This is a genomic window from Microbacterium sp. NPDC087592 (genome assembly GCF_044743585.1).
Taxonomy (GTDB): domain Bacteria; phylum Actinomycetota; class Actinomycetes; order Actinomycetales; family Microbacteriaceae; genus Microbacterium.
In genome coordinates, this window is the sequence record NZ_JBIUWT010000002.1 from 565,888 (window position 1) to 679,954 (window position 114,067).

At 68.1% G+C, this 114,067-nt stretch carries 106 protein-coding genes, 2 tRNA genes and 1 pseudogene (2 of these 109 running past the window's edge); 76 read left to right on the forward strand and 33 right to left on the reverse strand.

What is annotated here, in order from left to right:
• Nucleotides 1–340: the 3' portion of a bifunctional (p)ppGpp synthetase/guanosine-3',5'-bis(diphosphate) 3'-pyrophosphohydrolase gene (locus tag ACIOTO_RS15655; RefSeq protein ID WP_029263322.1), read on the forward strand. The gene continues 1,913 nt to the left of window position 1, outside the view; 340 of the gene's 2,253 nt are visible here — the last part of the coding sequence; its start codon lies beyond the left edge, outside the window; the stop codon is at nt 338–340.
• Here ACIOTO_RS15655 and ACIOTO_RS15660 read toward each other — a convergent pair.
• Both ACIOTO_RS15660 and ACIOTO_RS15665 read right to left on the reverse strand, forming a co-directional pair.
• A complete protein-coding gene (locus ACIOTO_RS15660) occupies nt 327–878 on the reverse strand; it encodes a type IV toxin-antitoxin system AbiEi family antitoxin (protein ID WP_105709972.1) in 552 nt (183 codons plus the stop codon). The genes ACIOTO_RS15655 and ACIOTO_RS15660 overlap by 14 nt on opposite strands.
• Before the next feature lie 61 nt (nt 879–939).
• A complete protein-coding gene (locus ACIOTO_RS15665) occupies nt 940–2,298 on the reverse strand; it encodes a DUF349 domain-containing protein (RefSeq protein ID WP_262000970.1) in 1,359 nt (452 codons plus the stop codon).
• A gap of 262 nt (nt 2,299–2,560) precedes the next feature.
• Between ACIOTO_RS15665 and nirB the strand changes: the two genes are divergently transcribed.
• From nirB to ACIOTO_RS15690, 5 genes are read left to right on the forward strand one after another with little or no spacing between them, the layout of a single operon-like run.
• Nucleotides 2,561–5,089, forward strand: coding sequence for a nitrite reductase large subunit NirB (gene nirB, locus ACIOTO_RS15670; RefSeq protein ID WP_400858600.1), 2,529 nt, complete (start codon nt 2,561–2,563; stop codon nt 5,087–5,089).
• Nucleotides 5,086–5,448, forward strand: coding sequence for a nitrite reductase small subunit NirD (gene nirD / locus ACIOTO_RS15675; protein ID WP_105709970.1), 363 nt, complete (start codon nt 5,086–5,088; stop codon nt 5,446–5,448). The genes nirB and nirD overlap by 4 nt, the downstream gene beginning before the upstream one ends.
• On the forward strand, nt 5,445–6,680 hold the full coding sequence (gene cobA, locus ACIOTO_RS15680; RefSeq protein ID WP_105709969.1) for a uroporphyrinogen-III C-methyltransferase: 1,236 nt from the start codon (nt 5,445–5,447) through the stop codon (nt 6,678–6,680). The genes nirD and cobA overlap by 4 nt, the downstream gene beginning before the upstream one ends.
• Complete coding sequence (locus ACIOTO_RS15685) at nt 6,677–7,807, forward strand: uroporphyrinogen-III synthase (RefSeq protein ID WP_400858521.1); 1,131 nt, start codon at nt 6,677–6,679, stop codon at nt 7,805–7,807. Before cobA ends, ACIOTO_RS15685 begins: the two co-directional genes overlap by 4 nt.
• Nucleotides 7,804–8,481 (forward strand): sirohydrochlorin chelatase, encoded by a 678-nt coding sequence (locus ACIOTO_RS15690; RefSeq protein WP_262000966.1) that lies wholly within the window; start codon nt 7,804–7,806, stop codon nt 8,479–8,481. Before ACIOTO_RS15685 ends, ACIOTO_RS15690 begins: the two co-directional genes overlap by 4 nt.
• Before the next feature lie 77 nt (nt 8,482–8,558).
• On the opposite strand, the gene ACIOTO_RS15695 is transcribed toward ACIOTO_RS15690, so the two are convergent.
• On the reverse strand, nt 8,559–9,482 hold the full coding sequence (locus tag ACIOTO_RS15695; protein WP_400858522.1) for a formate/nitrite transporter family protein: 924 nt from the start codon (nt 9,480–9,482) through the stop codon (nt 8,559–8,561).
• Nucleotides 9,483–9,739: 257 nt separating this feature from the next.
• Here ACIOTO_RS15695 and ACIOTO_RS15700 point away from each other — a divergent pair, with 257 nt between their 5' ends.
• Nucleotides 9,740–10,978 carry an NAD(P)/FAD-dependent oxidoreductase gene (locus tag ACIOTO_RS15700; protein WP_400858523.1) on the forward strand — a complete coding sequence of 413 codons (1,239 nt, stop codon included), beginning with the start codon at nt 9,740–9,742 and terminating at the stop codon, nt 10,976–10,978.
• 22 nt (nt 10,979–11,000) lie between these two features.
• On the opposite strand, the gene ACIOTO_RS15705 is transcribed toward ACIOTO_RS15700, so the two are convergent.
• Nucleotides 11,001–11,297 carry a hypothetical protein gene (locus ACIOTO_RS15705; RefSeq protein WP_400858524.1) on the reverse strand — a complete coding sequence of 99 codons (297 nt, stop codon included), beginning with the start codon at nt 11,295–11,297 and terminating at the stop codon, nt 11,001–11,003.
• Nucleotides 11,298–11,401: 104 nt separating this feature from the next.
• Here ACIOTO_RS15705 and ACIOTO_RS15710 point away from each other — a divergent pair, with 104 nt between their 5' ends.
• The 11 genes from ACIOTO_RS15710 (at nt 11,402) to aroQ (ending at nt 22,753) form a co-directional block, all read left to right on the forward strand.
• Nucleotides 11,402–12,790 (forward strand): replication-associated recombination protein A, encoded by a 1,389-nt coding sequence (locus ACIOTO_RS15710; protein ID WP_105709965.1) that lies wholly within the window; start codon nt 11,402–11,404, stop codon nt 12,788–12,790.
• A 182-nt stretch (nt 12,791–12,972) separates the two neighbouring features.
• Nucleotides 12,973–13,602 carry a 30S ribosomal protein S4 gene (gene rpsD, locus ACIOTO_RS15715; RefSeq protein WP_029263334.1) on the forward strand — a complete coding sequence of 210 codons (630 nt, stop codon included), beginning with the start codon at nt 12,973–12,975 and terminating at the stop codon, nt 13,600–13,602.
• Nucleotides 13,603–13,727: 125 nt separating this feature from the next.
• Nucleotides 13,728–13,916, forward strand: a complete 189-nt coding sequence (locus tag ACIOTO_RS15720; protein ID WP_029263335.1) for a hypothetical protein — start codon at nt 13,728–13,730, stop codon at nt 13,914–13,916.
• 55 nt (nt 13,917–13,971) lie between these two features.
• Complete coding sequence (gene alaS / locus ACIOTO_RS15725) at nt 13,972–16,632, forward strand: alanine--tRNA ligase (protein WP_400858525.1); 2,661 nt, start codon at nt 13,972–13,974, stop codon at nt 16,630–16,632.
• Entirely contained in the window at nt 16,629–17,102 is a 474-nt protein-coding gene (gene ruvX, locus ACIOTO_RS15730; protein WP_105709963.1) for a Holliday junction resolvase RuvX, read from the forward strand. Before alaS ends, ruvX begins: the two co-directional genes overlap by 4 nt.
• A 2-nt stretch (nt 17,103–17,104) precedes the next feature.
• Nucleotides 17,105–18,625 carry an endolytic transglycosylase MltG gene (gene mltG / locus ACIOTO_RS15735; protein ID WP_400858526.1) on the forward strand — a complete coding sequence of 507 codons (1,521 nt, stop codon included), beginning with the start codon at nt 17,105–17,107 and terminating at the stop codon, nt 18,623–18,625.
• A gap of 4 nt (nt 18,626–18,629) precedes the next feature.
• Nucleotides 18,630–19,442 carry a shikimate dehydrogenase family protein gene (locus ACIOTO_RS15740; RefSeq protein ID WP_400858527.1) on the forward strand — a complete coding sequence of 271 codons (813 nt, stop codon included), beginning with the start codon at nt 18,630–18,632 and terminating at the stop codon, nt 19,440–19,442.
• A gap of 60 nt (nt 19,443–19,502) precedes the next feature.
• On the forward strand, nt 19,503–20,732 hold the full coding sequence (gene aroC, locus ACIOTO_RS15745) for a chorismate synthase (protein WP_105709960.1): 1,230 nt from the start codon (nt 19,503–19,505) through the stop codon (nt 20,730–20,732).
• The gene (locus ACIOTO_RS15750; RefSeq protein WP_400858528.1) at nt 20,716–21,237 is read left to right on the forward strand and encodes a shikimate kinase; all 522 of its coding nucleotides are present in this window, start codon (nt 20,716–20,718) and stop codon (nt 21,235–21,237) included. Before aroC ends, ACIOTO_RS15750 begins: the two co-directional genes overlap by 17 nt.
• Nucleotides 21,234–22,322, forward strand: a complete 1,089-nt coding sequence (gene aroB, locus ACIOTO_RS15755; RefSeq protein WP_400858529.1) for a 3-dehydroquinate synthase — start codon at nt 21,234–21,236, stop codon at nt 22,320–22,322. The genes ACIOTO_RS15750 and aroB overlap by 4 nt, the downstream gene beginning before the upstream one ends.
• Complete coding sequence (gene aroQ, locus ACIOTO_RS15760) at nt 22,319–22,753, forward strand: type II 3-dehydroquinate dehydratase (RefSeq protein WP_029263343.1); 435 nt, start codon at nt 22,319–22,321, stop codon at nt 22,751–22,753. The genes aroB and aroQ overlap by 4 nt, the downstream gene beginning before the upstream one ends.
• On the opposite strand, the gene ACIOTO_RS15765 is transcribed toward aroQ, so the two are convergent.
• A complete protein-coding gene (locus ACIOTO_RS15765) occupies nt 22,740–22,904 on the reverse strand; it encodes a hypothetical protein (RefSeq protein WP_400858530.1) in 165 nt (54 codons plus the stop codon). The genes aroQ and ACIOTO_RS15765 overlap by 14 nt on opposite strands.
• Nucleotides 22,905–22,966: 62 nt before the next feature.
• On the opposite strand from ACIOTO_RS15765, the gene efp reads away from it, so the two are divergent.
• The 33 genes from efp to ACIOTO_RS15930 all read left to right on the forward strand — a co-directional run bounded on the left by efp (nt 22,967) and on the right by ACIOTO_RS15930 (nt 61,387).
• Nucleotides 22,967–23,527 (forward strand): elongation factor P, encoded by a 561-nt coding sequence (efp, locus tag ACIOTO_RS15770; protein WP_029263344.1) that lies wholly within the window; start codon nt 22,967–22,969, stop codon nt 23,525–23,527.
• 3 nt (nt 23,528–23,530) lie between these two features.
• Nucleotides 23,531–23,941 carry a transcription antitermination factor NusB gene (gene nusB, locus ACIOTO_RS15775; RefSeq protein WP_029263345.1) on the forward strand — a complete coding sequence of 137 codons (411 nt, stop codon included), beginning with the start codon at nt 23,531–23,533 and terminating at the stop codon, nt 23,939–23,941.
• Nucleotides 23,942–23,987: 46 nt separating this feature from the next.
• Nucleotides 23,988–26,945 (forward strand): DEAD/DEAH box helicase, encoded by a 2,958-nt coding sequence (locus ACIOTO_RS15780; RefSeq protein ID WP_400858531.1) that lies wholly within the window; start codon nt 23,988–23,990, stop codon nt 26,943–26,945.
• Nucleotides 26,946–27,026: 81 nt separating this feature from the next.
• Nucleotides 27,027–28,604: a Rieske 2Fe-2S domain-containing protein gene (locus ACIOTO_RS15785; protein ID WP_105709954.1), complete on the forward strand. Its 1,578-nt coding sequence runs from the start codon at nt 27,027–27,029 to the stop codon at nt 28,602–28,604.
• A gap of 84 nt (nt 28,605–28,688) precedes the next feature.
• Nucleotides 28,689–29,219 (forward strand): bifunctional pyr operon transcriptional regulator/uracil phosphoribosyltransferase PyrR, encoded by a 531-nt coding sequence (gene pyrR, locus ACIOTO_RS15790; protein WP_400858532.1) that lies wholly within the window; start codon nt 28,689–28,691, stop codon nt 29,217–29,219.
• Entirely contained in the window at nt 29,216–30,181 is a 966-nt protein-coding gene (locus tag ACIOTO_RS15795) for an aspartate carbamoyltransferase catalytic subunit (RefSeq protein WP_400858533.1), read from the forward strand. Before pyrR ends, ACIOTO_RS15795 begins: the two co-directional genes overlap by 4 nt.
• The gene (locus tag ACIOTO_RS15800; protein ID WP_400858534.1) at nt 30,178–31,482 is read left to right on the forward strand and encodes a dihydroorotase; all 1,305 of its coding nucleotides are present in this window, start codon (nt 30,178–30,180) and stop codon (nt 31,480–31,482) included. The genes ACIOTO_RS15795 and ACIOTO_RS15800 overlap by 4 nt, the downstream gene beginning before the upstream one ends.
• Complete coding sequence (locus tag ACIOTO_RS15805) at nt 31,479–31,991, forward strand: hypothetical protein (protein WP_029263353.1); 513 nt, start codon at nt 31,479–31,481, stop codon at nt 31,989–31,991. Before ACIOTO_RS15800 ends, ACIOTO_RS15805 begins: the two co-directional genes overlap by 4 nt.
• On the forward strand, nt 31,988–33,166 hold the full coding sequence (gene carA / locus ACIOTO_RS15810) for a glutamine-hydrolyzing carbamoyl-phosphate synthase small subunit (RefSeq protein ID WP_400858535.1): 1,179 nt from the start codon (nt 31,988–31,990) through the stop codon (nt 33,164–33,166). Before ACIOTO_RS15805 ends, carA begins: the two co-directional genes overlap by 4 nt.
• A complete protein-coding gene (gene carB / locus ACIOTO_RS15815; protein WP_400858536.1) occupies nt 33,166–36,453 on the forward strand; it encodes a carbamoyl-phosphate synthase large subunit in 3,288 nt (1,095 codons plus the stop codon). The genes carA and carB overlap by 1 nt, the downstream gene beginning before the upstream one ends.
• Nucleotides 36,450–37,295 (forward strand): orotidine-5'-phosphate decarboxylase, encoded by an 846-nt coding sequence (gene pyrF / locus ACIOTO_RS15820; RefSeq protein ID WP_400858537.1) that lies wholly within the window; start codon nt 36,450–36,452, stop codon nt 37,293–37,295. The genes carB and pyrF overlap by 4 nt, the downstream gene beginning before the upstream one ends.
• Nucleotides 37,288–38,199: a guanylate kinase gene (gene gmk / locus ACIOTO_RS15825; RefSeq protein ID WP_029263357.1), complete on the forward strand. Its 912-nt coding sequence runs from the start codon at nt 37,288–37,290 to the stop codon at nt 38,197–38,199. Before pyrF ends, gmk begins: the two co-directional genes overlap by 8 nt.
• A 66-nt stretch (nt 38,200–38,265) precedes the next feature.
• Entirely contained in the window at nt 38,266–38,520 is a 255-nt protein-coding gene (rpoZ, locus tag ACIOTO_RS15830; RefSeq protein ID WP_017204385.1) for a DNA-directed RNA polymerase subunit omega, read from the forward strand.
• 88 nt (nt 38,521–38,608) lie between these two features.
• The gene (gene metK, locus ACIOTO_RS15835) at nt 38,609–39,802 is read left to right on the forward strand and encodes a methionine adenosyltransferase (protein WP_400858538.1); all 1,194 of its coding nucleotides are present in this window, start codon (nt 38,609–38,611) and stop codon (nt 39,800–39,802) included.
• Between the two features lie 16 nt (nt 39,803–39,818).
• On the forward strand, nt 39,819–41,777 hold the full coding sequence (locus ACIOTO_RS15840) for a primosomal protein N' (RefSeq protein WP_400858539.1): 1,959 nt from the start codon (nt 39,819–39,821) through the stop codon (nt 41,775–41,777).
• An 18-nt stretch (nt 41,778–41,795) separates the two neighbouring features.
• Entirely contained in the window at nt 41,796–42,716 is a 921-nt protein-coding gene (fmt, locus tag ACIOTO_RS15845; RefSeq protein ID WP_400858540.1) for a methionyl-tRNA formyltransferase, read from the forward strand.
• Nucleotides 42,713–44,209, forward strand: a complete 1,497-nt coding sequence (locus ACIOTO_RS15850) for an RsmB/NOP family class I SAM-dependent RNA methyltransferase (RefSeq protein ID WP_372466802.1) — start codon at nt 42,713–42,715, stop codon at nt 44,207–44,209. The genes fmt and ACIOTO_RS15850 overlap by 4 nt, the downstream gene beginning before the upstream one ends.
• A 4-nt stretch (nt 44,210–44,213) precedes the next feature.
• Nucleotides 44,214–44,894, forward strand: a complete 681-nt coding sequence (rpe, locus tag ACIOTO_RS15855) for a ribulose-phosphate 3-epimerase (protein WP_105709946.1) — start codon at nt 44,214–44,216, stop codon at nt 44,892–44,894.
• Complete coding sequence (locus ACIOTO_RS15860) at nt 44,891–45,154, forward strand: phosphoribosyl-ATP diphosphatase (protein ID WP_400858541.1); 264 nt, start codon at nt 44,891–44,893, stop codon at nt 45,152–45,154. Before rpe ends, ACIOTO_RS15860 begins: the two co-directional genes overlap by 4 nt.
• Nucleotides 45,155–45,192: 38 nt before the next feature.
• A complete protein-coding gene (gene hisG, locus ACIOTO_RS15865; RefSeq protein WP_029263363.1) occupies nt 45,193–46,035 on the forward strand; it encodes an ATP phosphoribosyltransferase in 843 nt (280 codons plus the stop codon).
• A complete protein-coding gene (hisF, locus tag ACIOTO_RS15870; RefSeq protein WP_372466803.1) occupies nt 46,035–46,796 on the forward strand; it encodes an imidazole glycerol phosphate synthase subunit HisF in 762 nt (253 codons plus the stop codon). Before hisG ends, hisF begins: the two co-directional genes overlap by 1 nt.
• Nucleotides 46,793–47,152, forward strand: a complete 360-nt coding sequence (gene hisI, locus ACIOTO_RS15875; RefSeq protein WP_029263365.1) for a phosphoribosyl-AMP cyclohydrolase — start codon at nt 46,793–46,795, stop codon at nt 47,150–47,152. The genes hisF and hisI overlap by 4 nt, the downstream gene beginning before the upstream one ends.
• Complete coding sequence (locus ACIOTO_RS15880) at nt 47,149–47,736, forward strand: Trp biosynthesis-associated membrane protein (protein ID WP_105709944.1); 588 nt, start codon at nt 47,149–47,151, stop codon at nt 47,734–47,736. Before hisI ends, ACIOTO_RS15880 begins: the two co-directional genes overlap by 4 nt.
• Before the next feature lie 47 nt (nt 47,737–47,783).
• Complete coding sequence (locus ACIOTO_RS15885) at nt 47,784–48,014, forward strand: HGxxPAAW family protein (RefSeq protein ID WP_029263367.1); 231 nt, start codon at nt 47,784–47,786, stop codon at nt 48,012–48,014.
• A gap of 2 nt (nt 48,015–48,016) precedes the next feature.
• A complete protein-coding gene (trpC, locus tag ACIOTO_RS15890; RefSeq protein ID WP_400858601.1) occupies nt 48,017–48,787 on the forward strand; it encodes an indole-3-glycerol phosphate synthase TrpC in 771 nt (256 codons plus the stop codon).
• Nucleotides 48,787–50,055, forward strand: coding sequence for a tryptophan synthase subunit beta (gene trpB, locus ACIOTO_RS15895; protein WP_029273873.1), 1,269 nt, complete (start codon nt 48,787–48,789; stop codon nt 50,053–50,055). The genes trpC and trpB overlap by 1 nt, the downstream gene beginning before the upstream one ends.
• Nucleotides 50,052–50,855 carry a tryptophan synthase subunit alpha gene (gene trpA, locus ACIOTO_RS15900; protein WP_029263370.1) on the forward strand — a complete coding sequence of 268 codons (804 nt, stop codon included), beginning with the start codon at nt 50,052–50,054 and terminating at the stop codon, nt 50,853–50,855. Before trpB ends, trpA begins: the two co-directional genes overlap by 4 nt.
• A 10-nt stretch (nt 50,856–50,865) precedes the next feature.
• Nucleotides 50,866–51,891, forward strand: a complete 1,026-nt coding sequence (gene lgt / locus ACIOTO_RS15905; RefSeq protein WP_262000945.1) for a prolipoprotein diacylglyceryl transferase — start codon at nt 50,866–50,868, stop codon at nt 51,889–51,891.
• Nucleotides 51,892–52,036: 145 nt separating this feature from the next.
• Nucleotides 52,037–56,560 carry a glutamate synthase large subunit gene (gene gltB, locus ACIOTO_RS15910; protein WP_400858602.1) on the forward strand — a complete coding sequence of 1,508 codons (4,524 nt, stop codon included), beginning with the start codon at nt 52,037–52,039 and terminating at the stop codon, nt 56,558–56,560.
• Nucleotides 56,553–58,019, forward strand: a complete 1,467-nt coding sequence (locus ACIOTO_RS15915; protein ID WP_400858542.1) for a glutamate synthase subunit beta — start codon at nt 56,553–56,555, stop codon at nt 58,017–58,019. The genes gltB and ACIOTO_RS15915 overlap by 8 nt, the downstream gene beginning before the upstream one ends.
• Nucleotides 58,020–58,077: 58 nt before the next feature.
• Nucleotides 58,078–59,526 (forward strand): pyruvate kinase, encoded by a 1,449-nt coding sequence (gene pyk, locus ACIOTO_RS15920; protein ID WP_029263374.1) that lies wholly within the window; start codon nt 58,078–58,080, stop codon nt 59,524–59,526.
• Between the two features lie 398 nt (nt 59,527–59,924).
• Nucleotides 59,925–60,737: an alpha/beta fold hydrolase gene (locus tag ACIOTO_RS15925; RefSeq protein WP_400858543.1), complete on the forward strand. Its 813-nt coding sequence runs from the start codon at nt 59,925–59,927 to the stop codon at nt 60,735–60,737.
• Nucleotides 60,731–61,387, forward strand: a complete 657-nt coding sequence (locus tag ACIOTO_RS15930; RefSeq protein ID WP_400858544.1) for an esterase/lipase family protein — start codon at nt 60,731–60,733, stop codon at nt 61,385–61,387. The genes ACIOTO_RS15925 and ACIOTO_RS15930 overlap by 7 nt, the downstream gene beginning before the upstream one ends.
• Before the next feature lie 5 nt (nt 61,388–61,392).
• Here ACIOTO_RS15930 and ACIOTO_RS15935 read toward each other — a convergent pair whose 3' ends face one another.
• Together ACIOTO_RS15935 and ACIOTO_RS15940 are read right to left on the reverse strand one after the other, a co-directional pair.
• Nucleotides 61,393–61,869 carry a hypothetical protein gene (locus ACIOTO_RS15935; protein ID WP_400858545.1) on the reverse strand — a complete coding sequence of 159 codons (477 nt, stop codon included), beginning with the start codon at nt 61,867–61,869 and terminating at the stop codon, nt 61,393–61,395.
• A gap of 94 nt (nt 61,870–61,963) precedes the next feature.
• A tRNA-Leu gene (locus tag ACIOTO_RS15940) sits at nt 61,964–62,046 on the reverse strand.
• Between the two features lie 99 nt (nt 62,047–62,145).
• On the opposite strand from ACIOTO_RS15940, the gene ACIOTO_RS15945 reads away from it, so the two are divergent.
• Nucleotides 62,146–62,766: an ANTAR domain-containing response regulator gene (locus ACIOTO_RS15945; protein WP_017830602.1), complete on the forward strand. Its 621-nt coding sequence runs from the start codon at nt 62,146–62,148 to the stop codon at nt 62,764–62,766.
• Nucleotides 62,767–62,768: 2 nt separating this feature from the next.
• Complete coding sequence (locus tag ACIOTO_RS15950) at nt 62,769–63,344, forward strand: GNAT family N-acetyltransferase (protein WP_400858546.1); 576 nt, start codon at nt 62,769–62,771, stop codon at nt 63,342–63,344.
• Here ACIOTO_RS15950 and ACIOTO_RS15955 read toward each other — a convergent pair.
• Nucleotides 63,319–63,747 (reverse strand): hotdog fold thioesterase, encoded by a 429-nt coding sequence (locus tag ACIOTO_RS15955; RefSeq protein WP_105709938.1) that lies wholly within the window; start codon nt 63,745–63,747, stop codon nt 63,319–63,321. The genes ACIOTO_RS15950 and ACIOTO_RS15955 overlap by 26 nt on opposite strands.
• A 45-nt stretch (nt 63,748–63,792) precedes the next feature.
• Between ACIOTO_RS15955 and polA the strand changes: the two genes are divergently transcribed.
• From polA to ACIOTO_RS15995, 8 genes and pseudogenes are all read left to right on the forward strand, one after another.
• Nucleotides 63,793–66,426: a DNA polymerase I gene (gene polA / locus ACIOTO_RS15960; protein WP_400858547.1), complete on the forward strand. Its 2,634-nt coding sequence runs from the start codon at nt 63,793–63,795 to the stop codon at nt 66,424–66,426.
• A 40-nt stretch (nt 66,427–66,466) separates the two neighbouring features.
• Nucleotides 66,467–68,143, forward strand: coding sequence for a DUF885 domain-containing protein (locus tag ACIOTO_RS15965; protein WP_400858548.1), 1,677 nt, complete (start codon nt 66,467–66,469; stop codon nt 68,141–68,143).
• Nucleotides 68,144–68,197: 54 nt separating this feature from the next.
• The gene (locus ACIOTO_RS15970) at nt 68,198–69,232 is read left to right on the forward strand and encodes an LLM class flavin-dependent oxidoreductase (RefSeq protein ID WP_400858549.1); all 1,035 of its coding nucleotides are present in this window, start codon (nt 68,198–68,200) and stop codon (nt 69,230–69,232) included.
• 48 nt (nt 69,233–69,280) lie between these two features.
• Nucleotides 69,281–70,633, forward strand: coding sequence for an MFS transporter (locus tag ACIOTO_RS15975; protein ID WP_400858550.1), 1,353 nt, complete (start codon nt 69,281–69,283; stop codon nt 70,631–70,633).
• A 61-nt stretch (nt 70,634–70,694) separates the two neighbouring features.
• A complete protein-coding gene (locus ACIOTO_RS15980) occupies nt 70,695–71,450 on the forward strand; it encodes an SGNH/GDSL hydrolase family protein (RefSeq protein WP_400858551.1) in 756 nt (251 codons plus the stop codon).
• Between the two features lie 28 nt (nt 71,451–71,478).
• Nucleotides 71,479–72,225 (forward strand): formylglycine-generating enzyme family protein, encoded by a 747-nt coding sequence (locus tag ACIOTO_RS15985; protein ID WP_400858552.1) that lies wholly within the window; start codon nt 71,479–71,481, stop codon nt 72,223–72,225.
• A 92-nt stretch (nt 72,226–72,317) separates the two neighbouring features.
• Nucleotides 72,318–72,806: pseudogene (locus tag ACIOTO_RS15990) on the forward strand (arginase family protein); the annotation flags it as partial.
• A gap of 109 nt (nt 72,807–72,915) precedes the next feature.
• Nucleotides 72,916–73,119, forward strand: a complete 204-nt coding sequence (locus ACIOTO_RS15995; protein ID WP_400858553.1) for a hypothetical protein — start codon at nt 72,916–72,918, stop codon at nt 73,117–73,119.
• A gap of 131 nt (nt 73,120–73,250) precedes the next feature.
• Here the strand turns inward: ACIOTO_RS15995 and ACIOTO_RS16000 are convergent, their stop codons facing one another.
• Complete coding sequence (locus tag ACIOTO_RS16000) at nt 73,251–74,576, reverse strand: nitrate/nitrite transporter (protein ID WP_400858554.1); 1,326 nt, start codon at nt 74,574–74,576, stop codon at nt 73,251–73,253.
• A 73-nt stretch (nt 74,577–74,649) separates the two neighbouring features.
• On the opposite strand from ACIOTO_RS16000, the gene ACIOTO_RS16005 reads away from it, so the two are divergent.
• The 3 genes from ACIOTO_RS16005 (at nt 74,650) to ACIOTO_RS16015 (ending at nt 77,759) form a co-directional block, all read left to right on the forward strand.
• Complete coding sequence (locus ACIOTO_RS16005) at nt 74,650–75,018, forward strand: VOC family protein (RefSeq protein ID WP_400858555.1); 369 nt, start codon at nt 74,650–74,652, stop codon at nt 75,016–75,018.
• A gap of 474 nt (nt 75,019–75,492) precedes the next feature.
• Nucleotides 75,493–77,016 carry an Ig-like domain-containing protein gene (locus ACIOTO_RS16010; protein WP_400858556.1) on the forward strand — a complete coding sequence of 508 codons (1,524 nt, stop codon included), beginning with the start codon at nt 75,493–75,495 and terminating at the stop codon, nt 77,014–77,016.
• Between the two features lie 29 nt (nt 77,017–77,045).
• The gene (locus tag ACIOTO_RS16015) at nt 77,046–77,759 is read left to right on the forward strand and encodes a tyrosine-protein phosphatase (RefSeq protein WP_400858557.1); all 714 of its coding nucleotides are present in this window, start codon (nt 77,046–77,048) and stop codon (nt 77,757–77,759) included.
• A gap of 14 nt (nt 77,760–77,773) precedes the next feature.
• Here ACIOTO_RS16015 and ACIOTO_RS16020 read toward each other — a convergent pair whose 3' ends face one another.
• From ACIOTO_RS16020 to ACIOTO_RS16030, 3 genes are read right to left on the reverse strand one after another with little or no spacing between them, the layout of a single operon-like run.
• Complete coding sequence (locus ACIOTO_RS16020; RefSeq protein ID WP_400858558.1) at nt 77,774–80,131, reverse strand: ATP-binding cassette domain-containing protein; 2,358 nt, start codon at nt 80,129–80,131, stop codon at nt 77,774–77,776.
• Nucleotides 80,132–80,158: 27 nt separating this feature from the next.
• Nucleotides 80,159–80,569, reverse strand: a complete 411-nt coding sequence (locus ACIOTO_RS16025) for a VOC family protein (protein ID WP_105710341.1) — start codon at nt 80,567–80,569, stop codon at nt 80,159–80,161.
• 5 nt (nt 80,570–80,574) lie between these two features.
• Nucleotides 80,575–80,973, reverse strand: coding sequence for a helix-turn-helix transcriptional regulator (locus ACIOTO_RS16030; protein WP_051662469.1), 399 nt, complete (start codon nt 80,971–80,973; stop codon nt 80,575–80,577).
• Between the two features lie 182 nt (nt 80,974–81,155).
• Between ACIOTO_RS16030 and ACIOTO_RS16035 the strand changes: the two genes are divergently transcribed.
• On the forward strand, nt 81,156–81,752 hold the full coding sequence (locus ACIOTO_RS16035) for an HdeD family acid-resistance protein (RefSeq protein WP_400858560.1): 597 nt from the start codon (nt 81,156–81,158) through the stop codon (nt 81,750–81,752).
• A gap of 67 nt (nt 81,753–81,819) precedes the next feature.
• Here the strand turns inward: ACIOTO_RS16035 and ACIOTO_RS16040 are convergent, their stop codons facing one another.
• Nucleotides 81,820–82,584 carry an SDR family oxidoreductase gene (locus tag ACIOTO_RS16040; RefSeq protein ID WP_029263394.1) on the reverse strand — a complete coding sequence of 255 codons (765 nt, stop codon included), beginning with the start codon at nt 82,582–82,584 and terminating at the stop codon, nt 81,820–81,822.
• Between the two features lie 122 nt (nt 82,585–82,706).
• On the opposite strand from ACIOTO_RS16040, the gene ACIOTO_RS16045 reads away from it, so the two are divergent.
• From ACIOTO_RS16045 to ACIOTO_RS16060, 4 genes are all read left to right on the forward strand, one after another.
• On the forward strand, nt 82,707–83,180 hold the full coding sequence (locus ACIOTO_RS16045; RefSeq protein WP_105709927.1) for an NfeD family protein: 474 nt from the start codon (nt 82,707–82,709) through the stop codon (nt 83,178–83,180).
• 10 nt (nt 83,181–83,190) lie between these two features.
• The gene (locus ACIOTO_RS16050; RefSeq protein ID WP_400858561.1) at nt 83,191–84,120 is read left to right on the forward strand and encodes an SPFH domain-containing protein; all 930 of its coding nucleotides are present in this window, start codon (nt 83,191–83,193) and stop codon (nt 84,118–84,120) included.
• Nucleotides 84,117–84,887 (forward strand): glycerophosphodiester phosphodiesterase family protein, encoded by a 771-nt coding sequence (locus tag ACIOTO_RS16055; protein WP_372466821.1) that lies wholly within the window; start codon nt 84,117–84,119, stop codon nt 84,885–84,887. The genes ACIOTO_RS16050 and ACIOTO_RS16055 overlap by 4 nt, the downstream gene beginning before the upstream one ends.
• Before the next feature lie 132 nt (nt 84,888–85,019).
• Entirely contained in the window at nt 85,020–85,403 is a 384-nt protein-coding gene (locus ACIOTO_RS16060; protein WP_029263398.1) for an RNA polymerase-binding protein RbpA, read from the forward strand.
• Here the strand turns inward: ACIOTO_RS16060 and lnt are convergent.
• From lnt to ACIOTO_RS16105, 9 genes are read right to left on the reverse strand one after another with little or no spacing between them, the layout of a single operon-like run.
• On the reverse strand, nt 85,378–86,934 hold the full coding sequence (gene lnt / locus ACIOTO_RS16065) for an apolipoprotein N-acyltransferase (protein ID WP_400858562.1): 1,557 nt from the start codon (nt 86,932–86,934) through the stop codon (nt 85,378–85,380). The genes ACIOTO_RS16060 and lnt overlap by 26 nt on opposite strands.
• 2 nt (nt 86,935–86,936) lie before the next feature.
• Complete coding sequence (locus tag ACIOTO_RS16070; protein WP_400858563.1) at nt 86,937–89,411, reverse strand: DEAD/DEAH box helicase; 2,475 nt, start codon at nt 89,409–89,411, stop codon at nt 86,937–86,939.
• On the reverse strand, nt 89,408–90,166 hold the full coding sequence (tatC, locus tag ACIOTO_RS16075; RefSeq protein WP_029263401.1) for a twin-arginine translocase subunit TatC: 759 nt from the start codon (nt 90,164–90,166) through the stop codon (nt 89,408–89,410). The genes ACIOTO_RS16070 and tatC overlap by 4 nt, the downstream gene beginning before the upstream one ends.
• A gap of 56 nt (nt 90,167–90,222) precedes the next feature.
• Nucleotides 90,223–90,459 carry a twin-arginine translocase TatA/TatE family subunit gene (tatA, locus tag ACIOTO_RS16080; protein ID WP_105709923.1) on the reverse strand — a complete coding sequence of 79 codons (237 nt, stop codon included), beginning with the start codon at nt 90,457–90,459 and terminating at the stop codon, nt 90,223–90,225.
• A gap of 44 nt (nt 90,460–90,503) precedes the next feature.
• A complete protein-coding gene (locus tag ACIOTO_RS16085) occupies nt 90,504–91,487 on the reverse strand; it encodes a helix-turn-helix transcriptional regulator (RefSeq protein WP_400858564.1) in 984 nt (327 codons plus the stop codon).
• Nucleotides 91,484–92,476, reverse strand: coding sequence for a helix-turn-helix transcriptional regulator (locus ACIOTO_RS16090; protein ID WP_400858565.1), 993 nt, complete (start codon nt 92,474–92,476; stop codon nt 91,484–91,486). The genes ACIOTO_RS16085 and ACIOTO_RS16090 overlap by 4 nt, the downstream gene beginning before the upstream one ends.
• On the reverse strand, nt 92,476–93,408 hold the full coding sequence (locus ACIOTO_RS16095) for a hypothetical protein (RefSeq protein WP_400858566.1): 933 nt from the start codon (nt 93,406–93,408) through the stop codon (nt 92,476–92,478). Before ACIOTO_RS16095 ends, ACIOTO_RS16090 begins: the two co-directional genes overlap by 1 nt.
• Before the next feature lie 10 nt (nt 93,409–93,418).
• On the reverse strand, nt 93,419–94,438 hold the full coding sequence (locus tag ACIOTO_RS16100; protein WP_029263406.1) for a tRNA (adenine-N1)-methyltransferase: 1,020 nt from the start codon (nt 94,436–94,438) through the stop codon (nt 93,419–93,421).
• Nucleotides 94,435–95,127 (reverse strand): HAD family hydrolase, encoded by a 693-nt coding sequence (locus tag ACIOTO_RS16105; protein WP_374956806.1) that lies wholly within the window; start codon nt 95,125–95,127, stop codon nt 94,435–94,437. Before ACIOTO_RS16105 ends, ACIOTO_RS16100 begins: the two co-directional genes overlap by 4 nt.
• Nucleotides 95,128–95,208: 81 nt before the next feature.
• Between ACIOTO_RS16105 and ACIOTO_RS16110 the strand changes: the two genes are divergently transcribed.
• Nucleotides 95,209–96,057, forward strand: coding sequence for a PAC2 family protein (locus ACIOTO_RS16110; protein ID WP_029263408.1), 849 nt, complete (start codon nt 95,209–95,211; stop codon nt 96,055–96,057).
• A 7-nt stretch (nt 96,058–96,064) separates the two neighbouring features.
• Here the strand turns inward: ACIOTO_RS16110 and ACIOTO_RS16115 are convergent, their stop codons facing one another.
• Both ACIOTO_RS16115 and ACIOTO_RS16120 read right to left on the reverse strand, forming a co-directional pair.
• Nucleotides 96,065–96,889, reverse strand: coding sequence for an undecaprenyl-diphosphate phosphatase (locus ACIOTO_RS16115; protein WP_105709918.1), 825 nt, complete (start codon nt 96,887–96,889; stop codon nt 96,065–96,067).
• A gap of 40 nt (nt 96,890–96,929) precedes the next feature.
• On the reverse strand, nt 96,930–98,225 hold the full coding sequence (locus ACIOTO_RS16120; protein WP_029263410.1) for a M20/M25/M40 family metallo-hydrolase: 1,296 nt from the start codon (nt 98,223–98,225) through the stop codon (nt 96,930–96,932).
• A gap of 112 nt (nt 98,226–98,337) precedes the next feature.
• On the opposite strand from ACIOTO_RS16120, the gene ACIOTO_RS16125 reads away from it, so the two are divergent.
• Nucleotides 98,338–98,420, forward strand: a tRNA-Leu gene (locus ACIOTO_RS16125).
• A gap of 144 nt (nt 98,421–98,564) precedes the next feature.
• Nucleotides 98,565–99,905 (forward strand): DUF1254 domain-containing protein, encoded by a 1,341-nt coding sequence (locus ACIOTO_RS16130; RefSeq protein WP_400858567.1) that lies wholly within the window; start codon nt 98,565–98,567, stop codon nt 99,903–99,905.
• A 15-nt stretch (nt 99,906–99,920) separates the two neighbouring features.
• Here the strand turns inward: ACIOTO_RS16130 and ACIOTO_RS16135 are convergent, their stop codons facing one another.
• Together ACIOTO_RS16135 and ACIOTO_RS16140 are read right to left on the reverse strand one after the other, a co-directional pair.
• Nucleotides 99,921–101,018: a VIT1/CCC1 family protein gene (locus tag ACIOTO_RS16135; protein WP_400858568.1), complete on the reverse strand. Its 1,098-nt coding sequence runs from the start codon at nt 101,016–101,018 to the stop codon at nt 99,921–99,923.
• Nucleotides 101,019–101,163: 145 nt separating this feature from the next.
• The gene (locus tag ACIOTO_RS16140; protein ID WP_029263412.1) at nt 101,164–102,906 is read right to left on the reverse strand and encodes a DEAD/DEAH box helicase; all 1,743 of its coding nucleotides are present in this window, start codon (nt 102,904–102,906) and stop codon (nt 101,164–101,166) included.
• Nucleotides 102,907–103,054: 148 nt separating this feature from the next.
• Between ACIOTO_RS16140 and ACIOTO_RS16145 the strand changes: the two genes are divergently transcribed.
• Entirely contained in the window at nt 103,055–103,882 is an 828-nt protein-coding gene (locus ACIOTO_RS16145) for an SGNH/GDSL hydrolase family protein (protein WP_105709914.1), read from the forward strand.
• A gap of 7 nt (nt 103,883–103,889) precedes the next feature.
• Here the strand turns inward: ACIOTO_RS16145 and ACIOTO_RS16150 are convergent, their stop codons facing one another.
• Nucleotides 103,890–104,690: a TrmH family RNA methyltransferase gene (locus tag ACIOTO_RS16150; RefSeq protein WP_400858569.1), complete on the reverse strand. Its 801-nt coding sequence runs from the start codon at nt 104,688–104,690 to the stop codon at nt 103,890–103,892.
• A 115-nt stretch (nt 104,691–104,805) separates the two neighbouring features.
• Between ACIOTO_RS16150 and ACIOTO_RS16155 the strand changes: the two genes are divergently transcribed.
• Both ACIOTO_RS16155 and ACIOTO_RS16160 read left to right on the forward strand, forming a co-directional pair.
• Nucleotides 104,806–105,645: a Sir2 family NAD-dependent protein deacetylase gene (locus ACIOTO_RS16155; protein WP_105709912.1), complete on the forward strand. Its 840-nt coding sequence runs from the start codon at nt 104,806–104,808 to the stop codon at nt 105,643–105,645.
• Nucleotides 105,642–106,229 (forward strand): histidine phosphatase family protein, encoded by a 588-nt coding sequence (locus ACIOTO_RS16160; protein WP_029263416.1) that lies wholly within the window; start codon nt 105,642–105,644, stop codon nt 106,227–106,229. The genes ACIOTO_RS16155 and ACIOTO_RS16160 overlap by 4 nt, the downstream gene beginning before the upstream one ends.
• Here ACIOTO_RS16160 and ACIOTO_RS16165 read toward each other — a convergent pair whose 3' ends face one another.
• The 5 genes from ACIOTO_RS16165 to ACIOTO_RS16185 are packed head-to-tail and all read right to left on the reverse strand — an operon-like array spanning nt 106,230 to nt 112,163.
• Nucleotides 106,230–107,036 (reverse strand): CoA ester lyase, encoded by an 807-nt coding sequence (locus tag ACIOTO_RS16165; RefSeq protein WP_029263417.1) that lies wholly within the window; start codon nt 107,034–107,036, stop codon nt 106,230–106,232.
• Nucleotides 107,033–107,521 carry a MaoC family dehydratase gene (locus ACIOTO_RS16170; RefSeq protein ID WP_029263418.1) on the reverse strand — a complete coding sequence of 163 codons (489 nt, stop codon included), beginning with the start codon at nt 107,519–107,521 and terminating at the stop codon, nt 107,033–107,035. The genes ACIOTO_RS16165 and ACIOTO_RS16170 overlap by 4 nt, the downstream gene beginning before the upstream one ends.
• 9 nt (nt 107,522–107,530) lie before the next feature.
• Nucleotides 107,531–108,679: an acyl-CoA dehydrogenase family protein gene (locus ACIOTO_RS16175; protein ID WP_400858570.1), complete on the reverse strand. Its 1,149-nt coding sequence runs from the start codon at nt 108,677–108,679 to the stop codon at nt 107,531–107,533.
• Between the two features lie 2 nt (nt 108,680–108,681).
• Nucleotides 108,682–110,604 (reverse strand): acetyl/propionyl/methylcrotonyl-CoA carboxylase subunit alpha, encoded by a 1,923-nt coding sequence (locus tag ACIOTO_RS16180; protein ID WP_400858571.1) that lies wholly within the window; start codon nt 110,602–110,604, stop codon nt 108,682–108,684.
• Between the two features lie 5 nt (nt 110,605–110,609).
• Nucleotides 110,610–112,163, reverse strand: a complete 1,554-nt coding sequence (locus tag ACIOTO_RS16185) for a carboxyl transferase domain-containing protein (protein WP_400858572.1) — start codon at nt 112,161–112,163, stop codon at nt 110,610–110,612.
• A 111-nt stretch (nt 112,164–112,274) separates the two neighbouring features.
• Here ACIOTO_RS16185 and ACIOTO_RS16190 point away from each other — a divergent pair, with 111 nt between their 5' ends.
• A complete protein-coding gene (locus tag ACIOTO_RS16190; RefSeq protein ID WP_029263422.1) occupies nt 112,275–112,883 on the forward strand; it encodes a TetR/AcrR family transcriptional regulator in 609 nt (202 codons plus the stop codon).
• Here ACIOTO_RS16190 and ACIOTO_RS16195 read toward each other — a convergent pair.
• On the reverse strand, nt 112,876–114,067 hold the 3' portion of the coding sequence (locus tag ACIOTO_RS16195) for a dihydrolipoamide acetyltransferase family protein (RefSeq protein ID WP_400858573.1). Its footprint extends 170 nt past the window's final position; only the last 1,192 of its 1,362 coding nucleotides appear in the window; its start codon lies beyond the right edge, outside the window — the gene reads right to left on this strand; the stop codon is at nt 112,876–112,878. The two genes, ACIOTO_RS16190 and ACIOTO_RS16195, sit on opposite strands and share 8 nt — an antisense overlap.

The following is a 114,067-nucleotide window of genomic DNA, read 5'->3' on the forward strand; positions in this document are numbered from 1 at the left end:
CGTCTCGGTGCACCGGGCGGACTGCGTCAACGTCAAGGCGCTCAGCAACGAGCAGGACCGCTTCGTCGAGGTGTCGTGGGCCCCGACGACGAAGAGCGTGTTCCGCGTGCAGATCCAGGTCGAGGCGCTCGACCGCTCGGGCCTTCTCTCCGATGTGACGCGCGTGCTGAGCGAGCACCACGTCAACATCCTCTCGGCGACGGTCACCACCACCGATGAGCGCTTGGCTCTGAGCCGGTTCGTCTTCGAGATGGGCGATGCCGTGCACCTGGACCGTGTACTGAACGCGGTCCGTCGGATCGACGCCGTCTACGACGTCTACCGGGTCACCTCCTCCTGACGGCGAGGCGCTGCAGAGCGGCCGAACCCATGCGGCTGCCCGGCACGCGTCGAAGGTCCTGCAGCGCGTTCATCGCCGCGTCCGGGGTGTCGGGGCAGACGACGGCGAGAAGATCCATCCACGGCAGCACCCGCGGGTCGCGGTGCAGTGTCGTCGCGAGGTCGAGCATCGTCCGGGCCGGGCTCGACACCGCGACGCCGCTGAGCGTGAGGACGTCGGCTGCGGGCAGCAGTGTGTCGTGGAAGACCACGCGCGCGCTGGTGACCGGACGGATCCGACGATCCACGCAGCGCTTGACGTGATGCACGACCGGCGGCGTGTCACCGGCGCCGTGGACCCACGCGGCCGTCTGGTGGCATGCGGCGGTGCCCGGCCGGACGAGCGCGGCGATGGTGCTCGCCCGTACATCCGGCCCCTCGACGAGATCGGCAGGGATGTACGCGTCACCCACGTCGACCACATGGCCGTCGATGCGGGCCGCGCTGAGTTCGGTCTGGCTCAACCGCTCGCCGGGGACATAGAGGAACGCGGGGTGCATCACGCCAGTCTGGCGCAGTGCACCCCGCGTTCGAGACGGTCGCGGAGACCTGTGGAGAAGGTCAGCCGCCCAGAGCACTCAGCCAGGCGCGGCGAGCCTCGAGGGCGTCAGCGGCTTCCTTCGCGGCCTTCTTGTCGCCGGCCTTCTCAGCGGCGGCGACCTCGGCTTCGAGCTTCTCGATGGCCTCCTGCAGCTGCGAGCTCATGTCGTTCGCGCGTGCCTTGGTCTCGGGGTTGTTCTTCTTCCAGTCCACGTCTTCACGGGCCTTCAGCCCCTGCTCGATCGTGCGGAGCTTGTCGTCGAGCGCGCGCTCCTTGTCCCGCGGGAAGATGCGGCCGATCTCATCCCACTGCCGCTGGATGCGGGTGAGCAGCGCGCGAGCACGCTTGATGTTCGACTCGTCGGCGACCGCCTTGGCCTCTTCGAGGAGAGCCTCTCGGGCCTCGATCTTCGGGGCGGATTCCGCTTCTTCCGCGGCGGACTGCTCGGCGCGAGCAGCGTACAGGGCATCGCCCGCCGCCTTGAACCGCGCCCACAGTGCATCGTCTGCCTTGCGCCCGGCGCGCCCGGCCGCCTTCCACTCGTCGAGCAGGGTGCGGTAGGCGGGAATCCCGTCGGTGCCGCGCGGCGCGAGTGCCTCGGCACGCTCGACCAGGCGGGTCTTCACGTCGCGAGCGCTCTTGTGCGCATCGTCGAGCTCGGAGTAGAAGGCGCGACGCTGCTTGTCGACCACGGCGCGCGCATCGCGGAACCGCTTCCAGAGCTGCTGGGAGATGCCCTTGGAGAGGCGGGGACCACTCTGCTGCTGCGCCTGCCACGCGTCGAACAGCTCGCCGAGCTCGGCCGTGACCTGCTTCCACTGCACCTTGCTGAGGTCGCGCGCGGCGATCGCCTCGGCCTTCTCCACGAGCACGGTGCGCTCGGCGATCGCCTTGTCGACGAGTTCCTTGGCCTGCTGCGCCTCCTGCTCGGTGGCTTCGGACAGCGATGAGGTCAGGGCGTTCAGACGGTCTCGCAGACCTGCGAGGTCGCCGACGGCAGCGGCATCCGTCGCTTCGTCGATGAGATGACCGGCCTGCTTCGCGAGGTCGCTCGCCGAGGCGCCGCCTGCCTGGTGACGCTGTTCGAGCGTGTGCACCTTGAAGGCAATGTCGTCGAACTTGCGCACGAAGTAGGCGAGCGCCTCCTCGGGCGTGCCGTCGGGGTACTGGCCGACCACGCGCCAGACCTCGCCTTCGCGTACCTCGACGGTGCCGTCGTCGGAGACGCGGCCCCATTCGGCGGAGGTCGACGACGCGGCCGGAGACGGCGCAGGTGCGGCGGGCACGACGGCTGCCGGCTTGGGTGCCTTCGGCGGCATCGGCACGGCGGGTGGTGCGGGGACGGGGGGAGTCGGCTTCGAGGGCTCGGTGGCAGACACGTGATTCTCCTTGCGCGGTAGGGCCGCGGGAGGCGGAAGGGACGAGGCTCAGCCTAGTACGCCCCGCGGGGCCCTGCCGGACTCGCTCGAAGCGCGATCTCACACGACTGTTACCGAGTTGTGAGAAGAACGTTCGATCCGTGTAACACCACCCCGGCCTTTCGCGAAACACCGTGTCTCTATCGTCGAGTCCACGGACAGAGGAGGGCTCGTGATCGTTCGGGAGAGCACATCGTCGGATGTCGTGGTGGTGGGGGCGGGAATGGTCGCGCACCGATTCGTCGAGAGCCTGCTCCGCGGCGACGGTTCGGCGCCGACAGTCACGGTCATCGGCGAGGAGGCGCGAGCGCCGTACGACCGCGTCGGTCTGACCTCGTTCTTCACCGGTGCGAGCGCCGACGACCTCGCACTCGATCCGCAGACCCTCCAGGACGACAGGGTGCGCTTCATCGGCGATGATCGCGTCACCGGGATCGATCGGGCTCGTCGCACGGTGCGCACCCGCTCGGGTGCGGTCCACGCCTACGGGACACTCGTCCTCGCGACCGGCTCCTACGCCATGCGGCCGGCCGTCGACGGCGCTGAGCTCCCCGGCTGCTTCGTCTATCGGACGCTCGACGATGTCGCCGCGATCGACGCGTTCGTCCAGCGCCGCGCGGCGTCGCTCGGCCGCCCGTTGCGCGGGACGGTGATCGGCGGCGGACTGTTGGGCCTCGAGGCGGCCGGCGCGTTGCAGGGTCTCGACGTCGAGTGCATGGTGGTGCAGTCGTCGGACCGGCTGATGTCCGCCCAGCTCGACCTCGCGGGTGGCACCATCCTGCGCCGCCTGATCGAGTCGAAGGGCATCGATGTGCGGACGGGAACGCGGACCACACGGATCGACCCGGATGCCTCCGGCTCCGTCGCGGCACTGCAGTTCCAGGACGGCAGCATGCAGGGAACGGACGTCGTCATCTTCACCGTCGGCGTGCGCCCGCAGGACTCACTGGCACGCCTCGCCGATCTCGCCGTGCACCCCAACGGTGGCGTACTGATCGATTCGAGGTGCCGCACCGCCGACGACGACGTCCTCGCGATCGGCGAGGTCGCCAACTTCGAAGGACGCTCCGTCGGACTCGTGGCCCCCGGATACGCCATGGCCGAGGTGGCGGCCACTCGGATTCTCGGCGGCGATGCCACTTTCCCCGGCTACGACGACTCGTCGAAGTTGAAGCTCTCCGGTGTGGATGTGGCGAGCTTCGGCGACGCGTTCGCCTCCACACCGAATGCCCTGGACGTGGTCTACACCGACCCGGTCAACGGGGTCTACAAGAAGCTGGTCCTCTCGGACGACGCAAAGACACTCTTGGGCGGCATCCTCGTCGGCGATGCCTCGGCATACGGAATGCTCCGCCCCCTGGTGGGTGCTGCGCTGGGCGCAGACCCCGCCGCCTACCTGATGCCGGACGGCGGCACCGCGCTTCCCGACAGCGAGCTGCCGGCCGAGGCGGTCGTCTGCTCCTGCTCGAACGTGACCGCCGGACGCATCCGGGAGGCGGTGCACGCCGAGGGGTGCACCGACGCCGCGGCCGTGAAGGCCTGCACCAAGGCGGGCGCCACCTGCGGCTCCTGCCTCTTCGCGGTCAAGAAGATCGTCGGCCAGGAGCTGACCAAGCTCGGTCAGACGACCTCCGACGCCCTGTGCGAGCACTTCTCGATGTCGCGCCGCCAGCTCTTCGACGCGGTGCGCGTGTCGGAACTCGCGACCTTCAGCGCGATCATCGCCCGTTTCGGCACCGGGCGCGGCTGCGACATCTGCAAGCCGGCTTTGGCGAGCATCCTGTCCGTCCTCGTCGGAGCGCACGTGCTCGACGGTGAGAACGCGGCTCTGCAGGACACCAACGACCATGTGATGGCCAACATGCAGAAGGACGGCACGTACTCGGTGGTGCCGCGGATGCCCGGGGGTGAGGTGACTCCCGCGGGGCTCATCGCGATCGGGAACATCGCCGAGGACTACGGGCTCTACACGAAGATCACCGGCGGGCAGCGGATCGACATGTTCGGCGCCCGCCTGGAGCAGCTGCCGCAGATCTGGCAGCGGCTGGTCGACGCCGGGTTCGAGTCCGGGCAGGCGTACGGCAAGGCGCTGCGCACGGTGAAGTCGTGCGTCGGCTCGACCTGGTGCCGGTACGGGGTGCTGGATGCCGTCGGCATGGCCGTGCGCCTCGAGCTCCGCTATCGGGGTCTTCGGGCGCCGCACAAGCTCAAGGTCGGTGTGTCCGGCTGCGCGCGCGAGTGCGCGGAGGCCCGGTCGAAGGACGTCGGTGTGATCGCCACCGAGTCGGGGTGGAACATGTACGTCGGCGGCAACGGCGGCTTCTCGCCGCGCCACGCGGAGCTCCTCGCCGCCGACCTCGACGACGAGGGCCTCATCCGCGCGATCGACCGCTTCTTCATGTATTACATCCGCACGGCGGATCGCCTCCAGCGCACGGCAGGGTGGTGTGCCGAGCTCGACGGCGGGCTGGACGGCCTCCGTGAGGTGATCTTCGACGACAGCCTCGGCATCTGCGACGACCTCGACGCGGCCATGAGCGTGCACGTCGACCGCTATGAGGACGAGTGGGCGGCGACCCTGCGCGACCCGGTGAAACTGCGGCGCTTCGAGTCCTTCGTGAATGCGACCGACACCCCTGACCCTTCTCTGGCCTACGTTTCCGAGCGCGGTCAGGTGCGGCCGGCGACGACGGAGGAACGTTTCGACGCGAGCGTCATGATCGCCGGCACGACTCTGGAGGTGCGACGATGACGCTCAGCCCCGAGACCGGAACGCGAGTCCGCGTCTGCGCGCTCAGCGACCTCGAGGTGGAGCGAGGCAGGGCGGCGCTGTTCGGCTCGGTCCAGATCGCGCTCTTCGTCCTCGCCGATGGCTCGGTGCATGCGGTGTCCAACCTCGATCCCTACAGCGGCGCCCATGTGATGTCCCGCGGGATCGTGGGCACGCGGGGCGATGTGCCGACGCTGGCTTCACCGATGCACAAGCAGGTCTTCGACCTGCGAACGGGGGAGTGTCTCGACACACAGGGCAAAGCCTCGGCGACGCTGCGGGTCTGGGACGTGACCGTTCGAGACGGTCAGATCGAGCTGAACATCGAGGAGATCCGATGACCGTGATGCTGGGCGTCGACCTCACCGGACGCGACGTGCTGCTGGTGGGTGGTGGCGCGGTCGCGGCGAAGAGGATCCGCCGGTTCCTCGACGAAGGGGCGCGGGTGCGGATCGTCGCCCCCGTCCTGCATCCGGAGACCGCGCGGCTGGTCGAGCTTCACGGTCTCGTCTGGCGCGCCGGTCGCTTCCGAGGAACGGATCTCGCCGGGGCGTGGCTCGTGCACACGGCCACCGGCGACGCCCGCGTCGACCGCGGTGTCGCGGAACGCTGCGAGCGCAAACGGATCCTCTGCATCAATGCCTCCGACGGCGCCCACGGGTCGACCAGGCTCACCGCACAGGCCGAGATCGGTGACGTGACCGTCGCGGTGACCAGTACGGTCGGTGCCGACCCGCGTCGGTCGGTCGCCGTGCGGGATGCGATCGTCGGCCTCGCAGGCGAAGGCCGCATCCCGCTGCGTCGGCGCCGTGCCGGTCGGAGTGGACGCGTCGACCTGGTCGGAGGTGGGCCGGGCCCCGCGGACCTGATGACGGTGCGCGCGCGTCGGCTCATCGCCGAAGCCGACGTGGTCGTGACCGACCGCCTGGGACCCGCGGCGGAGATCGTCCACGGGCTCGACCCCGATGTCGAGGTGATCGACGTCGGGAAGACCCCCGGTCGGCACCCCGTGCCGCAGGACGAGATCAACCGCATCATCGTGGGGCGGGCAGCGGAGGGCCGACGCGTCGTCCGGCTCAAGGGCGGGGATCCGTTCGTCTTCGGACGCGGTGGCGAGGAGATGCGGGCGTGCCTGGCTGCGGGCATCCCGGTCGACATCACTCCGGGGATATCGAGCGCGATCGCTGTTCCGCAAGCGGCAGGCATTCCCGTCACGCATCGAGGCACGGCCGCAGCTTTCCACGTCGTGAACGGGCAGGGCATCATCGGCGAGGGTACGCTCGCGGCGCTGGCCGATGCGACCGTGACCACGGTGGTCCTGATGGGCGTGGCCGCCCTCGAACGTCTGGTCACCGCGGCACTCGCACACGGTGTGCCGGCAGAGAGGCCGATCGCGTTCGTCGAGAGCGGCCACACGGCGCAGCAGCGCACGACGCGGACCACCCTCGGCAGGGCGGTCGCCGATGCCGAGGCCGTGGGCCTCCGCAACCCCGCGGTGATCGTTGTCGGCGAGGTCGCGGGCGCGGGACTGCTCTTCCCCTCGTCGGACACGATCGGGGCTGTCCTGGCGTGACGATCCGCGTTCCACTGACTCCGGTGTTGGCCGGATGCACCATCGTCGTCGCCGCCGACCGACGTTCCGGCGATCTCGTCGCGGCTCTCGAGCGACGCGGCGGCCAGGTGTACCGCGCGCCCGCCCTGAGCATCATCCCCAACGAGGACGATGAGCTCCTCATCGCCCGCACCCGCGATCTCGTCGCTTCCCCTCCTGACATCGTGATCGTGACGACCGGGGTGGGATTCCGCGGATGGATCGATGCCGCGCACGAGAACGACCTGGCCGAGGACCTCTCCGCCGCGCTGGCCGGAGCACAGTTCATCGCACGAGGGCCCAAGGCTCACGGGGCGATCCAGCAGGCGGGCTTCATCGCCGACTGGGTCGCGGAGTCCGAGACCTCCGCGGAAGTGGGGGAGTACCTCGCAGCCGAGGGGGTCACCGGGCGACGTATCGCGATTCAGCACCACGGCGCGGGCGCCGACGGGCTCGACACCCTCCTGGCGGGGCTCGGAGCGGACGTGGTCAGCATCACCGTGTATCGCTGGGGGCCGCCGCCGGACCCCCAGGTCGTGCGCCGGTCCGTCGTGCAGGCGGGCGCGGGTGAAGTCGACGCCGTCCTCTTCACCTCCGCACCCGGTGCCGCCGAGTGGGTCCGGACTGCCGTCCGTGCCGGGGCTCTGGAGTCGATCCGGCGCAGAGCCGCGTCCGGGCGCCTGCTGCTGGCCGCCGTCGGGCCGATCACGGCCGCCCCACTCGCGGATGCCGGGCTCACCGCCACCCTGGCCGCACGTGGACGCCTGGGCTCGCTGGTGCGCTGCGTGGTCGACCACTACGCGTCGGGTGCCGCCCCGCGGCTGCACACGGCTCTCGGCGCGATGGAGATGCGCAGCCGCGGTGTGCTGATCGACGGCGCGTTCGTTCCGCTCTCCCGCGCCGGAGCGAGCATCCTGAGCGAGCTCTTCGATGCCGCCGGACGCGTGCTCTCGCGGGAGGAGCTGGGACTCGCGTTGCCCCGAGGAGGCGAGAGCGCCCACGCCGTCGAGATGGCGGTCGCCCGGCTGCGCGAGGCTCTGGGCGGCGCTGCGGCGATCCAGACCATCGTCAAACGCGGTTACCGACTCACCGTGGAGGAACCCCGATGACCACCCTGGTCGCCTGCTCCCACGGCACGGATTCCCCCGCAGGACGCCGCACGGTCGAAGACATCGTCGATCTCGTGCGCGCACGTATTCCGGGCACCCGTGTCGTCCAGGCCTTCGTCGACGTGCAGGAACCGGCGGTGCCCGAGGTCGTCGAACAGGAACATCTCGACGATGACGTCGTCGTGGTGCCGCTGCTGCTCTCGGTGGGTTTCCACACCGCGGTCGACATCGCGCGCGCGGTCCGTCCGTATGACGGCGTGCGGCAGGGGGAGCCCTTGGGCACCCATCCGCTCATCGCCGAGGTCCTGCGCGCGCGGCTGCGTACGGCGGTTCACGACCGCTGGCTTCCGGGCGATCACGTCGTGCTCGCGGCGGCGGGCTCCAGCAACCCTGCGGCGGTCGCCGATGTCACCACGGCGGCCGCGCACCTCGCCGACCTGATCCCGGTGCCGGTCACGATCGGTTACGCGTCGGCGATCGAGCCCCGCATCGCGGACGCCGTGAGCTTCGCGCGCGAGCGAGGAGCCTCGCGGGTGATCGCCGCGAGCCATGTCCTCGCGCCGGGGTACTTCGCCGGTCTCGTGGAGAGATCCGGAGCGGACCTGGTCTCGGCACCGCTCGGGGCGGACCCGCGCATCGCCGAGGTCATCGTCGAGCGCTTCCGCTCCGCCTGACCCGGAGCGCACCCGGAGCGCATACGGAGAGGGGGCGGATGCCGACGCATCCGCCCCCTCTCGGGCGTGCATTCCCCTCAGACCCGGGACGGTTCGCGCTCAGCCGCGCTGGTGCCGAGGCTCTGCACCGGCTCCTCCGCTGCGGCCGTCGTGACGACCTCCACGCGGGACCGGCGCTCGGTGCGACGCGCTTCGCGGGCGGCCCGAGCCTTCGGGCGGCCGTGCGTGTAGTAGATCGGCAGGCCGACGAAGAGCAGCCCTCCGACGAGGTTCCCCACGACCGTCGGCAGCTCGTTCCAGACGAGGTAATCCCAGACGGTGAAGTCGGCGCCCATCAGGAGTCCGGAGGGGAACAGGAACATGTTCACGATCGAGTGCTCGAAGCCCATGTAGAAGAACAGCATGATCGGCAGCCACATCGCGACGATCTTGCCGATCGTGCTGTCCGACACCATCGCCAGGACCACGCCCGTGGAAACCATCCAGTTGCACAGCACACCGCGGATGAAGAGCGTCAGCATGCCTGCGGCGCCGTGATCCGCGTATCCGACCGTGCGCCCGTGGCCGATCTCACTGATGGCCTCGCCCACGGCACTGGGCGCGGTCGAGAACCCGTAGGTGAAGTACACGGCCATCAGGATCGCGACCAGGAAGGCACCGCCGAAGTTGCCGAGGAAGACGAGCCCCCAGTTGCGCATCAGTGCGCCGAACGTGGCACCGGGGCGGCGGTCGAGCACAGCGAGCGGTCCGAGGGTGAACACGCCGGTGAGCAGGTCGTAACCGAGCAGATACAGCATCACGAACCCGACCGGGAACAGGACGGCGCCCAGCAACGGCTGACCGGTCTGTGTCGAGACCGTGACCGCGAAGGCAGCCGCGATCGTGAGGAGTGCCGCGCCCATGAAGGCGCGGATCAGGGTGTCGCGGGTGGACAGTTGCAGCTTGTAGGCGCCGGCATCCACCATGCGTGTGGCGAGTTCGGCGGGCTTGATGTAGGACACAGGACCTCCACGGGGACGGGAGCACGGATGCTCGACTGACTCGAGCATGCGGGAGCCTCGTTTCCGCGGGCCGCACCGGACGTTACGTCTGTGGTGCGAATCTCTCACTTCCCCTCCAGCGAGGTGTGAGATGCGCGGTCGTTATCCATCCGTGATGCGATCGTTCGCGGCGTGAAACACCTCGCGTGACATCCGGGAAACACAGTCCGCATAGCGTCAGCGCTACGGCACGATCGCCGCCGACAGGAGCTGTACCGATGAATCATCCGCTCGCCACCGAGATCGTCGTCGTCGGTGCGGGGATGGCCGCGCAGCGCTTCGTCGAACAGCTCATGCAGCGGGCGGGCGACGACGTGCGGGTCACGGTGATCGGCGATGAGGGCCGCCGACCGTACGACCGCACCCGCCTTCGAGAGCTGTTCCTCGGCGGGTCGGCCGACGATCTCCCGTTGCCCTTCGACGCGTTCGAGGATGACCGCGTCGAGTTGGTCGTCGACGATCGCGTGCTGCACATCGACCGGCGGGCGAAGACCGTGCGCACCCGTTCCCGTCGCCTGCATCGCTACGACACGCTGGTGCTCGCGACCGGGGCCTCGGCCGGTCGGGTGGTGGTCGAGGGTGCGGGACTACCCGGTTGCTTCTCGTATCGCACCGTCGAGGATGCCGAGGCGCTCCGTGCGTTCGTGGGCGCACGCGCGTCGGAGCTCGAACGTGATCTGCGCGGGGTGGTCGTCGGCGGAGGCCCCATCGGGCTCGAGGCTGCCGGGGCCTTGCAGGCGATCGGGGTCGATGCCACGGTGGTGCAGTACGCGGATCGGCTGATGGAGGCGCAGCTCGACGGCACCGCGGGAAGCATCGTGAAGCGCCATCTGCAGGCGCGGGGGATCGCGGTGCGCACCGGGACGCGCGTGACACGGCTCGACCCGGACGAATCCGGCGTCGTCACGGCGATCGAGTTCCAGGACGGCTCCTTCCAGCGTGTGGACGTCGTCGTGTTCACGGTCGGGCTGCGCGCGCGCGACGAGCTCGCACGCAATGCCGGGATCGCGGTTCATCCCTACGGAGGCATCGTCATCGACGACGCCTGCCGGACGTCGGATCCGGCGGTGCTGGCAATCGGAGAGGTCGCCAGCCTCGACGGGCGCCGCTTCGGTCTGGTCGCTCCGGCCCGCGAGATGGCCGATGTGGCGGTGCGGCGCATCCTCGGCCACGAAGCGAGGTTCGCCGGGTTCGATGAATCCGCTGCCATCACCCTGGCGGGTGTCGATGTGGCGAGCTTCGGGGACGCGCTCGCACGGACGCCGGACGCGGTCGACGTGCTCTACGCGGATCCCGTCGCCGGGGTGTACCGGAAACTGGTGCTGGCAGGTGATGCGCACACGCTGCTCGGGGGGATCCTGGTCGGCGACGCTTCGGCGTACCCGGCTCTGCACACCCTCGTCGGCGCCCGGCTCGAAGCGGACCCGTCGTCCTACGTGCTGCCGAGCCGCGGTTAGCGAGAGCGGTCGGCCCGGGGAGCTACTCGGCGGGGCTCTCGGAGGGGAGCGGTGCCGGGCTCTCCGTGGGCGCGTCGGTGGGAGCAGTCGTCGGCTCGACGGTCGGCGTCGGAGTCGGCTCGGGTGCGGTCACCTGCGCGTGCACGACCTGACTGCCGATCGCGGCGACGACGATGAGGCCGCCGACGATCGCGGCGATCGTGTTGTCCCGGACGCGGCGCCGGATCTGCCCCTCGTGCCATTGGGTACGCGCGGTGTGCAGTCGTGCGCGCTCTGCCGCGGTGCGTGACTGTGAGTTCTTGGAACCGCGTGCGGCCATGCCCTGGATCTCCCGTTCCGACGCCGGTACGCAGCGTCGCCTGAGAGCCTACCGGGAGCTGCCCGATCGCCCGAAGTGTCGGGGGCCGCCGGTAGCCTGGAGGGATGACGTCCCCTGCCGCGCTGCTCTCCGGGCAGACGCCTCTCGCCGTGCGCATGCGCCCGATCTCGCTCGACGAGGTCGCGGGGCAGCGGCACCTGTTGCGTGCAGGGTCTCCCATCGTCGCCCTCGCCGATCCGGAGGCGACTTCGCCCGGAGCGGTCTCGATCATCCTCTGGGGGCCGCCGGGCACCGGAAAGACCACGCTTGCGCAGGCGATCGCGCGCTCGTCCGGGCGCCGCTTCGTCGAGCTGTCCGCCATCACCGCCGGCGTCAAAGACGTGCGCGAGGTGATGCAGGAGGCGATCACGCAGCGCGACCTCTACGGTCAGACCACGATCCTCTTCCTCGATGAGATCCACCGATTCACGAAGGCGCAGCAAGACGCTCTGCTGCCCGGCGTCGAGAACGGGTGGGTGATCCTGATCGCCGCGACCACCGAGAACCCCTCGTTCTCGGTGATCTCTCCGCTGCTGTCCCGTTCCCTGCTGCTCACGCTCCAGCCGCTCACCGACGATGACATCGGTGTACTCGTGGATCGTGCCGTCGTCGACGCACGGGGGCTGAACGGGGCCGTGGCGCTGAGCGCCGAAGCTCGCGCCGCACTGATCCGGCTCGCCTCGGGGGACGCCAGGCGCGCGCTGACGGGTCTCGAGGCCGGTGCTGCGGTCGCCCTCTCGCACGCATCCTCCGCGGAGGCTGGCTCCGACGAAGGCGAGGACAGCGGATCGGCCGAGGCGGACGCCGCTGCGGCAGTACCGGAGGTCTCCGCCGACGACGTCGCCCAGGCCGTCGACAAGGCGCTTCTGCGCTACGACCGGCAGGGCGACGAGCACTACGACGTCATCAGTGCGTTCATCAAGTCGATCAGAGGGTCCGACCCCGATGCGGCGCTGCACTACCTCGCGCGCATGATCGAGGCGGGGGAGGACCCGCGGTTCATCGCCCGGCGCCTGGTGATCTCCGCGTCGGAAGACGTCGGTCTGGCCGACCCTCAGGGTCTCGTCATCGCGGTCGCCGCTGCCGACGCGGTCGCGTTCATCGGCATGCCGGAGGGACGCATCCCGCTTGCCGAGGCGACCGTGTACCTCGCCACCACCGCGAAATCCAACGCCGCCTATGTGGGAATCGATGCCGCGATCGCCGACATCCGCTCCGGAGGTTTCGGACGTGTGCCGCTGCACCTGCGCGACGCGCACTATCCGGGCGCCAAGCGCCTCGGGCACGGGCGCGGTTACGTCTACTCGCACGACAGCGAGTACGGCGTGGTGGCGCAGCAGTATCTGCCCGACGAGCTCGACGGTAAGCACTACTACGAGCCGAAGAACCTGGGTGCCGAGCGCGACATCGGTTCGCGACTGGAGCGCATCCGCCGCATCCTCGGCGACCGGTGACCCGCGCGATCAGGCGCGGAGCCGCGATCTGTTAGACTTGAGCGGCTCGAAACCGTGTTTTCGGGCATCTCCTCGTTCACACCACACCTTGCTGGCGCCCCGGCGTGCGCTCCAAGGCAGAACGCGGACGATACGTCCGTGAGTCGTGAAAGTCGCGACCACGTCATCGGAAGGACAGCTTCGTGACTACGAAGTCCCAGGACCGCCGCAAGGTGCGTCTGAGCCGTGCCCTCGGCATCCCGCTCACCCCGAAGGCCGCCCGCTACCTCGAGAAGCGTCCCTACGCTCCGGGTGAGCACGGCCGCACCAAGCGCAAGGCAGACAGCGACTACGCCGTCCGTCTGCGTGAGAAGCAGCGTCTGCGCGAGCAGTACGGCATCCGCGAGAAGCAGATGCGCAACACGTTCAACGAGGCTCGTCGCCACGACGGTCTGACCGGTGAGAACCTGGTCGAGCTCCTCGAGATGCGTCTCGACGCTCTCGTGGTGCGTTCGGGCTTCGCCCGCACCACCGCACAGGCTCGCCAGCTCGTCGTGCACCGTCACATCCTCGTCGACGGCCAGCTCGTCGACCGCCCGTCGTTCCGCGTGAAGCCGGGTCAGCTCATCCACGTCAAGCCCAAGAGCGAGGGCACCGAGCCCTTCCAGGTGGCAGCAGCCGGCGGTCACGCCGAGGTTCTGCCGCCCGTTCCCGGCTACCTCGAGGTCGAGCTCGACAAGCTCCAGTCGCGTCTGGTTCGTCGTCCGAAGCGCGCCGAGGTCCCCGTGACCTGTGAAGTGCAGCTCGTCGTCGAGTACTACGCAGCACGCTGAGCATCGCTCACGCTGTTCTCTGAGAGCAGCAGCGCAAGAGGCGTCGGGGTGACCCGACGCCTCTTGTCGTTTCGGCATACGATGGTGACACCGCGCCTTCGCGGATCAAGGGCAAGGATGACGACATGAAGAACGTGCAATGGTTCCTGGTCGGTGTGATCGGCGGCTTCGTCGCGGCTCACTTCATGAACAAGGACCCGCGCGGTCACGACATCCTCGCCGAGGTCGACGCCAGGATCAACGGATTCACCGCTCTCATCGGCGACGCCTACCGCGAGCAGGAGGCACGGCTCACGGAGCCGGGCGACAACTGAACCACCGCAGCAGCGCCACGGCGCGGCATCTTCACGCAAGGACACCCGGCACTCTATGAAAACTGCGGAGATCGCGCAGCGTTACCTCGACTTCTTCGAGAAGAACGACCACCTCATCGTCCCCTCGGCCTCCCTCGTCAGCGACGATCCGTCGCTGCTGTTCACGGTGGCCGGGATGGTGCCGATGATCCCGTACCTCACGGGCGTCGTCCCCGCCCCGCATCCGCGCATCGCCGATGTGCAGAAGTGCATCCGCACGAACGACATCGAAGAGGTCGGTCGCACCGCGCGTCACGGCACGTTCTTCCAGATGCTCGGCAACTGGTCGTTCGGCGACTACTTCAAAGAAGGCGCGATCCGCTACGCCTGGGAGCTGCTGACGAGCTCCGAGTCCGACGGCGGTCTCGGTTTCGATGAGAAGGACCTCTGGGTCACCGTCTACGAGACCGACGACGAGGCCGAGGCGATCTGGCGCGACATCATCGGGCTGAAGCCCGAGCGTATCCAGCGTCTCGGACGCGCGGACAACTACTGGAACACCGGACAGCCCGGCCCCGGTGGCCCCGACTCCGAGATCTTCTTCGATCGCGGTCCGGCCTACGGCAAGGACGGCGGCCCGGCCGTCGACGACTCGCGGTTCCTGGAGATCTGGAACCTCGTGTTCATGCAGGACCTCCTCGAGAACATCCGCAGCAAGACGGAGTTCGACATCATCGGCGAACTGCCGATGAAGAACATCGACACGGGCATGGGCCTCGAGCGCGTCGCGTTCCTCAAGCAGGGCGTCGAGAACATGTACGAGTCCGACCAGGTGCGTCCGGTGCTGGACCGCGCCGTCGAGCTCTCCGGGCGCCCCTACGGCGTGCAGCACGAGGACGACGTGCGCTTCCGCGTCGTCGCCGACCACGTGCGCTCCTCTCTCATGCTCCTCTCCGACGGGGTTCGTCCCTCCAACGAGGGACGCGGGTACATCCTCCGCCGCCTCATGCGCCGCACCGTTCGCTCCATGCGTCTACTCGGCGTCGACGAGCCGGTGTTCCCCGAGCTGTTCGCCGCATCGCGCGACGTGATGAAGACCACATACCCGGAGCTCGAGAAGGACTGGTCTGTGCTCTCGGCGTCGGCCTTCGCGGAGGAGGAGACCTTCCGTCGCACGCTCGTCGCCGGTTCGACGATCCTCGACCTCGCTCTGGACGAGACCAAGAAGGGCGGCGGCAAGACCCTCAGTGGTCCCGAGGCCTTCCTGCTGCACGACACCTACGGCTTCCCGATCGATCTCACCCTCGAGGTTGCCGAAGAGGCCGGGCTCGAGGTCGACCGCACCGCGTTCGACACGCTCATGCAGGAGCAGCGCCAGCGCGCCAAGGACGACGCTCGCAATCGCAAGCGTCAGCTCGCCGACGTCTCGGTGTACCGCGACCTGCGCGCCCTGGGCGAGACCGGCTTCGACGGATACACGGCGCTCGAGGTCGAGTCGCGTGTCATCGGGCTGCTCGTCGACGGGGTTCCGGTGCGCAGCGCCGCCGAGGGGCAGATCGCCGAGGTCGTGCTCAGCGAGACCACGCTGTATGCGGAGTCGGGCGGTCAGGTCGCCGACAAGGGCACGATCGTCGGACCGGGCTACGAGCTCGAGGTCCTCGATGTGCAGAAGCCCGTTCCCGGTCTCATCAGCCACACCGTCGAGGTCGCCCGCGGAAGCGTCGCGGTCGACGACGTCGCCACGACAGTCGTGGACGCCGCCAACCGTCGCGCGGCACGCCAGGCGCACTCGGCGACGCACCTCGTGCATGCCGCTCTCCGGGACACGCTCGGACCGACCGCCACGCAGGCGGGGTCGTTGAACCGCGCGGGTTACATGCGATTCGACTTCTCGTGGTCGCAGGCGCTCTCCGCGGACACGCGCAGCGAGATCGAGGAGATCACCAACCGCGCCGTGCAGGACGCCCTCGAGGTGACCACGCGCATCGTCTCCCTCGACGAGGCGAAGGAAGCCGGCGCCATGGCGCTGTTCGGCGAGAAGTACGGCGACGTCGTGCGCATGGTCGACATCGGCGGGCCCTGGTCGCGTGAGCTGTGCGCCGGTACACACGTGGGCACGAGTGCCGAGATCGGTCTGGTCAGCCTCGTCGGAGAGTCGTCCGTCGGCGCATCCAACCGCCGTATCGAGGCCCTCGTCGGCGCCGATGCCTTCCGCGAGCTCGCAGCCGAGCGGGCGATCGTCTCGCAGCTCACCAGCTCGCTGAAGACGCCCCGTGAGCAGTTGCCCGAGCGGATCGCCGATCTCACGGCGAGCCTGAAGGCCGCGGAGAAGCGCATCGCGCAGTTCGAGTCCAAAGAGCGCGCGGGGCAGATCCCGGCGATCGTGGAGGCCGCGAAGCGCGTCGGTGCCTTCCGACTGGCAGCACTCAACCTCGGCGATGTGGCATCTGCCGATGATGTGCGCGACCTCGTCAACGGCGTGCGCGATCGGCTCGGCTCCGATGCGGCGGTCGTCGCCCTGGGGGCGGTCGTCAACGGCCGCCCGGTCGTGGTCGTGGCGACGAACGATGCTGCTCGATCCGCCGGCGCGAAGGCGGGTGCGCTCGCGAAGCGCGCCGCCGGTGTACTCGGCGGCGGTGGCGGAGGACGCGATGATGTCGCGCAGGGCGGCGGCGCGGACGCCGAGGCTCTTCCCGCGGCTCTCGAGGCCATCTCGCAGGAGCTGCACGGCGCGTGAGCGGCTTCCGCCGCGGTGTGCGGCTCGGCATCGACGTGGGTCGGGCGAGGGTCGGTGTCGCCCGCTGCGACCCGGACGGCATGCTCGCCGTGCCTGTCGAGACGGTCCCGCGGGACGAGGCGTCGATCGATCGCCTCGTCCAGCTCGCGGGGGAGTACGAGCCTCTGGAGTTCGTGGTCGGACTGCCGGTGAACATGCGGGGCGCCGATACGCCGTCGACAACGGACGCACGGGAGTTCGCGGCGGCTCTCCAGCTGCGCAGTGGCATCGTCGTGCGGCTCATCGACGAGCGTCTGAGCACCGTTTCCGCGCACGCCGCCCTGCGCAGTTCCGGGAGATCTCAGAAGAAGTCTCGTAGCATTGTGGATCAGGTCGCCGCCGTGGTGCTTCTGCAGCAGGCGATCGATATGGAGAAGAGCACCGGAAACCCGGCCGGTGCGGCCATCTCGCCTGACGAGGAGCACGCCTGACGATGTCCGAACGCGACAACGAAACGCCGCGGCATGACGCAGACTCCCGCCTGGGGGAGCTGTTCGAGAACCTTCCGGAGCCGACCACGCAGATTCCGACGGTCGACAACAGTGCGCCCGCTCCGGGTTCGCGTCGTGCGGCTCGTGAAGCCGCCTCGGGGGATGCCACGGCGCCCACGAACGGCGCATCGGGTGACCATCTGCAGCCATCGCCCGTGCCGGTCCGTGCGTCCGCCGACGAGGCGGCCGCGGCGAACCGCGAGTCCCCGTCGCCGACCCCTGTGCGCGACTCGGCCGACTCCGTGGACGCGGGCGATACGCCGACGCGAGCCGTTCCCGTGACCCGGCCGCCGGCAGCATCCGCGGCGCCGGCCGCGGCGCCGGAGCCCGTGATCGGCGGCGGGCTCGACGATCTCTTCGCCCCGCACGACGATCACGTCGACGCCACGCCGAAGAAGAAGCGTCGCAAGGGATGCCTGATCGCGCTGATCATCGTCCTCGCAATCGTCGGCGGGCTCGCGGGAGCCGGCGTCTGGGTGGCGAACACCTACGGTGACAGGATCAGCGAGGCCATGGGCTGGGGGCCGTCGAAGGACTGGGAACCAGGGCAGGCGACCGGCGAAGCACTGGTCACGATCAAGGAAGGCGACACCGGCGGGCCGGTCTCGATCGCTCTCCACGAAGCGGGCGTCACGAAGACCGAGGATGTGTTCTACGACTACTTGGTCGATGAGGGCATCAACCCGACGTTCTACCCCGGTGTGTACCGCCTGCAGCAGAAGATGACGGCCGAGGCTGCTCTCGCCGCTCTCGAGGATGAGGCCAACAAGCTCGAGAACACGGTGTCGGTCGGCGAGGGCGCGACGATCGTCTCGTCGCTGCCCGGCATGGCCGAGACTCTCGGCCTCCCGCTCGCCGACTTCGAGGCGGCCGTCAAGGACCCGTCGCAGTACGGCGTCGACGCGCGTAGCCTCGAAGGCTGGCTGTTCCCGGCCGTGTACACCTTCGACCCTGAGGTCACCCCGACGCAGGTCATCCAGCGGATGGTCGACCGCACCCGCCAAGCGCTCGATGAGGCAGGAGTGCCGCCCGAAGACGCGCAGCGCGTGCTGACGATCGCCTCGATCATCCAGCGTGAAGGCCGACTGGACGACTTCGCGAAGGTGTCGCGAGTCATCCAGAACCGTCTGGATATCGACATGCTGCTGCAGATGGACTCGACAGCCCAGTACGGTTATGGATCGCTGCACGAGGGTGTCGTCTCGAGCTCCAAGGAGGCGCTCGAGAGCGACAACGAGTGGAACACCTATAAGCGCCAAGGACTCCCCGCGACCCCGATCTCGAGCGCGAGCGACGCTGCCATCGATGCCGCCATGCATCCGGCGGACGGTCCCTGGCTGTACTTCGTCACGATCAACCTCGAAACCGGGGAGACGCAGTTCTCCGAGACCATGTCCGAGCACGAACAGGGGATCGAGAAGTGGCGCGCGTGGTGCCGGGAAAACCCCGACGCGGGCTGCTGAGACGGTGACAGGTACCCGTCTGGCGGTCTGGGGCGACCCGATCGCGCACTCCAAGTCACCGGACCTGCACGCCGCGGCCTACCGCGTGCTGGGCATGGACTGGGAGTACGGGCGCCGTCAGGTCACCGCCGACGGATTCGCGGGGGCGCTCCGAGGACTCGACGACTCCTGGCGCGGTCTCTCGCTGACCATGCCGTTGAAGGAGGAGGCGTTTCGCGCCGCTGAGACGAGGGACGCCCACGCCGAGCTCACCGGCGCCGTCAACACTCTGCTGCTCGGGGACGCACCCGCGGGTTTCAACACCGACGTCGGAGGGATCGTCGACGCACTGGCCGAGGCCGGGGTGACCGAGGCGGGAACGGTCCGCATCCTCGGGGCCGGCGCCACGGCTGCCTCCGCGCTCGTGGCGGCGTCGGAGCTGGGTGCGACCCGGGTGGTCGTGCATGCCCGACGACCCGAACGAGCGGCGGGGCTGGTGGCGCTCGGAGCGCGCATCGACGTCGTGGTGGAGGCGCAGCCGCTCGATGGGCCGACCGCGTCCGCCGACCTCACGATCGCCACGCTGCCGAGTGGGACCGCACTCCCCGTCGACACCTCGACGGCCTTGGCAGCGAGCGGGGGAGCGCTCTTCGACGCCGCGTACGCGCCGTGGCCCTCGGCTCTCGCGGCGCATTGGGGGGATGGCGCGGTGATCTCCGGACTCGGCATGCTGCTGCACCAGGCCGTGCGTCAGATCCGCATCTTCCATCACGGTGACCCCCGCATCGAGCTACCGGATGAGGACTCGGTCGTTGCCGCCATGCGCGCCGCGCTCTGACCCGACTCGCAGGACGAAACGCGGCGCAGCGGGGGTCCGAACCCGTGGGAGACTGGAGCAATGCTCCGCGTGCTCACGGCCGGCGAATCCCACGGCCCAGAACTCATCGCCGTCATGGAGGGTCTGCCCTCCGGCGTCCCTGTCTCCTCCGAGGCCATCCAGGCCGATCTCGCCCGTCGAAAGCTGGGCTACGGCCGCGGCTCGCGCATGAAGTTCGAGCAGGATGAGCTGACCCTCTCGGGCGGCGTCCGCCACGGAAAGAGCCTGGGCAGCCCGATCGCCCTGCGCATCGGCAACACCGAGTGGCCGAAGTGGATCGAGGTCATGAACCCCGAACCCGTCGAGCTCACCGACAAGTCCCGTGGGCGCAGCGCTCCGCTCACGCGGCCACGCCCGGGGCACGCCGACCTCGTCGGCATGCAGAAGTACGACTTCGACGAGGCGCGTCCGATCCTCGAGCGTGCGAGCGCGCGCGAGACGGCGGCACGCGTCGCTCTCGGCGCCATCGCCCGTTCGTTCCTCGGCGAGCTCGGCATCCGTCTGGTCAGCCACACGCTCTCGATCGGTCCGGTGCAGGTTCCTCCGGGCTCTGCTCTTCCGACGCCGGACGACGTGGACGCCTTGGACGCCGATCCGCTCCGCTGCTTCGACGCCGCGACGTCGGCACTCATGGTCGCCGAGGTCGATGACGCGAAGAAGGACGGCGACACGCTCGGAGGCATCGTCGAGGTGCTGGCGTACGGCCTCCCGCCGGGGCTCGGCTCGCATGTGCACTGGGATCGCCGCTTGGACGCCCGTCTCGCCCAGGCACTGATGAGCATCCAGGCGATCAAGGGCGTCGAGGTGGGCGACGGATTCGAGACCACGCGCCGTCGTGGCTCGGCGGCGCACGACGAGCTGTTCGCGACCGCTGACGGCATCACGCGCGGCTCCGACCGCGCCGGCGGCACCGAGGGCGGTATGTCCACGGGAACCGTCCTGCGCGTGCGTGCCGGCATGAAGCCGATCGCCACGGTGCCGCACGCGCTGCGCACCATCGACATCGCGACCGGCGACGACGCGACCGCCCACCACCAGCGCTCCGACGTGTGCGCGGTTCCCGCGGCGGGTGTGGTCGCCGAGGCCATGGTCGCGGTCGAGCTGGCGAACGCCGTGCTGGAGAAGTTCGGCGGCGACAGCATCCGTGAGACGCGTCGCAACCTCGACGGGTACCTCGACGGCATCCCGGCAGAGCTGCGCACCACACCCGCGTCCGAGGCGGCGCTCATCGCGCATGACGAGCGAGGCTGACCCGCTGACGCTGGTGCTGGTCGGCCCGATGGCCGCCGGCAAGACCAGCGTCGGTCGACGCGTCGCGCGGCGATTGGGAGTCGCCTTCGTCGACACCGACAAGCGCATCGTCGCCGCTCACGGGCCGATCCCCGCCATCTTCGCGGAGCACGGCGAGGCGCACTTCCGAGACCTGGAACGGGCAGCGGTGGCGGACGCGCTCTCCGAGGGCGGCGTGATCTCCCTCGGTGGCGGAGCGGTGACGCAGGCCGACACGCGCGATCTGCTCAAGGATCAACCGGTCGTCTTCCTGACCGTGAGCGTCGATGCGGTGGCCGACCGCCTGCGCGGCAGCAATCGTCCGCTGCTGGCGGGCGAGGAGGATCCGGTCGAGCGCTGGAAGAAGATCTTCGAGGAACGCCGGAGGTGGTACGCCGAGGTCGCCTGGACGACCTTCGACACCTCACGTCGTCCGATGCAGAGGATCGCGGACGACATCGTGACATGGAGGAGAGAGCAGCGATGAGCACGACGACCATCAGCGTCACCGGGAACGATGCCTACGACATCACGATCGGGCGGGGGATCCTCGAGCAGGTCTCCGCTGCCCTCGCGCCGGGTGTGCGCAAGATCCTGGTCGTGCACCCGCCGACGCTCGCGGCGCGCGCGGCCGAGCTGCGCGACCGTCTGCTCGCCGACACCGCCGAGGGGCCGCGCGAAGTGCTTCTCGCCGAGATCCCGGACGCGGAGCAGGGCAAGCGCATCGAAGTGGCCGCATTCTGCTGGCAGGTGATGGGGCAGGCGGACTTCACCCGCAGCGACGCCGTCGTCGGCTACGGCGGGGGAGCGGTGACCGATCTCGCCGGTTTCGTCGCGGCGACTTGGCTGCGCGGTGTGCAGCTGGTCCAGGTACCCACCACCGTGCTCGGACTGGTCGACGCCGCGGTCGGCGGAAAGACGGGCGTCAACACCGCCGAGGGCAAGAACCTCGTCGGCGCGTTCTGGGCGCCCAGCGCCGTGATCGGCGACCTCGACGAGCTCGCCAGTCTCAGCCCGAACGAGGCGACGGCAGGGTTCGCCGAGGTGGTCAAGGCCGGTTTCATCTGGGCACCGGAGATCCTCGACATCATCGAGGCTGACCCCGTCCGCGCGGTGGATACGACCACCGACGAATTCCGTCGTGCGATCGAGCTGGCTATCGGTATGAAGGCGGAGGTGGTCTCCGACGACTTCCGCGAGGCGGGTCTCCGCGAGATCCTGAACTACGGACACACCCTCGGGCACGCGATCGAGCACGCCGAGCGGTACCGCTGGCGGCATGGTGCGGCGATCTCGGTGGGGATGCTGTACGCCGCGGAGCTCTCTCGCCTCGCGGGCCGGCTCTCCGACGACGCGGCCGAACGCCACCGCACCGTCCTCGACTCTTTGGGGCTTCCCACGTCGTACCGCGCCGGAGCGTGGCCGCAACTGCTCGCCACGATGCAGCGCGACAAGAAGAGCCGCGGCGGGATGCTCCGTTTCATCCTGCTCGATGACATCGCCAAGCCCACCGTGCTGCAGGCCCCGGACGAGTCGCTGATGTTCGCCGCCTACCAGGAGGTGGGTGCGTGACCCGCCGCATCCTCCTGGTCAACGGCCCGAACCTGAACCTGCTGGGCACGCGCGAACCCGAGGTCTACGGCACGGCGACGCTCGCTGATGTGGAGCGGATCACCGCCGCCGCCGCCGCCGAGTTCGACTTCGAGGTGCGCGCGGTGCAGAGCAACCACGAGGGCGTCCTGATCGACGCCATCCATGCCGCCCGCGAGGACTGCACGGCCATCGTCATCAACCCCGGCGGCCTCACGCACACCTCCGTGGTGCTGCGGGACGCGCTGACGGGTGTGTCGCTGCCGTTTGCCGAGGTGCACATCTCCGATGTGTACGCGCGCGAGGAGTTCCGCCACCACTCCTACCTGCATGATGTCGCCGTGGTCCGCATCGTCGGACGCGGCGTCGACGGATATGCCGACGCCGTGCGCGAACTGGTCACGCACCTCTGATCGAAACGGAGTCGCCGTCCACCGCGATGGCCATCAGCTGAGCGCCGAAACGGATGACGTTCACGGGGCGTGCGAGGCGGTGCTGCGGGCCTACGTTCTCGTGGGCGGGGCTGATCCACGGCATGGGCCGTGCGGGGGTCCGGCCGCTCATCCCTTAGACTCGACTGTCGGCCTCGTCCGAACCCGCAGACACACGAACGGAACTCGCAGCGCATGGCATCTACCGCAGACATCAAGAACGGCGTCGTCCTCAGCATCGACGGGCAGCTCTGGAGCGTCATCGAGTTCCAGCACGTCAAGCCCGGCAAGGGTGGCGCGTTCGTGCGCACGAAGCTGAAGAACGTCGTCTCCGGCAAGGTCGTCGACCGCACGTACAACGCGGGCGCGAAGATCGAGATCGAGAACGTCGACCGCCGCGACTACACGTACCTGTACACCGACGGCGACGGCTACGTCTTCATGGATCAGACCGACTTCGACCAGATCACGGTCGGCGCCGCCACTGTCGGCGACGCGAAGAACTTCCTTCTCGAGAACCAGGCCGTGACCATCGCCCTGAACAACGGCAACCCGCTGTACATCGACCTCCCGGCATCCGTGATCCTCGAGATCACCTACACCGAGCCGGGCCTGCAGGGCGACCGCTCGTCGGCCGGCACCAAGCCCGCGACGCTCGAGACCGGCTACGAGATCCAGGTGCCGCTGTTCGTCGAGACCGGCACCAAGGTCAAGGTCGACACCCGCACGGGTGACTACCTCGGCCGCGAGAAGTAAGGCGTGAGCGCCCGGACGAAGGCGCGCAAGCGCGCTCTCGACATCCTGTTCTCCGCCGATGTGCGCGGGGATGACATCGCCGTGACGTTGGCGGCCGAGGCGAAGCGTGCGGCCAGCGAGCCTGCACGTGAGGCCTCCTGGCTCTACGCCCGCGAGATCGTCGACGGCATCATCGACCAGCGCGACGAGATCGATGAGCAGATCACGACGCACAGCCGCGACTGGAAGCTCGAGCGGATGCCCGCGGTCGACCGCGCGCTGCTCCGCATCGCGGTGTGGGAGATCCTCTACAACGACGAGGTTCCGACGGCCGTGGCGATCGACGAGGCCGTGGAGCTCGCCAAGGAGTTCTCGACCGACGACTCCGGCGCGTTCGTGCACGGCGTCCTCGCGCGGGTAGCCCGCTCCGCCTGATCGTCCGCCGCGAGGCACTGTCGGTGGTGTCGGAGAGGATGGGGGCATGTCCCTCGCGTCCGATCCGTCCCGCTCGGAGGGCTCGTCATCCGCGGACTGGCGGTCGATTCTCGGTTCTCCGCGCGACGACGCAGAAACTCCACTCGCACTCGGCGTGGAACTGCGGCTGCGCGACGGCCGAGGCGCGAACCCGTGGGCGTCCCGCCCGCAGCGCACGGCGACCGCGCGCGACGTGGCGAAACGTACCGGCGAGATCCTGCTCGGCATCCGGCCGCTCGAGAAGAGTGCGTCCACCGGCGCCTGGGTGCAGGGCACGGCATCGTGGGACGCCGTCCGCCGCTCGCCCACGCAGTACGGACGCGACCGGTCGCGGTGGTTCGCCGATCTGCTCAGCATCGCGCGCGACACTCTTCTGTCGGGCACGGCCGGCGACTGGCTGGTCGCCGACCTGATCGAGTCCGGCCTGCTCTGGGGGCATCTGCGTGCCGCGGCTGACGTCGGCATCCCCCTCGTCGCCGCCCAGAAGAGCACGACCGTCGTGCTCGCGGAGCGCGCATCGATCGGCGCCACCGTCGGACGCGAGGGCGGTGGCCTCATCGTGCACCCGGCCGTCACGATCGACGGCCGCGAGGTCGACCCGCTCGCCGTGCATCCGATCGGGCACAGTGGTCTGTACGAGGTCGCACAACGCGGCACGAAGCTCCGTGTCACGCTGGCCGAGGTGGCGATCAGCCGCCCGGTGCACGCCCTGCTCGGCGCCGGCGAGGGCCTCGAGGTGCCTGCCGGTGACGAGGCGGCATTCTTCCGTGATGCCTACCCGCTGCTGGCTCGTCGCATCGATGTGCGGCCGGTCGGTCGGGTCGAGCTGCCTCCTCTTCCGGCGCCCCGTGCCGTGGTGGAGCTGTCCTTCCAGCGGGGCGACACCGTCAAGTATTCGTTCGCGTGGGACTACCGCGGGTTCGGACTCGTGCCTTTCACGCCGAGTTCCGATGCGGTGCGAGACACCGTCGCCGAAGATGCGCTCAGGGATGCGCTTCAGGCCGTGTGGACGGAACGACTGGGGGAGGAGCTCGCGCCCACCGGGGCTTTCCACGACGTCGCGGCCGCCGAATTCGTCACCCGAGTGGTGCCGGCGCTCGAGGCCGAGGGCGTCACCGTCACCGTCACCGGCCGCAGCAAGAGCTATCACGAGCTCACGGGCGAGCCCGAGATCACGGTGACCACGGTCGAGAGCACTGATCCCGACTGGTTCGATCTCGGTGTCCTGGTGAAGATCGACGGCCGCACCATCCCGTTCGGACCCCTCTTCACCGCATTGAGCAAGGGCAAGAAGAAGCTCCTGCTCTCCGACGGCGGCTATTTCTCCCTGAATCACCGGGCGCTCGACCGCCTCCGCGAACTGATCGAGGAGGCCGGCGAACTCGAGGAGTGGGAAGCCGGTCCACGGATCAGCCGACATCAGACCGATCTCTGGGAGGAGTTCGAGGATCTCGCCGACGAGGCTCTTCCCGCAGTGACATGGCGGGCGACGGCCGACGGGCTGCGTCGGGCGAGTTCCGTGCCGGCGGTCGCGGTGCCGCAGGGAATCACGGCCGAACTCCGCCCTTATCAGAAAGAGGGTTTGGACTGGCTCGCCTTTCTCTGGGCGCACCGTCTCGGCGGCATCCTCGCCGACGACATGGGCCTCGGCAAGACGCTGCAGCTGCTGGCGCTCATCATGCACGCGCGCGAAGCGGGGGAGCGGCGACCGTTCCTCGTCGTCGTGCCCACGTCTGTCCTCGCGACCTGGCGCAGCGAGGCCGCACGATTCGCGCCGGCGCTGCGCGTGCAGGTCAGGGCGAGCACGCAGGGGCCGCCATTGACGGACTCGCTGCGGGACATCGACCTCGTGATCACGACCTATGCGGTCGCACGGCTCGACGAAGACGTGTACGCCGGTGTCGAGTGGGCCGGGCTCATCCTCGATGAAGCCCAGTTCGTCAAGAATCCCGAGACCAAGCTGCACCGCGCGGTCGCGACGTTCCGCGCGGACGTCACCTTCGCGGTCACCGGAACCCCGATGGAGAACAGCCTCAGCGAGCTGTGGGCCCTGCTCAAGCTGACGGCGCCGGGCCTCTTCGCCTCGGCTCGGAAGTTCCGCGAGGACTACATCCAGCCGATCGAGCAGGGCAAGGTCCCCGAGAACGAGGAGGGCGGCGCCTATCGGCAGCGTCGACTCGAACGGCTGCGCCGCCGCATCCGCCCGCTCCTGCTGCGGCGCACGAAAGAACTCGTCGCGCCGGAGCTGCCGGCGAAACAGGAGCAGATCCTCGAAGTCGAGCTGAGTTCCTCCCACCGGGCGCTCTACGAGGTCGTCCTGCAGCGCGAGCGGCAGAAGGTGCTGGGACTGCTGGAAGACCTCGACCGCAACCGCTTCATCGTGTTCCGCTCCCTGACGCTGATGCGCATGCTCAGCCTGGCCCCCGGACTGATCGATCCCGAAGACGCGAAGATCGGCTCGCGCAAGCTCGACGTGTTACTCGAGCGCGTGATCGAGCTGCAGGCCGAGGGCCATCGGGCTCTGGTGTTCAGCCAGTTCACATCGTTCCTCGACATGGCCGCGGCGCGCCTCGATGCCGCAGGCATCCCGTATGCGCATCTGGACGGCTCGACGCGGCACCGCCAGAAGGTTGTCGAGGGCTTCACATCGGGGGAGCAGCCGGTGTTCCTCATCAGCCTGAAGGCCGGCGGATTCGGACTCACCCTGACCGAGGCCGACTACGTGTTCCTGCTCGATCCGTGGTGGAACCCGGCTGCCGAGGCGCAGGCCGTGGACCGCACGCACCGCATCGGGCAAGAGAGCCAGGTGTTCGTCTACCGCATGATCGCCACGGGCACGATCGAGGAGAAGGTGCTCGAACTCCAGCGTCGGAAGGCCCGCCTGTTCACGGCGGTGCTGGACGACGAGGCACTGTTCGCGCAGTCGCTCTCCGCCGAGGACATCCGCGGGCTCTTCGACGCCTGACCGGAATACTCACGGCGAGGTCGACCGGGCCCACAGGGAGCCCTCGGTACAATCGAACGGTTCACTTTCGGGAGGAATGCAATGCGGATCACGGGACTCGGCCACGCCGGGATGTTCATCGAGACCTTGGGCGGGAACATCATCTGCGACCCGGTCCTCGGGCCCTCTTTCTACGGATCCTGGTTCCCGTTCCCCGACAACCGAGGACTCGACTGGGAGCGTTTCGGGCGTGAGGCCGACTTCCTCTGGATCTCGCACCGCCACCGCGACCACTTCGACCCGAAGCTGCTCGAGCGCTACATCCGCAAGGACATCGAGGTGCTGCTTCCGGAGTACCCGACCGATGACCTCGAGAAGGACATCCGGGCCCTCGGCTACACGAACATCACCTACGCGCCCGCCGGTCGGGTCATCGAGCGCGGCGAGCTCAAGATGATGATCACGCCGCTGCGCGCGCCCAGCGACGGTCCGATCGGTGACTCCTCCCTGAGCGTCGACGACGGTACCGGCTCGGTGCTCAACCAGAACGACTCGCACCCGCTCGACCTCGAGAAGCTGCTCGATTTCGGGAAGCCCGACGCGTACTTCACCCAGGTCTCCGGTGCGATCTGGTGGCCCATGGTCTACGACCTGCCGCTGGATGCCAAGCAGAACTTCGCTCGGCTCAAGCGCGAGGCGCAGAACAAGCGCGCCATGTACTACATCGAGAAGGTCGATGCCCCGCACGTCTTCCCGATGGCCGGCCCGCCCATGTTCCTCCGCGACGACCTGTTCGACTTCAACGGGCTCGGCAAGAACGGCGAGTCTATCTTCACGGATCAGAAGCAGTTCCTCGCGCACATGAAGGAACTCGCGCCGCAGTACGACGGCCAGCTCTTCATCCCCGGCACCGTGGTCACGGTCGATGGGGGAGCAGTCACGAGTGAGCAGACCCTCTACACCGAGGCCGAGATCGCGCACATCTTCGATGAGAAGTGGGACTACCTCGAGGAGCAGCGCGCGAGCCGACAGCAGGAGATCCGCGATGAGGAGGCCTCTCGCGCCGAGATCATCCCGCCCGCGGAGATGCTCGAAGCCCTCAAGACGTGGTGGGAGCCGCTGCTGAAGAAGTCCCGCACGATCCGGCTCGGCGTCGGTGGCTGCGTGCGCTTCCGCATCGGCGAGCTCGACATGGTCGTCGACTTTCCGCGCGCGAAGGTCCGCGAGTACGCGGGCGAAGAGTGCGTGTACTGGTACACCATCCCCGCCGATCTGGTGTCGACCAACATCGTCGACCACGAGATCGACTGGTCGAACTCGATCTTCCTCTCGATGCAGTTCTCCGTGGGCCGCAGCGGCAAGTTCAACGAGTTCCTCACCACGTTCCTCAAGTGCCTCTCGGTCGACCGCATCGAGTACGTCGAGAACTGGTATCAGGAGCAGACCGACCAGACCGAAGACACCGAGATCGGTGACTGGGTCGTTCAGCGTCGCTGCCCGCACCTGCGCGCAGACCTCACCCGCACCGGCACGGTCGACGAAGACGGGATCCTCACGTGCAGCATGCACGACTGGAAGTGGGATCTGAAGACCGGGCGCTGTCTTTCCACCGCAGGTCACGCGATCCGTTCGTCGAAGATCGACGACGTCACCGACCCGGTGCTGCAAGAGGCCAGCTGACCCTCGGGAGCCTCATCGCTCCGATACACTGGCATGACAAACAACCTTTAACACCGTCCTGTGAGGCGGAGAAGGGAGCGGCCGATGAGCATGCGCACCGTGCTGCACGAAGCCGACATCTCACGAGCGCTGACCCGGATCGCGCACGAGATCCTCGAGTCCAATCGAGGCGCCGAGAGCCTCGTCCTGCTGGGCATTCCGACCCGGGGCGTCACTCTCGCCCACCGACTCGGCCTGCTGATCAGCGAGATCGCACAGCAGTCCGTCCCGGTCGGATCGCTCGATGTCACGCTGTTCCGCGATGACCTCGCCAAGCACCCGACCCGTTCTCCGCAGCCGACCGAGATCCCTGTGGGCGGCATCGACGGCAAGACCGTCGTCCTCGTCGACGACGTGCTCTTCTCCGGTCGCAGCATCCGCGCCGCTCTCGACGCGATCCAGTCCATCGGACGCCCCACCGTCGTGCGCCTCGCGATCCTCGTGGACCGTGGGCACCGTGAGCTTCCGATCCGGCCGGACTTCATCGGCAAGAACATCCCCTCCGCCCGCACCGAACGGGTCAACGTGCGCCTCCTCGAGAACGACGGGGCCGAGGAGGTGACGATCGGCGAATGAGACACCTCCTCGACACACGCACCCTCGACAGGACCACTGCCCTGCGCATCCTCGACGTCGCCGAAGACATGTCCGACACGCAGTCGCGCGAGGTCAAGAAGCTCCCGACCCTGCGGGGCAAGACGGTCGTCAACCTCTTCTTCGAGGACTCGACGCGCACGCGCATTTCGTTCGAAGCCGCCGCCAAGCGACTCTCCGCCGATGTCATCAACTTCGCCGCGAAGGGCTCCAGCGTCTCGAAGGGCGAGAGCCTGAAGGACACCGCGCAGACGCTCGAGGCGATCGGTGCCGATGCGGTCGTGGTCCGTCACCCGGGCTCCGGTGCGCCACAGACCCTCGCGACCAGCGGGTGGATCTCGGCGGGGGTCGTGAATGCCGGCGACGGCACCCACGAGCATCCGACGCAGGCGCTGCTCGACGCCTTCACGATCCGCAAGCGCCGGTTCGGCGCCGACAGCCGCGGCCAGGACCTGAGCGGAATTCGCGTCGTGATCGTGGGCGACGTCCTGCACTCACGGGTCGCCCGCTCGAACGTCTGGCTGCTCACCACGCTCGGCGCCGAGGTCACCCTGGTGGCTCCGCCGACGCTGGTTCCGCAGAACGTCTCGCTCTGGCCGGTCCGGGTCGTGTACGACCTCGATCACGCGCTGGCGGACGAGCCGGACGCGGTGATGATGCTGCGCATCCAGCTCGAACGGATGAACGCCGCGTATTTCCCGACTGAGCGGGAGTATTCCCGCCGCTGGGGGCTGGACGCGCGGCGAGTGGCGGCTCTTCCGGGCGGTAGCATTGTGATGCACCCCGGACCCATGAACCGGGGACTGGAGATCTCGTCGGAAGCAGCCGATTCCCCCCGTTCGACGGTGCTGGAACAGGTCACGAACGGGGTGTCCGTCCGCATGGCGGTGCTGTACCTGCTTCTGGCAGGAGAACGAGACGACGAACGAGGGGGAGACCTGTGAACGAGACCCTCGTCATCACCGGCGCACAGCTTCTCGGTGCCGAGAGCGCCGACATCATCATCGAGGACGGCCGGATCGCCGAGATCGGCAGCGGGTTGAGCCGCTCCGGCGCGCGCGTCGTCGACGCGGCGGGACTCGTCGCGCTGCCCGGACTCGTCGACCTGCACACGCATCTGCGCGAACCGGGCTACGAAGCGTCCGAGACGATCCTCACCGGCACGAGGGCTGCGGCCGCCGGCGGCTTCACGGCCGTCTTCGCCATGCCCAACACCTCGCCGGTCGCCGACACCGCGGGTGTGGTCGAGCAGGAGCTCGCCCTCGGTGAAGCAGCCGGCTACGCCACCGTGCAGCCCATCGGCGCGGTCACCGTCGGCCAGAAGGGCGAGCGTCTCGCCGAGCTGGGCGCCATGGCGACCTCCCGCGCGCAGGTCCGCGTCTTCAGCGACGACGGCTTCTGCGTGTTCGACCCGCTGATCATGCGTCGTGCGCTGGAGTATGTGAAGTCCTTCGGGGGAGTCATCGCCCAGCACGCGCAGGATCCACGCCTCACCGAGGGCGCCCAGATGAACGAGGGCACGGTCTCGGCAGAGCTGGGCCTCGCAGGCTGGCCCGCCGTCGCCGAAGAGTCGATCATCGCCCGCGACGTGCTGCTCGCGGAGCATGTCGGCTCGCGCCTGCACGTGTGCCACCTCTCGACCGCGGGGTCGGTGGACATCATCCGCTGGGCCAAGAAGCGCGGCATCGATGTCACGGCTGAGGTCACCCCTCATCACCTGCTGCTGACCGACGAGCTGGTGCGCGGATACGACGCGCGGTACAAGGTCAACCCCCCGCTGCGCCGGGAAGAGGATGTGCTCGCCGTGCGCGAGGGCCTCGCCGACGGCACGATCGACATCGTGGCCACCGACCACGCCCCGCACCCGAGCGAGCACAAGGCGTGCGAGTGGCAGGCTGCCGCGAACGGCATGGTGGGCCTCGAGAGCGCGCTGCGCGTCGTGCACCAGTCGATGGTGCAGACCGGGCTGCTGGAGTGGTCCGATGTCGCACGGGTGATGAGCGCGACGCCGGCGCGTATCGGCAGCCTCGCCGGTCACGGCACTCCGCTCGAGGTCGGTCAGCCCGCCCAGATCACGCTCTACGACGCCTCCGTCGACGGCGTCTTCACCGAAGCGGATCTGCACGGCCGCAGTGTGAACTCGCCGTACCTCGGCAGGGCTCTTCCCGGACGGGTCGAGTACACGATCCACGGCGGCGTCCTCACGGTCGACGGCGGCAGCGTCGTCGAGGAGCTCGGCGCATGAGCGCTCGGGATCTCGCCGTCGCGATCACGATCGCGGTCGCGCTCCTGGTGCTGCTCACAATGCTCTTCGCCTGGCGACGACGAATCCGCCGCGACTCCGTGTTCACGGCCCCGCTGGGGGTTCCGGAGCACGCGGAGGTCTCCCGCCGCGACGAGGTGCTGTACGTGTCGACGACACGGCACGAGCAGCCGCTCGAGCGTCTGGCGGTGTCGCCTCTCGCGTACCGGGCCCGCGGCGAACTCGCCCTCACGGATCGCGGCATCGCCCTCTGCCTCGACGGCGAGCCGACGGTGTTCCTCGCGAGCGCCCGGCTCGTCGCCGTCGACCGCGCCACGGTCACGATCGACCGGGTCGTCGAGCCCGGTGGCCTCGTGCGCATCGCCTGGAACATCGACGACGACACGATCGTCGACAGCTACCTGCGGCTCGCCACCGGCGACCCGCGGACTCTCATCTCCGACCTGCAGCGGCTCGTCCCCGCCGCCCCCGACACAGGAGCAACGTCATGACACTCTCGACACCCCCCGGACAGGCCCCCGCGGCCCAGCTCCCCGATCCCGCCGTCCTCGTCCTGGAAGACGGCACCCGCCACACCGGACGCGCCTACGGCGCCCGCGGGCGCACGCTGGGCGAGGTCGTCTTCGCGACCGGCATGTCCGGTTACCAGGAGACGATCACCGACCCCTCCTACGCGGGCCAGATCGTCCTGCAGACGGCACCGCACATCGGCAACACCGGCATGAACGACGAGGATGCGGAATCCCGTCGCATCTGGGTCTCCGGATACATCGTGCGCGACCCCTCGCGTGTGGTCTCCAACTGGCGTGCGAACGCCTCGCTCGACGACGTGCTCGTCGAAGACGGCATCGTGGGCATCAGCGGCATCGACACCCGGGCGATCACCCGCCACATCCGTTCGGCCGGCTCCATGCGCGGCGGTATCTTCTCCGGCCCGGATGCCGCCCTCGACCCGGAGGAGCAGGTGCGCATCGTCCGCGAAGCGCCCGAGATGGCGGGACGCAACCTCTCCGCCGAGGTCTCGGTCGACGTCGCGACCGTCACGACGGCGATGGGCAACCGGATCGGCAACCTCGCCGTCCTCGACCTCGGCGTGAAGCAGGCGACGATCGACAACCTCGCCGCCCGCGGCTTCGAGGTGCACGTGCTTCCGCAGGATGTCACGATCGACGAGATCCGGGCGATCGACCCCGTGGCGGTCTTCTACTCGAACGGCCCGGGTGACCCCGCGGCCTCCGGCGACCACATCGAGCTGCTCCGCTCGGTGCTCGATGACGGCCTCCCGTTCTTCGGCATCTGCTTCGGCAACCAGCTGCTCGGCCGCGCGCTCGGTCTCGGCACCTACAAGCTGCCCTTCGGCCACCGCGGTATCAACCAGCCGGTGCTCGACAAGCAGACCGGCAAGGTCGAGATCACGGCCCACAACCACGGCTTCGCGGTCGAGGCGCCCCTGGAGGGCTCCTTCGACAGCCCGAACGGCTACGGCAAGGTCGAGGTCAGTCACGTCGGCCTCAACGACAACGTCGTCGAGGGCCTCCGCGCCCTCGACATCCCGGCCTTCTCGGTGCAGTACCACCCCGAGGCGGCGGCCGGCCCGCACGACGCCAACTACCTCTTCGACAGGTTCCGCGACCTGGTCATCGCCAGCCAGAAGGACTCCAAGTAATGCCCAAGCGCGACGACATCAACTCCGTCCTCGTCATCGGCTCCGGCCCGATCGTCATCGGTCAGGCCTGCGAGTTCGACTACTCCGGCACCCAGGCGTGCCGCGTGCTCCGTGAAGAGGGTGTCCGGGTCATCCTGGTCAACTCCAACCCGGCCACGATCATGACCGACCCTGACTTCGCCGACGCGACCTACATCGAGCCGATCACCTGGCAGGTCATCGAGACGATCATCGCCAAGGAGCGCCCCGACGCGATCCTCCCGACCCTCGGCGGCCAGACCGCGCTGAACGCGGCGATCGAACTGCACAACCACGGAATCCTCGAGAAGTACGACGTCGAGCTCATCGGCGCGAACTTCGAGGCGATCAACAAGGGCGAGGACCGCCAGATCTTCAAGCAGCTGGTCCTCGATGCCGGTGCCGACGTGGCGGATTCCCGCATCGCCCACACGATGGACGAGGTTCTCGCGGCCGCCGACGAGCTCGGCTACCCGCTCGTGGTCCGCCCGAGCTTCACGATGGGCGGCCTGGGGTCCGGCTTCGCGTACGACGAGAGCGACCTGCGTCGCATCGCCGGTGCGGGCCTGCGCGACTCGCCCACCACCGAGGTGCTCCTGGAGGAGTCCATCCTCGGCTGGAAGGAGTACGAACTCGAGCTCATGCGCGACACGGCCGACAACACGGTCGTGGTCTGCTCCATCGAGAACGTCGACCCGGTCGGCGTGCACACGGGTGACTCGATCACGGTCGCGCCCGCGCTGACCCTCACCGACCGCGAGTACCAGAAGATGCGCGACATCGGCATCGACATCATCCGTGCCGTCGGCGTCGACACCGGTGGCTGCAACATCCAGTTCGCGGTGGACCCGTCGAACGGCCGCATCATCGTCATCGAGATGAACCCGCGCGTCTCGCGCTCCAGCGCCCTGGCCTCGAAGGCGACGGGATTCCCGATCGCCAAGCTCGCGGCCAAGCTCGCGCTCGGCTACCGCCTCGACGAGATTCCGAACGACATCACGGGTGTGACTCCGGCGAGCTTCGAGCCCACGCTCGACTACGTCGTGGTCAAGGTGCCGCGCTTCGCGTTCGAGAAGTTCCCGGCGGCCGACGCGACGCTGACCACGACCATGAAGTCGGTGGGCGAGGCGATGGCGATCGGCCGCAACTACGCGACCGCGCTGCAGAAGGCACTCCGCTCGCTGGAGAAGCGCGGATCCAGCTTCCACTGGGGCCCGGAGGAGCGCTCGGTGGAGGAACTCCTCGAGATCTCGAAGATCCCGACCGACGGCCGGATCGTGACGCTGCAGCAGGCGCTGCGCAAGGGAGCGACCGTCGAGCAGGCCTTCGACGCGACGGCGATCGACCCGTGGTTCCTCGACCAGATCGTGCTGATCAACGAGGTCGCCGAGATCGTGCGCACGGCTCCCGAGCTCGACGCCGCGACCCTCCGGTACGCCAAGGAGCACGGCTTCTCCGACGCGCAGCTCGCCGAGATCCGCGGCACGAACGAGGCAGAGGTGCGCGGCGTCCGCCACGGCCTCGGCATCCGCCCGGTGTACAAGACGGTCGACACCTGCGCCGGCGAGTTCCCGGCTCTCACGCCGTACCACTACTCGAGCTACGACTTCGAGACCGAGGTGGCACCGTCCGAGCGGACCAAGGTCGTCATCATCGGCTCGGGCCCGAACCGCATCGGTCAGGGCGTCGAATTCGACTACTCGTGCGTGCACGCCTCGTTCGCGCTGTCGGACGCCGGCTTCGAGACCGTGATGGTCAACTGCAACCCGGAGACCGTGTCGACCGACTACGACACCTCCGACCGCCTGTACTTCGAGCCGCTGACGCTCGAAGACGTGCTGGAGGTGCTCGACGCGGAAGCCGCGAGCGGAACCATCCTCGGCGTCGTGTGCCAGCTCGGCGGCCAGACGCCGCTCGGGCTCGCGAAGGGCATCGAGGCAGCCGGGTACACGGTGCTCGGCACCAGCCCCGAGGCGATCGACCTGGCCGAGGAGCGCGAGCTCTTCTCCCGTCTGCTCGACGAGGCAGGGCTCGTGGCGCCGCGAAACGGCACCGCGATCGACGTCGAGGGCGCCGTGCGCATCGCCGAGGAGATCGGCTACCCGGTGCTGGTGCGCCCGAGCTTCGTGCTCGGCGGACGCGGCATGGAGATCGTCTACGACACCGCGTCGCTGCGTGACTACTTCGTGCGCACCGCGGGCGAGGTCGTCATCGAGGAGGGCAAGCCGCTCCTGGTCGACCGCTTCCTCGACGACGCGATCGAACTCGACGTGGACGCGCTCTACGACGGCACCGATCTGTACATCGGCGGCGTCATGGAGCACCTCGAAGAGGCCGGCATCCACTCCGGCGACTCGAGCTGCACCCTGCCTCCGGTCTCGCTCGGCCGCACCGATGTGGACCGCGTGCGCGAGGCCACTCTGGCCATCGCGAAGGGCGTCGGCGTGCGCGGACTGCTGAACGTGCAGTTCGCCATCAGTGCCGGTGTGCTCTACGTCATCGAGGCGAACCCCCGCGCCAGCCGGACCGTGCCCTTCGTCTCCAAGGCGCTCGGCATCCCGATGGCCAAGGCCGCGAGCCGTGTGATGACCGGTTCCACGATCGCCGAGCTGCGCGCCGAGGGCATGCTGCCCGAGCAGGACGGATCCCGCGTTCCGCTCGACGCCCCGGTGTCGGTCAAGGAGGCCGTGCTCCCGTTCAAGCGGTTCCGTACGGCCGACGGCAAGACGGTCGACTCGATCCTCGGCCCGGAGATGCGCTCCACCGGTGAGGTCATGGGCATCGACCGCGACTTCCCGACGGCGTTCGCGAAGAGCCAGGCCGCGGCCTACGGCGGCATGCCCACCTCGGGCACCGTGTTCATCTCGGTCGCCGACTCGGACAAGCGCGCCGTGATCCTGCCTGCGCACCGACTGCAGCAGTTGGGCTTCACGATCGTCGCGACCGAGGGCACCGCCGAGATCCTCTCCCGTAACGGCATCGCCGTGACCGTCGTCGAGAAGTTCAGTGCGACGCAGGAGTCCGGGGCGAAGAACATCGTCGACCTCATCAACGAGGGGGCGATCGACATCGTCGTGAACACCCCGTCTGGCGGGGCGGCCCGTGCCGACGGGTATGAGATCCGCGCGGCAGCGGTCGCCGCTGACAAGGCCCTGTTCACGACCATGGCCGTGCTCGGCGCCGCGGTGAGCGGCATGGACGCGGCCCACGAGGGCTTCCAGGTCAAGAGCCTCCAGGAGTACGCGCTGGAGCGGAAGGCGGCACTGTGAGCGCACGCTTCGGCGAGCGAGTCCGCGCGGCGCTGCACGAACGCGGACCGCTCTGCGTCGGCATCGACCCCCACGCCGCGTTGCTCGCGGCGTGGGGGCTGAGCGACGATGCGCAGGGCGTCCGCGAGTTCGGCCTGCGCACGGTCGAGGCCGCTTCCGGGCGGGTGGGCATCGTCAAGCCCCAGGTCTCGTTCTTCGAGCGCTTCGGCTCCCAGGGCATCGCCGCACTCGAAGATGTTCTCGCAGCGGCACGCGCGGCCGGTCTCGTCGTGATCGCCGACGCCAAGCGGGGAGACATCGGTTCGACGATGGACGACTACGCGCGTGCGTGGCTGACTCCGGGTTCGCCACTGGAGGCCGACGCGCTCACGGTCAACCCGTTCCTCGGAGTCGGTGCTCTCGACGGGGCATTTGCGCTGGCCGCCGACCACGGCAAGGGGCTGTTCGTGCTCGCCGCGACCAGCAACCCCGAGGCCGAACTCCTGCAGCGCTCCACCGGCTCGACGGGTGCGACGGTGTCCGCCGCTGTCATCAGCGAGGTCTCCGCTCGCAACGCCGCGGAGTCAGCGGCAGGGGAGTGGGGGAGCTTCGGTTTCGTGATCGGCGCGACCGTCGACTGGACCCTGGCCGGCATCGAACCCTTCTCCCCAGCAGCTCCCATCCTCGCTCCCGGCTTCGGCGCCCAGGGGGCCACGCCGGCCGACCTGCGTCGCCGCTTCGGCCCGATGTCGGAAGCGGTGATCGCGAGCGAGAGCCGCAGCATCCTCTCGGCGGGTCCCGCGGATCTGGCCGTGGCGATCACCGCACGCGCCGCCGAGTACCTCGAGGTGGCCGGTGTCTGACGCGCAGCGCACGGTTCCCGAAGTCGACAGGGCTGCTGCGGCACGCCGCGCCGTGGAGCGGCGGCGCGCCAGGGCTTCGGTGAAGCGCGATCTCACGATGCGGGTGGTGACCCCGCAGACCGTTCTGCACCGCGCCACCGCGGATGCCGACTCCGTCGAGGGATCGATGCGCATCACCGACTTCCTCCTCGCTCTCCCCGCGATCGGTGCCGGCAAGCGCGACCGGGTACTGGAGGAGCTGCAGATCTCTCCGGTCAAGCGCCTCGGTGGTCTCGGAGCTCGTCAGCGCCGGGTACTCGAGGAATGGCTCGACACGCGCTTCCCCGCGCCGAGCGCGCGAGGAGCGCGGAGTCGACTCCTCGTGCTCGCCGGCCCCACCGCGGTCGGCAAGGGCACGGTCGCCGCGCACATCCGCGAGCACAACCCGGAGATCCACCTCTCGGTGTCAGCGACCACACGGCCCCCGCGCCCCGGCGAGATCCACGGCGTGCACTACTACTTCGTCGACGACGCGGAGTTCGATCGGCTGATCGCCGACGGGGAACTCCTCGAGTACGCGGTGGTCCACAACAAGTCGCGCTACGGCACGCCGCGGGGGCCCATCGACGAGGCTCTGGCCGCAGGCAAGACCGTGCTGCTCGAGATCGACCTGCAGGGCGCTCGTCAGGTGCGCGCCGCAGAACCCGCCGCGACGCTCATCTTCCTGCTGCCTCCGAGCTGGGACGAACTGGTGCACCGGCTGGTCGGCCGTGGCACCGAGGATGCCGAGGAGCGCGCCCGTCGACTGCGCACCGCGAAGGGCGAACTCGCCGCTCAAAACGAGTTCGATCACCTCATCGTGAACGAGGACGTCGCCACGGCGGCCCGCGAGGTCGTAGAATTGTCTTCAAGCTCTGCGCGCTGAGCGTCTTCGCGCGCCATTTCGCACCGACTTCGCGACGATCCCGTCGCCTGACCAGGAGGTCTCACCATGGCCGGACACAACAACGGCATCATCGATCCCCCCATCGACAACCTGCTCGACCGCGTCGACTCCAAGTACGAGCTCGTGATCTACGCCGCCAAGCGCGCGCGCCAGATCAACGATTACTACTCCGATCTGCACGAGGGCAACCTCTTCGACAACGTGGGCCCGCTGGTCGACTCCTCCGTCGAGGACAAGCCGCTCACCATCGCACTGCACGAGATCAACGAGGACAAGCTCCGCCTGCGTCACGCAGAGTGATATTCGAGGCCGCGCCTCCCTTCTGTCGGAGGCGCGGTCCAGAATGGGTGCAACACCCTCCCTCTGTCCGTCCCGTTCTGGAGTTTCGATGAGCGCCCTGCGTCTGTTCACGTCCGAGTCCGTCACCGAGGGGCATCCGGACAAGATCTGCGATCAGATCTCGGACAGCATCCTCGACGGGCTCATCGCCAAGGACAGAGACTCCCGCGTGGCGGTCGAGACGCTGGTCACAACGGGCCTCGTGCACGTCGCCGGCGAGATCCGCACCGAGGCCTACGTCGACATCCCCACGATCGTCCGCCAGGTCGTGAACGGCATCGGCTACACATCCAGTGAGACCGGCTTCGACGGCGACTCCTGCGGTGTCAGTGTCTCGGTGGGCGAGCAGTCGACCGACATCGCCCACGGCGTCGACAGCGCTCAGGAGCACCGCGACGGATCGTCGGTCGATCCGCTCGACGCCCTCGGCGCCGGCGACCAGGGCATCATGTTCGGCTTCGCGACGAACGAGACGCCGCAGCTCATGCCGATGGCCGCGTGGACCGCGCACCGGCTCGCCGAGCGGCTGACGGAGGTACGCCGCTCCGGTGTTCTGCCGTTCCTCCGCCCCGACGGCAAGACCCAGGTGACCCTCGGTTACGACGGCTTCACCCCGAAGACGGTCGACGCCGTCGTGGTCTCGACACAGCATCACCCCGACATCTCGCAGGAAGACCTGCAGGCGCAGGTTCGCGAGCACGTCATCGACCCCGTGCTGGCCACGACCGGTCTCGACCTCGACGACGTCACCCTCTACATCAACCCGGCCGGTCCCTTCGTGACCGGTGGCCCCAAGGGAGACGCCGGGCTCACCGGCCGCAAGATCATCATCGACACCTACGGTGGCGCCTCCCGCCACGGCGGAGGAGCCTTCAGCGGCAAGGACCCGTCGAAGGTCGACCGCTCCGGCGCCTACGCGACCCGATGGGTGGCGAAGAACGCGGTGGCGGCGGGACTCGCTGACCGGCTCGAGCTGCAGATCGCCTATGCGATCGGTGTCGCTCGTCCGGTCGGTCTCTACGTCGAGACCTTCGGCACCGGCAAGGTGTCCGACGAGGTCATCACACAGGCGATCACGTCGGTGTTCGATCTGCGTCCGCAGGCGATCATCGAGCAGCTCGACCTGCTGCGTCCGATCTACGCCCAGACGGCCGCGTACGGTCACTTCGGTCGAGAACTCCCTGATTTCACGTGGGAGCGCACCGACCGCGTCGAAGAACTGCGCCGCGCTGCCGGGCTCTGATGGGACCGCGGTCCTGATGTCTCCGGAGAGCCGGCGCATCGCGCGCGTGCTCCTCGATTCCCCGCTGCCTCAACTCGATCGGCTCTTCGACTACGCGCTCCCTGCAGAACTGGGCGACGTCCCGCTCGGGGTTCGGGTCCGCGTGCCGCTGCGCACCGCTGGGCGCGTGATCGACGGCTACGTCGTCGAGATCGGCACCGAGGACGACGCGGACCGCCCGCTCTCCGAGGTGGAGAGCGTCGTGTCGGAGGTCCCGGTCCTGCCGGAACGTCTGCACACGCTCGCGCGCCGGGTGGCCGACCGGGCAGCCGGCTCTGCCTCGGATGTGCTGCGTCTGGTGATCCCCAAGCGTCAGGTGCGTGTCGAGAAGGCGTGGACCGCCGATGCGCCGGCGGAGACGCCCGACCCGGAGGCGCTCGCGGTGGCCGAGGGCACCGTCGGACTGTACGAGGGCCTCGGGGCCGTGCTCGACTCGGGCGGACGCGCCGCCGTGGAGGCGATTCCTCAGCTCGTCGATGGCCTGCAGGGGTGGGCCCGACTGCTGGCATCTTCCGCGGCCCGGATGCTCGGGGCGGGCAAGTCGTCGATCATCGTCGTCCCCGACAGCCGTGATCTGGACCGGCTCCTCGCGGCGCTCGACGCTCTCGTCCCCACCGGAGCGGTCGTGCGCCACGACTCCCGGCAGACGAATCCCGACCGCTACCGCGGATTCCTGCGCACGCTCGAGGATGCGCCGTGCATCGTGGTGGGCAACCGCTCGGCCGTGTACTCCCCGGTCGTGGCGGGGATGGTCGCGATCTGGGACGACGGCGATCCGCTCCTGGGGGAGCCGCTCGCTCCGTATGTCAACGCTCGCGACGCGGCTCTCCTTCGACAAGAGCTCGAGGGGTCGGCGCTGCTCTTCGCGGGACACACCCGCACCACGGATGTGGAGCGCCTCGTGGTTCTCGGCTGGCTGCAGGATGTGAGGGCGGCACGCCGCGTGCTTCCTCGCGTCGTGCTCAGCACACCGCAGGAGATGGAGCAGCCGACGGCCCAGCGGATGCCGTCCTCCGCCTTCCTCGCCGCGCGCACCGCAGCGGCCGAGGGGCCGGTGCTCGTTCAGGTCTCGCGACCCGGCTTCTCGCCCTCGCTCGTCTGTGCCGAGTGCCGCGCGCCGGCGCGATGCGCCCACTGCGGCGGCCCGCTCGGAGCGAAGCATCGGGGTGCAGTGCCCGTGTGCGGCTGGTGTGGCCGGGCAGCCAGCGCCTGGGCGTGCCCTGCGTGCTCCTCGACCAAGCTGCGACTCGCCTCCTCAGGGAGCGAGCGCACCGCCGACGAGCTCGGGCGGGCGTTCCCGGGTGTACGCGTGATCGTCGCCGACAGTGCGCACCCGGTCGAGCGCGTGCCGGCCAAACCCGCGCTCGTGGTCGCGACCCGCGGCGCGGAGCCGATCGCGGAGGGCGGATACCGTGCCGTCGTCCTCCTCGACGGCCCTCGCATGCTCCAGGCGCCCGACCTGCGCGTCGCGGAATCCTGTCTGCGATGGTGGTCGAACGCGACCGCCCTGGCCGCGCCCGGCGCGCCGATCCATCTCGTCGGGGTCAACGGTGCGGCGGCGAAGGCACTTGCGACCTGGAACCAGGCAGGCCACGCGCGGTCTGAGCTGGAGAGCAGGGCGCCGCTGCACATGCCCCCGACGACCAGAGTGGCTCTGGTCCAGGGCGCGGTTCCGGCGGTCGCGAACGCTCTCGCCGCCCTCACCGAGCTCGCCCTACCCGGGGATGCCGTACTCGGCCCTGTGCCCATCGAGTCCGACGACATTCCCCCTCGGGTGCGAGCGCTCGTGAGGTTCGACTACGGCTCGGGCCCTCGCGTGGCGACCGCCCTGCGCGCCGCTGTCGTCGCCGAAGCAGTGAGCGGCCGCCGCCGAAAGGGGCGTGCGACCAAGAGCACGCTCTCCGTCCGCCTCGATATCCTCGAACCAGAGCTCTGACCCTTCCGGAGAACCTTCATGCGCCTCGTCTTCGCCGGCACACCCGCTGCCGCCGTGCCCACCCTGCGACGTCTCGCGACCTCGCACGACATCGCCGCGGTCGTCACGCGACCCGATGCCCCGCTCGGGAGAAGGCGGGTGCTGACGCCGTCTCCGGTCGCCCAGGCCGCCGTCGAGCTGGGTCTTCCCGTGATCAAGACGGCGCGGCTCGACGAGGCCGCGACAGCCGAGATCTCGGCGCTGCAGGTCGAGCTCGGAGTGATCGTCGCGTACGGCGGGCTGGTGCGCGAGCCGCTGCTCTCCGCCCCGACCGCCGGGTGGATCAACCTGCACTTCTCTCTGCTGCCCGCATGGCGGGGAGCCGCCCCCGTGCAGCGCGCGCTCATCGCGGGCGATCGGGTGCTCGGTGCGAGCGTGTTCCAGCTCGTCGCCGAGCTGGATGCTGGTGACGTATTCGCCATGCGGGCGATTGACGTTCCCGAGACGGCGACCGCAGGAGAGGCGCTCGAGGCGCTCGCGCTGGACGGAGCAGACCTCACGGCCGATGTGGTCTCCGCGGTCGCGGACGGCACGGCGCGGGCGGTTCCGCAGCAGGGCGAGCCGACCTTCGCCGCCAAGCTCACGCTCGCCGACGGACTGCTCGATTGGGACCAGCCGCTCGACGCCGTGTTCGCCCGATTCCGCGGCGTGACTCCCGAGCCGGGAGCGCACACGACCGTCGCCGGTCAGCCCCTCAAGGTACTCGAGGCGGCTCCGGCAACGGATGCCGAATCGCTGCCCCCCGGACGACTCCGGGGTACCAAGACCGCTCTCCACATCGGCACGGGCACCGGGGCACTCGCCGTCACGAGGGTGCAGCCTGCGGGCAAGGGAGCGATGAACGCGGTCGACTGGTGGCGCGGCCTGCGCGGGGGAGATGAGCTGGTGGCCGGATCATGAGCGACGAGCGACGCAACCGTCGAAGCACGCCGTCGAACGGTCGACCGCGCGGCTCCCAGAGCTCGGCGGAGGGGCATCGCGGCGGTCAGCGCGGTCCCGCTCGCACCGTGCAGCCCGCGAGACGGGTGGCCTACGACGTGCTTCGTGCCGTCTCCGAGACCGACGCGTACGCGAACCTCGTGCTTCCCTCGGCCATCGCCGACGCGAAGCTCACCGCTCAGGACGCGGCGCTCGCGACCGAGCTGACCTATGGGACCCTGCGACGGCTCGGGACCTATGACGCGATCATCGCCTCGGCGGCAGATCGTGCGACAGACGGCATCGACCCGGCGGTTCTCGATGCGCTCCGGCTCGCGGTGCACCAGCTGCTCGCGACACGTGTCGCCTCGCACGCCGCGGTGAACGAGTCGGTGAACCTGGTCGCCATCGAATCAGGTCGCGGAGCGTCGAGTTTCGCGAATGCGGTTCTGCGGCGCATCACCCGGGATTCGGCGGAGGCCTGGCAGGAGCGCATCGAAGAGCAGGCGCGCTCCGACGACGAGCGCCTGGCGCTGCGTTCCGCACATCCGGTCTGGGTGATCCGGGCGCTCCGTCGCGCCCTTGCGGCGGAAGGTCGCGACGCCGAGCTCGGCGCCCTCCTCGAGGCCGACAACGCCTCGCCCGATGTGACGCTCGTCGCCCTGCCCGGTCTCGCGGAGCCCGGCGAACCTCGTCTGCCCTACGCGCCGACGGCCTTCGCCTCTCCCGGTGGCGATCCGCGTCTGTCGGTCGAGGCCTCCGGCGGCACGGTGCGCGTGCAGGACGAGGGCTCCCAGCTCGTCGCGCTCGCCCTGGCCGGAGTCTCACCGATCGCCGCGGGGGAGCGGTGGCTCGATCTCTGTGCCGGCCCGGGTGGGAAGACCGCGCTCCTGGCGGCGATCGCGCTCGAGAAGGATGTCGTCCTCGAGGCCAACGAGGTCGTCCCCGTCCGCGCGCGCCTGGTGCGCAAGGCGCTCCGCGCTGTCCCCGGCGAGATCGTGGTGCACGAGCAGGACGGCCGCGAGATCGCGGCCTCGCGTGCCGGCGAGTTCGACCGGATCCTCGTGGACGCGCCCTGCACGGGCTTGGGTGCGCTGCGCCGCCGGCCCGAGGCTCGGTGGCGCAAGTCGCCAGCCGACGTGGCCGAGCTCGTACCGCTCCAGGTGGAGCTGCTCTCCGCCGCGCTCGACGCGCTCGCCCCGGGCGGGATCGTCGCATACGTCACATGCTCGCCCCACCTCGCCGAGACCACGGGCGTCGTGCAGGAGGTGCTGCGCGGGCGCACCGACATCGTCGAGCTCGATGCGCGCGCAGCGATCGCCGACGTCTCGCGGTCGCCGATCGACCTCGCGACCGAGGGGCGCTCCGGTTCCGGCAGCGCACAGCTCTGGCCGCATCGACACGGCACCGACGCGATGTTCCTCGCGCTCCTGCAGCGCTCCGCAACCGTCAACACCACAGGGAAGGAAGACTAGGACCGTGGATCTGCCTCGCGCACCGCGCATCAACCCCAGCATCCTCGCCGCCGACTTCGTGAACATGCAGGCGGACCTCGCCCGCATCGCGACAGCAGACTTCGCGCACGTCGACGTGATGGACAACCACTTCGTGCCCAATCTGACGTTCGGACCCCAGATGGTCGAGCGCATCCAGGCGACCAGCCCGATCCCGCTCGACGTGCACCTGATGATCACCGACCCGGAGCGCTGGGCACCCGAGTATGCCGAGATCGGCGCGGCGAGCGTCACGTTCCACCTCGAGGCCGCCGCCGATCCTGTGGCCCTCGCCCGACGCCTGCGCGACATCGGTTCCCGCGCCGGCGTCGCGGTGAAGCCGGGAACCCCGGTCGATTCGCTGTTCGATGTGCTCGACGAGTTCGATCAGATCCTCGTGATGACGGTCGAGCCGGGATTCGGCGGACAGAGCTTCATGCCCGAGACGATGCCGAAGCTCCGCTCCCTGGCGGAGGAGGCGCGTCGGCGCGGCTCCTCGGTCTGGCTCCAGGTCGACGGCGGTATCTCGGACAGCACGATCGAGTACGCCGCCGCCGCCGGAGCAGACACCTTCGTCGCAGGTTCGGCCGTGTACGGCGCGGACGACATCGAGGCGGCCGTCACCCGGCTGAGAGACCTCGCCCGAGCCGGTAGCCTGGAATCGTGAAGACTTTCGACGAGCTGTTCGCCGAGCTCAGCGTCAAGGCCGAGACCCGTCCCGAAGGATCGGGCACGGTCGCCGAGCTCGAGGGCGGCGTGCACACGATCGGCAAGAAGATCGTCGAAGAGGCCGCCGAGGTGTGGATGGCGTCGGAGTACGAGTCCGATGAGGCCGCCGCCGAGGAGATCTCGCAACTCCTCTATCACGTCCAGGTGATGATGCTCGCGAAGGGTCTCAGCCTGCAAGACGTCTACCGACATCTGTGATGCGCTCCGTTCCTCTCCTCTCGAACTGAAAGCACTCCATGCTGCGCATCGCCGTTCCCAACAAGGGCTCGCTCTCCGAGACCGCCGCCGACATGCTCGCCGAGGCGGGCTACGCCGGACGCCGGGACCCCAAGACCCTGCATGTCATCGACGCCGAGAACGACGTCGAGTTCTTCTTCCTCCGCCCCAAGGACATCGCGACCTACGTCGGTTCCGGTGCGATCGATGTGGGCATCACGGGTCGTGACCTGCTGCTCGACGCCCGCATGCCCGGCGCACGCGAGATCGAGGCTCTCGGCTTCGCGGGATCCACGTTCCGCTTCGCGGCACCCACCGGTCGCTACACCGACGTGGCCGAGCTCGACGGACTGCGCATCGCCACCTCCTACCCGGGGCTGGTCGACGCGTTCCTCGACGAGCGCGACATCGCGGTAGACCTCGTTCCGCTCGACGGAGCGGTCGAATCGGCCGTCCGACTCGGTGTGGCCGACGCGGTCGCCGATGTCGTCGAGACGGGGACCACACTCCGCCAGGCCGGGCTCGAGGTCTTCGGTCCGGTCATCCTGCAGTCCGAGGCCGTGCTCATCGCCGGCCCCACCGATGCCGAGGGTGCCGAGACGCTCCTGCGCCGGCTTCGCGGCGTCATGGTCGCCCGCCGCTTCGTGATGATCGACTACGACCTGCCGGTCGCTCTGCTCGATGAGGCCGTGAAGATCGCCGGTGGCGTGGAGTCGCCGACCGTCTCACCGCTGCGTGACCCGGAATGGGTGGCCGTACGCGTCATGGTCGCGCGCACGCGGGTCAACCCGGTCATGGATGCGCTCTATGCGCTCGGCGCTCGCGCCATCCTGGTCACCGCCATCCACAACGCGAGGCTCTGATGACTCTCGCCAGTCGTGTCATCCCGTGTCTGGATGTGGCCGAAGGCCGTGTCGTCAAGGGCGTGAACTTCGAGAACCTGCGCGACATGGGTGACCCGGTAGAACTCGCCAGGCACTATGCGGCCCAGGGGGCCGACGAGATCACGTTCCTCGACGTGACCGCGACGGTCGATGCGCGAGCCACGACCTACGACGTCGTGCAGCGCACCGCCGAGCAGGTCTTCGTGCCGCTCACGGTCGGCGGGGGAGTGCGCAGCGCCGAAGACGTCGCCCGGCTGCTCTCGGTCGGCGCCGACAAGGTGGGGGTCAACTCGGCCGCCATCGCACGCCCCGAGCTGATCGGCGAGATCGCCGACCGCTTCGGTGCACAGGTGCTCGTCCTGTCGCTCGACGTGAAGCGTGCGCCGACCACGCCCTCCGGCTTCGTCGTCACGACTCACGGCGGTCGCACGCAGACCACCCTCGACGCGGTCGCCTGGGCGCGAGAGGCCGTCGAGCGCGGCGCCGGTGAGCTGCTGGTCAACTCGATCGATGCCGACGGCACGCGCGACGGGTTCGACCTCGAGCTCGTACGGCTCATGCGGGAAGCGGCCTCCGTGCCCGTCATCGCTTCGGGCGGTGCCGGTCAGATCTCCGATTTCGCGCCGGCCATCAAGGCCGGAGCCGATGCCGTGCTCGCGGCGAGCGTCTTCCACACGGGGGCGCTCACCGTCGGCGACGTCAAGGACGCCCTGCGCGCAGATGGGGTGGTGGTCCGATGACCTCCGTGGAAGAGCGCATCGCCCAGGTCGCCTTCAACGCAGACGGGCTCGCGCCGGTGATCGTGCAGCAGTTCGACACGCATGAGGTGCTGATGCTCGCGTGGGTCGATGCCGAGGCGCTGCGGCGCACGCTGACCTCAGGGCGGGCGACCTACTGGTCCCGATCCCGCCAGGAGTATTGGCGCAAGGGCGACACGTCGGGCCACATCCAGGTGGTTCACGAGGCGCGCCTCGACTGCGACGGCGACGCCATCCTGCTCCTGGTCGCGCAGACCGGCCCCGCCTGTCACACCGGCACGCGCACCTGTTTCGACACCACCGACCTCGAGGCGACGACGGGAGCGGATCAGTCATGAGCATCGCGCAGCGCGGTCGCTCGCTCTCTGTCTCCGGCTTCCTGCTCGCCGGGGCGATCGGCATCATCTCGTCGACCCAGACGTGGTTGACGGTGGAGCGTGCGGATGCCGGCGAAGCGATCCTGGTTCCGGGAGCCTCGGCCCTGGTACTGCTCGCTCCGCTCAGCCTCGCGGTGCTCGCCCTCGGGGCGGCACTCGCCATCTCCGGCAAGGTCGTGCGCCTCGTCTTCGGCGTGCTCGCGGCCGCGACGGCGCTGTTCCTCGGCTGGTCGACGATCCAGCTCCTCCTCACCGAACCGTTCGACGCCGTCGCCGCGACAGTGACCGAGGTCACGGGTCTCGCCGGTGGTGGCGCTGTCCACGAGGTCGTCACGAGCATCGTGCCGTCGGCGTGGCCGTACATCGCCCTCGTCGGATGGGTGATCCTGCTCGTCGCATCGGTGGTGGTCCTCACGACTTGGCGTGGCTGGAAGGCGGGTGGGCGGCGGTACCGCACCGACCACGTCGAGGCCGCGCACGACGGCCCGGTGGACGCGGTCGATTCCTGGGACGAGCTGTCCCGGGGAACCGATCCGACGCGTTGACCCCGATAGACTGATTCCGAACTGCACGTCGTCCCCCGGAGGAGAACATGACCAACCCGATCGCCGATCCCGGCCACGGACACTCGCCTGCAGCCTGGACCGCCGTGGTCATCATGCTGGTCGGCGTCGCCGCCGCGACTGTCGCATTCTGCTTCGAGCAGCCGGTGCTCGTCATGATCTCTCTGGTGCTCGTCCCGATCGGTGCGATCGCGGGTTGGGTGCTGGCCAGGGCCGGTTACGGCGTGAAGGGTCCGAAGTACGCTCCGAAGGCGCACTAATGGTGCTCGCCGACCTGACGGCCGGCGCAGTCGCAGACGCTGAGCGTCGTGCTCTGTCGCGCCCGCTGGATGCGGTCGAACGCGCGGCGCTCGCGCGCCCGGCCGCCAAGGATGCACTCTCGTTCCTCGCCCCCGCCGATCGCGTCAAGATCATCGCCGAAGTCAAGCGGGCGAGCCCGTCGCGTGGCGCACTCGCCGAGATCCCCGACCCTGCTCTGCAGGCATCCCTGTACGAGACGGGTGGAGCCTCGGCGATCAGCGTGCTCACCGAGGAGCGCCGTTTCGGGGGCAGCCTCGCCGACCTCGAGGCCGTCACGGCGCGGGTTTCCCTGCCGGTGCTGCGCAAGGACTTCATCGCCACCCGGTACCAGGTGCTCGAGGCACGGGCAGCGGGCGCTGATCTGGTGCTGCTGATCGTCGCCGGTCTCGAACCCGATGTCCTTCGCGATCTGTTCGGCTTCATCGGCGAGCTGGGTATGACACCCCTCGTCGAGACGCACTCGGCCGATGAGCTCGAGGCCGCGATCGACCTGGGCGCACCGCTGATCGGTGTGAACGCCCGCGATCTGAAGACCCTCGAGCTCGACCGCGACCTGTTCGGACGCCTGGTCGACCGCATCCCGACGACCGCGGTGAAGATCGCCGAATCCGCGGTTCTCACGCCCTCCGACGTCGTGCATTACCGCTCCGCCGGCGCTGACGTCGTCCTGATCGGCGAGGCGCTCGTGACCGGCGATCCCGTCGCCACCCTCAAGAGTTTCCTGGAGGCATGATGAGCCTGCGCGACCAGCACGGCCCCTTCTTCGGCGAGTTCGGCGGGCGCTTCATGCCCGAGTCGCTCATCGCCGCGATCGATGAGCTGACCGTCGCGTACGAGGAGGCGATCGTCGACCCGGCCTTCCGGGACGAGCTCGCACACCTCCTGAGCTCGTATGCGGGCCGACCCTCGGCGATCACCGAGGTGCCCCGGTTCGCAGAGCATGCCGGGGGTGCGCGCGTCTTCCTCAAACGTGAAGACCTGAACCACACGGGGTCGCACAAGATCAACAACGTGCTCGGTCAGGCGCTGCTCACGAAGCGGCTCGGCAAGACGCGAGTGATCGCCGAGACCGGCGCCGGACAGCATGGTGTCGCCACGGCGACGGCCGCGGCGCTGTTCGGTCTGGACTGCACGATCTACATGGGCGAGGTCGACACCGAGCGTCAGGCACTCAACGTCGCCCGCATGCGCCTGCTCGGCGCGGAGGTCATCCCGGTCACCTCCGGTTCGCGCACGCTCAAGGATGCGATCAACGATGCCTACCGCGACTGGGTGGCGTCGGTCGAGACGACCAACTACATCTTCGGCACCGCGGCCGGGCCGCATCCGTTCCCGGCGATGGTCCGCGACTTCCAGAAGATCATCGGCGAAGAGGCCCGCGCGCAACTGCTCGACGAGGTCGGTCGGCTTCCGGATGCGGTCGTCGCGTGCGTGGGTGGCGGTTCCAACGCCATCGGCATGTTCGACGCGTTCCTCGACGATGAGGGCGTCAAGCTCTACGGCGTGGAGGCAGCCGGTGACGGCGTCGACACCGAGAAGCACGCGGCCTCGATCGAGCGCGGACGACCCGGCGTGCTGCACGGTGCCAAGACCTACGTGCTGCAGAACGAAGACGGCCAGACGATCGAGTCGCACTCCATCTCCGCGGGGCTCGACTATCCGGGAGTCGGTCCGGAGCACTCGTGGCTCGCCGACATCGGACGCGCCGAGTACATCCCGGCCACCGATGACGAGGCCATGCAGGCGCTGCGGCTGCTCAGCCGCACGGAGGGCATCATCCCGGCCATCGAATCGGCGCATGCCCTCGCCGGCGCTCTGCGGATCGGGCGTGACCTCGGCCCGGACGGCCTCATCGCGATCTGTCTCTCCGGCCGCGGCGACAAAGACATGGACACCGCGGCGCGCTACTTCGAGCTGTACGACGAAGCGGCTCTCGCGCACGACGTCGACGACGAGAGCGAGGCCGAAGAGACGGCCTCGAAGGGGGAGCCTCAGCTATGAGTCGCGTCGAACAGGCGATCCAGCGCGCACAGGACGCCGGTCGCAGCGCCTTCGTCGGATACCTCCCGGTCGGTTTCCCCGACCTCGAGACCAGCATCCAGGCCGCCATCGCCCTCGCCGAGAACGGCGTCGACATCATCGAGCTGGGCCCGCCGTACAGCGACCCGGTGATGGACGGCGCGATCATCCAGGAAGCGACCACCACGGCTCTCGCCGCGGGGTTCCGGATGGCGGACCTCTTCACGGCGATCCGTGCGATCACCGCGGCCACTGACGTACCCGTCCTCGTGATGACGTACTGGAACCCGGTCATGCAGTACGGCGTCGACCGCTATGCCGACGACCTGCTCGCCGCGGGCGGCGCGGGGCTCATCACACCCGACATCACCCCCGACGCGGCAGGGGAGTGGATCGCCGCCAGTGAGCGGACCGGTCTCGATCGGGTGTTCCTCGCAGCCCCCACCTCCTCCGACGAGCGGCTCGACCTGGTGGTGAAGTCGTCCACCGGTTTCGTCTACACCGTCTCGACGATGGGAATCACGGGAGAGCGCGCCGAACTCGACCGCGCCGCCCGTACCCTGGTCGGACGCCTCCGCGCACACGGAGCGCACCGCGCCTGCGTAGGCATCGGCATCTCCACCGCCGAACAGATCGCCGGTGTCTCGGAGTACGCCGACGGCGCCATCGTCGGGACCGCACTGGTCCGCGCTCTCCGTGACGGCGGCGTCCCCGCCCTCGCCGAAGTCACCCGAAACCTGGCAGCCGGCACCTCGTCGGCGCGCCCCGAAACCGAGAACTAGAATCGCACTCATGTCACTCGCGTTCCCCAGCACCGTCACCAGCGTGCTCGCCAGCATCCCGAGCCCTCCGGTGTCGTACATCGACCTCGGACCCGTACGGATCCACTTCTACGCGCTGTGCATCATCGCGGGCATCATCGCGGCGACGCTGCTGACCAACTACCGCCTGACCAAGCGCGGAGCGGAGCCGTGGGTCGTGATCGACATCTCGATCCTCGCCGTGCCGCTGGCGATCATCGGCGCCCGAATCTTCCACGTGCTCACGCACCCGAACTTCTACTTCGGCGAGGGCAGGAACACCTGGAACCCGTTCGAACCCGGTTCGGTGTGGGCCATCTGGGAGGGCGGTATCGCGATCTTCGGCGCCCTCATCGGCGGCGCGATCGGCGCATACCTCGGCTGCCGCTGGACGGGCATCCGCTTCTGGACGTTCGCCGACGCGCTGGCGCCCGGTCTGCTGCTGGCTCAGGCCATGGGCCGTTTCGGCAACTGGTTCAACCACGAACTGTTCGGCCTTCCCACAGACCTGCCGTGGGGACTGGAGATCGAGTCCACGAACTCCGCGTTCCCGGCCGGTCTGCCGGAAGGCACCCTCTTCCACCCGACCTTCCTCTACGAGATCATCTGGAACGGTCTGGGTGTGCTGGTCCTCCTGTGGCTCGGCCGCAAGCTCTTCTTCCAGTGGGGTCGCCTGTTCGCGATCTACCTCATCTGGTACAGCGCGGGCCGCATCGTCTGGGAGTCGATCCGCATCGATCCGAGCGAGATCATCCTGGGGCTGCGCAGCAACGTCTGGGCAGCGATCATCGGAGTCGTCGTCGGACTCGTGATCCTCGTCGTGCAGACGCGTCGTCACCCCGGTCTCGAGCCGTCGCCGTACCAGCCGGGCCGCGAGAAGGTCGACGCCGACGCTGATGTACAATCGCAGAACAATCCCTCTGACTTCGTGGACGTGAGCGAGCCTCCGACCGAGGAAGTCACCGCAGGAGCCACTGCCACAAGCACTGCTCCCACGAGCGAGAACGGCTCCCGATAACAACGCCACCTCGTGGCGGGAGAACCATTGCACTGAACGAGCGGGCCGACGTCGTCCCCGGGTTTCACTGAAGATCTGAGGACGGTAACTGGTGTACTTCCAGCCACCCTACGGCGCGTCCGGCGCCTACCCCCCGAAGCAGGGCATGTACAACCCGGCGTTCGAAAAGGATGCCTGCGGCCTCGCCATGGTCGCGACCCTGCGCGGCGAAGCCGGGCACGACATCATCGCGTTGGCCCTCGAGGCCCTGCGCAACCTGGAGCACCGCGGAGCCATCGGTTCCGACGCGGGCACCGGGGACGGCGCCGGCATCCTGACGCAGATGCCCGATGCGTTCCTCCGCGCAGTCGTCGGCTTCGAACTGCCGCCCGTGGGGGAGTACGCCGCTGGATTGGCCTTCCTGCCTCGCGACTCGAGCGAGCGCCGCCAGCAGAAAGCCGGGATCGAGAAGATCGCCCGCTCCGAAGGACTTCGCGTCCTCGGCTGGCGCGAGGTCCCCACCGCCAACGAGAATCTCGGCAAGCTCGCCGATGAGGCGCGTCCCGCCTTCGAGCAGCTGTTCGTCAGCGCCGGCGGAGCGACCCACACCGATGCACCGCTCACGGGCATCGCCCTCGACCGCGTCGCTTACCGGCTCCGCAAGCGCGCCGGCCATGAGCTCGGCGCCTACTTCGTGTCGCTCTCGGCCCGCACCCTCGGTTACAAGGGCATGGTCACCACGCTGCAGCTCGAGCCGTTCTATCCCGATCTGCAGGACGAACGCTTCGCCTCGGAGCTGGCCGTCGTGCACTCCCGCTACTCCACGAACACCTTCCCGTCGTGGCCTCTGGCGCAGCCGCTGCGCATGCTCGCCCACAACGGCGAGATCAACACGGTCGGCGGCAACCGCAACTGGATGCGCGCCCGGCAATCCCAGCTCGAGTCCGAGCTGCTCGGCGACATCCAGCCGTTGCTCCCGATCTGCACCGACGGCGCCAGCGACTCCGCGTCGTTCGACGAGGTGCTCGAGCTGCTGACCCTGACCGGGCGCAGTCTGCCGCACGCCATCATGATGATGGTTCCCGAGGCGTACGAGAAGCAGGCCGACATCACGCCGGAGCTGCGCTCGTTCTATGAGTACCACTCCAACCAGATGGAGCCGTGGGACGGTCCGGCCGCCCTCATCTTCACCGACGGCACGCTCGTCGGCGCCACGCTCGACCGCAACGGTCTGCGCCCCGGACGCTGGACCGAGACGACCGACGGCCTGGTCGTGATCGGCTCCGAGACCGGCGTGCTGCAGTTCGAGCCGGAGCGCATCAAGCGTCGCGGACGCCTGCAGCCGGGCAAGATGTTCCTGGTCGACACCTCGCAGCGTCGCATCGTCGAAGACAGCGAGATCAAGCACGACCTCGCCACGATGCACCCGTGGCAGGAGTGGCTGGATGCCGGCGCCGTCCGGCTTGCCGAGCTCCCCGAGCGCGAGCACATCGTGCACCCGCCGGCATCGATCACCCGTCGTCAGCGCACGTTCGGATACACCGAGGAAGAGGTCCGCATCCTCCTCACCCCGATGGGGCAGACCGGTGTCGAGCCGCTCGGCGCCATGGGATCCGACACTCCGATCGCCGTGCTCAGCAAGCGTCCGCGTCTGCTGTTCGACTACTTCACGCAGCAGTTCGCGCAGGTCACGAACCCGCCCCTGGACTCGATCCGCGAAGAGGTCGTCACGAGCCTCAAGCTGGGCCTCGGCCCCGAGAGCAACCTGCTCTCCTGGGGTCCGGAGCACACGCGCACGGTGTCGCTGGACTTCCCCGTCATCGACAACGATGAGCTCGCGAAGATCCGTCACATCGACAAGGCCATGCCCGGTCGGTCGAGTGCGACGATCCGCGGTCTCTACCACTTCGACGCCGGCCCCCAGACGCTGCAGGACCGGCTCACCGAGATGTGCGCAGAGGTCGATGAAGCGATCGAGAACGGCACCGAGTTCATCATCCTGTCCGACCGCGACTCGAACAAGGACCTGACGCCGATCCCCTCGCTGCTCATGGTCTCGGCGATCCACCACCACCTCATCCGCCGTGAGAACCGGATGAAGGTGGGCCTGATCGTCGAAGCCGGCGATGTGCGCGAGGTGCACCACGTCGCCACGCTGATCGGCTACGGCGCCTCCGCCGTCAACCCGTACCTGGCGATGGAGTCGGTCGAGCACCTGGTGCGCACCGGCTACATCACCGGGATCACGCCCGAGAAGGCCGTCAAGAACCTGATCTACGCGCTGGGCAAGGGTGTGCTCAAGATCATGTCGAAGATGGGCATCTCCACGGTGTCGTCGTATGCGGGTGCCCAGGTGTTCGAGGCGATCGGCCTCAGCCAAGAGTTCATCGACGCGTACTTCACCCGCACCGAGTCCAAGCTCGGTGGTATCGGCATCGAAGAGATCTTCGCCGAGAACCAGGCGCGTCATGACTACGCCTACCCGGAGGATGCCGCGGCACGTGCGCACGAGCGGCTGTGGACCGGCGGCGAGTACCAGTGGCGGCGCGACGGCTCGCCGCACCTCTTCAACCCGGAGACGGTGTTCAAGCTGCAGCACTCGACCCGCACCCGGCGCTACGACATCTTCCGCGAGTACACGAAGCTCGTCGACGAGCAGGCTGCCGAGCTGAAGACGCTGCGCGGCCTGTTCCAGCTGCGAACCGGAACCCGCAAGCCCGTGCCGCTGGACGAGGTCGAGCCGGTGTCCGCGATCGTCAAGCGCTTCTCCACGGGAGCCATGAGCTACGGCTCGATCTCCCGTGAGGCGCACGAGACGCTCGCGATCGCGATGAACAGCATCGGCGGCAAGTCGAACACCGGTGAGGGCGGCGAGGATCCGGACCGGCTGCTCGACCCCCAGCGCCGCAGCTCGATCAAGCAGGTGGCCTCCGGGCGCTTCGGCGTGACCAGCCTGTACCTGACCGAGTCGGACGACATCCAGATCAAGCTCGCTCAGGGTGCCAAGCCCGGCGAGGGCGGCCAGCTGCCTCCGACCAAGGTGTACCCGTGGGTGGCGCGAACGCGTCACGCGACGGCCGGTGTGGGGCTCATCTCCCCGCCGCCGCACCACGACATCTACTCGATCGAAGACCTCAAGCAGCTCATCTTCGACCTGAAGCGGGCGAACCCCGAGGCGCGCATCCACACGAAGCTGGTGAGCCAGTCGGGTATCGGCGCGGTGTCGGCGGGAGTGGCCAAGGCTCTCAGCGACGTCATCCTGGTCTCCGGCCACGACGGCGGTACGGGCGCGAGTCCCTTGAACTCCCTCAAGCACGCGGGAACACCGTGGGAGCTCGGTCTCGCCGAGACGCAGCAGACGCTCATGCTCAACGGCATGCGCGACCGCGTCGTGGTGCAGGTCGACGGTCAGCTCAAGACCGGCCGCGATGTGATCATCGGCGCGTTGCTGGGTGCGGAGGAATTCGGCTTCGCCACCGCGCCACTCGTGGTCAGCGGGTGCATCATGATGCGCGTCTGCCATCTCGACACGTGCCCGGTGGGCGTCGCGACCCAGAACCCGGTGCTGCGAGAGCGGTTCACGGGCAAGCCGGAGTTCGTCGTCAACTTCATGGAGTTCATCGCCGAAGAGGTGCGTGAGCTCCTCGCCGAGCTCGGCTACCGCTCGATCGACGAGATCGTCGGCCGCGCCGACCTCATCGAGGTCAACGCGGCTGTCGAGCATTGGAAGGCCGAAGGACTCGACCTGACCCCGGTGCTGGAAGGCCCGGTGTTCCCGGCGGGCGAACCGCGTCGCAGCGGTCGCACGCAGGATCACGAGCTGGAGAAGCACTTCGACGTGCAGTTGATCGACATCGCCAAGCGCGCACTGCTCAACGGCGAGCCTGTCGTGGTCGAGTTGCCCATCGCCAACACCGAGCGCGCCGTCGGCACCATGCTGGGGCACCAGGTGACCTCCCGGCACGGCGCCGCCGGTCTGCCCGAGGGCACGATCGACGTGACGCTGCACGGCACCGCAGGACAGTCGCTGGGTGCCTTCCTTCCGCCGGGAATCGTGCTGCGCCTGGAGGGCGACGCGAACGACTACGTCGGCAAGGGACTCTCGGGTGGCGACATCACCATCCGTCCGCCGCGCGGTTCTGCGATCGCTCCGCATGAGAACGTGATCGCCGGCAACGTGATCGGCTACGGCGCGACTTCGGGGACGATGTTCATCTCCGGTGTCGTGGGTGAGCGCTTCCTCGTCCGCAACTCGGGCGCGACCGCGGTCGTCGAGGGTGTGGGCGACCACGCGCTGGAGTACATGACCGGCGGGCTCGCCGTGATCCTCGGATCGACCGGACGCAACTTCGGTGCCGGCATGTCCGGGGGAGTGGCGTACGTGCACGCGCTCGACACGAGCAAGGTGAACGCCCAGTCGCTCGGCAGCGGGGAGCTCCTGCTCGAACCGCTCGACCGCGCCGACCTCGAGGTGCTGCGCAGCCTGCTTGTCGCGCACGTCGAACGTACGGCCTCGCCGCGAGCATCTGCGCTTCTCGAGAGCTTCGAGGAGACCGCTGCCGAGTTCGTGAAGGTGCTGCCTCGTGACTTCGCCGCCGTGCGGAGCATGCGCGAGGAGGCGCTGGCCGAGGGGATCGACCCCGACGGCGACATCGTGTGGAACCGCATCCTGGAGGTGACCGGTGGCTGACCCCAAAGGCTTTCTGAAGGTGACCGAGCGGGAGCTTCCCGCACGTCGTCCCGTGCCCGTGCGCATCATGGACTGGAAAGAGGTCTACGAGCCCGGCGACAAGCAGGTCCTGCGTCGTCAGGCCGGTCGCTGCATGGACTGCGGTGTGCCGTTCTGCCATCAGGGCTGCCCGCTCGGCAACCTGATCCCCGAGTGGAACGACCTGACGTGGCGTGGCGAGGGTCGCGAGGCGATCGAGCGGCTCCACGCCACGAACAACTTCCCGGAGTTCACCGGTCGTCTGTGCCCCGCTCCGTGCGAGAGCTCGTGCGTGCTCGGCATCAACCAGCCCGCCGTGACCATCAAGCAGATCGAGGTCTCGATCATCGATGAGGCGTTCGCCAAGGGCTGGGTCGAGGCGGAACCGCCGGAGCGGCTGACCGGCAAGACGGTCGCGGTCGTCGGATCGGGGCCTGCGGGTCTCGCCGCCGCCCAGCAGCTCACGCGTGCAGGCCACACGGTCGCGGTCTTCGAGCGCGACGACCGCATCGGTGGTCTGCTGCGCTACGGCATCCCGGACTTCAAGATGGAGAAGTCGCAGCTCGAGTCGCGCCTGCGCCAGATGCAGGAGGAGGGCACCCGCTTCCGCGCGGGTGTCGAGATCGGCAAGGACATCTCCTGGCCCGACCTGCGCGCCCGCTACGACGCAGTCGTCATCGCGACGGGTTCCACGGTTCCGCGCGATCTCGCGATCCCCGGACGCGACCTCGACGGCGTGCACTTCGCCATGGAGTACCTCGTCGAGTCCAATCACGCGGTCGCCGGCGACAAGGTCACCGACCAGATCAGCGCCGAGGGCAAGCACGTCATCGTGATCGGCGGCGGCGACACCGGCGCCGACTGCATCGGTACCGCACACCGTCAGGGCGCGCTGAGCGTCACCAACCTCGCGATCGGCAAGCAGCCGGGCGACGCACGTCCCGACCACCAGCCGTGGCCGATGATGCCGACGCTCTTCGAGGTGTCCTCTGCGCACGAGGAAGGCGGCGAGCGGGTGTTCCTCGCGTCCACCGTCGAGTTCCTCGGCAACGAGGTGGGCGAGGTCCGTGCGCTGCGCGTCGCCGAGACCGAGTACATCGACGGTCGTCGTGTTCCCAAGAGCGGCACCGAGCGCGAGATCCCGGCCGACCTGATCCTCATCGCCATGGGGTTCACCGGCCCTGAGCAGGACGGCTACACCGAGGAGACGCTCCCACAGGTCACCGACCGTGGCGCGTTCCGTCGCGACAACGGCTACGAGTCGACGGTTCCCGGCGTGTTCGTCGCCGGCGACGCCGGCCGTGGACAGTCGCTCATCGTCTGGGCCATCGCCGAGGGCCGCGCGGCCGCCGCGAACGTCGATCGGTTCCTGATGGGCACCACGGTTCTTCCCGAGCCGGTGCGCCCGAGCGATGTCGCGATCGGTCTCCAGCCCGCGTAGGCTGAGGCCGGCACCGTCGCCTGATTCACCTTCCCCCACTTCTACCCTGGAGAAATCTTTGAGACGCGCGAAAATCGTCGCCACCCTGGGCCCCGCCACCTCCACCTATGAGACGGTGCGTGCACTGATCGACGCGGGGGTGGATGTCGCTCGACTGAACCTCAGCCACGGCGACTACTCCGTGCACGAGAACAACTACGCCAACGTGCGGCGTGCCGCAGAGGACGCCGGCCGTCCGGTCGCGATCCTCGTCGACCTGCAGGGACCGAAGATCCGTCTCGGCAAGTTCGAGGACGGCCCCTACGAGCTCGCCAAGGGCGACATCTTCAAGATCACCACCGAAGACATCATCGGCAACAAGGAGATCTCCGGGACCACCTTCAAGGGGCTCCCGCAGGATGTGAAGCCCGGTGACTTCCTCCTCATCGACGACGGCAAGGTGCGCGTCGAGGTCGTGGAGACCGACGGCGTGACCGTGACGACGAAGGTCATCGTCGCCGGAGCGGTGTCGAACAACAAGGGCATCAACCTGCCCGGCGTCGCCGTGAACGTCCCCGCCCTGAGCGAGAAGGACGAGGACGACCTGCGCTGGGGTCTGCGCATCGGCGCCGACCTGATCGCGCTGTCGTTCGTGCGCAATGCCTCCGACGTCACCCGTGTGCACGAGATCATGGCGGAGGAGGGCGTTCGCGTCCCCGTCATCGCGAAGGTCGAGAAACCGCAGGCCGTCGACGCACTCGAAGAGATCGTCGACGCGTTCGACTCGATCATGGTCGCCCGAGGCGACCTGGGCGTCGAGCTTCCGCTCGAGGCCGTCCCGATCGTGCAGAAGCGCGCGGTCGAGATCGCCCGCCGCATGGCGAAGCCGGTCATCGTCGCGACGCAGATGCTCGAGTCGATGATCAGCAGCCCCGTCCCCACGCGCGCCGAGACCTCGGACGTCGCGAACGCCGTCCTCGACGGTGCGGACGCGGTCATGCTCTCCGGCGAGACAAGCGTCGGGGACTACCCGGTCGTGGTCGTCGAGACGATGGCGCGGATCATCGCATCCACCGAGGAGCACGGCCTGGAGCGTATCGCGCCGCTGACGACCAAGCCCCGCACGCAGGGTGGTGCGATCACGCTGGCCGCCCTCGAGGTCGCCGAGTTCGTCGACGCGAAGTTCCTCTGCGTGTTCACGCAGTCGGGCGACTCCGCTCGTCGTCTGTCGCGTCTGCGCTCGCGCATCCCCATGATCGCGTTCACGCCGGAGCCGGACATCCGCCGTCGTATGGCGCTCACGTGGGGCATCCGCTCGACCCTGGTCGACATGGTGCAGCACACCGACCTGATGTATCACCAGGTCGACGAGTATCTGCTCGGCAACGGACTCGCTGAGGAAGGGGACAAGGTCGTCGTGATCTCCGGTTCCCCTCCCGGAATCATCGGATCGACGAACGACCTTCGTGTGCACAAGGTCGGCGATGCGATCCGCGGTGCAGCCCCGATCTACAAGGCCGGCGTCTGACACTCAGCATCCAGAGGGGGCGAGACTTCGGTCTCGCCCCCTCTGTCGTGCGCGTCCTGGGTCACGTCCGATCAGCCGTCTTCCCTGTAGCGTGATACACGTCAGATTGGACGTCAAACTGTGCCTGAACCTACATTCCTGGGTGGGTGGTGGCCCGCTCTCCTGTTCTTCGCTTCACTCCTCGTGGCCGTGACCACCCACATCGATCCGTGGATCATCGGCATCTGCACGGGGTCGCTTATCCTGATCGGCTTCGGTATCGAGTGGTGGGCGCAGCGATCTCGCGGACAGAAACCGCAATGAGAGGGGGCGAGACTTCGGTCTTGCCCCCTCTGCCGTGCACCGGAGCGCCAGTCAAGCCCGTGCTGCGTTTCCGCGCGTTGCGGTAGCTTCACAACATGTGCCCTTCCCGTCGTCGCATCGTCACCGACGGGATGCCTTTCGGGCTCTGGGACAGCCCGCGGCCGCCGGGTGCGGAATCGCCCACCATCGCGCTCGTGCACGGCATCGGAATGTCGCATCGCTACCTGTCGCGGTTGCATGACGTTCCTGCTGATCTCACGCGTGTGGTGTCCGTGGACCTGCCGGGATTCGCGGGGCTGCCCAGGCCTTCCGGCAATCCCGATGTGGTGCGGATGGGACGAGCACTCGCGGAAGTGATCGCCGCCCTGGGGGAGGATCGCATCATCGTCGTCGGTCACTCCATGGGAGTGCAGTGGGCGGCCGAGGCCGCTCTGCACCGCCCGGACCGCGTGCAGGCCGTCGTCGCGATCGGTCCTGTCGTCGATCAGAGCCATCGCAGCCTCGTGTCTCAGACCAGGGCGCTCGCGATCGACACGCTCGGGGAGACTCCGCCCAGCAACCTGATCGTGTTCTCCGACTATCTCCGCTGCGGCATCCGGTGGTACCTGAAGCAGGCGCGGCACATGATCGAGCACCCGACCGAGCAGCGGTACGCCGAGCTGACGCGGCCCATCCTGGTGATCAGGGGAGGCGATGACCCGGTGGCTGGGCGCGAATGGTGTCGGCGGCTTCGCGACTCCGCGCGCACTGCACGGCTCGTGGAGGTGCCCGGGCGCCACCACGTCGTGCAGCACTCCGCGCCTCGTACCGTTGCCGCCGCCATCGTGACGAACCCGGACGGGCCGTGGCCGCCGAGCGTGCGATCGGCCGCTTCCCAGAGACGGAGGAGTGCATCATCAGCGTGCTGAGGAACGCGGGCTGGTGGCTGGCCGACTACGCGTACGCGGGCTACTGGCAGCTGCGCGCGACCTTCGACCGCACAGACGCCACGAACTTCGCCTCAGGGAGCGCTGCGCACATCGTCGTGCTTCCGGGTGTGTACGAGACCTGGAAGTTCATGCAGCCCCTCGTGGAGCAGATGCACGCGCGCGGCCACGCAGTCCACATCGTCGACACGCTTCGTCGGAACGAGCGTCCCGTGGCCGATATCGCGGCGGCGGTGGCAGAGTTCCTGGAACGATGCGAGCTCACGGACGTGATCCTCGTTGCGCACAGCAAAGGCGGCCTCGCCGGCAAGCTCGTCATGACCGGCCCGGCGGGGGAGCGGGTGCGCTCGATGCTCGCGATCGCGACGCCGTTCGGCGGCTCACGCTACGCCCGTCTGATGCTGTCGCGCACCCTGCGCGCCTTCTCGCCGGAAGATCCATCGATCGTCGACATCGCCCGGCAGCTCACGGTCAATGAACGGATCGTGTCGATCTATGCGGCGTTCGATCCCCACATACCGGAGGGGAGCGAGCTGGCCGGGGCCAAGAACGTCCGACTCGAGACCGGAGGACACTTCCGGATCCTTGCGCATCCTCGAGTCCTGGCCGAACTGGCCATGCTGGCCGAGTAGTCGCTTCAGCGCGAGGTGAAAGAAAGGAACGCGGCGATCAGGCCCGCGAGAACCAGGATGCCGATCGCGACACCGTGGACGACCCGACCGGCGACGAGCATCGGGAGGTCACGTCCGTCGTAGGACGCGGGATTGAACATCAAGCGCCGTGCACCGTGGCTCCAGCGGATGCGGAAACCGATGCCGCGGAGCGCCTGCGATGAGGCGGCGAAGGTCTGGCCACGCGCTTCGCGCGATGCCTTCCACGTCGCCTGTACCGCGTACCAGGCGATAACGAAGAACGGCATCACCAGGGATGCGGCCCACGCGATGAGCGCGACGCCGATCAGGAGTCCCGCCCCCGAACCGAGCGAGCGGTACAGGAACACGCCGAGGGCGGCGAGCCCCACTGCCGCGGGAACGAGCAGCAGACCCCAGCCCCAGCCGGGATGGAGTTCGACCGGCTGAGGGCGAGTGATCACTTCGTCATCGGGCCAGGTCATCGCAGTCCCCTCCGGTCATCGCGTCCGCAGGCCCGGGACACGAGGTCGATCTGAGGCTGTGCGAGTGATTCAGCGGTCTCGACCGCGATTCGTGTGCCGGCGGTGGGACTCGAACCCACACGCCCTTTCGGACAAAGCATTTTGAGTGCTCCGCGTCTGCCATTCCGCCACGCCGGCTCGTGTGTCGCGTCTACGACTTTAGCGCAGGGTCGGGGCGCGATCCTCCGCCGCGAGCACCTACAGCCCGCGCACGGACCTCTCCACTAGGATGGTTCTGTGACAGAGCAAGAAGAGCAGGCCGAGCAGCCCACGTCATCCGCCCCGCGACGCGTCGTCGTCGCCGAGGATGAGTCGCTGATCCGCCTCGACATCGTCGAGATCCTCCGCGACAACGGCTTCGATGTCGTCGGTGAAGCCGGTGACGGCGAGACCGCGGTCGCGCTCGCGACCGAGCTGCGCCCCGACCTCGTCATCATGGACGTGAAGATGCCTCAGCTCGACGGCATCAGCGCCGCTGAAAAGCTCCACAAGGGCAACATCGCGCCGGTAGTCCTCCTCACGGCGTTCAGCCAGAAGGAGCTCGTCGAGCGGGCCAGCGAAGCAGGCGCACTCGCCTACGTCGTGAAGCCGTTCACGCCGAACGACCTGCTGCCCGCGATCGAGATCGCCCTCGCCCGCCACGAGCAGATCATCACGCTCGAGGCCGAGGTCGCCGACATGGTCGAGCGCTTCGAGACCCGCAAGCTCGTCGACCGCGCCAAGGGCCTGCTCAACGAGAAGATGGGCCTGAGCGAGCCTGAGGCGTTCCGCTGGATCCAGAAGGCGTCCATGGACCGTCGTCTGACCATGCAGGACGTCGCCAAGGCGATCATCGAGCAGCTCGCCCCCAAGAAGTAGCGGTGAGCGCCGGAGTCCTCCGGCTCGATGGCGAGCACATCCTGCGGCCCGTCCGTATCGGTGACGGTGCAGCGCTCTCGAGGGCGTACCTGTCGAACCGGGAGCACCTCGCTCCGTGGGAGCCGACTCGTGACGAGTCCTTCTTCACGATCGACTCCCAGGAGCGCCACGCTCAGGAGTGCGTCACCGACGCCGCGTCCGGCCGCAGCATCCGTTTCGTGATCGAGTCGGACGACGGTGAGATCCGTGGACGTATGAACATCAACAACATCGTCCGTGGCGCGTTCTGGAGCGCCGACCTCGGCTATTGGGTCGACGCCGCGAGGCAGCACCGCGGACTCGCGACCCGCGCGGTGTCACAGATCCTGGAGTACTCGCGCACGGAGCTGCGCCTCCACCGGATGCAGGCCGCGACACTGCTGCACAACATCGGATCCCAGCGTGTGCTGCTCGGAAACGGTTTCGAGCGCATCGGACTGGCTCCGAAGTACCTCCGCATCGCGGGGGAGTGGCAGGATCACGTACTGTTCCAGCGACTGCTGGAGGAGCCGCTCAGCGCTCGGCGGGAACGTCCTTGATCATGTTGGTGATGCGGATCGTCGAGCAGCGCCGACCCTGATCGTCGGTCACCACGATCTCGTGCACGGTGATGCTCCGGCCCAGGTGCACGGGCGTGCACACGCCGGTCACGACTCCCGAAGTGGCCGAGCGCGTGTGGGTGGCGTTGATGTCGACGCCGACCGCCAGCCGACCGACGCCGGCGTGGAGGTTCGCGGCCATCGAGCCGAGCGATTCTCCGAGCACCACGTATGCGCCGCCGTGCATGAGCCCGACCGGCTGTGTGTTGCCCTCGACGGGCATCGTCGCGACGCAGCGTTCGACGCTGAACTCGACGAACTCCATGCCCATCTTCTCGGCCAGAGCACCCATCCCACGGGCCGTGGCCCAGTCGAGTCCCTCGCTCGTCGCGACGTCGCTCATGCATCCTCCTCAGCGGGTGTCTGTCGTCCTCGTTAGGCTGACAGGGTGACGGACTCCGCAAAGCATACCCTCATGGTCGTCGACGGCCATTCGCTCGCCTATCGTGCCTTCTTCGCCCTTCCGGTCGAGAACTTCACGACCAAGGACAACCAGCACACGAACGGCATCTACGGCTTCCTGTCGATGCTGGTGAACCTCATCAAGGCCGAGCAGCCGACGCATCTGGCCATCGCCTTCGACACCTCGCGTCACTCGTTCCGCACCGACGAGTACCCCGAATACAAGGCCACACGCTCCGAGTCGCCGCAGGAGTTCAAGGGACAGATCCCGCTCCTGCAGGACTGCCTCGCCGCCATGTCGATCCCGGTTCTGACGAAAGAGGGGATCGAGGCCGACGACATACTCGCGACGCTCGCGTCCCAGGGCGCGGAACAGGGCTACGACGTGCTCGTCGTCTCGGGCGACCGTGACACCATCCAGCTCGTCAACGACGATGTCACGCTGCTCTACCCCTCGGTGCAGGGCGTCTCCCAGCTCAAGCGGTATGACCCGACGACCGTCCAGGAGCGTTACGGGGTCCGGCCCGAGCAGTACCCCGACATCGCGGCACTCGTCGGCGAGACCAGCGACAACCTGCCTGGCGTGCCGAAGGTCGGCGAGAAGACCGCGGTCAAGTGGCTCACGCAGTTCGGGTCACTCGACGAGCTGATCGCGCGGGCCGATGAGATCAAGGGCGTGGTCGGCGGCAACCTCCGCGATCACATCGAAGACGTGCGCCGCAACCGCAAGCTCAACCGTCTGCTCACCGACGTCGAGCTTCCGGTCGGACCTGCCGACCTCGAGGTCACACCGATCGACGCACAGGCCGTGCGCGACATCTTCGCGCGTCTGGAGTTCCGCACCCTCCTGCCACGGGTGTTCGAGGCCGTCGGCGCCGGCGAAGTCGCCGATGATCCTGCCTCCGTCGTCGTCCTCCCTGTGCCGGTCGACGTCGCGCCCGCCGATCTCGCGGCCTGGGCCGCAGCGCAGGACGGCGATGTCTCCCTTCGCGTCACCACCCAGGGCGGCGTCCCGGTGCGCATCGGTGCGGCCACGCTGACCGATCTGCGCGAGGCCGACTGGACGGACACCGCTGCCGAAGCCCTGCGCGAATGGATCGAATCCGACGCGCCGAAGGTTCTCCACGATGCGAAGCCGCAGGTCAAGGCGCTGATCCGTCAGGACCTCCGCCTCCGCGGCCTTTCGTACGACACGAGTCTCGCCGGCTGGCTGCTGCGCCCCAGTTTCCCGGACAAGACCCTCGCCGACCTGGTCGAGCGATACCTGGGCGAGAAGCTGCCCGAAGCAGACCCGTCCCAGCTCGTGCCCGAGACCGAGGGTGCGACACCCTCGCAGGAGGCCTGGTTCGCGCTGCGCGTCGCCGATGCGCTGCGGGAAGACATCCCGGAGTCGGTCGGCACGGTCCTCGTCGACATCGAGCTGCCGACGCTGCTCACCCTCGCCGACATGGAGGTCGCCGGCGTGGCGGTCTCCCACGAAGTGCTCTCGACCTTCTCCGGCGAGCTCGCCACGCGCGCCGAGGGGCTCGCGCAGGAGGCGTTCTCCGTCGTCGGGCGCGAGTTCAATCTCGGCTCACCCAAGCAGCTGCAGGAGGTCCTGTTCGAAGACCTCCAGCTCCCGAAGACCCGCAAGACGAAGACGGGTTATTCGACGGATGCCGCCGTGCTCGCCGACCTGCAGGAGAGCCACCCGCACCCTTTCCTGAGCCTGCTGCTGCAGCACCGCGAAGCGACCAAGCTGCGTCAGATCATCGAATCGCTCGACACGGCGATCGGCGATGACCACCGCGTCCATACCACCTACGTGCAGACCGGAAGTCAGACCGGGCGGCTCTCCAGTACCGACCCCAACCTGCAGAACATCCCGGTGCGCACGGAGGAATCCCGCCGCATCCGCAGTGCGTTCGAGGTCGGAGAGGGCTACGAGGCTCTCCTCACCGCCGACTACTCGCAGATCGAGATGCGCATCATGGCGCACCTCTCGGGCGACGAGGGGCTGATCGAGGCCTTCAACAGCGGGGAAGACCTGCACCGTTTCGTGGGCGCACGGGTGTTCGGCGTCGAGCCGAGCGATGTGACGCCCGCCATGCGCACCAAGGTCAAGGCGATGTCGTACGGCTTGGTCTACGGACTCTCGGCGTTCGGGCTGTCCAAGCAGCTGCGCATCGAGCAGTCCGAGGCCAAGCAGCTCATGGTCGAGTACTTCGCCCGTTTCGGAGCAGTGCGCGACTATCTGCGTGCGTCGGTCATGAAGGCCAAGGAAGTCGGCTACACCGAGACGATCTTCGGTCGTCGCCGTCCGTTCCCCGACCTCGCGAGCCCGAACCGGGTGCTGCGGGAGAACGCCGAGCGTGCGGCGCTCAACGCGCCGATCCAGGGCAGCGCGGCCGACATCATGAAGATCGCGCTGCTGCACATCCACGACGATCTGCGGTCCGAACAGCTCTCCTCGCGGGTGCTGCTGCAGATCCACGATGAGCTCGTGGTCGAGGTCGCTCCGGGGGAGTGGGATGCCACCGAGCGCATCGTCCGCGCGCGCATGGGAGATGCGGCCGAGCTGACCGTGCCGCTCGACGTGCAGGTCGGCCGTGGTCGCGACTGGAACGAAGCCGCGCACTGACCTCCGGCGGTGGGAGGGGGCGGGGATTAGGCTGGCAGTTATGACTTCAGCTCCTCGCACCCCCTCCGCCATCGACGCCGTCGCCGATGAATGGGTCGACAAGATCGCGGTTCTGGCGCCCACTCTCGGCACCTACATCGGCCGCGACGAGGTGAACGATCGTTTCGGCGATCTGAGCCCGGCCGGCCATGAGGAGATCGCCGCGGCGACCCGATCGACCCTCGACAAGCTGTCTGCTCTCACGCCCGTCGACGCGATCGACGAGGTCACCAAGACCGATCTCAGCGCGGAGCTCCGCCTGGACCTCGAGCTTCACGACGCCAAGTGGCATCTGCGCGACCTCAACGTCATCGCCTCCGCGGCGCAGGACGTGCGCTCGGTGTTCGACCTGATGCCGACGTCGACAGTCGAGGACTGGGACGTCGTCGCGACGCGCCTGGCCGCCGTCCCCGGCGCTCTCCGCGGCTACGTCGAGACGCTTCGCACCGGCATCGCCGAGGGCGTCATGCCCGCACGTCGTCAGGTGGTCGAAGTCGCCACCCAGATCGACCGCTACACCGCCGATGACGGGTTCTTCGCCGCCTTCGTGGCGGAAGCCGACCCGGACGAAGGTCAGCTTCCCGCCTCCCTGGCTCGTACGCTCGCCGACAATTCCGCCGCCGCACGGGTCGCCTACGACGAGCTGCGTCGATTCCTGGCGGAGGAGCTCGCCCCGGCCGCCGGCGACGTCGATGCCGTGGGGCGTGAGCTGTACGCGCTCAACTCCCGCCGGTTCCTCGGCGCGACGATCGATCTCGACGAGACGTACGAGTGGGGCCGTGAGGAGCTCGCGCGCATGGTGGCGGAGCAGACCGCGATCGCGAACGAGATCCTTCCCGGAGCCTCGGTCGAAGAGGCCGTTGCTCATCTCGAGGCCGATCCCACCCGCAAGCTCGTCGGCACGGAAGCGCTGCAGAAGTGGATGCAGGAGACCAGCGACCGTGCGGTCGCCGAACTCGGCGCCTCGCACTTCGACATCCCGGAGGCTATCCGCACACTGGAGTGCATGATCGCCCCGACGCAGGAGGGTGGGATCTACTACACCGGCCCGACGGACGACTTCTCCCGTCCCGGTCGCATGTGGTGGTCCGTTCCCGAGGGTGTCACGGAGTTCGACACCTGGCGCGAACTCACCACCGTCTTCCACGAGGGTGTGCCCGGCCATCACCTCCAGATCGCGCAGGCGGTTTACAACCGTGCCGAGCTCAACTCCTGGCGCCGTCTGCTCGCCGGTACCTCGGGCCACGCCGAGGGGTGGGCCCTTTACGCGGAGCGTCTGATGGAGCAGCTCGGCTACCTCGACGACCCGGCCGACCGTCTCGGAATGCTCGATGGGCAGCGGATGCGGGCGGCGCGGGTCGTCCTCGACATCGGTGTGCACCTCGGCAAGCCGCGCCTCGACGGTACCGGTGTGTGGGACGCGGACTACGCGCTCGACTTCATGCGCCACAACGTGAACATGTCCGATCAGTTCGTGCAGTTCGAGGTCAACCGGTACCTCGGCTGGCCGGGGCAGGCGCCTTCATACAAGGTGGGACAGCGCATATGGGAGCAGGTCCGCGACGGCGTCCGTGCCGCCGAGGGTGAGTCGTTCTCCTTCAAGGACGTCCACAAGAGGGCGCTCGATATCGGCGGCGTCGGCCTCGACACCCTGCGCACGGCGCTGCTGCCACGCTGACGGGAATGCGGCCCGACCTTCGCGTGTTCATTCACATGAATAGGAAGGCATGACATGGGCATCGAATTCGGGCTGGACACCTTCGGCGACATCACGAGGGATGCGGGCGGAGAGCTCCTCACCGGGGCGCAGACGATCCGCAACATCGTGGCGCAGGCGGAACTCGCCGACACCGTCGGTGTGGACTTCTTCGGAGTGGGGGAGCACCACCGCACCGAGTTCGCCGTTTCCGCGCCGGAGATGGTGCTCGCCGCCATCGCCGCGCGCACCGAGCACATCCGACTCGGCACCGCTGTCACCGTGCTGTCGTCTGACGATCCGGTGCGCGTGTTCGAGCGGTTCTCGACACTCGATGCGCTCTCGAACGGGCGGGCCGAGGTCGTCCTGGGGCGCGGCTCCTTCATCGAGTCCTTCCCGCTGTTCGGCTACGACCTCCGCGACTACGACGCACTGTTCGAGCAGAAGCTCGAACTCTTCGTCGAGCTGCTGAAGGAGGAACCGGTCACCTGGTCCGGCACGATGCGCGCCTCCCTCGAGAACGCGAACGTGTTCCCGAAGACCGAGAACGGCCTGCGCACCTGGGTCGGCGTCGGCGGCAGCCCGGAATCGGTCGTGCGGGTCGCGCGCCACGGTCTCGGACTGATGCTGGCGATCATCGGCGGCCCTGCGCACCGGTTCAAGCCGTTCGTCGACCTCTATCACCGTTCGGTCGCCTCGTTCGGGACGACATCGCACCCGATCTCCGTGCACTCTCCAGGACACATCGGTGAGACCGACGCCGAGGCCTGGGATGCCGCCTATTCCGGCTTCGAGGCGATGAACAACACCATCGGACGCGAGCGCGGATGGCCCGCGTACAGTCGCGCGCGATTCCAGAACGATGTCGGACCGGAGGGGTCGATCTACGCGGGCTCCCCCGATCGCGTCGCGGCGAAGATCGCCGACACAGTCACCACTCTCGGTCTGGGCCGCTTCGACCTGAAATACGCCACCGGTACCCTTTCGCACGAGTCGATGATGCGCAGCATCGAGCTCTACGGCACCGAGGTGATCCCGCGGGTCCGCAGGATCCTCGCCGACCGCGACTGAGCGTCATCCGAGGCGGGACGGGGTTGGCGCGGCTCTACGATGAGGAGCATGGCCAACACCGCCCTGCCGAGCCGCGCATCGCTCGCTGAGCGCCTGGACGTCCTCCCGTTCACGCGTCGCCACTTCCGCCTGCTGACCGGATCCGGCCTCGGGTGGGCGCTGGATGCGATGGATGTCGGGCTCATCTCGTTCATTCTCGCGGCGCTCACCCAGCAGTGGGATCTCAGCAAGAGCGATGCCGGCTGGATAGCGTCCATCGGTTTCGTCGGCATGGCCATAGGCGCCACCCTCGGCGGACTCCTCGCCGATCGCTTCGGACGACGGCAGGTGTTCGCGCTCACGTTGCTCGTCTACGGCGTCGCGACGGGAGCGAGCGCACTCGTCGGCGGACTCGCTGCGCTTCTCGTCCTGCGGTTCCTGGTCGGTCTGGGCCTCGGCGCCGAGCTCCCCGTCGCGTCGACCTACGTGAGCGAATTCGCTCCCGCACGGATTCGTGGTCGGTTGATCGTCGTGCTGGAGGCCTTCTGGGCACTCGGGTGGACCGCCGCGGCGGTTATCGGTTTCCTCGTCATCCCGGCCTCCGACGACGGGTGGCGATGGGCCTTCGCGCTCGGCGCGATTCCCGCGGTGTACGCGCTCTTCGTCCGGTGGCGGATGCCCGAATCCCCGCGCTGGCTCGCCTCGCGGGGGCGCATCGCGGAAGCGGACCGCATCGTGTCGGCGTTCGAGGCGGATGCCGGAGTCGTCTCGGCACCGGCCATCCGGAAAGAGCCGCCCTCTCGAGCGATCGCGATCACGGCGCGCGCACGCCTCGCAACCCTGTGGAATCCGGAGTTCCGGCTACGGACGCTGTGCCTGTGGCTGGTCTGGCTCGGGGTCAACTTCGCCTACTACGGCGCGTTCATCTGGATTCCGAGCATCCTCGTGGACGCGGGTTTCGACCTCGTCAAGTCCTTCGGCTTCACCCTCATCATCACGCTCGCCCAGCTCCCCGGATACGCCGTCGCCGCCTGGCTGATCGAGGTCTGGGGGAGACGCCTGACCCTCTCGGTCTTCCTGGTGGGTTCGGCCGTTTCGGCCGTGATCTTCGGTACGGCGTCCACCGAGGGCGCGATCATCGGCGCGGGAATGGCGCTGTCCTTCTTCAACCTCGGCGCCTGGGGCGCGCTCTACGCGGTGACGCCCGAGATCTACCCCACGTCTCTGCGGGGGACCGGAGCGGGATGGGCGGCCGGGATCGGTCGAATCGCCTCGATCGTGGCGCCGCTGTCCGTCCCCGTCATCCTCCTCGCCGGGGGAGCGCCCTTGCTGTTCGCGGTGTTCGGCGTGTGCTTCCTCGGCGCAGCCGCCGCCGCCTGGGGATTGGTCGACCGCGGCGGAGAGGCTCTCGACGACCGCTGACGACGCGGGCGCACCGCCGCGAAGCAACCGCCGTGTCGTCGGGCCGCAATAGGCTGGGACGATGGCAGATGTGCGCTTCGTGGCTATCGGCGACTCGTTCACAGAGGGCGTCGGCGACGTTCTCCCGAACGGGCAGGAGCGCGGCTGGGCCGATCTCGCGGCGCAGGGGTGGGCGGACGCCGCCGGGCACCCGATCCAATACGCGAATCTCGCCATCCGCGGCAAGCTGGCCTGGCCGATCGTCGAGCAGCAGCTCGAACCCGCGCTGGCTCTGCGACCCACTCACCTTTCGTTCAACGGCGGTGGCAACGACATGCTGCGCCCTCGTACCGATGTCGAACACATCGCGGATGCGTTCAGCCGGGTGCTGCGCCGGTGCGACGAGGAGGGCGTGACGATGATCCTCCTCTCCGGCGCGAACCCCAGCGGGCAGCTTCCGATGGGGTCGCTGGTGCAGCGCAGAGGGGATCTGCTCTCCGAGGCGGTGATACGTCGGATCGAAGAACGTCCCGACGTCATCCGAGCGCTCAACTGGCCGGACCGGGAGCTCTCCCGGGGCGCGTACTGGGCCGATGATCGTCTGCACATGAACGCGGCCGGACATCACCGCGTGGCCGCCCGGGTGCTCCACGCGCTGGGCTTCGAGCCTCCGGCGACCTGGTGGGCGCCGAGCGATCGCCTGGGAGCCGGTCCCTCCGGTCTCGCGTACTACCGAGAGTTCGTCGGCCCGTGGGTGCGGCGTCGCGTGACACGTACGTCATCCGGAGACGGCCGTGCCGCGAAGTATCCCACCTGGGTCGAACGGATTCCCTCGTGAGACCCGCCTGGCTACGTTGGCTAGGGCCGTGAGCGACGTCGAACTGGCTCGCATCCCTGCGGGCGTCGTGACCTTGAACGATGCCCGTCGCAACGAGCAGCGCGTGGTCGAGCTCGAGCCGTTCCAGATCGGGGTCTATCCGGTCACGGAGGAACAGCTCGCCGACGTTCTCGACGTCCCCATGCGCCATCCGCGGCGCCCCGCATCCGATCTCTCGTGGCTGCGAGCCGTGCACTTCTGCAATGCCGCGTCCGAGTGGGAGGGCCTCGACCGGGTGTACCTGTTCGACGGCGAGGATGTGAGCTGGGACACCACCGCAGACGGCTACCGTCTGCCGACCGAAGCGGAGTGGGAGTTCGCGTGCCGCGCCGGCTCTACGGGTCCGCACTACGCGCCCCTCGCCGACGCCGCCTGGACGAGTGCGGACGGCGTGTCCACTCCGCAGGACATCGGCGGCAAGCTCCCGAACCTGAACGGTCTCTTCGACACGCTCGGCAATGTCTGGGAATGGTGCTGGGACCTGCTGGATCCTGCCCGTTACGACGACTATCGCGTGTTCCGCGGCGGAGGGTTCGCCGACGACGCGTGGAGCGTTCGCGCGTCGGTGCGTCGTGGGGGAGCGCCGCGCATGCATCACGAGGACGTGGGTCTCCGGCTCGCGCGGGGAGCCTTCGACATTCCGGGGGAGGCCCAGGGGTGGTCGGCCCAGGGAGACCGGGAACGAGCCGTGCAGGACGGCCCCTTGCCTTCCGGGTGGACGCCACGCAGGCAGTGAGCCGCGCCGCCGGGCGACTTCTGCGGAGGACGCAACGACGGCGCGGTGATCCCTCGTTTGATCGGTCGTCCCACGAGTGAAAAGCTGGAAGCATGGTATCCGCGTACTCGCTCATCGTCTCTCAGGGTCGCGTCGCCGACCGCACCGACGGCGCCCTCATCGGTGCTCATCGAGTCGGCGAGGCGGTGTCGTCGTTGCTCGGTCTCGTTCCTCAGGTCGTCGGAACGCCGACGGCGAGCACGGAAGACGATTGGTCTGTCGCGCTCCCGGAAGCGGAAGAGACACTGACCGGACTGCGCGATGCGCTGCGGAGTGCCCTCAGCGCAGGATCGACACCGCTGCTCATCACCAACACCTGCGCGGCGAGTCTCGGCACGCTTCCGACGGTCGCCGAGCACCATCCCGATGCGATGCTGCTGTGGATCGACGCGCACGGCGACTTCAACACCCCGGAGACGACGGGGTCCGGTTACCTGGGCGGAATGGTCCTCGCGGCGGCATGCGGGCTGTGGGACAGCGGCCACGGATCAGGGCTCGATCCGAGGCAGGTCGTCGTTGTCGGCGGACGCGACATCGACCCGGCCGAGGGCGAGCTGCTCGCCGGCGCGGGCGTGACGGTGCTCGCCCCCTCCGAGAGCACACCGGAGCGGGTGCTGGAGCTCGTCTCCGGTCGGCCCGTGTGGATCCACGGTGCTCGAACCGGGGTACATCCCGGCCGCGTACCGCGTCGGAGGTGGTCTGCTGCCGCACCAGATCGCGGCGATCTTCGCCGCTCTGTCATCGGGCTCCGTCCGAGGCGTCGAGCTCGCGGAGTTCGAAGCAGGCGACACAGAGGTTCCCGAACGCGTGAGCGTCGAGCTGATCGTCGAGACGCTGCAGCACCTGCTCCGCTGAGTCCCCAGCACGACGCCCGCCGGCGAGTCAGCCCCGCCCTGCGTCACCATGTAACGCTTCGGATCATCCGGCACGGCGAAGTCGTACGGGGCGTGGAGCCCGCGTGCGGTGGACGTCGTGAGAAGCGGCGCTCAGTGACGAGGCTCAGGGTCGAGGCCCATCCGGATCCGCGTCCGCTTGCGCTCGACGAGGATGAAGGTCGTGCCGATGATCCAGAGGGGGATCGGCATGAGGAAGGCGAGGCGGAATGCCTCGAGCGTGTATGTCTCGGGCGTACCCGCGCCCTGAAGGTCGAGAGCGAGCCCGATCAGGAAGATCGCGATGAGAGCGGCAATGAACCCGCCAGCGTTGGTGACGCCGGTGGCGGTGCTCAACCGATGGCTCGGGTTGTGGGTGCGGGCGTGATCGAACGCGATCATGGACGCGGGCCCACCGGTTGCCAGCGCGACGGCGAGAACGTAGAGCAGCCAGATGGGAGCGGTGTCGGGCAGCGCGATGACAGCGATCCAGGCGGCCATCTGCACACCGACCGCGGGAAGCACGAGCGCGAGCGAGCGGTGATTGGGCAATCGACGGGAGAGATCTCCGATGATGGGCCCGAGAAGCATGCCGGAAACGACATATACAGAGATGATCCCCGCAGCATGCGCGGCATCGAGGCCTTCGGCAGCTGTGAGGAACGGCATTCCCCACAGCAGGACGAACGCGGTACCCGCGAACGGCGTGGTGAAATGCGACCAGAAGGCGAGGCGGGTTCCCGGGTGAGCCCACGCCGCGCGGATGCCGACGCCCGTGTCGATCGCGGAGGTGACGACGCGGATCACGCCCGTGTCGGTGTTCACGGTGACGTCGGCGCCGCGCTCGGCCGGGTGATTGCGGATGACGAGCGCCACGAGGATCGTGAACAGAACTCCGAGCCCGGCGATGCTGCCGAACGTGATGCTCCACGTCGTCGCATGCAGCAGTGCAGCGAGGGGGACCAGGGCGATCAGCTGACCGGTCTGCCCGATGATCCCGGTGAACTGCACCATGATCGGACCCCGCTGTGCGGGGAACCAGGTCGCGACGAGTCGAAGCACGGCAGGGAAGATGGCCGCGTCACCTGCACCGAGCAGAACCCGCGCGAAGATCGCGATACCGATGCTGGGGGAGAGTGCCATGGTGAGCTGCCCCGCCGCCATCAGCAGCATGCCGATCGTCATGATCGGGCGAGAACCGAAGCGGTCGAGCAGGACCCCGATCGGAATCTGCATCCCTCCGTAGACCGCGAGCTGCACGACGGCGAACAGGGCGAGTGTCGACGCATCCGCGTCGAAGCGGTCGGCGGCCTCCACTCCGACGGCACCGAGCGAGGTGCGGTTCGTGATGGACAGCACATAGGCCGCGACACCGACGGACCAGATGATCCATGCGCGAACTCCTGGTGTGGACACGGGGGAGTGAGGGACCTGCGGCACGTATCAACGCTACTCCTGCGAAGGCGGCGCCCCGTCCGTCGCCGATGTCGGAGGTGGGGGCTAGCGTGGCGCCATGACCAGTTCACCGCTGCACCACTCACTCGACTACGTCGAACTCGTCGTCACCGATCTCGAAGCATCGAAGCGGTTCTTCGCCGAGGCGTTCGCGTGGAGCTTCAACGACTACGGGCCGGGCTATGCGGGCATCATGTCGCCGCGAGGTGACGGCAGCGAGGTCGGTGGGCTCCTGCTCGCCGACCAGCCGCGTCCTGTGGGTGGCCCGCTGGTACTGCTCTACTCGGACGACCTCGACGCGACGATGAGCGGCATCATCGCCGCCGGTGGCACGATTCTGCAAGACCCGTACGCGTTCCCCGGCGGAAGACGCCTGCACTTCTCCGACCCCAGCGGCAACGAGCTCGGCGTCTGGTCCGCGCAGTAGATCCACGTCCCGCTCAGGGGAGATGGCTCGATGCCGAATCAGAGGAGCGCTGGGTGCGCCAGCGGTGGCCATCCTGACGCGATCTGACATAATGTGCATTATCGGCTATAGATCAACCGAGACCGTGCTCCAGGAGATCGAGCGCCGATGGCGCAGGAAGACCTCACGAGGCTCAGCCGCCACGCGCCGCCGAGCTCGGGTCACACGTAGCTCCCACATACGATCGCCCCGGAGGCGGAACCCGGTATCGGCGTCAATTTCTGGACTTCGCAGTTACCTTGTCGCGAGCGACGCAAGCTTTCCCGCGGATTGCTCGCATTCCCACACGTAACACGCCCGCGCCCCACGCCAGCCCCACGCACTCGCCGAGCATGTCCTCGCGCGCGGCATCAAAGCCGTCATATGTAAGATGTTACGCGATACGGTATTGGTGACGGCGACAGATCAGCTGATCCCCTCGAGCGAAGGACTCCGATGAACTCTCGAACGACACGCGTGACAAGAGGACGCTGCATCGCACGCCGACTCGCCCTGGGATTGGTCGCGATCCTCGTAGGGAGCGTGCCGGCGCTGTTCGCCACCGCTGCCGCGACTGCGGCGCCCGTGACTGCGATCACCGGCGTAGAGATCATGAACGCGCCACCTCTTATGACGGAAACGCCCTACACGGTCGAAGCGACCTGGGCGGTGGATGACACCGCGATGGCGGGCGACACCTTCAGCCTCGATTTTCCCGATTCGATGTCCGGATACGCGGCGTCCTTCGCACTGCGGGACGACGACGGAGCTGAGGTCGGAAGCTGCGTCGTCTCGTCCGGGTCTTTCCTCTGCACACTCGGGGACTATGTCGAGACCCACACGAACGTAAGCGGTTCGCTGCACTTCCAGGCACGTTTCACATCTGCATTCGATGACGAGTCCGTCGTCTTCACCGCGGACAACGGCCTGACGTTCGACATGGCGACTCCCGGCGGCGTGGGCGACAACGCTGCCAGCCTCCCCCAGAGCCCGGAGAAGTGGGGATCCGTCAACTTCGACGGAGAGTCCATGACGTGGGCTCTGAACATCCCGGCCGAGGTCTTGGCGTCGGCCGACGGCCAACCTGTGACGATCGCCGATGAGTACGACGAGCAGCTCACCTTCGATCCGGCGGCGACCTCCGCACGCTGGACTCTCGACTCGGACTGGGGCGACGACGTCTGGCACACCGTTTCGCACGGCACGGGCGCGGGGACCTACTCCCTCGTCGCGGATGCGGCTTCTCACACTTTCACGGTGACCTTCAACGAACCGGTGACCAGCGATGACCGCGTCTACCAGTTCATCACCGTGATGGACTTTCCGTCCGGCGTCCAAGATGGCGAGGCTTTCGGCAACAGCATGACGGTCGCCGGTCGTACGGTCACCGCAAGCCCCGTCACCTACGTCGCGTCCGGAGGTGACGGTGACGGTGACGGTCTCGGTGGGTTCGATGTGACCAAGACCGTGAGCGGGAACGGCGCGAATGCGGTCGATGGGGCTCAGTACACGATCGACTACTCGTTCATCGTTGCCGGTTCCGCGACGACCGGCGAGTTCGGGCTCACGGATGGCACGACCGATGGACTCACCGACCTGCCCGTGGGCACAGTCGTCACACTCTCTGAGGCTGCTGCCGCGGGCGAGGACGTCATCTACGGAACGCCGATCTACACCGGTACCGGCGTCAGAGACAACCGCGACGGCACAGCGACGTTCACGATCACCGACGACACCGTCGCGATCGACCTGGAGAACCCGGTGTCGCTGGTTCCGCCCACGGACCCGCCTTCGGTCCCCGATTTGCCCGTGAGCCCTGGCACGCCGGGCAGTCCGGGCACGCCGAACGTCCCGGCAGGACAGGACGGCTCACTCGCCGTCACCGGCGCTGACGCCACGCCCCTGATTCTTATCGGTGCCGCCACCCTGCTGACAGGCGCCCTTCTCCTGATCGTGCGCAGAGTTCGTCGCAGAGGCTGACGGTCCGGGCCGATGCGAGGATGGGGAGCATGAAGCCCGCCCTCAGCATCAACGGCCTGGCCAACGCCCGGGATCTCGGTGGGCTCGAGCGCGTCGACGGAACGACCACGCCCGATCACATCTTCATTCGCGCCGAACGTCTCGATGAAGTCGATGCTTCCGGGTGGGAGGCTCTGCTCGCATACGGAGTGCGTACCGTCATCGATCTTCGTCGCCCCGACGAGTCCAGCGGCGAGGTGCCGTCTCCGCTCGCCCACGTACGGGTGGACCTCGACGGCGACGACGTCGGTTTCTGGGCGCCCTATGAAGCGGACGGACGGTGGGGAACGCCGCTCTACTACCTGGCACATCTGCAAGAGCTGCCTCACCGCCTCACTGAGGTGCTCACCGCGATGGCGTCGGCCGCCGACGGAGGCATCCTCTTCCACTGCTCGGCCGGGTGGGACAGAACGGGGCTCGTAGCCGCGGTGCTCCTCCGCACGCTCGACGTCACCAGCGACGCAGCTGTTCGCGACTACATGAGATCGTTCGCGAACGCCGAACGGATGGCGCTCCTGCACCGACGCTCGTTCGAGGTCGAAGAAAGACACCAGATCCTCGGCCGTTTCGGGCACACACCCGATTCGGCGTTCCGCGACATGTACGAGAACCTTCGCATCGACGACTGGTTCACGGAAGCCGGCCTCGATCGTGAGACGCGCACTGCGATCACGACGTGGCGGGGCGCGGTTCCGCGAACCTGATCGCACTCATCGGCTCAGGCGCCGACGTACTCCGCGAGGTGCTCCCCCGTCACTGTCGACTTCTGGGATACCAAATCCTTCGGCGCTCCCTCGAAGACGACCCGTCCACCATCGTGGCCGGCGCCAGGGCCGATGTCGATGATCCAGTCGGCATGCGCCATGACGGCCTGGTGGTGCTCGATGACGATCACGGTCTTCCCTGAGTCCACGAGTCGATCCAGCAATCCGAGGATCTTGTCGACGTCTGCGAGGTGCAGGCCGGTCGTCGGCTCGTCGAGCACATAGACGTCGCCCTTCTCCCCCATCTGGATCGCGAGTTTGATCCGCTGGCGTTCGCCGCCCGACAGCGTGGACAGCGGCTGCCCGAGCGACAGGTAGCCGAGCCCCACGTCTTCCATGCGGCCGAGGATCGCCGTGGCGGCGGGGAGCGTGGACTCCCCTTCGCTGAAGAACACTCGCGCCTCGGCGACCGGGAGATCGAGAACCTCGGTGATGTCCTTGCCCGCGAGCTTGTACTCCAGGACGCCTGCTTGGAAGCGCTTGCCGCCGCAGTCCTCGCACGGGGTCTCGATCGTGTCCATGAATCCGAGCTCGGTGATGATGACACCCGCGCCCTTGCACGAGGGGCAAGCTCCCTCGGAGTTGGCACTGAACAGGGCGGGCTTCACACCGTTAGCCTTCGCGAACGCCTTTCTGATCGGCTCGAGCAGCCCCGTGTACGTCGCCGGGTTGCTCCGCCGGGAGCCCTTGATCGCGGCCTGATCGATCGCCACGACTCCGTCGCGCTTCGACACCGAGCCGTGGATGAGCGAGCTCTTTCCCGACCCGGCGACACCGGTCACGACAGTGAGGACACCGGTGGGGATGTCGACATCGACGTTCTGCAGGTTGTTGGCCGTGGCGCCACGCACCTCGATCGCCCCCGATGCCGACCGCACAGTATCCTTCAGCTGCGCCCGGTCATCGAGGTGGTCTCCCGTCTTGGTGCCGCTCGCCTTCAATCCCTCGACCGTGCCTTCGAAGCAGATCTCTCCCCCGGCACTACCGGCCCCCGGACCCAGATCGACGACATGGTCCCCGATCGCGATGGTCTCCGGTTTGTGTTCGACGACCAGGACGGTGTTGCCCTTGTCGCGCAGCTGGAGCAGCAGTCCGTTCATGCGCTGGATGTCGTGCGGGTGCAAACCGATGGTCGGCTCGTCGAAGACGTACGTGATGTCGGTCAGGGACGAGCCGAGGTGACGCAACATCTTGATCCGCTGCGCCTCTCCCCCGGACAATGTGCCCGACGGTCGCTCCAGACTGAGGTATCCCAGGCCGAGCGTCACGAAGGCGTCCAGGTTCGCGCTGAGCGCCTGGAGCAGCGGTCCGGCTCCGGGAAGATCGAGTCCGCGGACCCAGGCGGCGAGATCCGTGACCTGCATCCGGCAGGCATCGGCGATGCTGATGCCGTCTATCTTCGAGGAACGCGCGCCCTCCGTCAGCCGGGTCCCATCGCACTCGGGACAGACCGCGAACGTGGCGACGCGCTCGACGAAGGCGCGGATGTGCGGCTGCAACGCGTCGAGATCCTTCGAGAGCATCGCCTTCGTGATCTTCGGAATCAGACCCTCGTAGGTCATGTTGATCCCCGAGATCTTCACCTTCGTCACCTCGCCATAAAGGAAGAGATGGCGCTGCTTCTCGGTGAACTGCGCGATCGGCTTATCGGCGGGGTAGAACCCGGACTGCGAGAAGCCCTTCACCATCCAGCCGTCAGCGGTGTAGCCCGGCACCATGATCGCGCCCTCGTCGAGCGACTTCGACTCATCGACGATCTGAGCCAGGTCGAGGTCGGAGACTGCTCCCCTGCCCTCGCACCGTGGGCACATGCCGCCGAGGTAGATCGCATCCTTCACGATCTTCTTCTCTCCCCCGGGCCCGGTCATCACTCCGCTGGCCTTCTGAGTGGGGATGTTGAAGGAGAACGCCGTCGGACCGCCGATGTACGGCTGGCCGAGCTTGCTGAACAGGATGCGGAGCATCGCGTTCGCATCGGTGACGGTACCGACGGTCGACCGCGGGTTCGCGCCGAGACGCTCCTGGTCGACGATGATCGCGGTGGTCAGTCCCTCCAGGATGTCCACATCCGGGCGCGGCACCGACGGCATGAACCCCTGCACGAACGCGCTGTAAGTCTCATCGATCATGCGCCGGGACTCGGCGGCGATCGTGTCGAAGACGAGCGAGCTCTTGCCCGACCCTGACACCCCGGTGAAGACCGTCAACCGTCGCTTCGGGATGTCGACGCTCACGTCTTTCAGATTGTTCTCACGTGCGCCCTGCACGCGGATCAGGTCATGGGTGTCCGCGGGGTGCTGGTCGTCGGTCATCTGCGTCCTTCGTGAATCGGAGAGTGTTCAGGCTGCTTGATTGATACGCAGCAGATTGCCCGCGGGGTCCCGGAACGCGCAGTCGCGCACGCCGTACGGCTGATCCATCGGCTCCTGCACGACGTCGGCACCGCTGTCGACGAGGCGGGAGAACAGATCGTCGACGTCATCGCTCGCGAGGGTCAGCGCCGCGTAGCTGCCCTTGGCGATGAGCTCGAGTATCGTCTGACGCTCGGTCTCCGTGATCCCCGGGTCGGTTGCCGGCGGATGCAGCACGATCGAGGTCTCCGGCTGACCCTCGGGACCGACCGTGAGCCAGCGGAGACCGTCGTAGCCGACGTCGTTGCGCACCTCGAACCCGAGGGCGTCCCGGTAGAAGGCGAGAGCGGCCTCGGCGTCGGTGTGGGGAAGGAAGGCGTAATGGATGCTGATCTTCATGGTGTTCACGTTAGATGCGTGTCGGTGCGCGGTGCTTCTTGATTCCTGATCGGTCTGGTGACCTGCTTCACCTGGAACGAGGGAATCCCCTCGACGTTCGCGGCGCGTTCACGGTACACGCTGGGTGGGACACCCACCAGCTCCGAGAATCTCGTGCTGAAGGTTCCGAGCGACGAGCACCCGACTTCGAAGCACACTTCCGTCACCGTGAGGTCTCCGCGTCGCAGCAGTGCCATCGCGCGTTCGATCCGACGCGTCATCAGATAGGAGTAAGGCGACTCGCCGTATGCCTCCCGGAAGCACCGGCTGAGGTGCCCCGCCGACATGTGCACTCCGCGCGCGAGCGCCTCCACATCGAGGGGTTTCGCGTACTCCCGATCGATCCGGTCTCTGACCTTGCGCATCACGATGAGCTCGCGCAAACGCGTCTCGTCCGGGCCTGTCACCCGTCGATCCTGTCATGTCGCCCCGAGTCCCGCGATGACTTCGAGCAACACGGTCGGCGGAGCTTGCCCCACGTCCGCCTGCGAGAGCGCTACCCTGAGGGTGCATCCTCACAGGAACTTCTCAGAAAGGGGTCCCCACCATGTCTGAACCACTCACCCAGGCGAAGTCACTGTTCAAGTCGATCCGTGTCTCGCTGGCCGTAGCGGGCGTTCTCGCTCTCCTCGCCGGAATCGTCCTCCTGGTCTGGCCGGTGAAGTCCGCGGTCATCGTGACGGCGATCTTCGCCTCCTACCTCGTCATCGCCGGCCTGGTCTACATCGGCCTCGGGATCTTCTCGGGCGCGAAGGGCGGATGGGCTCGCGTGGGACACATCGTCCTCGGCCTGCTCTACGTCGTCGCCGGCGTCATCGCGTTCTTCAACCTGAGCGCCGCGGCGGCAACGCTGGCCTTCGTCGTCGTGATCTTCATCGGTGTCAGCTGGATCGTCGACGGCGTCGTCGCCCTGACGCTCCTCGGCAGCGACGGCTCGCGGGTCTGGACCGTCCTGTACGCCATCCTCAGCATCATCGCGGGAATCATCGTGCTGTTCTCGCCGCTGATCGCCGGGTTCGCCTTCTGGCTGCTGCTCGGCATCTCGCTGATCGTGCTCGGAATCATCCAGATCGTGCGTGCCATCACGCTCGGCAAGGATGAGAAGGAGTACGTCGCCGCCGTCCAGGGAGACCCCGTCAGCTGACGTCTCCCCCCATCGCCGAAACGGCCCCGTCCTGCGTCAGCAGGACGGGGCCGATTCTCGTCTGCGGCTACTCGGCGACGAACGCGCTCACATCTCCGACGAGCCGCGTGTTGTCGGAGGGCACCGGGTCGACCGCGGCCTTGGCCACCTCGGCGGCGAATTCGGAGACGTTGTAGAGCTTGCCGGCCGATTCCCGGCGTTCGGCGATCGCGCCCGGGTTCGCCCGCTCCAGCAGGGTGGCGGTGATCGTGCCCTCGATCATGTCGCCGGAGACGACCGTGAAGCCGATCCCCTTCTCGGCGAGAGCCGGGATGAGCTCACGGAGTGCATCCTCCCCCGCTCGCTTCGACAGGGCTACCGGTTCGTACTCCGGCATGGTCGGCGTCGTCCGGATGAAGTGCGCCTGGTGGCTGGTGACGAATACGACGCGCGCCCCGTCGCCCAACAGAGGGGTCGCCGCGTTCAGCACGTTGAGCTGCGCATCCCGGTTGAGCGTGAGCGCGTAGTCCTCGGCCATCCCCGACTCCATGCCACCGGAGGCGTTCAGTACGAGGACATCCAGACGTCCGTACTCCGCGCGGACGGCGTCGAACATCTGGGCCACGGATGCGGGATCGGTGAGGTCGGCCCCCACCACGAGCGCCCGACGTCCGAGCTCGCGCAGCTGCGCGGCGAGCTTCTCGGCGCGCGGTGCCTTGTTGCGGAAGTTGATGACGACATCCGCGCCGGCCTCGGCGAGGTAGCGGACGGTGTCTGCGCCGATCCCGCGTGATGAGCCGGTGACGAGCGCCACCTTGCCGTCGAGGGAACCTGCGGGAAGAACGTCGGTCACGGTGACTCCTCATGATGCGCGAAAAGGCCGTGATCGCACGGCTCACTCACACTATCAAGGGAGCGCTGTGGCACCCGGATCGGCGGTCCCCCGCGTGATACGTTGACCACAAAGGAGGCCGCATGGACAACTTCACGACATTCGTCACGTTCATCGACCAATGGGCTTGGATCGGCTGGCTGGTCCTGATCGCCGTGTTCCTCGTCATCGAGATGCTCTCGTTGGACTTCACGTTCCTCATGCTCAGCTTCGGCAGTGTCGTCGGACTGGTGACTGATCTGCTGGGTGTCCCGGTCTGGGTGCAGGTGATCATCGCGGCCGTGGCGGCGGCAGCGTTCATCCTCTTCCTCCGACCGCCGTTGCTCAAGCGCCTCCGGCGCGGCGAAGACCCGACGAAGTCCAACGTGGACGCTCTCGTCGATCTGCGCGGCATCGCGCTGGCCGAGATCACGCAGATCTCCGGCCAGGCGAAGCTCGCCAACGGCGACACCTGGACCGCGCGCACCGCTACGCCGGTCGCCATCCCTCAGGGAGCCCCGATCGCCGTGAGCGCGATCAACGGCGCGACCGCCATCGTCCGACCCGTCAACGACTAGGAGAACCCCCTTGGACGACGCATCGTTCATTCCCGCAGCGATCGGCTGGATCCTCGCCATCGCGGTGATCATCTTCGTGGTGGTCACCGTCGCACGCGCCATCAGGATCATCCCCCAGGCGACGGCCGGCGTCGTCGAACGCCTCGGCCGCTATCACAAGACCCTCACCCCCGGACTCAACATCCTGGTCCCCTTCATCGACCGGCTCCGGCCGCTGATCGACATGCGTGAGCAGGTCGTCTCGTTCCCGCCGCAGCCGGTGATCACCGAGGACAACCTCGTCGTCTCGATCGACACGGTCGTGTACTTCCAGGTGACGGATGCCCGCGCGGCGACGTATGAGATCGCCAACTACCTCGGCGCCGTCGAGCAGCTCACCACGACGACGCTGCGAAACGTCGTCGGTGGCCTCAACCTCGAGGAAGCCCTGACCAGCCGTGACAACATCAACGGTCAGCTCCGGGTGGTGCTCGACGAGGCGACCGGCAAGTGGGGCATCCGCGTGGGCCGCGTCGAGCTCAAGGCGATCGATCCGCCCATCTCCATTCAGGACTCCATGGAGAAGCAGATGCGCGCTGAGCGTGACCGCCGCGCCGCGATCCTGACGGCGGAGGGCACCAAGCAGTCGGCGATCCTCGAGGCGGAAGGCGCTCGCCAGGCCGAGATCCTCCGAGCCGAGGGTGACAAGCAGGCCGCCGTCCTCCGCGCCCAGGGTGAGGCCGAGGCGATCCAGAACGTCTTCACCGCCATCCACCAGGGCGCGCCCGACGACAAGCTCCTCGCCTACCAGTACCTCCAGATGCTGCCGAAGATCAGCGAGGGACAGTCCAACAAGCTGTGGATCATCCCGAGTGAGCTCACCGAGGTGCTCAAGGGCATCGGCAGCGCATTCACTCCGAAGCCGGGTCAGGGCCCGACGAACACGCTTCCCGGCGCGTGACGCACCCGTACTTCACGAAGGCGCGGCATCCTCGGGTCCTCGCTCACCGCGGTCTGGTCACCGCGGAGGGCGAGGATTCGGGCATCTGGGAGAACTCCGCTGCTGCCTTCGCCGCCGCACACGCGGCGGGCGCCGAGTATGTCGAGACCGACTGCCAGGTCACGGCGGATGGCGATGTGGTGCTGTTCCACGACTCGACACTCGAGAGGCTCGTCGGTGACACGCGAGCAGTGCGGGACGTGCGCACGCGGGAGCTACGCGAGATCCTCTCCGCCCACGGCGGACTGCTCACGGTGGCGGAGGCGCTCGACTCGTTTCCCGATGTGCGCTTCAACATCGATGTGAAGACACCCGCCGCTGTCGAACCGCTCGGACCGATTCTGGTCGAACACACCCACCGCGTGCTCGTCACGAGTTTCTCAGACGCGAGCCGCCGCGCCGCCGTCTCCTCCGTCTTGCGGGCCGGCGCCTCGCTTCGGCCCGCGACATCGGGCGGAAGCCGCACGATCGCGGGGCTTCGCGCGCTGTCCGCGCTCCGCCTCTCCTCCGCACGCGTGCTCCAGGGAATCGACGCGCTCCAGATCCCCGAGCGACACGGAGCGCTCACCGTGCTCACCCCTGCCCTCGTCCGCGCCGCCCACCGACGCGGTGTCGAGATACATGTGTGGACGGTCAACGATCCCGCCGATATGCGCCGTCTCGTTGCCGCCGGAGTCGATGGGATCGTCTCGGATCGGTCTGACGTCGCCCTTCGGACTCTGTCCTGAACCGACGACTCCCGACGCGCCCCATAACCTCCGGCGCTGAGATTCAGCTGTGAATCGCGCCGAGATGCCGCCCGCGTGGATGAAGCGCACAGGCTGGAGCGTTATACCTGACAGCGACGAGAGGACCACAAAATGGCAGATCGCAGCCTGCGCGGCATCCGACTCGGCGCCCAGAGCCTACAGAGCGAAGAGGGCGTCGTTTTCATGGAGCGCCGTGAGACCACCTACACCTGTGACACCTGCGGCCACGTCACGAACCTGATGTTCGCGGCCGACGCCGAACCGCCCCAGACCTGGGAATGCCGCGCCTGCGGTGCCGAAGCACGCCTGAACGTCGACGGCCAGGCCGTGACGCTCGAAGCGAGCGATGAGAAGGCCGCTCGCACCCACTGGGACATGCTCATGGAGCGCCGTACCCGTGCGGAGCTCGAAGAGTTGCTGGAAGAGCGACTCGCCTTCATCCGCGCCCGCCGCGGCGCCGGAGAAGACCCTACCCGCGAGAAGATCGGGGCGTAGCGCCCCGGGCGCGCCACCACCCGAGGAGAAGCGCGCCCAGACCGCCCCACAGCAGGAACTGCTTAATCCAAGGGCCCAGGACAACCCCCGCCGTGAGGCCGGAACGAAGCTCGACATCTTCGAGCAGCGCTCCGGCCTCTCCTGCATCCAGGCTGGCCATGGTCGATCCATCGGATCTGATGACCTGACTGGTACCGACGGTCGACACGTTCACGACACTGCGACCTGTCTCGATGGCGCGCATCCGGGCGAAGGACAGCTGCTGCAGATTCTCGTCGGTGCCTCGGAAGTCGGCATTGTTGGTCTGGAAGACCAACACCTCGGCGCCGTCGTTGAGCCCTTCCCGGATCACGTCGTCGTAGATGACGTCGAAGCAGATGGCGAGCCCGATTGCGACGCCGTCGACCTCGACGATCGGCGGGTTCGACCCAGGCGTGTACTCCCGCTGGATGAGGCCGATCAAGTCGGGGGCCAGGGCGTTGAAGAACGCTCGGTCGGGCACGTATTCGCCGAAGGGAACGGGGTGTCGTTTGTCGTGCGTCTGCGTGGCCGTGCCGTCGGCGGTCCACAGCATCGAGGTGTTGAAGTAGAGATCATCCCGCGCGGTCGCCGCATTCGCGAGCAGCGGCGCATCGATCCGGTTCGATACGAGAGTCATCCTCCGGGCGATCGCCGCGTTCTCGAAGGGGTCGGCGTCCAGAGAACCCTCCGGCCACACGACGAGATCGACATCCTCTCCGTAGAGCGGCACCGTCGCGTCGGTCTGCGCCTGGACCACCGAGAACGGCTCGCGTTCGTCGAAATACCCGGTCGGTCCATTGCCCTGAACCGCGGCGACCCTCATCGACCCCGACGACATGGTCGGGAACAGCGGAGTGAAGAGCAGGACCACGACCAGCACCGGCGGTACCAGCAAGACGAGCGGACGACGCCACCCGCGCGTGCGGACGAGCTCGATCAGCATCGCGACCAGCAGCACCATCAGGAAACTGAGACCGCTCACCCCGAGCCATGAGGAGATTGGCGCGAGGGGGCTCTCGGCCTGGCTCATCCCGATCCGCGCCCAGGGGAAGCCGCCGTACGGCCAGGAGCCGACGAAGAGCTCCCGACCGACCCACAGGGCCGCGACGACCGTCGGAAGCCCCAGGACACGCCCTGCAGCGCCGGGAAACGCACGGGGCAGCCATCTGTAGGCGAGTGCGATGGGCACGAGCGCGATGGCGGTGAGACCGCCTTCCACGACGCTGAGCGCCGCCCACGGAATCGGCCCGAGGTAGCGAGACGTCCAGGAGACCAGTAGAGCGAAGAAGAGGATGCCGTAGACCAGACCGACCAGAAGTGCGCCGCCGAACCGTCTGCCGATCAGCGCCACGAGCACAAGAGCTGCGGCGGGGAATGCGAGCGCCCATACTGCGGCGCCCGGATAGGCGAGGTTCATCAGCAGTGCCCCGAGCGCGGCTGTGGGCACCGCCGCCCACAGGGGCAGCAGCGCGCGCTCGGGCGCAGCGGCGTTCGCGGACGTCGTCGCCATCATCACATCGACGAATAGGCGACGATGCCGCGGCGCACACCGTCGAGGGCACTGCGTGCGGTGCGCGCGACAGCCGCATCCTCGGCCACGATGGACAGCTGATCGAGGAGGTCGATCGTCTGCTTCGCCCAGCGCACGAAGTCTCCCGCGGCCATGTCGGCGTCGATCAGCACCCGGTCGAGCATGCCGCCGCGAGCCCAGGCATGCATCGCGCCGGCGAGCCCGGCGGCGAGCGGTTCGCTGCCCGGCAGGCGATGATCCTGTTCGAGGTCGTCGAGTTCGGCCCAGAGCGTCGTCGTCTTCTCCCAGGCCGTGCGGAATGCTCCACGCGGGAGACCCCGCTCCCCCGAGTTCGCCTCGTCACGGCGCGGTTCGTACACGAGGCAGCACGCCATCGCCGCGAGTGAGGGGGCATCGAGGCCCGCCCAGAGTCCCTGGCGCAGCGACTCTGCGACGAGGAGATCTCGCTCACCGTAGATCCGGCGCATCGTGCGCCCGGCTTCCGTCAACGTGGTCTCGCCATCGACTTCCGTGAGGTAGTCCAGAGTCTCGAGTACCTCGACGACCCGATCGAACACGCGCGCCACCGTCCCGGTCCGGGTCTCGATCTGACGCCGGATCCGATCGGTCTGGCGCTTGAGCTTCCAGTAGCGTTCCGCCCAGCGCGCGTGTGCTTCCCGATCCGGACAGCGATGGCAGGGGTGGCGCTGCATCTGCGTGCGCAGCGTCTGGATGCGTTTCATCCGTTTGTCGCGCGACGCCCGTGGCGCCTGGGAATCCTGACGATTCTTCTTCTCGAGATCGCTGAGCTCCCGGCGAATGGCGGCGTACTCAGGGAAGTCGCCGTGCTCGCAGGCCATCGAGCTCTGGTATCCCGCCAGCGACGCTTCAGCTTCTCGCACCTGGCGCGCCAGTCCGACGACGGCGCGATCCGCCTGGAACTGCGCGAACGACGACTCGAGGATCTCACGAGCCCTGGCCTTGCCGAACATGTCGATCAGGTTCACGGCCATGTTGTAGGTGGGGCGGAAGCTCGAATTCAGCGGGTACGTGCGGCGCGATGCCAGCGCGGCGACGGCCTGTGGGTCCATGCCTTCGGTCCACTGCACGACCGCATGACCTTCGACGTCGATCCCCCGCCTTCCGGCGCGACCGGTGAGCTGGGTGTACTCCCCCGAGGTGATCGCGACCCGGGCCTCGCCGTTGAACTTCTCCATCTTCTCGAGCACGACGGTGCGGGCGGGCATGTTGATGCCGAGCGCCAGAGTCTCCGTCGCGAAGACGACCTTCACGAGTTTGCGTCGGTACAGCTCCTCGACGACTTCCTTGAACGCCGGCAGCAGACCCGCGTGGTGCGAGGCGACGCCGCGCTCGAGGTTGTCCAGCCACTCCCAGTAGCCGAGCACGTCGAGGTCTTCGTCCTGGAGAGTCCGGGTGCGGTCCTCAACGAGCGCACGGATCTCCGCGCGTTCCTCGGCGGAAGTCAGCCGAACCCCGGCGCGCCGCACCTGCTGCACTGCGGCGTCGCACCCCACGCGACTGAAGATGAAGAAGATGGCGGGGAGGAGGTTCGCTCGCTCCAGGAGGTGCACGACTTCCGGACGATCCATCCGCTCGATCCGGTGGGCGTTGGCGGCGCGAACGGGCCGCCGTCCACCCCGCGGCGGACGCTTCGCCTGTCGCCCGGCATGGCGGTCACTGCGGTACGACTGCACCTGCCGGTTGTTGTCGTAGTTCGACCCGGTCGACGAGCGGATGCGCATCAGCTCCTGGTTCACCTGCGCGGTCGCGATGCCCGCACGATCGTCGAAGAGCGGAAGCAGGTCATCGCGAACGAGGACGTGCTGCTCAAGCGGCACGGGCCTGATCTCGGAGACGATGACGTCGGTGTCGCCGCGCACCGTGTCGAGCCAGTCGCCGAACTCCTCGGCATTGGAGACCGTGGCGCTCAGTGACACCAATCGCACCCGCTGAGGCAGGTGGATGATGACCTCTTCCCACACCGCGCCGCGGAAACGATCTGCGAGGTAGTGGACTTCGTCCATGATCACGTAGCGCAGGTCGCGGAGCGCGGCGGAGTCGGCGTAGATCATGTTGCGGAGGACCTCGGTGGTCATCACCACGATCCGCGCGTTGCCGTTGATGTTGGTGTCACCGGTGAGCAGACCGACCTGATCCGCTCCGTACACCTCGACCAACTCACGGAACTTCTGGTTCGAGAGCGCCTTCATCGGCGTGGTGTAGAACGCCTTGTCGCTCGGGGTCCGCATCGCGAGATGGATCGCGAACTCGCCGACGATCGTCTTGCCAGCCCCCGTCGGTGCGGCCACCAGCACACTGCGGCCGTTCTCCAGAGCATGGCATCCCGCGACCTGGAACGGATCGAGCTCGAACTTCTGCAGTGCCGCGAACGCCGAGGATTCCGGGTGCTCCGCTGCCTGCTGCGCCTGCGCGTACCTATCGGACGGCGAACTCATACCGCGTCCGGCAACAGCCCGGTCGCTTCGTCGCGCTTGCGTTTGCGCCGGTCGAATAGCAGAGAGAGGCCGGCGGCAGCGAAGAAGAGGACGATCAGGATCCCCGCGAGCATCAGCATGCTGACCACGTCGGCGGCCGGGGTCGCGAGCGCGGCGAACACCGTCGCGATGATGATGGCGATGCGCCAGCCCTTGAGGATCGCCCGGCCCGACATGACCCCGGCGAGGTTCAGCGCGACGAGGAACACCGGCAGGACGAACGAGACGCCGATGACGATCATCAGCTTGAAGACGAAGTCGTAGTACTCCTGCGCGTAGTAGAAGTTGGTCGCACCGTCGGGCGTGAAACTCCACATGAGCTCGATCACGTGCGGCATGATCATCACGCCCAGGTAGCACCCGGCGAAGAACAGCGGGACGGCAGCGACCACGAAGCCGACTGTGTACTTGATCTCCTTGCGGGTCAGGCCGGGCATGATGAACGCCCACACCTGCCACAGCCAGACCGGCGCCGAGATGAAGAGGCCGATCGAGAAGGCGATCCGCATGCGCATGTCGAACGCGGCAGTCACCGTGCCGAAGTTGAGCGCACTGAAGTCATCACCGCGTTTCTCGGTGATGATGCGGATGGGCTCCGTGATGAAGTGGATGACCGGGTCGGCGACGATGAATGCCACGACCATGCCCACGACCAGAGCGAGCGCCGCGTACATCAGACGCTTGCGCAATTCGACGAGATGCGCGCCCAGCGACATCCGCCGATCCCGATCCGCCTTCGGCATCACGGTCGGTTCGATGGCTGCCACGGCCGTCAGGCGCGAGGCGGAGTCTCAGGGTCTGCGCCCGAGTCCTTGACCGACGTGGGGTCGGCGATGGTCGAGTCGGCGCGAGGCGCGTCCTCTTCCTTCATCGCCTTCATCTCACCCTTGAAGACGCGGGCGGACTGGCCCATGCTCTTCGCCAGCGCCGGCAGCTTGGCGGCACCGAACAGAAGGAGGATGACGGCGAGCACGATCAGAAGGTGCCAGCCTTGCATTCCAGCGAACATGTAAGGATTCCCGTCGTCGATGAGCGTTCGGTTCAGTCTACAGATCAATGCTCGGCATCGGGGCGGCGATACAGCGCGAGTCCCGACGCGGCCCAGTCCCGCGTGGCAGATCGGGCGATACCCGGCTCCAACACCTCCATCGCGCCGCCGAATCTCCCGGCGAGCCTCTTGACGCCGCGCGGATCGGCGAGGTGGAGCGTGGTGGTCACCGCCCCGTCGACCACGTCGGGTTGCCCGGTGGGAACGAAGCCGCCCAAAAGGGGGGCGAGGCGCTCCGGCACACGCACGGTGACCTCGCGCTCGTCGTCGAGACCGGCGAAAGCCTCGGGAACGTGTTCACCGCCGTGGGTGATCGGGATGTCGGTGAGGGTCGGTGCGCTGACGCGGTCGAGATGGAACGTCCTCATCGCCTGCCGCATATGGCACCACCCCTGTAGGTACCACTGGCCGTTCGTGATGAGGATCTGCATCGGGTCGACCGTTCTGGTCGTCGGCGCGGCATCCGGAGCCTGATAGGTGAAGGCGATCGCGACGCCCTCGTGCAGCCCCCGAGCGACGGCTTCGCGCACCTCGTCGACGGCGCTCGGCGCGACGACCACCTCGGCGGGAGCATCCGCGGCACCGCGAGACAGCTTCGAGATGAGCCCGGCGACGAGTCCCGAGTCCGAGACGGCCGGCACCGCTGCGACCATCTGCAGTCCGGCGAGGAGCGCCGCCGCTTCACGGGCAGTGAAGCGCGGAACTCGACGCAGGGCCACGTCGTTGGTGATCTCGATGACGTCCTCGAGGTCGAGCAGGTCCCAGTTGATGTCGAACATCTCCTGCGGCTGCTGCCAATAGCCGGACTCCCCGGGGAGCCCGATCACCGTCAGCTTCTCGACCATGCCGCGCATCTCCTGCGGCGTCACGCCGAATTCCTCTGCGGCTTCGGTGAGAGACACCTGGCCGTGCTCGAGCAGGTACGGCACAAGAGTGAGGTAGAGGCGGACGCGGTCGGCTGCGAGCAACGGCTTGGACTTCGCGCTCATGACGCCTCCGCCTGATCGGTGTGCGATTCGACGACCGCTCGCAACCGCTCGATGACCGCGGCGCGCAGCGCGACCGGTTCGACCACCCGCACCTCGGGTCCGTAGGAGGCGAGCTCATCGGCGAAGATGTGCAGGTCGACGAACGGGACGTGGATTCCCTGCGGCGCCGACGTCGCACGACGCCCGAGCCGCAGTGCCGCCTCGGTGCCGGGCGTCACCTCCAGCAGAGCCGAGTTCGCAGCCGCCACGCGCTCCAGGCCGGAGAGCGCCCGCTCCCCCGCTCCGTCTCGGAGCGCGGAGTCGAAGGTCGTGGGGCTCACCTTGACGGGGCCCACGATACGACTGAGTAGGAACGTCCTGTCCTCCTCGACGTCCACGTCGATGCCGAACACGTGCCACCGGGCCTCGTAGTCGACCAGTGCCAACGGACGGATCCGCCGCCGCCGAGGCGCATCCTCCCCGGGCTTCAGATAATCGAAGGCGACGACGCGGCACCGCTCGATCGCATCCTGGAGCGGCACGAAGGCCGCGTCACGGGCGGTGATGCGCGGCGCGAACCCGATGATCGGCTCATCCCCGTCGATGCCCAGGGCACGGATCTTGCGGACGCCCGATTGCGCGTCACCAGACACGGACTCCGAGCTCCAGACGCTCCCGGCCAGTTGCAGTACGGCCATCTCCGCGGCGGAGAACTCGATGTCACCGGGCAGGTCGTATTCCGCTTGCGGAATGCGGTAACGGGCTTCTCGGAGGTCGTTCGGATCAGCCGCGTCCCCGATCGTCTCGATCGGCACGCCGAGGGTGCGCAACTCGTCTTTGTCCCGCTCGAACATCTTCTCCAGCGCGTCGGAGCGCGTGCCCGCATCCGCCCGCTGCCGATATCCGGAGACGTTGTCGAGGATCTGCTGCTTGGTCAGCCCGATCTCCGTGGCCATCAGCGCCACGACGAGATTCGTCAGGCGTTCTTCCGCGGGGATCCGACTGGCCATCACTGCGTCGGCGCCGTGACTGCGCCCAGGATGTCGACGACGTACGCGACGGCAGGACCGGCGTCACCTGCCGGGGTCACGACAAGGATCTGCGAGCCCACGGTCTCGCCGATGAGCGCCTCTGCGACGGTCGGTGCCGAGGTCGAGAGATCACCGGTCGGTCCCTGGCCCCACGTGCTGTTGATGACCTTCTTGTCATCCCAGCCCACAGCCATCACGTTCAGGAGGGGGATCTGGCCCGCTTCGACCTCATCACCGTCGCCCTTGATGAGGGTCTGGACAACCTGCTCCGTGGGTGCGGCGCTGTCCGGAATGATGACGCCCGGCGTGCCATCAGGAGCGCGCACCACGGTCGGCATGCCCTTCGCGTCGTTGAACTGCAGGGAACCCTCGGCGCGGGAGAGGAACACATCGACCACATCGATGACGAACACCGCGTTGTCGTCGGCCGCGAGACCGAACCCTTCGAGGTTGTTCGCACCGAAGTCTTCCGGGGTGAGTGCGGCGACGATCCGGGACCCTTCCGTCGCGCACTCGAACACCGACTCGAGCCCGGGTGACTGCGTCGCCCAGTAGTCGGCCGTGGAGACCTGCCCCTTGGACTCGTCGTACGAGGTCGAGTAGACCTGCTTGCCGGTCTCACCGCTGAAGATCGAGAGCTCCACCACGAGAGCCTGCGCGTTGTCGAGGATCTTCCGGCCGTCGCCCACCGTCGTGTCGGCGAAAGCGGTCTCCTTGAGGTGCAGCGGGCTGAACACGCTCACGTCCGGCGTCGACCCGACGTCGCCTTCCACGGTCACGGCGTCACGGATCTCGTTCGATCCGGCCCCGCGATCACACGCGACGCCACCGTCGGGTGCCGCGGCGGTGCAGCCGGTCAGAGCGAGGACGGCAAGGCTGAGAGAGGCCAGAACGGCGGACGTTTTACGCACGCGCTCCAGTCTATTCCGTCGCGTGCCCGGAATCGCGCGACGCCGCAGCAAGGCGTGCCCCCTCGGCAGCCTTCTCGGCCTCCCGCGCCCGCTTGCGCAGGTTCTTGTCACTGATCTCCCGGTCGCCCACGGCTCCAGGGGTCCATGCCTCGACATCCTCGTCGCCGTAACTGCTCTTGGAAGCGCGTCGCTTGACCGAAGGCGCGACGGCGCCCGGCGCGAGTCGTCGCGCCGTCAGCAGGAACCCGGTGTGAGCGACCATGCGGTGATCCGGACGCACGGCGAGCCCCTCGACATGCCACCCGCGGACCATCGTCTCGGAGGCATCCGGCTCGGTGAAGAGCCCGGTGCCTCGGATGTACTCCGCGACACGCGACAGCTGCGTCGCCGTGGCCACGTAGCAGAGGACGACACCGCCGGGGGTGAGCGCATCGGCGACGGCATCCATGCACTCCCAGGGAGCGAGCATGTCCAGTACCACCCGGTCGACGGTGCCGGCCGGCACCTCATTCGGGAGCGACTCGACGAGGTCGCCCACGACGACGCGCCAGGTGTCGGGGTGTTCGCCGAAGAACGTCTCGACGTTGCCGCGGGCGACGTCGGCGAAGTCCTCGCGGCGTTCGAACGAGATCAGGTTTCCCACCGGGCCGACGGCCCGCAGGAGCGAAAGGGAGAGCGCCCCGGATCCGACCCCGGCCTCGACGACCGTCGCTCCGGGGAAGATGTCGGCCTGCATCACGATCTGCGCCGCATCTTTCGGGTACACGATCGCTGCACCGCGGGGCATCGACATCGCGAAGTCCCTCAGCAGGGGACGGAGCGCCAGGTAGTCGTGTCCGGAGCTGTTGGCCACGACGGAGCCGTCGGGAAGGCCGATCAGGTCACGATGGCGCAGCACGCCCTGGTGCGTGTGCAGCTCCCCGTCCTCGCGGAGCGTCACCGTGTGCAGGCGGCCCTTCGGACCGGTCAGCTGCACTCGATCGCCTGGTCGGAAAGGACCACTCGGCCTCGGTACGCGGCTCTCGGTCATCGGGGTGCTCCTGTCCGGGCGTTGATGCTGTCGAAGAGATCGGTGAGGTCGCCGGTATTCCTTCCGGCGAGCGTCGTCCACAGCTCGTGCGCCCCGAGGTGGTCGAGCGGCACGATGTGCGGCACGGCGAGCGTCAGCGCGCCCGAGGCGAGTCCGGCGCGGACGCCGGTCGGCGAATCCTCGATGACGATCACATCGGCGATGTCGACGTCGAGGAGGGCCGCTGCCTGCAGGTAGGGCTCCGGGTGCGGCTTCGGGTTGTCCACATCGTCCCCGGCCACGACGAGGTCGAACGCCTCGAAGTCGATCAGATCGACGACGCTCAGCGCCATCCTCCGCAGGGACATCGTCACGAGACCCGTCGGAATTCCCGCGCTCCGAAGGTCGCTCAGGAGTTCGCGAGCTCCCGGGCGGAACGGCACGCCACTGGTGCGGAGCGAATCCTGCACGGCGTCGGTCAAATGGTCGACGATCGCCTGGGCCTCCATCGTGACGCCGGCCCCCTGGAGGATCACCGCGCTGTCGAGCAGGCCGCTTCCGACGAGCTGCAGCGCATCCTCGTGACTCCACGATCCGCCGAAGGATTCGACCAGCGCCGTCTCGGCCGCCATCCAATAGGGTTCGGTGTCGACGAGTGTTCCATCCATGTCCCACAGGACCGCGCTGGGCTTTCTGCTCACTGAACCCATGCTAGCCGGGGTACCGCCCGCATCCCGCCGTCGCGGACTAGCCTGGAAGGATCTCGTCCATGATCTCGAAGGGAGCCCACGATGGATGTTCTCGGTCAGCGCATCGTCATCGCCGCCTTCGACGGCTGGAACGATGCGGGTGAAGCGGCGAGTGGCGCCATCGAGGCGCTGCGGGCTTCATCGGAGTACGACCTCGTGCACTCCGTCGATCCCGAGCTGTACTTCGATTACCAGTACACGCGACCGTCGAGCCGGATGGACGCCGAGGGGCGACGTCGACTGACATGGCCGGAGGCCGGGCTGTGGCGTCCCCGCGATCCGGGGCCGGGACCCGAGTTCTGGCTGCTCACCGGCGCGGAGCCCGCGCGAACCTGGCAGGCGTTCGCCTCGGAGTTCATCGACGTGGCTCTGCGCGATGACATCACCGGACTCGTCACCCTCGGCGCGATGCTCTCGGACGTCCCCCACACCCGGCCGATCTCGATCTTCGCCTCCAGCCAGAACGAGCAGGTGCGGGAAGCTCACGACCTCGAGCGCTCGCTCTACGAGGGCCCGGTCGGCATCCTTTCCGTCATCGAGCACTTCGCCGAGAACGCGGGGATCCCCACCGCCAGCCTATGGGCCAGCGTGCCGCATTACGTCGCGTCGGCGACGCCCTCGCCGAAGGTGACTCTCGCCCTGCTCGACCGGCTCGAGGAGCTGACCGGTGCCGACGTGGATCGCCAGACGCTGCGCACCGAGGCCGCGGCCTGGGAGGCTTCGATCGATGCGGCCGCGTCGGAGGACGAAGACATGGCCGAGTACATCCGTCAGCTCGAGCGCACGCGCGACACGTGGGACTCCCCCGAGGCGTCCGGCGATGCGATCGCGCAGGCATTCGAGCGGTATCTCCGCCGTCGCGATGACGGTCCAGGAGACCGCAAGCGCTGAGTCCGGGTCAGGCCGCGATCACACCGGTACCGAGTAGGACCAGGAGCACGGTGCCGAGCAGGATCCGGTAGATCACGAACGGCAGGAAGCTGCGCTTCGAGATCCAGTTCATGAAGAACGCGATGACGCCGAGCGCCACCACGAACGCGATGCCCGTCGCCGCGAGCGTGTCGCCGAACGAGAAGAACGACGGCTCGTCCCAGCTCTTGAACACCTGGTAGAAGCCACTGCCGAACACCGCGGGGATCGCGAGCAGGAAGGCGTAGCGGGCGGCAGCGGCGCGCTCGTAACCGAGGAAGAGCCCCATCGTGATGGTGCCGCCCGAGCGGGAGACGCCCGGGATCAGCGCCAGTGCCTGCGCGAATCCGAAGGCGATGCCGTGCGGGTACGTGAGGTCGTTCAACTTCCGGCGCTTCGCCCCGACGTAGTCGGCGACGCCGAGCAGGATGCCGAAGACGATGAGCATGATCGCGACGATCCACATCGACCGGAGGACCGTCTCGATCTGGTCCTGGAAGAGCAGCCCGAGAACCACGATCGGGATGCTGCCGATGATGATCATCCAGCCCATCCGCGCGTCGGGATCATTGCGCGGCGCCTTGCCGACGAGCGAGCGGAACCACTGGCCGATGATGCGCACGATGTCACGCCAGAAGAACACGACGACCGCGGCCTCGGTACCGATCTGTGTGATCGCGGTGAAGGCCGCGCCCGGGTCCTCGCCCGACGGCAGGAACGTGCCGAGGATGCGCAGATGGGCGCTGGAGGAGATCGGGAGGAACTCGGTGAGTCCCTGGACAATGCCCAGGATCAGTGCTTCGAGCAGGTGCATGGAGAGCTTTCAGTTCAGAGAGGCACGGAGCGCGCAGCGCTCAGTACGTGCGCAGCAGATCGGCCAGCACCCGCTGGCCGAAGACAAGCGATTCTACGGGTACTCGCTCATCGACTCCGTGGAACATGCCTGTGAAGTCCAAGTCGGCGGGGAGCTTCAACGGCGCGAAGCCGTACCCGGTGATGCCCAGGTAGGCCAGCGCCTTGTTGTCGGTGCCGGCGCCCAGCAGGTACGGGATCACGGGGACACCGGGGTCGTGGCGACCGATGCTGGCGACCATCGCCTCGACGAGCTCGCCCTCGAACGGTGTCTCCATGCCGATGTCACGGACGACCGTCTGGATCTCGATGTCGTCACCGACGATCTGCTGCAACTCGGCGAGCACATCGTCTTCGGTCCCGGGGATGACGCGGACATCGATGAGTGCCTCGGCACGCTCCGGGATCACGTTGTGCTTGTATCCGGCGGTCAGAGCCGTGGGATTCGTGGTCGTCCGGAACGATGACCTCAGGAACGCCTCCGCGGGGCCCGCGGCAGCGGCGAGGGCATCGGGGTCGTCGGCACTGCGCCCGCTCAGCGCGCTGAGGCCCTCCAGCAGCGCCGTGGTCGTCGGCGTCAGACGGATCGGCCAGCGCGTGCGGCCGATCGCCGCGACGGCCTCCGAGAGCTTCGTCACGGCATTGTCGTCGTGCAGGCGGCTGCCGTGACCCGCACGACCCTTCGCCACCAGGCGGATCCAGATCAGCGCCTTCTCGCCGACCTGCAGCAGGTACGCACGCCGATCGTCCACAGTGATCGAGTACCCCCCGACCTCGCTGATCGCGGCCGTCGCCCCTTCGAACCACTCCGGGCGGTTCTGGACGACGAGAGCCGAACCTTCGACGCCCCCGTTCTCTTCGTCGGCGAAGAACGCCAGGATGAGGTCGCGCTCCGGCTGCTCCCCCGCCCGCAGGATCTCGGCGACGGAGGTGAGGATCATCGCGTTCATGTTCTTCATGTCCACGGCGCCGCGTCCCCACAGCATGCCGTCCTGGACGAGGCCGGCGAACGGATCGACGCTCCAGTCGTCAGCCATCGCCGGCACGACGTCGAGATGTCCGTGCACGACGAGTGCGGGTTTGGTCCGATCGCGGCCCGGAACACGGGCCATCACGTTGGTACGGCGCTCGATCGGCTCGTAGTACTCGACCTCCAGCCCGAGCTCCTCGAGGTAGGCGCCCACGTACTCCGCAGCCTCACGCTCGCCCTTCGCATTCCCTCCACCGAAGTTGGATGTGTCGAAGCGGATGAGGTCGCTGGCGATGCGCACGACCTCGGGAAGAGAGGGATCGGTCATGTGCTCCAGGCTATCGAAACGGCGAGCCACGCCCGGGCGTACCGCTCGGTTCGAGAGGCCGCGGGGAACGTGGTAATGTCATTCTTCGGTCGGCAACGATCATCCAAAACCTGCGCGGGTGGCGGAATGGTAGACGCGCTACGTTGAGGTCGTAGTGCCCGTAAGGGCGTGGGGGTTCAAGTCCCCCTCCGCGCACAGGTAAAAGAAGGCCCCGGATCCCACAGATCCGGGGCCTTCTTCTTTGTCCGCACGCGACGCGAGGTAACGCACGAGTGACCTCATCCGAGGGGGATGATCTCCTCCCCCTGCACGCGAACGACTCTGGATAGCCTGATCCGCATGACAGCCCTCGATGCCGATCGTTCGACGATTACCCAGGCCTACCTTTACGGGTTTCCGCTCGTGTTCAACCTCGATCAGGTCACGCGATACACGACGACCGGAGTCGGCGCCAACCCCGCCGCCCGGTTCAACACCTTCAGCCACGCTCGGACGCTCGCAGGGCCGGCCGATACGTTCGTCACGATCAACAACGACACGCTGTACTCGATGGCGCAGGTCGACCTCAGTGTCGGCCCGGTCGAGCTGCAGGTCCCTGACACTGCCGGCCGCTACTACGTCCTCCAGTTCGTCGACGCATGGACGAACAACTTCGCCTACGTCGGACATCGCGCGACCGGAACGGGCGCGGGGACGTTCCTCCTCGTTCCGCCGTCCTGGACCGGCGACGCCGGAGATACGGTCGTGATCCGATTCCCGACGACGATCGCCTCGATAGTCGGACGCTGGGCAGTGAGCGGTGATCACGAGCTCCCCGAAGTACACGCACTCCAGGACGCCACGACGCTGACGCCGCGAGATCCTGATGCCGTTCCTGCAGGCCTCGCTGTCCCCGATCCCGACGTACCGGGGAGCGCGCTCTTCCTCGAGAAGCTCCGCGTCTGGTCGCAGCAGTTCCCACCCGCACAGCGTGATCGTCCGTTGCAGGACTCGCTTGCCTCTACGGGGATCGCCGTGCGGGGCGCATCACCCTATGCGTCGATGCCGCTCTCCGACGCCGCGCGCCTGGTCGGCGACATGGACGCCGCCAAGGAGACCCTCCATACGATCCTGACGCACGGCTCCAGCCCGGAGGAGAACGGGTGGAAGCTCACCTTCCACGCCTTCGACTACAACCTCGACTACTTCGAGGTCGGTGCCCTGGATGACGACCGCTTCAAGATGACCGACCCCGAACTACGAATCGCCGAACGCGCAGCTGCCGCGCTCGGCGGTCTATGGGGCAACCACCCGTACGAAGCGGCGTACATCATGACGTACGTCGACGACCGCGGAGATCAGCTCACCGGTGCCCGGACATACACGCTGCGTCTGGACCCCGAGCCGCCCGTGTCCGCCTTCTGGTCATTGACGATGTACTCAGTTCCGGAGTTCTACCTGGTGGAGAATCCCATCGCGCGGTACTCGATCGGCGACAGGACCGCGGGCCTGGTCCGCGATGCGGAAGGCGCTCTCACCATCACGATCAGCCATGCGCGACCCGAAGACGCGACGGCGGCGGCCAACTGGCTTCCCGCCCCGGCCGGAGACTTCCGGCCGGTGATGCGGATGTACGAGCCCGATCCCGCCGTTCTCGACCGCCGCTACACGGTCCCCGCGATCAATCGTGTGGAGGGGTGAGTCCGCGCACGCCCCTTAGGCTGTGCCGACACCGAACACGAGACCGAGCACGTACGTGATGGCTGCGGCGCCGAACCCGATCGCGAGCTGACGGAGGGCGCGGCGCAGGGGCGGGCCGCCCGAGAGGACGCCGACCATCGCGCCGGTGCTCAGCAGTGCGACACCGACCAGGACCAGGGCGACGATGATCGCGGCCGTGCCGTGGAGCCCGAAGATCCAGGGCAGGACCGGGATGATCGCGCCTGAGGCGAACAGCAGGAAGCTCGAGATCGCCGCCGTCCAATCGCTTCCGACGATCTCGTGATCGCCTCCAGCCTGGATGTTCACAGGCCCGGTCGCCGCACGGCTGACGCCCGCCTGCGCCGCCGCGACGATGCGTCGCGCGCGCGACAGCGATTCCTCCTGATCCATGCCACGCGCCCGATACACGAGCGCGAGTTCGTTCTCATCGATGTCGAGGTCGCCGGCTGCAGCATGAGCGTCCTCATTCGCCTCTGTCGCGGCCAGCAGCTCGCGCTGCGAACGCACCGACACGAACTCCCCCGCCCCCATCGACAGCGCGCCGGCCAACAGCCCGGCGATGCCGCTGAAGAGGACGAATCCGGAACTGACCCCGGTCGCACCGATGCCGAGCACCAGCGCGAGGTTGCTCACGAGACCGTCGTTGGCGCCGAAGACGGCGGCGCGGAACGACCCCGAGAGCCGCCTCCGCCCCCGCGCGGCGAGTCCGCGGACGACCTCGTAGTGCACCTTCTCGTCGGCGCGCATCGCCGGGGTCGCGTACTGCTCGGAATCGTAGGGCGAGCGCGCCTCGGCGCTCTGCGCGAGCGCGAGCACGAAGATGGACCCGAAGCGGCCCGCCATCCAGCCGAGCAGCCGGGAGCGGAAGCCGGCGCGCGGCAACCGTGCGGGCTCGGCCCCGAGAAGGTCGAGCCAGTGCTGCTCGTGGCGGCGCTCGGCGTCGGCGAGCCTCAGGAGGATCTCCCGCTCCTCCCCCGTGCGGCGTGCCGCGAGCTTCTGATACACGGCGCCCTCGGCGCGTTCCTCGACGAGGTAGCGGGCCCATCGCTTGCGATCAGCAGGGGTCGGGTCGGCGGCAGCAGGCGCTGGCATGGATCCTCCAGGTGTCCGGTGCCCGATGCGAGGGCAACCGTTCAACGCTAGCCTCGGAGGCTCGACGCGACCGCGCTCAGACGCGGATTGACAGCATTTCGGGGATCCGAAGCACGGCCGCCGAACAAGGCCGGCAGACGATCGCTCAAGAGCGTACGCGCTTGCGCAGGACCTCGATACGCGACTGCAGCTGTGTCACGGTCGCCTGCGCCACCGCCGGTCCGCCGCAGATACGTCGGAGCTCGGCATGCACCGCTCCGTGCGGCTCGCCTCTCTGCCGGGCATAGAGGCCCACCAGACTGTTCAGGAGCTGCCGCTGCTCCTTGAGGGTGCGATGGAGGGGCGGCGGAAGCGTCGTCGTCTCCGTCGGCCCGGTGGACGCCTCGCGCGCCTCTCTCAACCGGGACTGTCGCGACTGGCGCTGCATGAGCAGCTCGTGCACGTGCTCGGGTTCGAGAAGACCCGGGAAACCGATGAACTCCTCCTCCTCGGGGGTGCCGGGCTCAGCCAGCTGGCCGAACTCCTGGCCCTCGAAGACGACGCGGTCGAAGTGCGCGACCGAAGAGAGCGCCTGGTAGCTGAACTCCTGCGTCAGCGCATCCGAAGTCTCCTCTTCGCGGTTGGCGCTTTCGAGCAGGGAGTCGTCGAGTCCGTCTTCTTCTTTGGACTGCCGGTCGAGCGCATGGTCTCGCTGCTTGTCCATCTCGTTCGCCAGACCCATGAGCACGGGCACCTGTGGCAGGAACACGCTGGCGGCTTCGCCCCGACGACGGGCCCGCACGAATCGGCCGATTGCCTGGGCGAAGAAGAGTGGGGTGGACGACGACGTCGCGTACACACCGACCGCGAGTCGCGGTACGTCGACGCCCTCCGACACCATGCGGACCGCGACCATCCAGCGGGAGTCGTTCGCGCTGAACTTCTCGATGCGCTCCGAGGCGGTCGCGTCATCGGAGAGCACGATCGTCGGCTGCTGCCCCGTGATGCTGTGCAGGATCTTCGCGTACGCCCGTGCCACCGTCTGATCGGTGGCGAGTACGAGGCCACCGGCATCCGGCACATGATGGCGGATCTCGGTGAGGCGGCGATCTGCGGCCGACAGCACGGCCGGCATCCACTCGCCTTCGGGATCGAGCGCCGTGCGCCAGGCCTGGGACGTCACATCCTTCGTGTTGTCCTGCCCGAGGTGCGTCTCGAGTTCGTCGCCGGTGGTGGTGCGCCAGCGCATCTTGCCCGCGTACATGTGGAAGAGCACGGGACGCACGACCCCGTCGGCGAGGGCACGGCCGTAGCCGTAGTTGTAGTCGGTGCGCGAGACGCGTGCGCCGGATTCGTCGGGGTGGTACTCCACGAACGGGATCGGCGCTGTGTCGCTGCGGAACGGCGTTCCGGAGAGCAGCAGTCGGCGTTTCGCGGGGCCATAGGCGTCGCGGATGGCGTCGCCCCAGCTCAGCGCGTCCCCACCGTGATGGACCTCGTCGAGAACCACGAGTGTCTTGGCGTCTTCCGTCAGATGCCGATGCACGGACGACTTCGCAGCCACCTGCGCGTAGGTGACGACGGCACCGTGATAGTGACGTGCCGGCGCCCAGTCGCTGTTGCGGAATCGCGGGTCGAGCCGGATGTGCACGCGAGCCGCCGCATCCGCCCACTGTGTCTTGAGGTGCTCGGTCGGCGCCACCACGATGATGCGGTTCACTTCGCCGATGCGCATGAGCTCGACCGCGAGGGTGAGGGCGAAGGTGGTCTTGCCTGCACCGGGTGTCGCCGCGACGAGGAAGTCTCGCTGATCGGCTTCGAAGTACTGTTCCAGCGCCTCCTGTTGCCAGGCGCGCAGCTTGCTTGCGGTTCCCCAAGGGGCACGCTGGGGAAAGGACGGAGAGAGCATCGACTCCACGATAATCGGTGCTGCGGACACTGGCGCACGTGCCGCGCTTCTCGCGCGCGCCCCTCCCTCGGGCCGGCGCGTGCGAGTAGGCTCGGTCACTGCGCTGCGGCCACCGCCGCCTCGGCAGACGTTCGCGAAGGAGAGCTGGATGACCGACCAGGATTCGACTCGGACCCCGTACATCCCCAACGAGACCGCACACCCGTGGCGCCGTTTCGTCGCCACCGGAGACTCGTTCACGGAGGGCATCGGAGACCCGGATCCGGCGCACCCCGGCAGCCACCGCGGCTGGGCCGATCGGGTGGCAGAGGTGCTCGCCGCCCAGGTGGACGACTTCGCCTACGCGAATCTCGCCGTCCGCGGGAAGCTCATCGCGCAGATCGTCGCCGAGCAGATCGAACCGGCCGTCGCGCTGCGTCCCGACCTCGTCTCGATCTGTGCCGGGGGCAACGATGTGATCCGCCCGGGCACCGACCCGGACGCCATCGCGAGTCAGCTCGAGGATGCCGTGGCGCGCCTGTCATCGACGGGAGCGGCCGTCCTCCTGTTCACGGGCATCGACACCGGTTTCACGCCGGTTTTCCGCGCCTTCCGCGGCAAGGTGGCCATCTACAACGAGAACGTCCGCGCGATCGCCGAGCGCCACGACTGCATCGTCGCGGACCAGTGGGCGCTCAAGGTCGTGCAGGACATGCGGTTCTTCGACGACGACCGGTTGCACTACAACGCGCTCGGCCACCACGAGGTCGCACGCATGGCGCTCCGTGCCCTGAACGTCCCGAACGACCTCGAGGCCATGCAGCCCGAGCCGTACCCGTTGCGGACCTGGCGCGAGGCCCGATCCGAAGACCTCGGGTGGGCGCGCGAGCACCTGATGCCCTGGGTGCTTCGTCGACTGCGGCACCAGTCGTCGGGCGACAACCTGGCCGCGAAGCGCCCTGAGCCTTCGCCGATCATCCTTCCGCCGCGGGACTGACCCGGGGTCAGCCCTTCACCGCCCACAGCGCCACGGCTGCTGCAGAGGCGACGTTGAGAGAGTCGACACCACCGGACATCGGGATCGTGACGACGGTGTCGGCGCTGTCGATCACCGTGCGGGAGAGACCGTCGCCCTCCGAGCCCATGACGAGGGCGACGCGCTCGGGGCGGTCGGCGACGTAGGCGTCGAGTGTCACCGCATCGTCGCGCAGAGCCAGCGCTGCGATATCGAAATGCGCGGCATGGAGGTCGTCGACGGCTGTTTCCCAATCGGTGATCCGCGTCCACGGGACCTGGAAGACCGTCCCCATGCTCACGCGCACGCTGCGTCGGTACAGCGGGTCCGCTCCCCCGGGCGACACCAGCACGGCGTCTGCCCCGAGACCGGCTGCCGCACGGAACGCGGCACCGACGTTCGTGTGATCGCCGATGTTCTCGAGGATGAGCACGACGGAGGCGCCGTCGATCACGTCTCGAACCGTCGGCAGCTCCGGGCGGTGCATCGACGCGATCGTTCCACGGTGCACGGCGAAACCGGTCACCGATTCCGCCACATCGTCAGGGACGACGTACACGGGCACGTCGAGATCGCCGACGATTCCACGAATGTCCTCCACGCGGCGCTCCTGCACCAGCACAGAGCGCGGACGATGCCCGGCTGCCACCGCACGGGCGATGACCTTCGTCGACTCCGCGATGTACAGCCCGCCCGCCGGTTCACGGATGGTGCGCAGCGCCGTGTCGGTGAGCCCGCGGTAGTCGTCGAGGCGCGGATCGTCGGCATCGGTCACAGGCACCAGTCGCATGCGTCCCACTCTGCCACTGCTCGCACCCCCGCTCCGACGCACCGTGCGCCGTCGACGAGCTGCTCGCTGAGTCCGTCGCATCTCGCCACGCCGTAGACTCGCTCGAGGAGGTCCTGTGAGCGTCTCGAACACCGCCGAGCTGTCGGCCGCCATCGCCCACGCCGCCGAGCTGCTGCGTGACAGGCGCATCGCCCTCTTGACAGGCGCCGGCATCTCCACTGACTCGGGGATACCCGCGTACCGCGGAGAGGGCGCCAGAACCCGCAGCGACCCGATGACGATCCAGACCTACTTGGGCGACGAGGCGGCACGACGACGTTATTGGGTCGGCGGCCACCTCGGCTGGCGTGCTTTCGCGCGAGCAGAACCCAACGCCGGTCATCTCGCCGTCGCACAGCTTGAGGCTGCCGGGAACGTCTCGGGCGTCATCACCCAGAACGTCGACGGACTTCATCTGCGCGCCGGGAGTTCGCACGTGATCGAGGTTCACGGCACGATGCGTCGCGTCTTCTGCCTGCAGTGCGGCCAGGTCTTCGATCGCCGTGACATCGCGGTGCAGATCGAGGAGCGAAACCCCTGGATCACCATTCCGGAGAATGTGGCACTCGCCCCAGACGGCGACGTCCTCCCCGAATCCACCGAGGGGTTCATTGTCCCGGTGTGCACGGTGTGCGGCGGGATGCTGAAGCCCGATGTCGTCTTCTTCGGAGAGTATGTCCCGCTGGACCGCTTCCGTGCGGCAGAGTCGCTGCTTCGCTCCAGCTCCGCCCTCATCGTCGCCGGCTCCTCGCTCGTCGTGAACTCCGGCGTGCGGCTGGTCGAGCGGGCCCGACGCCGCAACATCCCTCTGATCATCGTCAACCGCGAGCCGACGCGTGCGGATGCCTGGGCCGATGTCACCATCGCCGCAGGCACCAGCGACGTGCTCCCCGCACTCCAGGAACTTCTCTCGTGACCCACCTCACCCTCATCCGCCATGGCCAGACCGATTGGAACCTCGCTCGACGAATCCAGGGTTCGACCGACATCCCGCTGAACGAGACCGGGCGAGAAGACGCGCGGAGGGCAGCCGAGACCCTCGCCGCCAGCACGCATCACGCGGTGTACACCAGTCCGCTGCTGCGCGCCAAGGAGACGGCCGAGATCATCGCCGACAGGCTCGGGCTCGAGGTGGTCGGTGTCATTCCCGACATCCGGGAGCGCGAGTTCGGCGACGGTGAAGGCATGCTCGTCGAGGACTACATCTCGACGTACGGTGACTGGCACGCCGAGGTTCCGGGCGCGGAGTCCCTGGAGCAGGTCGGCGAGCGTGCCATCGCTGCGCTCCACGCGATCGCCCGTGAAGCGCGGCGCCGCTCGGCCCCGCAAGCGGAATCGGTGCTCGTGGTGGCACACGGCGGCGTCATCCGCGCTGTGATCGATCATGTCTCCGGCGGGACGCTTCCCCGCGACGGGGAGGTCCTGCGCAACGGGTCCGCACACCGCTTCGTGGCGGCACCCGGTTACCTTCGACTCCTCGAGGAGTCGAAGGTCCTCTGATCAGCTGACGCGGGTGACGACCGATCGCGCGTGCCGAAGCACCGGTTCGTCGATCATCCGTCCCTCGAAGCGGAACACGCCGCGTTCCGTGGCCGCAGCCGCGAGCACCGCCCGCGCCCAAGTCACCGCACCGTCGTCCGGCCGATACGCGGCCCTGATCGCCGACACCTGGTTCGGATGGATGCAGGCGGTGGCATGGAACCCCGAGGCCGCAGCGTCCATCGCCTCGCGTTGCAGCCCCTCGGCGTCGTCGATGTCGATGTGCACCGCGTCGATGGCCGCCTTGCCGTGGGCGCCGGACTCGAGGAGGACACGAGCACGGGCATAGCGGGCGATATCCCGATAGCCGCCCTCAGCATTCCGCGACGAGGTTCCGCCGAGAGACGCCACGAGATCCTCTGCGCCCCACATCACCGCGGTGACCAGGGGGTGCGCGGCGATCCGGTCGGCCGCATGGATGCCGCGCGCGGTCTCGCACAGGGCGATCAGCGAGTACCGCTCGTCGAACGCATCGAGACACTCGGCGCTCTCCGTCTTCGCCACCATCACCGTGCGGAAGTCCGTCTCGGCGAGTGCGTCGAGGTCGGCCGTGAACGCTTCGGTGCCCGGAGCGTTCACGCGCACGATAACCCGCTCGGCGTCGATGTCCGCATCGATCACGTTCCGGCGCGCCACGGCCTTCGCCTCCGGGAGTACGGCATCTTCGAGGTCGAGGATGATCGCGTCCGCCCGGTCCTGAGCCTTGCGGAAGCGCTCCGGACGGTCCGCGGGGCAGAACAGCAGGGCCGGTCCGAGTTCGAAAGTCACTTCGCGACTCCTTCCGGGAGGCAGTGGACGAGAACCGACCTCACTGCGGTCGCCACGACCGTCTCGTCCTGATTGCGTCCGGTGTGGGCGATCTTCACGATGCCCTGACCCGGGCGTGAGGACGACAGCCGTTTGTCGACGATGACGCTCTCGGTATAGAGGGTGTCACCGGCGAACAGCGGGTGCGGGAAGACGATGTCGCCGAACCCGAGCTGTGCGACCAGCGTGCCCTGCGTCAGCTGCGCGACCGAGGCGCCGACCATCGTCGACAGCGTCCACATCGAATTCATGAGCCGCGCACGGAACGGGTCCTGCGCATCGGCGAACGCCGCATCGAGGTGCAGCGCCTGCGTGTTCATGGTGAGCGTCGTGAACAGCACGTTGTCGGCCTCGGTCGCCGTGCGGCCGGGGCGGTGCAGGTAGCGGGCGTCGAGCACGAACTCCTCGTAGTACAAACCCCTCTGAAGGATGTCGTGGGTGGTCATGGGGCCACGCTACCCGGCGAGTCCGAGTCCGCGCGCGATGACGAGGAGCTGCACCTCGGTCGTCCCCTCGCCGATCTCGAGGATCTTCGAGTCGCGGTAGTGGCGAGCGACCGGGAATTCGTTCATGAACCCGTTTCCCCCGAAGATCTGGGTGGCGTCCCTCGCATTGTCCATCGCGGCCTCCCCGCCCACGAGCTTGGCGATCGCTGCGGCCTCCGCGAACGGCTTCCCCGCATCCCGCAGTCGCGCCGCGTGATGCCAGGCGAGCCGCGCGGTGTGAACGCGCGCCCGCATACGGGCCAGGGTGAACTGAGCATTCTGGCGTGTGCTCAGCGCTGCGCCGAAGATCGTCCGGCTCTTCGCGTATTCGACCGCCGCCTCCAGACACCCCTCGGCCGCGCCGGTGGAGAGGGCGGCGATCGCGATGCGACCCTCGTCGAGGATGCTGAGGAAGCTCCGGAAGCCGCTCCCCCGCTCCCCCAGCAGGTTCGTCGCCGGAACCCGCGCTCCGTCGAACGTCAACGGGTGGGTGTCCGAGGCGTTCCACCCGACCTTGTCGTAAGGAGCTTCGACCGTGAACCCGGGAGTGCCGTTCGGGACGATGATCGTGGAGATCTCCTTGCGCCCGTTCTCGTTCCCGGTCACCGCAGTGACCGTGACGAAGCGGGTGATTGGAGTTCCCGAGTTGGTGATGAACTGCTTGGAGCCGTCGATCACCCACTCATCGCCCTCCAAACGCGCGGTCGTCCTGGTCGCGCCAGCGTCGCTTCCGGCTTCCGGCTCGGTCAGGCCGAAGCCCGCCAGCGCGCGCCCCGCGAGCAGATCGGGAAGCAGCTCCTGCCGCTGTTCCTCGGTGCCGAAGCGGTAGATCGGCATGGCACCGAGGCTCACTCCTGCTTCGAGTGTGATCGCGATCGACTGGTCCACCCGCCCCAGGGCCTCGATCGCGATGCCCAGCGCCATGTAGTCACCGCCCTGACCTCCGTACTGCTCGGGGAACGGCAGGCCGAACAGGCCGAGGTCACCCATCTGCGAGACGACCTCCATCGACAGCGTGTGCGTGCGGTCGGCCTCGTACGACTGCGGTGCGACCACCGTCTCGGCGAATTCGCGCACCATCGCGGCGAGCTCGCGCTCCTCCTCTGACAGGTCTTCCATGTTCAGCTCTCCTCTGTCGTCACGCGGGCGACCGGTTGGTCGCGCCGCACCTGATCGCCCACCGCGACCAGCAGATGCACCACACCGTCGTGGGGTGCGAGCACCTGGTGCTCCATCTTCATCGCCTCGATCGCGACGAGCGGGTCGCCGGCCGACACCGGATCCCCGTTCGCGACGAGCACGGCCACGACGCTGCCCGGCATGGGCGCGCGCCCCTCGGGCTCGGTCGCTGCCGCCCCTGACTCGCGCTGAGCGAGACGGTGGAGCATCCTGCGCCGCCTGTCGAGCGGACGCAGACGCACCGTGCGGCCGCTCTCGGACACCCAGACCGCGCCATCTCCGTCCATCGCCGCGTGCACCGCCCCGTTCGGAGCGGATACGTCCGCTGCACCGAGTTCAACCACTTCGTCGTCATCCGTGAGGGCCGCGAACGTCGCCTCCGGCACGGCCGCGGCACCCAACCGCCACCCCGGACGATCCCGCCAGAGCGCGCTCGTTCGCAGCGGTTCGCTTGCTCCGGTCGCCGACATCTTCCTCGCCGCAGCCAGCTGAGCGGGAGACGGGCGCTCCGCTTTCCAGGGCAGCAGCGTCTCGATGAGCCCGGTGTCGAGATCGCCCGCGACCACACGCTCGTGACGGCAGAGGGTCCGCAGGAAGGCCACGTTGGTGTCGACCCCGAGCACCACCATGCGTGCGAGAGCCTCATCGAGCCGTGCCAGGGCGGCTCCACGATCGTCAGCGAACGCGATCACTTTCGCGATCATGGGGTCGTAGAACCCGGTCACCTCACTCCCCGTCTCGACGGCGGAATCCACGCGCACGCCGGGCGGTGGATCGAACAGGAGGATCGTGCCCGTCGAGGGCAGGAAACCGCGCTCGGGGGACTCCGCATACACACGCGCTTCGACGGCGTGCCCTCGCAGTCGCGGCGTGACGTCCAGCGGAAGCCCGTCGGCCGCACGGAGTTGAAGCGCCACCAGGTCCAGACCGGTGACCTCTTCGGTGACGGGATGTTCCACCTGAAGGCGTGTGTTCATCTCGATGAAGAAGGCCTCGTCCGGCGCGTCGGCGTCGATGAGGAACTCGACCGTGCCCGCGCCGACGTACTGGACGCTCTCCGCCGCCAGCACGGCCGCCGAGAGCAGCCGCTCCCTCGTATGTGCGGGGATGCCAGCCGACGGTGCCTCCTCGATGACCTTCTGATGACGACGCTGCAGCGTGCACTCGCGCTCGCCGAGGGCGATGACCGTTCCGTGGGCATCGCCGAAGACCTGCACCTCGATGTGCCGTGGGCGACGGATCAGGCGCTCCAGGATGAGCGAGTCATCTCCGAAGGCGGCTGACGCGACCCGACGAGCCGAGGCGAGCGCTCCGCGCAGCCCCGCAGCGTCGGAGACGATCTCCATGCCCTTTCCTCCGCCACCTGCACTGGGCTTGACCAGCAACGGGTAGCCGACGTTCTCCGCCTCCTCGGCGATCTCGAGGTCGGAGAGGCCTTTGGCGTCGAAGCCCGGAACGACAGGCACGCCGTAGCGCAGCACATGCTCGCGGGCGCGGGCCTTGTCTCCCATGATCTGCAGAGCGTCGACGGAGGGGCCGATGAAGACGACGCCGCTCTCGGCGCAGGCCTCGGCGAGACCGACACTCTCGGAGAGGAACCCGTAGCCGGGATGGATCGCCTGTGCACCGGTGCTGCGGGCCGCGGCGATCACCGCATCGATGTCGAGGTAGGACTCGACGGCGGGCGCGGGACCGATCCGCACCGCCAGATCCGCTTCGCGTACGTGGGGCGCGGACGCATCCGCATCGCTGTACACGGCGACGCTGCGGATCCCGAGGGTGCGGAGAGTGCGGATGACTCGACGGGCGATCTCGCCACGATTGGCGACGAGGACGGTGTGGAAGGAAACGGTCGGTGATGACATGGCACTCACATCCGGAAGACGCCGAAGCGCGGTTCGGGCAGCGGACTGCGGGCGACGACGTCGAGCGCGAGCCCGAGCAAGTCGCGGGTCTGCGCGGGATCGACGATGCCGTCGTCCCACAGCCGTGCCGTGGCGTAATAGGGCTCGCCCTGGCGCTCGTACTGCTCGCGGATGGGTGCTTCGAACTCGCCACGCTCCTCGGTGCTCCATGACTCGCCACGCGCGGACAACTGGTCTTCCTTGACCGTGGCGAGCACTGATGCGGCCTGCGTTCCGCCCATCACAGAGATGCGGCTCGCAGGCCAGGTCCAGAGGAACCGCGGTGAGTACGCCCGTCCGCACATCGAGTAGTTGCCCGCCCCGAACGAACCACCGATGATGACGGTGAGTTTCGGCACCCTCGTACTCGCCACGGCCGTGACCATCTTCGCGCCGTCCTTGGCGATGCCGCCTGCCTCGGCATCGGAGCCCACCATGAACCCCGTGATGTTCTGCAGGAACAGCAGTGGTATCCCCCGTTGATCGCACAGTTCGATGAAGTGCGCTCCCTTGAGTGCGGATTCGCTGAACAGCACGCCGTTGTTCGCCACGATACCCACCGGATGCCCATGGAGTCGGGCGAACCCCGTGACCAGGGTTGTGCCGTACTCGGGCTTGAACTCGAGGAACGTGTCGCCGTCGGCGAGGCGCGAGATGACCTCACGCACGTCGTACGCGGCGTTCACGTCGACGGGAACGGCGTCGTACAGGCTTGACGGCTCGGCGGGCGGGCGGCTGCTCAGGACCTCCCATGCGGGTGCCGCGGGCGGCGGAAGAGTGGCGACGATGTCGCGCAGGATCTCGAGCGCGTGCTCGTCGTCCTCCGCGAGATGGTCGACGACACCGCTCCGCCGTGCGTGCAGCTCGCCCCCGCCGAGTTCTTCGGCGGTCACGACCTCGCCGATCGCTGCCTTCACCAGCGGCGGCCCGCCGAGGAAGATCGTTCCCTGACCGCGCACGATGACCGTCTCGTCGCTCATGGCAGGCACGTAGGCGCCACCTGCGGTGCAGGAGCCCAGGACCGCGGCAAGCTGCGCAATCCCCTCGGCCGACATCCGCGCCTGATTGAAGAAGATCCGCCCGAAGTGCTCGCGATCGGGGAACACCTCGTCCTGTTTCGGCAGGAACGCTCCCCCCGAATCGACCAGGTACAGGCACGGCAGCCTGTTCTCGAGCGCGATCTCCTGGGCGCGCAGGTGCTTCTTGACCGTGAGGGGAAAGTACGTGCCACCCTTCACCGTCGCGTCATTGCAGATCACCATGACGTGGCGACCGTGAACGAGTCCGATGCCGGCGATGACTCCGGCGCCGGGAGCGTCTCCCCCGTACAGACCATCGGCGGCGAGCGGGGCGACCTCGAGAAACGGGCTGCCCTCGTCGAGCACCCGCGCGACGCGATCTCGGGGCAACAGCTTGCCCCGAGACACATGGCGTTCACGGGATGCGGTCGGTCCCCCGCGCGCGGCTACCATGAGGCGCTCGCGCAGCTCCTGCGCCAGGGACTCCTGCGTTGCGGGCATCGTGATGTCCTCCTCGACTCACGTCCGCGCGGGCGACGCCCTGGCGCGGTGCAGGCATATTCGGTTAGTGTGCACTAACCCGTTGATTCAGGTTAGCGAGGATTAACTGAGATGACAAGCCCGGTCACCGCCCGAGACCGCGCAAAGGCCGAACGGTCTGATGCGATCCTGCACGCCGCCGCACGCCTCTTCGCCGCGCGCGGATACAGCGGCGTGAGCCTGGAAGACATCGGCGCCGCCGTCGGCGTGTCCGGCCCGGCTGTCTACCGACACTTCGCCGGCAAGCAGGCATTGCTCGGCGCGGTTCTCGTCAAAGTCAGCGAGGACTTGATCAACGGCGGGCGGCGGGTGGCGGAGAACACCCCGAGCCCGGATGAGCGGATGCACGGGCTCATCACCTTCCATGTCGATTTCGCCCTCGGGAACGCCGAGGTGATCCAGGTGCAGGACCGCGACGTCGCCCACCTGTCCGAAGCGGATCGGGCAGCCGTCCGGCGGCTGCAACGCGCGTACATCGACCTCTGGATGGACGCCCTCGCGCCGCTACACACCGCGGGCGCCGGCGGAGCGGACCAGGAAGAGCTCCGCCTTCGAGTCCAAGCCTGCTTCGGCCTCATCAATTCCACGCCGCACAGCACGCGTGCGGCAGCACGGCGACACTCCGCCACCGCGACCGTGCTGGTCGCGATGGCGGACGCCGCACTTCGCGCGACTATCTGAGAAGCATCGCCCGGCCCGGCTCCTCGAGGATGTCCGCGACGTCCTTGAGGAACCGCGCGCCTTCCGCGCCGTCGACGAGCCTGTGGTCGAACGAGAGGCTGAGCGTCATCACCTGACGGAGGGCGATCTCTCCGCGGAACTCCCAGGGCTGACGACGCACGGCGCCGACCGCGAGAATCCCGGATTGGCCGGGCGGGAGGATGGGTGTGCCGGCATCGACGCCGAACACCCCGATGTTCGAGATCGAGAAGGTGCCTCCGGCCAGCTCCGCCGGCGAGGTCTTCCCCGAACGCGCGACCTCGGCGAGAGCTCTCACCGCGCCCGCGAGTTCCACCAGAGTCAGCCGCTCCGCGTCGCGGATCATCGGCACGATGAGTCCGCGATCTGTCGCGGCCGCGATCCCCAGGTCGACGTAGTGGTGCTGGACGATCTCGCCGGCAGCCTCGTCCCACCGGGAGTTGAGTCCGGGGGTGCGTCCGAGCGCGAGGCACACGGCCTTCGCCACCACTGCGAGTGGTCCGATCCGATGCTCGCTGAGTGAGCGATCGTCTCGAAGGCTCGCAAGGAGGTCCATGGTCGCCGTCACGTCCACCGTGTGGAAGACGGTCACGTGAGGTGCCGTGAAAGCGCTCTGGACCATCGCCGCGGCCGTGTGCTTGCGGACTCCGCGAATCGGTACGCGGGTCTCACGCGCCCCGTCGCCGGAAGCACCGGGCGTGAACGGCGACGACGGGGCGGCGACGGGGACGTCAGCCGTGGCCTGACTGCGCGCTCCTACCCTTTCGGCGTAGGCGTCGACGTCAGCGCGAGTGATCACCCGGTCTCCGACCTCTGCGGCCACCAGCACCAGGTCGATCCCGAGACGCTTCGCGTGTGCACGGACCGGAGGCGTCGAGCGCGGCCGCTCCACCACGGAGTCGACCGCGGACGATGGCGTGGCGTCGTGCGGCGCAGCCTCGAGCACCGCTGTGTCGACAACCGCCGGTACCGCTCCGCTGCGACGTGCGCGACGGGCCGGTCGTCCGGTCGCGGTGGGGGCAGCGCCGTATCCGACGAGGTTCGGCTGAGCCTTCTCGGCCGCCTCCGGCATCGGCGCGGATGTGGTCTCCTCTTCACCGACGACCTCGAAGTCGATCAGTGCCGCCCCGACGGCGACCGTCTCGCCTGCTTCCGCGTGGAGGGTT

Coding starts and splice junctions, on each gene's coding strand:
- ACIOTO_RS16135 (WP_400858568.1), bottom strand. CDS start 101,018: ATGCCAGCGCCTGCTGCCGCCGACCCGACCCCTGCTGATCGCAAGCGA.
- efp (WP_029263344.1), top strand. CDS start 22,967: ATGGCATCTACCGCAGACATCAAGAACGGCGTCGTCCTCAGCATCGAC.
- gltB (WP_400858602.1), top strand. CDS start 52,037: ATGTACAACCCGGCGTTCGAAAAGGATGCCTGCGGCCTCGCCATGGTC.
- ACIOTO_RS16015 (WP_400858557.1), top strand. CDS start 77,046: ATGAAGCCCGCCCTCAGCATCAACGGCCTGGCCAACGCCCGGGATCTC.
- ACIOTO_RS16115 (WP_105709918.1), bottom strand. CDS start 96,889: ATGCACCTGCTCGAAGCACTGATCCTGGGCATTGTCCAGGGACTCACC.
- ACIOTO_RS15750 (WP_400858528.1), top strand. CDS start 20,716: ATGACGAGCGAGGCTGACCCGCTGACGCTGGTGCTGGTCGGCCCGATG.
- ACIOTO_RS16085 (WP_400858564.1), bottom strand. CDS start 91,487: ATGAGCGCGAAGTCCAAGCCGTTGCTCGCAGCCGACCGCGTCCGCCTC.
- ACIOTO_RS15850 (WP_372466802.1), top strand. CDS start 42,713: ATGAGCGACGAGCGACGCAACCGTCGAAGCACGCCGTCGAACGGTCGA.
- ACIOTO_RS15785 (WP_105709954.1), top strand. CDS start 27,027: ATGCGGATCACGGGACTCGGCCACGCCGGGATGTTCATCGAGACCTTG.
- ACIOTO_RS16120 (WP_029263410.1), bottom strand. CDS start 98,225: ATGACCGATCCCTCTCTTCCCGAGGTCGTGCGCATCGCCAGCGACCTC.
- tatA (WP_105709923.1), bottom strand. CDS start 90,459: ATGTTCGCTGGAATGCAAGGCTGGCACCTTCTGATCGTGCTCGCCGTC.
- ACIOTO_RS15880 (WP_105709944.1), top strand. CDS start 47,149: ATGAGCATCGCGCAGCGCGGTCGCTCGCTCTCTGTCTCCGGCTTCCTG.
- ACIOTO_RS15885 (WP_029263367.1), top strand. CDS start 47,784: ATGACCAACCCGATCGCCGATCCCGGCCACGGACACTCGCCTGCAGCC.
- ACIOTO_RS16070 (WP_400858563.1), bottom strand. CDS start 89,411: ATGAGTTCGCCGTCCGATAGGTACGCGCAGGCGCAGCAGGCAGCGGAG.
- aroB (WP_400858529.1), top strand. CDS start 21,234: ATGAGCACGACGACCATCAGCGTCACCGGGAACGATGCCTACGACATC.
- ACIOTO_RS16130 (WP_400858567.1), top strand. CDS start 98,565: ATGACAGCCCTCGATGCCGATCGTTCGACGATTACCCAGGCCTACCTT.
- fmt (WP_400858540.1), top strand. CDS start 41,796: ATGCGCCTCGTCTTCGCCGGCACACCCGCTGCCGCCGTGCCCACCCTG.
- trpB (WP_029273873.1), top strand. CDS start 48,787: ATGAGCCTGCGCGACCAGCACGGCCCCTTCTTCGGCGAGTTCGGCGGG.
- metK (WP_400858538.1), top strand. CDS start 38,609: ATGAGCGCCCTGCGTCTGTTCACGTCCGAGTCCGTCACCGAGGGGCAT.
- trpA (WP_029263370.1), top strand. CDS start 50,052: ATGAGTCGCGTCGAACAGGCGATCCAGCGCGCACAGGACGCCGGTCGC.
- ACIOTO_RS15975 (WP_400858550.1), top strand. CDS start 69,281: ATGGCCAACACCGCCCTGCCGAGCCGCGCATCGCTCGCTGAGCGCCTG.
- nirB (WP_400858600.1), top strand. CDS start 2,561: ATGGTCGCGCACCGATTCGTCGAGAGCCTGCTCCGCGGCGACGGTTCG.
- ACIOTO_RS15840 (WP_400858539.1), top strand. CDS start 39,819: ATGTCTCCGGAGAGCCGGCGCATCGCGCGCGTGCTCCTCGATTCCCCG.
- ACIOTO_RS15780 (WP_400858531.1), top strand. CDS start 23,988: ATGTCCCTCGCGTCCGATCCGTCCCGCTCGGAGGGCTCGTCATCCGCG.
- hisG (WP_029263363.1), top strand. CDS start 45,193: ATGCTGCGCATCGCCGTTCCCAACAAGGGCTCGCTCTCCGAGACCGCC.
- ACIOTO_RS16185 (WP_400858572.1), bottom strand. CDS start 112,163: ATGCCCGCAACGCAGGAGTCCCTGGCGCAGGAGCTGCGCGAGCGCCTC.
- lgt (WP_262000945.1), top strand. CDS start 50,866: ATGTCACTCGCGTTCCCCAGCACCGTCACCAGCGTGCTCGCCAGCATC.
- nirD (WP_105709970.1), top strand. CDS start 5,086: ATGACGCTCAGCCCCGAGACCGGAACGCGAGTCCGCGTCTGCGCGCTC.
- ACIOTO_RS16020 (WP_400858558.1), bottom strand. CDS start 80,131: ATGACCGACGACCAGCACCCCGCGGACACCCATGACCTGATCCGCGTG.
- ACIOTO_RS16090 (WP_400858565.1), bottom strand. CDS start 92,476: ATGGCCAGTCGGATCCCCGCGGAAGAACGCCTGACGAATCTCGTCGTG.
- ACIOTO_RS15700 (WP_400858523.1), top strand. CDS start 9,740: ATGAATCATCCGCTCGCCACCGAGATCGTCGTCGTCGGTGCGGGGATG.
- ACIOTO_RS15955 (WP_105709938.1), bottom strand. CDS start 63,747: ATGAGCGACGTCGCGACGAGCGAGGGACTCGACTGGGCCACGGCCCGT.
- alaS (WP_400858525.1), top strand. CDS start 13,972: ATGAAAACTGCGGAGATCGCGCAGCGTTACCTCGACTTCTTCGAGAAG.
- ACIOTO_RS15690 (WP_262000966.1), top strand. CDS start 7,804: ATGACCACCCTGGTCGCCTGCTCCCACGGCACGGATTCCCCCGCAGGA.
- ACIOTO_RS16170 (WP_029263418.1), bottom strand. CDS start 107,521: ATGACCACCCACGACATCCTTCAGAGGGGTTTGTACTACGAGGAGTTC.
- ACIOTO_RS16190 (WP_029263422.1), top strand. CDS start 112,275: ATGACAAGCCCGGTCACCGCCCGAGACCGCGCAAAGGCCGAACGGTCT.
- ACIOTO_RS15705 (WP_400858524.1), bottom strand. CDS start 11,297: ATGGCCGCACGCGGTTCCAAGAACTCACAGTCACGCACCGCGGCAGAG.
- mltG (WP_400858526.1), top strand. CDS start 17,105: ATGTCCGAACGCGACAACGAAACGCCGCGGCATGACGCAGACTCCCGC.
- ACIOTO_RS15765 (WP_400858530.1), bottom strand. CDS start 22,904: ATGAGCGGCCGGACCCCCGCACGGCCCATGCCGTGGATCAGCCCCGCC.
- ACIOTO_RS15970 (WP_400858549.1), top strand. CDS start 68,198: ATGGGCATCGAATTCGGGCTGGACACCTTCGGCGACATCACGAGGGAT.
- aroC (WP_105709960.1), top strand. CDS start 19,503: ATGCTCCGCGTGCTCACGGCCGGCGAATCCCACGGCCCAGAACTCATC.
- hisI (WP_029263365.1), top strand. CDS start 46,793: ATGACCTCCGTGGAAGAGCGCATCGCCCAGGTCGCCTTCAACGCAGAC.
- cobA (WP_105709969.1), top strand. CDS start 5,445: ATGACCGTGATGCTGGGCGTCGACCTCACCGGACGCGACGTGCTGCTG.
- carA (WP_400858535.1), top strand. CDS start 31,988: ATGACACTCTCGACACCCCCCGGACAGGCCCCCGCGGCCCAGCTCCCC.
- ACIOTO_RS15710 (WP_105709965.1), top strand. CDS start 11,402: ATGACGTCCCCTGCCGCGCTGCTCTCCGGGCAGACGCCTCTCGCCGTG.
- ACIOTO_RS16145 (WP_105709914.1), top strand. CDS start 103,055: ATGACCGACCAGGATTCGACTCGGACCCCGTACATCCCCAACGAGACC.
- ACIOTO_RS16045 (WP_105709927.1), top strand. CDS start 82,707: ATGGACAACTTCACGACATTCGTCACGTTCATCGACCAATGGGCTTGG.
- tatC (WP_029263401.1), bottom strand. CDS start 90,166: ATGTCGCTGGGCGCGCATCTCGTCGAATTGCGCAAGCGTCTGATGTAC.
- pyrR (WP_400858532.1), top strand. CDS start 28,689: ATGAGCATGCGCACCGTGCTGCACGAAGCCGACATCTCACGAGCGCTG.
- ACIOTO_RS16060 (WP_029263398.1), top strand. CDS start 85,020: ATGGCAGATCGCAGCCTGCGCGGCATCCGACTCGGCGCCCAGAGCCTA.
- ACIOTO_RS15660 (WP_105709972.1), bottom strand. CDS start 878: ATGCACCCCGCGTTCCTCTATGTCCCCGGCGAGCGGTTGAGCCAGACC.
- lnt (WP_400858562.1), bottom strand. CDS start 86,934: ATGGCGACGACGTCCGCGAACGCCGCTGCGCCCGAGCGCGCGCTGCTG.
- ACIOTO_RS15935 (WP_400858545.1), bottom strand. CDS start 61,869: ATGACCTGGCCCGATGACGAAGTGATCACTCGCCCTCAGCCGGTCGAA.
- ACIOTO_RS16025 (WP_105710341.1), bottom strand. CDS start 80,569: ATGAAGATCAGCATCCATTACGCCTTCCTTCCCCACACCGACGCCGAG.
- ACIOTO_RS15965 (WP_400858548.1), top strand. CDS start 66,467: ATGACTTCAGCTCCTCGCACCCCCTCCGCCATCGACGCCGTCGCCGAT.
- ACIOTO_RS16150 (WP_400858569.1), bottom strand. CDS start 104,690: ATGCGACTGGTGCCTGTGACCGATGCCGACGATCCGCGCCTCGACGAC.
- ACIOTO_RS15720 (WP_029263335.1), top strand. CDS start 13,728: ATGAAGAACGTGCAATGGTTCCTGGTCGGTGTGATCGGCGGCTTCGTC.
- ACIOTO_RS16110 (WP_029263408.1), top strand. CDS start 95,209: ATGGATGTTCTCGGTCAGCGCATCGTCATCGCCGCCTTCGACGGCTGG.
- ACIOTO_RS16010 (WP_400858556.1), top strand. CDS start 75,493: ATGAACTCTCGAACGACACGCGTGACAAGAGGACGCTGCATCGCACGC.
- hisF (WP_372466803.1), top strand. CDS start 46,035: ATGACTCTCGCCAGTCGTGTCATCCCGTGTCTGGATGTGGCCGAAGGC.
- ACIOTO_RS16180 (WP_400858571.1), bottom strand. CDS start 110,604: ATGTCATCACCGACCGTTTCCTTCCACACCGTCCTCGTCGCCAATCGT.
- ACIOTO_RS16175 (WP_400858570.1), bottom strand. CDS start 108,679: ATGGAAGACCTGTCAGAGGAGGAGCGCGAGCTCGCCGCGATGGTGCGC.
- ACIOTO_RS16005 (WP_400858555.1), top strand. CDS start 74,650: ATGACCAGTTCACCGCTGCACCACTCACTCGACTACGTCGAACTCGTC.
- carB (WP_400858536.1), top strand. CDS start 33,166: ATGCCCAAGCGCGACGACATCAACTCCGTCCTCGTCATCGGCTCCGGC.
- ACIOTO_RS15795 (WP_400858533.1), top strand. CDS start 29,216: ATGAGACACCTCCTCGACACACGCACCCTCGACAGGACCACTGCCCTG.
- ACIOTO_RS16100 (WP_029263406.1), bottom strand. CDS start 94,438: ATGACCGAGAGCCGCGTACCGAGGCCGAGTGGTCCTTTCCGACCAGGC.
- rpoZ (WP_017204385.1), top strand. CDS start 38,266: ATGGCCGGACACAACAACGGCATCATCGATCCCCCCATCGACAACCTG.
- ACIOTO_RS16105 (WP_374956806.1), bottom strand. CDS start 95,127: ATGGGTTCAGTGAGCAGAAAGCCCAGCGCGGTCCTGTGGGACATGGAT.
- ACIOTO_RS16140 (WP_029263412.1), bottom strand. CDS start 102,906: ATGCTCTCTCCGTCCTTTCCCCAGCGTGCCCCTTGGGGAACCGCAAGC.
- ACIOTO_RS15805 (WP_029263353.1), top strand. CDS start 31,479: ATGAGCGCTCGGGATCTCGCCGTCGCGATCACGATCGCGGTCGCGCTC.
- ACIOTO_RS15925 (WP_400858543.1), top strand. CDS start 59,925: ATGTGCCCTTCCCGTCGTCGCATCGTCACCGACGGGATGCCTTTCGGG.
- ACIOTO_RS15980 (WP_400858551.1), top strand. CDS start 70,695: ATGGCAGATGTGCGCTTCGTGGCTATCGGCGACTCGTTCACAGAGGGC.
- ACIOTO_RS16035 (WP_400858560.1), top strand. CDS start 81,156: ATGTCTGAACCACTCACCCAGGCGAAGTCACTGTTCAAGTCGATCCGT.
- ACIOTO_RS16030 (WP_051662469.1), bottom strand. CDS start 80,973: ATGCGCAAGGTCAGAGACCGGATCGATCGGGAGTACGCGAAACCCCTC.